The organism is Bradyrhizobium sp. T-1 (assembly GCF_053592855.1).
In genome coordinates this window covers 6,885,785-7,001,127 of record NZ_CM132115.1, presented here as the reverse complement: position 1 = coordinate 7,001,127, position 115,343 = coordinate 6,885,785, and the positions used below count along the sequence as shown (strand labels likewise).

Sequence of the window (115,343 nt, the reverse complement as noted above, 5' to 3'; positions counted from 1 at the left end):
ATCACGTCCTTAGGCGTGAGGCCCAGCTCGGAAATGAGCGATGCCAGATGGTTCGACAGCCCGCGTTGTTCGATCATGACACCCTTCGGCGCACCGGAGGAGCCGGACGTGTAGATGAGATAGGCGAGGCTCGAACTCGCGCGCCGCACCGCGCGCACCGGCCTGACCGAGTCCCGCGCCAGCGCATCCTTGATCTCGGCGACCTGGATGCGCGCAACCAGCGGCTCGAGCAGTGCGTCGACCATGGCGGCCTGCATGCGCCCCGTCAGCAGTACGGTTGCGCAGCTCGATCCGAGGATGGTTGCGAGCCGTGCCGGTGGCTGCTCGGGATCGAGGTTCAGGAAGGCCGCGCCGGCGCGCCGCACTCCAATCATCGCGGCGAGCAGGTCGGGGCCGCGATCCGCCAGCAGTGCGACCACCGCCTCCGCGCCAACGCCTTCGCGGGTAAGCCAGCGCGCGATCGCCTGGCTCCGGCGTGCCAGCTCGCGATAGCTCAGGGCGAGATGTCCATCGGATACGGCAATGGCATTCGGCGTCTTCTTTGCTTGCCGCTCAAAGCGTTCGCAGAGATTGCCGCGCGTGGTGAAATTGGCCGTCCGGCCTTTCGCGGGCAAGTTCCGGCGTTCCGCGTCCGTCAGCAGCGGCAGGCGCGAGATGCGCTGCTCGGGATTGGCGATGACCGCCTTGAGCAGGGTTTTGAATTGAGCGGCCATGCCCTCGATCGTCACCGCGTCGAACAGATCGCTGGCGTATTCGAAGAAGCCGGTGAAGCGGCCCTCGGCCTCGACCAGCTCGAGCGTGATGTCGAAGCGCGCGACTCTTGGGTCGACCTCCAGCCGGCGTGTCGACAGGCCGGAGAACCGCGCGGCCTCGATCGAGGCGTTCTGGAGGATGAACATGATCCGGAACAACGGATTGCCATCCGTCCTTCGTGCGATCTGCAACACGCGGAGGACTTCCTCGATCGGAAGGTCCTGGTTGCGAAAGGCATCGAGCGTGACCTGGCGCACCCGCCGCAGCATTTCGCCGAAGGTCGGATCACCGCCAAAATCGTTGCGCAGGATCAGCGTGTTGGCAAACAGTCCGATCAGGCGCTCGCTTTCGATCTGGTTGCGGTTTGCGATCAACGATCCTGTCGCGACGTCCTCATGCCCGGTATGACGGAACAGCAGACACTGGAACACCGCGAGCAGCGTCATGAAGGGCGTCACGCCCTGATCCTGGCTCAGCGTGCGAATGCCGGCCGAAAGCGACTTGGAGAATTCGAAATAATGACGAGCGCCGTGGCCGCTCCAGACCTCTGGCCTCGGCCGGTCGGTCCGCAGCGGCAGCGTGGTGACGCCGTCGAGCTGCGCCCGCCAGTAATCGAGCTGCTCCTTCGCTGCGGGAGATTGCGCCCAGCTTTGCTGCCACCGCGCAAAGTCGCGATATTGGAAGCTGGGTGAGGGCAGCTCCGCCGCGCTTTGCTTGCGCGGCCCGGAATACGCTGCGGCGAGCGCCTCCCAGAACAGCCGCTGCGACCAGCCATCGGTGACGAGATGATGGACGTTGACCACCAGCGCATGGCTTGATTTGTCGAACGAGAGTAGCGTGATCTTCAACGGCGGCTCGCGGGCGAGATCGAACGGATATTGCGCGAGCTTCAGCGCCTCGCGCCTGACGACCGCCGGCAGCCGGTGCGCAGGACAGGGTTCGAGCTTGATGCGCTCGAACCGCGGCAGCGTCTGAAGCACGCGTTGCACAGGCTCGCCCTCGCGTTCGACGAAGACCGAGCGCAGAGCTTCCTGGTTTGTGCAGATCGACGCGAGGCTCGCGCGTAGCGCTGCGACGTCGACCACGCCCTTGAGCAGAGCGACCTCGACGACATTGTAATTGTAGCGCGTCTGGTCCAGCCGTGAGAGCACATACATCCGCTGCTGCTGGAACGATAGCGGCGCGTCTTCCCCGGAAGTCGTCTGGCGCCATGCCGGCAGCATCGGATCGCGATGCGTCGTGGCCTCGATCCGGGCCGCCAGGGCCCTGACCGTGGCGCAATCAAAGATGTCCTCGAAGGAGAAGTCGACGTTGAAGCGCTCGCGCAGGCGCGAACGCATCTGCGTCGCCGCGAGCGAATCCGCGCCGAGTGCAAACACGTCCTGATCGACGCCTACTCTCGGAAGCTCGAGCAGATTGGCCCAGATCTCCGCGAGCTGGGCCTCCAGCGCGTTGCCCGGCTGCTGCTTCTCGTCGTCGTCATGTTCCGTTGAAATCAGCGCGGCCAGCGCGTTGCGCTTGACCTTGCCGCTGGCGCCCTTCGGCAGCGCGGCGACGCTGCCGATCAGGCTCGGAACCTTATAGGCGGCAAGACGTTTGCGCGCGAACTGGCGCAGTTGGTCGGAGGTCGCCCCGGAATCGGAACGCAGCACCACGACGGCGGCGACGTTCTCGCCGAGCTTTGTGTGGGGAACGGCGAAGACCCCGGCTTCCAGCACCGCCGGGTGGGCCAGCAGCACCTCTTCCACCTCCAGCGGCGACACCTTCTGCCCGCCGCGGTTGATGACGTCCTTGATGCGGCCGACGATGAAGAGATAGCCGTCGGCATCGAGATAGCCGAGATCTCCGGTCCGGAACCAGCCGTTGCGGAACGCGGCCTGCGTCGCCGCCTCGTCGTTGTGATAGCCACGGCTCATGTTCGGCCCGCGCAGCATGATCTCGCCACGCTCGCCGCTTGCAAGCGCGCGGCCGGTCTCGTCCATGATCGCGATCTCGGGACCCGCGGCGCGGCCGACCGAGCCGATCTTGCGCAACTCGAACGGATTGGCTGCGATCTGCGAGGCCGCTTCGGTCATCCCGTAAGTTTCGAGCACGGGGACGCCGAACGTCGTCTCCAGTCCGTTCAGGATCGCGGGTGCCAGCGAGGCCGAGGCAGAGCGGATCACGCGCAGCGATGACGATCGGACGCGGTCGGGGTCGGCTTCGGCCGCTGTCAGCAGCGCGCGATGAATGGTCGGCACGGCCGTGTACCAGGTCGGTTGCAGATCCCGCATCCAGCCGAAGAAGGACGGCGCGTCGAAACCATTGGTGCAGATCACGCTGGAGCCCGCCGCGAGTGCGGTCAGAAGGCCGGAGATCAATCCATGGGCGTGAAACAGCGGCAGCGCGTTGAGCAGGCGATCATGCGGAACGAGTGACAGCACGCGACCGGCATTTTGTGCGGAGAGACACACATTGCGGTGCGTCAGCGGCACCATCTTCGGCCGTGCCGCCGTGCCCGACGTCAGCAGGATGAACGCATCGTCCTCGGCGCTCGCGCCGCCATTCGTGCTGGCCGGACCGATCGTCGGGCCAGTGAATTCGCAGCCGCCGAGATCCGTCTGCGGCCCCGGCACGAAGTCGATCACAGCGATATCGAGCGTCTTGGCGACGTCGCGGCTTGCTGAGTTCATGTCGGCCCGCGTCACGAGCGCCGTCAGCTTCAATTCGCTAAAATAGCGTTGCAGTTCGTCCGCCGTCAGATCGGGATTGACGGGGACGCAGGCACAGGCCGAGGCAACCGCGATCAGAGCCAGCGCGCTGTCGGCTCCTCGCGGCAGCGCAACAGCGATCCGGTCGGAAGATGCAATGCCGAGCCCGCGCAGCGTTTGGACGAGATGTTCGATCCTGGCGCCGAGCGCGCCATAGTTGAGCGGCGGCCGGCCGGGGGCGAGCAGAGCGGGCGCCGTCGGCGTCGTTCGGGCGTGGAAGGCGAGAAGGCGGCCGACAGTAACGGCTTCGGCGCCGAGGCCGTCCGATCCCTCTTGCTCCCGGGATGCAATCCCCGACAATGCCATTCCTTTTTGATCCGATTGGGCTATTCTTCCCAAGAGTTAGGGAATGCGTCCAGTCCGAGGTGAAGTTTGGGCCCCAAAATCTGTGGTTGAGGGACCTTAAGCCCTTCGACGGAGAGAGTGTCGGGCGGGATCACCATGCTGGAGAAAGAGGCCGAGACGGAAGTCGGATTGAAGCGCTGGCTCGAAGGCGTCGGTCTTGGCCACTACACCGACCTTTTCGCGCAGCACCGCCTCGATCTGGACGTCATGGGGGACCTGACCGAGGCGGATCTTGCCGAGCTCGGACTGCCGCTCGGCGATCGCAAGCGGCTGCAGCGAGCGATGGCCGCGCTGTTTCAGGCCGAGACGGCGGAGGCGCCGGTCGCACCCGCGCGCCCGCCGGCTCGTACCGAGGTCGGCGCCGAGCGGCGTCAGCTCACCACCATGTTCTGCGACATGGTGGACTCCACCGCGCTCTCGGCCCAGTTCGACCCCGAAGACGTGCGCGACATGATCGCGAGCTTCCGCGAAACCTGCGTGCGCGTGGTCAAGCATTACGAAGGCTTTGCCGCACGCTTCGTCGGCGACGGCATTCTGGTCTATTTCGGCTATCCGACCGCGCATGAGGACGATGCCGAACGCTCGGTGCGCGCCGGGCTCGAGATCGTGCGGGTGCTCTCGACGGCGCGCGCGATCGAGCCGCGCGGTGCGCTCAGCCATGCTCCCGCCGTTCGCATCGGAATCGCGACCGGCCTCGTCGTGGTCGGCGACCTCGTCGGCCATGGCACGGAAGAACGCGATTCCGCGGTCGGCGAGACCGTCAATCTTGCCGCGCGTCTGCAGGCGCTGGCGCCGCCCAACGGCGTGGTGATCTCCGCCTCGACGCAGTCGCTTCTGAAGGGCAAGTTCGACTATCGCAATCTCGGCGCCCATGCGCTGAAGGGCATCTCGGAGAAGGCCCAGGCCTGGCACGTCGTGCGGGCCACGCGCGTGGAGACCCGCTTTGCCGCTGCCATGGGCACGCGGCTGACCCCGCTCGTCAATCGCGAGGAGGAAATCGCGCTGCTGATGGGGCGCTGGCAGCAGGTCAAGGACGGCGATGGCCAGGTCGTCGTCAAGTTCGGCGAGCCCGGCATCGGCAAGTCGCGCATCATCCAGGAGATTTTTGAAAGGATTTCGGGCGACCGGCACGGGCAGGTCTCGTTCCAGTGTTCGCCCTACTACACCTCGACGGCCTTCTATCCGTTCGTCGAGCAGCTCAAATTCTCGCTCGGCCTCGACCGCGAAGATGCGTCCGCGTTGTCGTTGGCGAGCCTGGAGACGGCGATTGCTGCGGCCCACGGCGATATCGAGCAGGTGGCGCCGCTGTTTGCTGCCCTGTTGTCGATCCCGACCGGGGAGCGCTATCCGCCGCTCGATCTGTCGCCGCAGCAGCAAAAGGACGCGACTGTCGCGGCGCTGGTCAATCACTTCCTGGGCCTCGCGCGCGAGATGCCGCTGGTGATGGCCTTTGAGGATCTGCACTGGATCGATCCGACCTCCCGCGAGGTGGTCGATCTGCTGGTCGACCGGGTGCAGAACCGGCCGATCCTTGCCATTATCACCGCGCGCTCCGAATTCCAGCCGAGCTGGAACGCGCATTCGCATATCACCACGCTGGTGCTGAACAGGCTCAGCCGGCCGTTGCGCACGACGCTGGTCGAGCGCGTTGCCGGCAGAGAGCTTCCCAAGGAGGTCGTCGAGGAGATCATCGTCAAGACCGATGGCGTGCCGCTGTTCCTGGAGGAGCTGACCAAAACGGTCCTTGAATCCAATCTCCTGACCGAGCGTCACGGGCGCTACGTGCTCTCAGGTCCGTGGCGGCAGCTCGCGATCCCGGCGACGCTGACGGACTCGCTGATGGCGCGGCTTGACCGGATGGGGCCGTTCAAGCGGATTGCGCAGATCGGCGCCACCATCGGCCGCGAGTTCTCCTACGAGACCCTGCACGCGGTCGCGAGCACGCCGGCGGAGCAGATCGAGGCGGCGCTGACGCATCTGGAGGAGGCGGGGCTGATCATGCGTCGCGGCCATCCGCCTGACGCGCTCTACTCCTTCAAGCATGTGATGATCCAGAACGCGGCGCATGCAAGCCTGTTGCACAGCGAGCGTCGCAAGCTGCATGCCAGCATCGCCCAGGTGCTTTCCGAGATGTATCCGGAGAAGACCGAGCGCGAGCCGGAGCTGCTCGCTTATCATCTCACCGAATCCGGTCAGAGCGAGGGCGCGGCGAGCTTCTGGCTCAAGGCCGGCAAGCAGGCGGCGAGGAGCGGCGCCAACCTGGAGGCGATCGGCCATCTGCGCCGAGGCTTGAGCGTGGTGCAGGCCAATGCGCGCATGCAGGGGGCCGACGAGATGGAGCTGGAGCTGCGCATTGCACTCGGCAATGCGTTGATCGCCGCCAAGGGCTACGCCGTGCAGGAGGTCGAGGAGAACTACATCCGCGCCCTCGAGCTTGGCCAGCAGCTCGACGACGACGAGAAGGCCTTTGCCGCCACCCGTGGGCTCTGGGTCTGCCATTTCATCCGCGCCGACCTCACCCGCGCGCACGATCTCAGCGTCGAGCTGTTGAAGTTCGCCAAGCGCGAACGACTGAACGAGCGGGCGGAGCCCGCGCAGCAGACCGGCTATCTGATCGAGGCGCACCGCTCGATCGCGATGACGATGCTCTATCGCGGGCGCTTCGCGGCCGCGCAGCATCATCTGCACCGCTGCATCGATCTCTACAGTCCCGATCTGCACTCCGATTTGATGGAGCGTCACGGCACCGATCCCGGTGTCGTCTCGCTGTCCTATCTCGGCTACCTTCTCTGGTTCCTCGGCCAGCCCGATGCGGCGCGCCAGCACAGCGAGCAGGCGATCCAGCATGCGGAGAAGATCCGCCATCCCTTCTCGCTTGCCTTCGCCTTGGTGTTCGGCGCCTATCTCTGCCAGCACCTGCGCGATATCGAGGGCACGCGCGATCACGCCAACCGCGCCATGATTATCGCCACCGAGCACAATTTCCTGCACTGGAAGCAGCAGGCCACGATCCTGCGCGGCTGGGCGCTTGCGCAGCTCGGCGAGGCCGAAGAGGGCATCAGCCAGATGCGCTCCGGCCTCGACGAATACGAGGCAATGGATTCCTGGCTTGCCGGCTGCTGGTTCCGCTGCCTGCTCGCGGAAGCCTATGCCAAGGTTGGCATGCGCGATGCCGCCCTGCGCGCACTGGATGGTGCGCTGGCGACCGCGAGACGGACCGGCGATCACTCCTACCTTGCCGAGGTCTATCGCCTGCAGGGTGAGATCACCTTGTCGGACGGCAATCCGGCTTCGGTGCAGGATGCCGAAGATTTGTTCGCCCTGTCGCTGGAGACGGCGCGCAAGCAGGGCGCGTTGTCCTGGGAGCTCAGGACCGCTATCAGCCTTGCGCGGCTGTCGCATGAGGCCGGCAAGCGCGAGCATGCGAGCCTTCTGCTCCTGCCGATCGTTGGCAAGTTCAACGAGGGCTTCCTGACGCCGGACCTGAAGCTCGCCATGCAGCTCGTGCACGAGCTCGGTGGCGACACACCCGCTCGTCCGCAGGCCGATCCGGTGAAATGAGCGATTTGTCCGCTGCGCGGGCGCGCTATGTCGAACTGATTGCAAAGCGGGAACGGATCTCCTCGGCGCGCCTCCTCGCAGCCTTGGCGGCGGTGCCGCGCGAAAACTTTCTGGCGAAGGGGCCGTGGCGCATCAAGAGCGAGGCGGCGCGCAGCTATCGCCTGACACCCGATGCCGACCCCGTCCATCTCTACGACAATGTGCTGGTCGCCATCGACGCGCGCCGCAAGCTCGACACCGGACTGCCAAGCCTGTGGGCGCACTTCATCGATGTGCTCGACGTCGGAGAGAAGAACCGTGTGGTCCAGATCGGCTGCGGGCTCGGCTATTTCTCGGCGATCCTGTCGGAGATCGTGGGCCCGAGGGGCCGGGTGGAGGCCATCGAATGCGATGAGCGGCTCGCAGCGCGCGCAGCGGCTTATCTTCGCCCCTATCCGAATGTCGGGGTTATCAGCGGCGATGGCTGCCGGGACATCAGCGAGCCGGCCGATGTCATCATCGTGCATGCCGGCTTCTCGCATCCGCATCCGCTCTGGCTTCAATCGCTCCGCCCGCACGGCCGCCTGCTGGTGCCGCTGACGCAACGGGACCGTGAAGGTGCCGCCCTCAAGATCACGCGCAAGGGCAGGGCGTTCGAGGCCGAGGCGGTGCAGCAGATCCGGATCTTCCCTGGTCAGGGCCGTGGACTCACGGCGCTCGACGATCGCGTTGCCGACTGGTGGCAGCGGGCATCAACCCTGGCGCCGCTGCGCTTTCGCGGCATCGCGCAGGGGCTGCCGTCGGATGGCTAACAATGCCTTCCTGCGTTAGGTCCTAGACGTCCTTCGTGAATTTGCTGATGACGTCCATGAACGGCTTCGGCTTGAACTCGCCATCGAGCGGCAGCGGACGGTTGGGCTGCTTGTCCTTGCGAGTGACGATGCCGTTGATCCAGCTGTAGCGGTCAGAAATGCCCCAGGTCAGGATCGAGCGTACCGGCCCGCTGGTCGAGATCGCCGTCAGGAGATCGTCGACACGTTTGGCAACGATGGCGTCGCGTTCCGAAGGACTTCCCGTCAGCTTCTGATCGTCGACGTCGAGTTCGGTGACGTAGACCTCGAGGCCCCACGCGCGGAGCTCGGTGACGAATTCGGCGAGCCCATGGGTATCGATATCGAGCTCGGCATGCAGATGCGATTGCAGTCCGACGGCGTGCAGCGGCACGCCCTGGTCGAGCAGGCTCATGATGAGATTGCGGAAGGCCGCACGCTTGGCAATGAACGAATCCTTGGCCGACTCGATATCGTATTCGTTGATCGCGAGCTTGACGTAGGGATCGGCCGCGGCCGCCGTGCGAAAGGCGAGCGGAATCCAGCGGTCGCCGAGATGCTGCGTCCAGAACGTATCGCGCCGGTCGGTGACGCCTCTGGGATTGTCGGGGATGGGCTCGTTGACGACGTCCCACGAGGTCAGCTTGTTCTTGTAATAGGAGACGACGGTCGAGATGTGATCGACGTAGGCGCGTTCGACACCCTTCGAATCCTTGATCTGCTTGGTCCAGTCTGGAATGTCGTGATACCAGGCAAGGGTGTGGCCGCGCATGGCCAGATCGTTCTTCTGCGCGAAATCCCAGATGGCATCGGCGCGCTCGAAGGCGAAGGTGTGCGCGTCCGGCCGCAGCATCGGCCATTTCAGCTCGAGCACCGGCACCACTTGGGTGCAATAGGTGCTGATGGCCTCGCCGACCCGCGGGTCGGCTTGCAGGTCCCAGAGCGTGGCGGCCGCCCCATAGCCCGGACGACGCTGCGCAAGCTTCGACACCGGCAGTGCTGACGCCGAGGTGCTCGCCGCGAGTGTTGCGGCGCTACCGAGGAGAAATTGTCGTCTGTCGAGCTTCGTCACGCGGCGGCAGTCCTTCCGAAACCAACACACCATCGTACCAAGCGGTGCCTTGCGACGCCTGGGTTTCCCTTTGTTGGGTTAACTTTCGCGAACGGCCCTGTCAGCGCGCCTGGCGCTGCATCGCCGCCTCGGCGATGCCGTAATAGTGAAGCGCGCCCTTTTCGAGCGTGAGATTGTCCATCACATAATCGCGAGGCGCGAAGTCGCCCGCACTCACGTGCGACCAGAAGTCGCTCCAGCCAGAGACGAAGCCGGTCGCGTCGATGAACTTGCGGCCGCAACGTGCATCGAAATAGGGCACCGAGGACACGCCGCCTTCGTAATTCACCCTGTCGGGAAAATACTCCGGGTCCTGCCAGGGCCCGCCGCGATCCCAGGCGAACACGGGCACGCCGCTCGACAGCGCCTGCTGGCAGGCGATGCCCTGGCTCTCGTGCTCGCAGAGAAAGACCATGCTGCGGCAGCGCGCCAGCGCTGTCCTGTAGTCGTCTTCCTTGTAATGGCCGTAGCGGATCACTTCGACCGAGCGGCCGCTCGCTTCGAGATGCCGGCGGATCGGCCCGATCAACTCGCTCTCATAGCGCGCGTGTTCCCAGCGCACCTTGTCGTAGAGCAGCACGTCGACGCTCTTCTGCGCGGCCGGTGTTGGCGTCCACAAATCGGTTTCGATGCCGACCGGCCACACCTCGACATGCGGCCAATATGGCCGGCACATCTCCGCGTACCAAGTGCAGGGCACCAGCATGGTCTTGGTGTTCAGGTCTTGGAGACGCTCCGGCATTTCGATCGGATGGTTGTACATGACGACGCCGAGCAGGAGCGGGTTCTGCCATGCAAACCAGTCGAGCACGAAAGGGCGCCCGATGATGCAGGCGAGCTCCTCCGGGTGCTTGCGGGCATGGCCGTAATCGTTGACGCGATAGCGGATCCCGACCCGGTCGAGCCCGGCACAGAGATTGAGGAACACGCGCCGCTGGCCGCTGATCCAGGATTTGCCGAGCAGCATGCGCCGCAGCAGCGGCCGGACGTGGCGGTCGCCCGGAAACCAGCGGTCGTCCCTCTCCTCGAAGAACAAATTGAGCGTCATCCGCTCGCCCCCGTCCGTAGGAGAGGCCGGGACCAGGGACGCATCCGTCCCGCCATGGGGCAGGGAGGCCGGGTTTGCCCGCAAACGTTCGACAACGTCCATCTTAGTCACGTCCACACATTAACCAAAGCTCGGGCGACGTCCTGAAATCATGGTTTCTTTTCCGTGATCGCGGCGGCCCGTTCAAGGACAGGGCAAATTTAACGCTAACGCGCGAAACCGGCGGAGCCGCACCCATTAGGCGGCCGATTTGCAGACTTAAATGACTACCTTGGGGGATGCTGCGGCGCAGTCCAATCGCCACGCCAAGGCCAACTGATGAACGGCCTGATTGCAAGGCCGCCGGTCCCGTGCACGCATGCTGAATCGCCATTTCTCCATCTATCTCGTCGCCCATATCCTGCCTGCGGCGGTGGGTTTCTTCGCGGTCACCGCCTACACGCGGCTGCTGACGCCGGCGGAGTATGGCGTCTATGTCGTCGGCATGAGCATCGCCGGCATTCTGGGCGCGATCTTCTTCGTCTGGATCAAGCTCTCGGTGTCGCGCTATCAGGCGATGTCGGGCGATGTGGATTTTCGCGGCACGGCTATGGTCGCCTTTGCCCTCACGGTCGTTGCCATGTGCGCCGCGACCCCGTTGGTGTTCCTGTTCCGCAGCGACGTCAGTGTCGAGCTGGTGCTGGCCAGCATGTTTGTCGCGATCATGTCGAATGCGGTCGATGTCGGCCAGGAGTTCGAGCGCGCCAAGTTGCGGCCCTATCGCTTCGCGGCGATCTCGATCGTGCGCAGCGTGTCGAGCGTGGGTTTCGGCCTGCTCGGGATCTGGCTCAGCTGGGGTGGCATGGGCCTGCTCGCGGCGTTTGGGCTGGGCTCGCTCACCGGCATCGTTCTCAATCTCGTCGGCGATCGCACCAGGATCGCGGGCTTCTCGCGCAGCCAGTTCATGCAGCTCGCGCGCTACGGCCTGCCGCTGACGCTGGCCGGGCTTTCGGTCGCGGTCTACTCGGCCAGCGACCGGCTTGTCGTCGCCTGGTTGCTTGGCAAGGATGCCGCCGGTATTTTCGGCGTCGCCGCCGAACTGCCGCGCCAGTTCATGGTCATGATCGCTGGCAGCGTTGCCGCGGCCACCGTGCCGCTGGTGTTCCGCTCGCTGTCGGAGAAGAACGACGCCACGACGCGGGAACGATTGACCGAGAGCCTCGAGCTGCTGCTCGTCGTCGTTGCACCCGTCGCGGTCTGGCTCGCGCTCGCGGCGGACCAGGTCGCCGGCACCCTCGTCGGTGTCGATTTTCGCGCCGGCGTGTCCGCGCTGCTGCCGACGCTGGTGCTCGCCCGCTTCTTCGGCATTACCAATCAGTTCTACGTCCAGATCAGCTTCCAGCTCGCCGAGCGGCCGTTCATGCTGGCGGCGCAGTCGTTCCTTACGCTGATCGTCGGCGTGACGCTGATGTTCGCGCTGGTCACGGGCTACGGCATCTATGGCGCGGCGCTGGCGACGCTCGCGACCGAGGCGATCGGCTTTGGCGTCGCGGTCGTGCTGACGTACCGGGCCCATCCCGTGCCGTTCGATGTCATCAGGCTTGCCGGAGTCGCTGCATCGGCCGCGGCCATGGCTGGGGCGATCTTGTTCGCGCGCTCGCAGGTGAGCGGCACCGGGATCGTGGCGCTGATCATCGTGAGCGCTGCAGGCGGTCTCGCTTACGTCGCGGCGGCGTGGCTGCTGAATGTCGCGAACGTGCGGACGCTGTCATTGCGCTTCCTGCGGACATTCAATCGCAGGGCGCTGGGCGTCCAATAGCCTGACGAAGCGCAGCCTGGTCCAGAGCGACGCCTGCGCTGCACAAGTTTCCCCTTGCGTTCTATTCCTTGCCGCGGAATGTTGCGGACGAGCAGGGCAGCCGCGTCACATTTCGTCGCGGCTGCCCCTGACCATGCTCTGTTACGCTTGAAAAGCAAAGTTCGTTCTGCTCATAAGGGTTTTGAAATTGCGCTGAATCATGCGCAAAAAAGCCCACCGACTAAAGTCGTTAGCCAGCGAGGAAACGAAATAATGCGCAAGCTCACTTTGGCCATTGCCGTGATCGCCCCGATGCTCGGTCATGCCGCGTCGGCCGAGGATACCATCAAGATCGGCTACATCGATCCGCTCTCCGGCGGCGGTGCCAGTGTCGGCGAGGGCGGTCTCAAGACGTTCCAATATCTGGCTGACGAGCTCAACGCCAAGGGTGGCATTCTCGGCCACAAGATCGAGATCATGCCGCTGGACAACAAGACCAATCCGCAGGAAAGCCTGGTGCAGGCCCAGAAGGCGATCGACGCCGGGGCCCATTACATCACGCAGGGTAACGGCTCCTCCGTCGCCGCGGCGCTCTCGGATTTCATCACCAAGAACAATACGCGCAATCCCGGCAAGGAAGTTCTGTACTTCAACTATGCCGCGGTCGACCCGAGCCTGACCAACGAGAAATGCAGCTATTGGCATTTCCGCTGGGATGCCAGCTCCGACATCAAGATGGAGGCGCTCACCAACTATATGAAGGACGTCCAGTCGATCAAGAAAGTCTATCTGATCAATCAGGACTATTCGTTCGGCCAGTCCGTGCGCGCCGATGCGCGCAAGATGCTCGGCGCGAAGCGGCCCGACATCCAGATCGTCGGCGACGAGTTGCACCCGCTGCTCAAGGTCACGGACTTCTCCCCCTACATCGCCAAGATCAAGGCGTCCGGCGCCGACAGCGTCGTCACCGGCAATTGGGGTCAGGACTTCGCGCTGCTGCTCAAGGCCGCGGCCGATGCCGGCCTGAAGGTCAACTGGTATACCTACTACGCCGGTGGCGCCGGCGGTCCGACCGCGATCAAGCAGACCGGTCTCGATCACCAGGTCTTCCAGATCACCGAAGGCTTCCCCAACTCCGGCAATCAGGGTGCGATGGACTTCGAGAAGGCCTTCCGCGCCAAGGTGAACCTGTCGCTGTGGTATCCGCGTGCCGTCAACGAGATGCGCATGTTCAAGGCTGCGGCCGAGAAGGCCAACTCGATCGATCCCGTGAAGGTGGCGGCGGCGCTCGAGGATATGAAGTTCGAGGTCCTCGACGGTGGCCAGGGTGTCATGCGCAAGGACGATCACCAGTTCTTCCAGCCGATCTACGTCTCCTCCTTCGGCAAGCTCGCCGCGAACGAGCCGTTCGACGAGGAGAGCACCGGTTGGGGCTGGCATCTGGTTTCCAGGGTCGATACGCCGCAGGCCATAGTCTCCACCACCTGCAAGATGGTGCGGCCGTAATCTCTAAAGCACGTCGCCGTCTCGCGGCCATTGCTCGTGGGACGGTGGCGGCCGGAATGCATTTGATAGCTTGGACGATGTTCGCCGGGGCCATGTGGCCCCGGACATTCATGAGTGCGCTGTGCTTGAACTCGTTGTCATTTCGACCCTGAACGGCGTGCTGTTCGGCATGCTGCTCTTCCTGCTGTCGAGCGGGCTGACCGTCATCTTCAGCATGATGGGCGTGCTCAATTTCGCGCATGCCAGCTTCTACATGCTCGGCGCCTTCTTCGGCTTCCAGCTCACGAAATGGATCGGCTTCTGGCCAGCGCTGGTGCTGGCGCCGCTTCTGGTCGGCGCCATCGGCATGGCGGTGGAGCGCTACGGCCTGCGCAACACCCACAAGCACGGTCATGTCGCCGAGTTGCTGCTGACCTTTGGTCTGGCGTTCGCGATCGAAGAGATCGTCTCGATGATCTGGGGCAAGAGCCCGCTCGACTATCGCGTGCCGTCGCTCCTGGATTTCCCGGCCTTCACGATCTTCTCGACCAACTACCCCGCCTACAAGATCTTCATGCTGGCCGTCTCGATCATCATTTTCGTGGCGCTTCTGATCGTGCTCAAGCGCACCCGCGTCGGGTTGATCGTGCAGGCGGCGCTGACGCATCCGCACATGGTCGGGCATCTCGGCCACAATGTCGGGCGCGTCTTCATGGCCGTGTTCGGGGTCGGCAGCGCGCTCGCCGGCCTTGCCGGCGTCATTGCAGGTCCCGCCCTGGTGACGCAGTCCGACATGGCCGCTTCGCTCGGACCCATCCTGTTCGTGGTCATCGTGTTCGGCGGCCTCGGCTCATTGCCTGGCGCCTTCATCGCATCGCTCGTCATCGGCCTGGTGCAGACGTTCGCCGTGGCGCTCGATGGCTCGCTGGCGAGCGCCTTCGGGCCGCTCGATCCGTCGGCGGGGCCGTCCGTTCTCACCGACATCTGGAACGTCACGATCGCGCAGGTCGCGCCGATCGTTCCATACGTCCTGCTCGTGATCATTCTGATCGTACGCCCCATGGGCCTGATGGGGACGCGCGAATCATGACCACCGCAATGACTTCGACCTCCAAGGCGGTCGCCGATCCTGCCGGCGGAAGCCTGCGCTTTTATGGCGTCTGGGCGCTCGGCATCATCGTATTGATCGTGCTGCCGATGCTCTTCTCGTCGGGCGGCTCGCTGACCTCCTTCAGCCTGATCGGCATCGCGATCGTGTTCGCGCTGTCCTACAACATCCTGCTCGGTCAGACCGGGCTGCTGTCGTTCGGCCACGCTGTTCATTACGGACTCGGTGGCTTCGCGGCCTGCCACATGATGAATGCGGTGGTGTCGCATGGCTGGCCGATCCCGCTGCCGTTCATCCCGCTGTTCGGCGGGATCGGCGGGCTCGTTTTCGCTGTCATCATCGGCTGGGTCATGACCAAGCGTGCCGGCACCGTGTTTGCGATGATCTCGCTCGGCATCGGCGAACTGGTGGCGTCGTCCTCGCTGATCCTGCGCTCGGTGTTCGGCGGTGAGGCCGGCATCACCACGGACCGGACTGCGCTGCCGAAGCTGTTCGGCTGGTCGTTCGGGCCGCAGCTTCAGGTCTATTACCTCATCGCCTTCTGGCTCGTGCTGTCTGCCATTGCGATGTACGCGCTGACGCGCACGCCGCTCGGACGGATCTGCAATGCGGTCCGCGACAATCCGGAGCGCGTCCAGTTCATCGGTTACGATCCGCACGTCGTGCGCTACATCGCATTCTGCTTTGCCGGCTTCTTCGCCGGCGTTGCCGGCGGTCTCGCCGCGATCAATTTCGAGATCGCGAACTCCGCCTATCTCGGCGCGATCCAGTCCGGTCTCGTGCTGTTCTCGACCTTCATCGGCGGCACCGCCTATTTCTTCGGCCCGATCCTGGGCGCGATCCTCGTCACCTATCTCCAACTCGGGCTGACCAGCCTCACCACGGTCTGGCAGCTCTATTTCGGCATCATCTTCATCGGGATCGTGATGTACTCGCCGGGCGGCATTGCCGGCCTGCTGATGATGCATCGGCCGCTGATCCGCGCCGGGACGCTATGGACGGTGATTCCGTCCTATCTCGTTGCGATCGTACCGACGGTCGCACTGGCCTGCGGCGTGATCCTGACCATCGAGACCGTCGCCCGTTTCTCCGGTGGCGATCCCATCAATCTGTTCGGCGTTGCCTTCAACGCGACATCGCCGGTGACCTGGCTCACCGCTGCGGTTCTGGTGGCCGGCGGCTTCTACGTCGCGCGGCTGACCTGGCGGCGGATCGCGGACGCATGGGATCGCGCCGCTACGGTGGCGCGTGACCGGGGGTATTTGGCATGAGCGAAGCGGTATCTGGCACGACCGCAGCCATTGAAGTTCGCGCCGTCGAAAAGCGCTTTGGCAATGTCGGCATCATTCGCGACCTCAATCTCAGCGTCGCCAGGGGGGAGCGGCACGCCATTATCGGGCCGAACGGCGCCGGCAAATCGACGACGTTCAATCTGATCAGCGGCCATATCGCGCCGACCTCGGGTGAGGTGAAGCTGAACGGCGATCTGATCTCGGGCCTGCGGCCTTTCGAGATCAACCGTCGTGGCCTTTCGCGCTCATTCCAGGTGACCAACGTGTTCGCGCGCATGACGGTCTGGGAAAACGTGCGCTGCGCCGTGCTGTGGGCGACGGGCCATCGCTACGCGTTCTGGAAGAACGTCGACAGCCTGCCCGAGGTGCGCGAGCGTACCGCGCAGATCCTCGACGACATTCATCTCACGCATCGTCGCGATGTTCCGGCGGGCCTGCTCACTTACGCCGAACAGCGCGAGCTCGAGATCGGCATCACGATCGCGAGCGGGGCCACCGTCGTCATGCTGGATGAGCCGACGGCGGGCATGAGCCACGCCGAGACCGACCGCGCGGTATCGCTGATCCGACGACTGACCGAGGGCAAGACGCTCGTCATCGTCGAGCACGACATGAGCGTCGTGTTCGGCCTTGCCGACCGCATCTCGGTCCTGGTTTACGGCCACATCATCGCCTCGGGCACGCCGGAAGAGATTCGGCGCGATCCCAAGGTCAAGGAAGCCTATCTCGGCGAGGAAGCGCACTGATGCTCGAGGTCAGGGATCTCCACGCCTATTACGGCAAGAGCCACATCCTCCAGGGCGTCGATCTCGACGTGGCCGCCGGCGAAGTCGTCAGCCTGCTCGGTCGCAACGGCGTTGGCCGCTCCACCACGGTCAAGGCGATCATGGGCGAGGTCGCCCCGCAAGGCACGATCCGCTTCAAGGGCAAGGACATCGCAGGCCTGCCGAGCTACAAGATCGCGCGCCTTGGGCTCGGCTATGTGCCTGAGCATCGCGATATCTTTCCAAGCCTGACGGTGCGCCAGAATCTGCTGCTCGGCATCAAGGATACGCGCCATCCCGGCAAATGGCGGCTTCAGGACATGCTCGACATGTTCCCCAATCTCGCCGCGCGCGCCGATACGGCCGCGGGCGTGCTGTCCGGCGGCGAGAAGCAGATGCTGACGACATGCCGGACGCTGATGGGCGATCCGGACCTCATCATGATCGACGAGCCGACCGAAGGCCTCGCGCCGCTGATCGTGCAGCAGGTCGGCGACCTCATCGCGCGGATCGCGCAGGCGGGCGTCGCCATTCTCCTCGTCGAGCAGAAACTCTCGATCGCGATGCGCATCTCCAAGCGCGTCTACATCATGGGCCACGGCCGCGTCGTGTTCGAAGGCACGCCGGACGAGCTCAAGGCCAACGCGGCCGTACGGCAGGAATGGCTCGAAGTCTGACGCCGTTGTCAGACGGCGAACTGGCGTAAGGCGAGCGCCATCGCCTCGAACGCTATCGCCTGGCGCCGGCGGACGCCGTCCAGCGCACGAAGTCGATGGCTGCGGTTGATCTTTCCGGCGATTTCGGCTGCCTGGTCATCACCATGAATGTCGTGGCCGTGATCGGATCGGCATCCTCGCACGGCGCGTTGGTGAGGACGCGATTGTCCGCCGTCCAGTCCGCGCTCGCAGTCACCTGCCCGCCCAAGAACCAAGGTCGCGCGCGAAGGTGATCAGGACGGCTGCGAGGATGGCTAGCGAGACTGAGATGGTCAGGCCCTTCGCCAAGCCCTTGGTATGGCTTTCGGGAAAGACAACGAAGCCTGTGGTGAGGAGCGCCAGTCCGGCCACTGCCGCGGCAATCTGCGAGAGAGTTGAGGACACCCGTTCATCCTCCGATGCGCTGGCGATCGAGCTTACGGCCACCGTTGCCGGGATATGAAGCAATTCTCTGTGATTCCCGTCACACCCCTGCGGCCCTCCAGGGCGGACCATTCCGCCGCGGCGCGTTCGCCAGCGCTAGGCCAGGCCCGGCCACGGACCGCCCTTCCGCCCGCGTGGACCGTCGTATATGAGAGTTTCGACGCCGGAACGGACCGAATATTGCCGGAAACGGAACAGATGGTGGCTGCGAATTCTTAATCCAAAGATCGCAATCTGATCGATGATCGAAAGTGCGGACAGGCAACCGGGGAATGGCATGAAAGACCTGATGACGACGGCGCAATCCAATAGAGCGATGCGGCGTTGGGGGCCTCCGGGAATTGCAATGTTCGCGGCGGCAATTGCGCTGACTGCGCTGACCTCGGGCGCCATGGCCGCGAAACAGCCGCGGCAGACTGCCGAGGCGGCGGCGCAGCGCGAGGCGGGCGAACCGATCATGGCGATCGTGTCGATCAAGAGCCAACAGGTCACGTTCTATGACACCGAGGGCTGGATCCTGCGCGCGCCGGTCTCGACCGGCACGACCGGACGCGAGACGCCTGCCGGCGTCTTCGCGGTCGTCGAGAAGGACAAGGACCACCACTCCACCATGTATGACGATGCCTGGATGCCGAACATGCAGCGCATCACCTGGAACGGCATCGCGCTGCATGGCGGACCGCTGCCCGGCTACGCGGCCTCGCACGGCTGCGTACGCATGCCGTTCGGTTTCGCCGAGAGCCTGTTCGACAAGACCAATATCGGCATGCGGGTGATCATCTCGCCGAACGACGCCGCTCCCGTCGATTTCTCGCATCCCTCGCTGTTCGTGCCCAGTAAGGAGGCTATTGCGGCGGCCCCGGCGCGTGCCGACAGGCTCTCCGCCCAGGCGGAGGAAGCCACGAGCGCGGCCGATGATGCCAAGAAGGCCGCGACGGCAGCCGCCAAGGATGCTCAATCGCTTCCCGCTTCGTTGCGCAAGCTCGAGCAGCAGAAGGCCCGCGCCGACGCCGAGAACGCCTATGCCGACAAGCTGGTCGCCAACGCCAAGAACGACCAGGCCAAGGCAAAGGCCGACGAGCTGAAGCAGAAGGCCGCCACCAAGGCCGCGGATGCAGCGACTCAGTTGGACGCCGCCAAGGCCGCGGCACAGCCGAAGCGCGATGCGGTTGCCGCCACCAAGGAAGCGGCCAAGGTCGCCACGGCCAAGAAGGCCGAGGCCGTCAAGGCTGCGACCGACGCCAAGCTCGCGCTGGAGCCGGTCTCGGTCTACATCAGCCGCTCGACACAGAAGCTCTATGTTCGGCGCAACACCCACAAGCCGGCGCCCGATGGCGGCGGCGAGGTGTTCGACACCAGCATCGAGGTTCCCGTCACCATCCGCAATCCGGACCAGCCGCTCGGCACGCACATCTTCACTGCGATGGCGAAGAACGATACCGGCCTGCGCTGGAGCGTGGTCACGATCGACGATGGCGACAGCGCCAAGGACGCGCTCGACCGCGTCACCATCCCGCAGGAGGTGTGGGATCGCATCGGACCCACCGCATTGCCGCGCTCGTCGATCATTATCTCGGATGAGCCGCTGAGCGCCGAGACCAACTACCGCACCGAGTTCGTCGCTGTCTTGAGCAACCATCCTCAGGGTGGTTTCATCACCCGCAAGCCGACCGCGCCGCCGGTGGAGATGGCCAGCGACGATGGCTGGGGCGGCAACAATTTCTTCTTCTTTGGGCAGCGCGATCCCATCCCGCAACCCGTCAATCCGCGCCGCCGCAGCGGCCAGTACCAGTACTATCAACCGGCGCAGCCGATGCAGCGGAGCTTCTGGTAAGGATGAGGCGGGAGCCTAAAGCGGGATGAGTTGTGGTTGAAGCGATGCGCGCCAGAGGGGGCACCTCTCCCGAAGGGAGAGGTCGGATCGCATTGAAAATGCGATCCCGGTGAGGGGTTACAGTCTCACTGATCGCTGCGGCCCCTTACCGGGATTGCTGAGCAATCCGACCTATTTGGTCTAGCGGCTCCTGTCGCTACGGCCGGGCGGTGATCACCAAAGCCTGAATCTTGGCCTCGACCGGTCCAGTGCCGTGGCGTTTTCGGATCGCTTGCGCAACGGCGTCGGTCGCAGCCTCGAGCTTGCTTGCATCCCTGGCCTCGATCTCGCCGCGTAGCGGCGTTCCCTGGCAGTACGCGATCGCCACGTATTCGGCCGAAGGTCCACGGCTCGTCGCTGTCACTGTTTCGATCGATATGTCCCCGAAGCCCGCCCGTTCGAGGTCGGCCTTGATGACGGCCTTGTCGTGGTAGCCGTGCGGTGTTCGCGCCATGAACAGCGGCGGATTGTCGGGAAACATCGTGCCGAGCGTGGTCGTCGCGTCATCCGCGAACACATTGTCCTCGATGCGGTCCCAGACGCTGAGCAGATACGTGCCATCAGGCTTCAACACCCGCTTCGCTTCCGCGTAGCCCTTGCTGCGATCCGGAAAGAACATGGCGCCGAACTGGCAGCAGACGACGTCGAACGCGGCATCGTCGAAAGGCAGCGTCAGCGCGTCCGCCTGACGCCAGGTCATGCGCGGGTCATCGCCCTGGCGTTGCTTCGCGACTTCAAGCATCGGCTCGTTGAGGTCGGTCGCGACGTAGCGGACACCGGCAGGCAGCAGCGCCGCCACGGCCCGCGTGACGGCGCCGGTGCCGGCGGCGATTTCGAGCAGGTCCGAGGGGGAGAGCGCAGCAACGCGCCTGGCAAGGTCGTCGGCATAGACGGAGAAGATCAGCGGAACCAGATATTCGTCGTAGAGCTTTGGAACCGAGCCCGCGAAAACCTTGTCAGTGCTGGACATGATTGCCTCGCTGAACACTGGAACAGGACGGGCTACGCTACCACGGATCGTCGGGGCCGCAACGGCGTGGCTCGTCCTGTCATTCAGCAGAGGAAGTCGATGGCTTCGCGCTCCCGACCTCGCGGATCGGCCGCGTGCCGTCCCAGTTCGCTGCCGCTTGCTGGACCTTTTCGAAGAACGGCCCCTTGGTGCCGCTGATGTCGGAGATCTCGATGATCGTGCCCGGATGGGCCTGCGTGTCGAAATAGGCAAAGCGTCCCTTGTCGCCACCGATCTGCCCCTCGTGGCCGATCCTGTATCCGATCCTGATCGCCTTGTCGTAGAGCGCCTGATAGTCGTGGCTCCAATAGGACATGTGCTGGAGGCCTTCGTGGCCGGCGTCCAGGAATTCCTTGTACAGCGAGGGTGCCTCGTTGCGCTGCTGGATCAACTCGATCTGGAGATCGCCGGAATTGGCCAGCGCAATGCTCATCTCGACCGCGGAATCCTGGCCGCGATAGCGGAACCAGTCGGTTGTGACGCGGTCCATGTAGTACCAGGGGCCGACGCCCATCACCTCGATCCAGTGCTTCATCGCGGCCTGGATGTCCCGCACCACATATCCGTTCTGGCGCACCGCGCCGAAGATGCGGCTCATGCCCGCGCTCCTCTTCTCAGCCTGCTCACTTGACTTCGATCCCGGCGTCCTTGGCAACCCGCTTCCAGGCCGTGATGTCGCGCGCATTGATGTCGAGCGGAGTTGAATGCGGCCCGCTCTTGCAGCGTCGTGCGGCCGCGACCGACGATCGCCATATAAGACGAACGATCGTTCGTCTGCTTGACTAGCGAACGATCGTTCGTTAGTCAAGCACATGGCTGTCCACACCTCCAGCGCAGCTGAAGCGGCTGCGCCCACGACGCGCCAGCGCATTCTCGACGAAGCGCTGAATCTGTTCGCGCAGAGCGGCTATGGCGGCGCCTCGATGCGCGAGCTCGCGCGCCGCGTCGGCATCCGCGAGAGCAGCCTCTACAATCATTTCTCCGGCAAGGCCGCGATCCTGGAAGCGATCGTCAGCGAGCACGGCCCGGCAAGCTCCGCGAGTCGCCTGGAGGAGCCGCGCTACGAGCAGCTCGCGGGCCGGCCCGAAGCGTTCTGTCGGCAGTTTGCGCGCGATCTGGTCGAGCAATGGTCCGATCCACGCGAGCATCAGTTCCAGAAGGTGATCACTGCCGAGCGCAATCGCGTGCCGGGCATTCGTGCCAAATTCGCCGACCACTTTTACGCGCGCGAACAGAGCATGATGACCGACTATTTCCGCGGCTTCGCGCGCGCAGGCCTGATCATGACGCCGGACCCGCGCGAGACCGCGCGGCTGTTCGCGGCGGGCCTCATCTACATCCGCCTCGAGCATTATGTGATGGGCGCGGCGCCGTCGCCGCGGCCGAAGGTGAATGAGACGATCGACCGCTATCTCGCCTTCTTCCTGTCGCTGATCGCGGCGGGTGCTGACAACAACAAGAAGAGAAAACCCAAGGGAGAGAACCGTGGCAAGGCTGCCCCTGATTGATCCGGACACGACGAGCGGCGACATCCGCGCCTCGTTCGACCGCATGCCGGTCAAGCTCAACATCTTTCGCATGATGGCCCATGCCGAGGCCAACATGATCCCGGCGATGCGGCTCGGCAATTCGATCTTGCACAAGCAGAAGCTCTCGGCCGTCAACCGCGAGCTCCTGATCCTCCTGGCGGCTCAGCTCGAAGGCGGTGCCTATGAATGGCGCCAGCACGTGCCGATCGCGCTTGGCGTCGGCTGCACACAGGCCCAGATCGATGCGGTGGGGCACAGCGACTATGACGCCGCCGCGCTCAACGAAGCAGAGCGCGCGCTGCTGAAATTCGGCCGTGAGGTGGTCGAGAATGTCCGCGTCCAAGCGGCCATCTTCGATGCCGCGCGAAACCATTTCAGCGACCAGGAAATCGTCGAAGCCATCGTCGCACTCGGCTTCTACATGATGATGGCGCGCGTCACCGAAGCGACCGAAACCGATCTCGATCCCGCGGCCGGCATGAAGGTCTATGACGGCGGCAAGAAGTAGGCGGCTGAGATGGCGGAGACCGAAATCAAACCGGAGCGCTACGTCCGCCCGCCGAGCGCAGAGTCATTGGGCGAAGCGCCGGGCAGAGGCCGCCTCAAGGGCCGTCGCATCCTGATCGTCGGCGGCGGCCAGCGCGTGTTCGATGCTGCGCCGACCCCATCGGCAACGGCCGCGCCATGAGCATTTTGTGTGCGCGGGAGGGTGCAAAAGTCGCAGTGGCCGACCTCAACCGCACTTCCGCGCAGCAGACCGTCAAGCACATCACGAACGAAGGCGGCGAGGGCTTTGCGATTGCGGCCGAAGTCACGAGCGAGGCCGACGTTCAGCGGATGATCGAGGAAGCCCACCGCGCCATGGGCGGTCTTGACGGCATGGTGCTGAACATCGGCACCTTCGGCAAGACCGGGCTCGACAATGTCAGCCCGGAGGAGTGGAACAGGATCTACGACGTCAATGTTCGTGGTCCCATGCTGTGCTGCCGCACCGCGATGCCAAAATTCGACGATGGCGGCGCCATCGTGTTCATCTCCTCGATCGCGGCGCTGAAGGCCGGATCGCAGATGGCCGTATATGATTCCTCGAAAGCCGCGCTCGGTGGCCTGATGCGCAACATCGCCCATCTCGGCGCTCGGCGCGGCATCCGCGCCAATCTCGTCTATCCCGGTCTCGTCGACACCCCCAATGGCCGCGAGGCCGGCGCCGGCCGTCCCAACCGCGGCAAGAGCCACATACCCTTTGGCCGCCAGGCGACCGCCTGGGAGGTCGCCTATGCCGTGCTGTTCTTTCTCTCCGACGAAAGCGTCTACGTCACCGCGCAGACGCTCGCGGTGGATAGCGGCTTGAGCGGGATGTGAGCGAACGACACTATCGCCCGGGCGATACCGCGTGCCCGAGGAGATGATCGAGCGAGACGCGCCCGGGTCCGTAAGCCATGATGCCGAGCGCCATCGACGCCCAGGTGAGATGGATCGGCCAGCCGTCGGGCACCGTGAGCTCGACGATCACCGTCATGAACAACAGTCCGAGCGCTGCGAACCGCGTGCCTAGTCCGAGCACGAGCAGGATTGGAAGCCCGATCTCGCCTGAGCCCGACAGGAAGGCCATCACCGTCGGAGCCGGAAAATGATACGGCCCGCCAGGCAGATGCAGCATGAACTCGTCACTGAACAGCGTCACCGCAGTGTCATTCAGTTTGAGGAAGCCGCCCCATTTGAGCATGCCCGAGCGCCAGAACGGCACGGCCAGCGCGACACGCAGCACGAGCTGGGCCAGGGAGGGCGCGGCAAGCATCTGCACGAGATGATTTGCCTTGTCGATGAGCAGCCCGAGCGGTGGAAGGCCGTTAGCTGCGGTCACGCGTTGGTCCGTGATCATCCTGCATCTCCAAGAGCAATCGAGGTGAATGCGCCGGCCTCGATCAGGCCAGCGATGTTCGTGGCGATGTCGAATTCGGCCGATGCCTCGAGTGCGGCCGCCGCGGCTGCGCCGAGCGGCTGGCCGGACATCAGGCTCGCGGCAAAGACGGCGCCGCCGGGCGGAAGGTGGCGCACGACGACGTCGAACTCGGGCCGGGTGATCAGGGCGTCTTCCGGAGTGGACGCGTCGATGCGTGCCACCGGTGCGCTGTCGCGATGAGCTGCAAAGATTGTCACGGCCGCATATTGCGATCGCACGATTCGTGCGGCGGGGTGCGGCGCGAAGACGAGATCACCAAGCCGCTCCGTCGCGATGGCGGACAGCCGCACTGGTGCCAGCGGCACTTCGTCGGCGGCATGATAGGCATCGAGCCAGGCGCGCTCGATGCGGGCGACATCGGCAAGCCAGGGCATGTTTTGCGCATGCGCGTAGTTCGCGACGAACTCCGGGAAGTCGCGGCCGTAATCGAACAGCAGCGGTGAGCTCGGCGGGGTATTGCGAACGTGGAAGCGCGCCATAGCGCGGAAGAAATCGGTTCCGGTGATGCGCTGCACCGCCGGATAGATCGCAACCAGCGCCTCGATCAGGCCGACCGTGACGTTGTTGCGGTAAACATCATAGCGTCGGCCCGCCGGCGCGCCGTTTCGGCCGGCGACGGTCGATGGAGCGTCGCGAGCGGGGTCGAGCAGCGGCGGCGCGAAGAGCGCGGCAAATCCGAGGTCAGCTTCAGGCCGCACGGCGATCCTCCGCCGCTGAGGCCGTCTGGCCGCGATCGAGGATCGCCTGCGCGGCGGCGGCCTCGGCCAACAGAACCGGCCATTCCGGGATCCTGCTGTCCCATTCGACCAGCGTAGGCACGGGGCCGCGCTGCTCCACGATGATCTCGAATAGTTGCCATACGGCATCCGCGACCGGGCCGTCATGGCTGTCGATCAGGAGGCGATTGCCGTCATCGTCGGTCTGCGCCGCGTGGCCGGCCAGATGAATCTCCTCGACGTGCGCAAGCGGAAAATCGGCGAGATAGTCCAGCGCGGGATAGCCGTGATTGGTGGCGGACACGAACAAATTGTTGATGTCGAGCAGCAGGCCGCAGCCGGTACGCTTGGTGATGGCGCGGATGAAGTCGGTCTCGCTCATCGTGGACTCGCGGAAGGTGACGTAAGTCGATGGGTTCTCCAGCAGCAGCGGGCGGTGGATCACCTCCTGCACCTCGTCGATGTGATCGCAGACGCAAGCCAGCGTCGCCTCGGTATAGGGCAGGGGCAGCAGATCGTTGAAGAAGCTGGTCTCATGCGTGGACCAGGCGAGATGCTCGGAGACCAGCACCGGCTGATAGCGTGCCACCAGGCTCCGAAAGCGCGCCAGATGTGTTCTGTCGAGCGGCTGTGGCCCGCCGATCGACATGCAGACGCCGTGCAGGGACAGCGGGTGGTCGCGGCGGATCGCTTCCAGCGCGCGATGTGGCGCTCCGCCCGCCCCCATGTAGTTCTCGGCGTGCACCTCGAAGAAGCCGGCTTGCGGGCCGGCTTCGAGAATCGCCGGAAGGTGCTCGGGTTTGAAACTGGTCCCGGCGACGCCGCCGATTGGCAGCGAAAAGCGGATCGGCACGGTGGCGGGCTTGGTGGCCGGGATCATGGTGCTTCTCCGCTTCCTCACTGTTGGCGTGATGTTCCGGTCGGCCGGCCGCGTCAGACCGGCTTGAGCGAACCCTTCTTGCCGCCCGGCAGGTCGATGTTGGTGCAGGTGCCGCCTTGGACGAATTTCCAGGCGTTGCCTTGGAAGTCGATGGTCGAAGTGCCCTGGCAGGTCGTGCCCGGGCCTGCCGCGCAATCGTTCTGGCCCTTCAGCGCGACGCCGAAGCACTTCTCCTTCTTGGCGGCGATGGCCGCATCGGCCTCGGCCTTGGTCAGCGGGCCGGCGGCGGCAAGGGTCGCAAGCGCGGTCGACATGGCGCCGGCGAGGGCGAGCGTTGTGACAAGTTGTTTGGCTGACATTGGAGTTCTCCTGTTCGAGATGGCATCGCCTGGCAGGCGAGGGCGCATGGTCTCGTTCGCCCCGTACGCAACCGGCGTTACCGCCGGCATGCTCACGAGTCCGTGAGACCGGTTGATCGGGCGCACGGTGGTGCGCTTGGCAGGGATTAACGGGCAAGCGCCGGCGCAAATCCAATGCCTTGGCTCTATCGAGATGTTAGCCGCAGGGCATTGGTGGGGACGGCCCGCAGCTGCCAGACGTAACGAAGCACGGTCGGCAGCGTAGAGCGCTGTCAGATGATGTGCAGACCTGCGAGGGCGAAACCGCAATGATTGTAGATCCCGAAAGGCGACTTGCGGCCATTGCGAGGGTGACAGTCAGCATCCGCCTCGCGGTGTCGGCCCTGGTCCTGGCTGCGATCCTGCTGACAGCTGCCCTCTCCAGTCTGTTGTGGTGGCGCACGGCTGAGGCGACCAGCCGGCAACTTGCCTCCACCATCAACGAGCAGATCGTGGCGGCGGTGCGCAAGGAGGTCTCCGCCATCGTAGACGAGGCGCGCGCCGCGCATACGGCGATCCGCACGCTGTTCCTCCAGAACGTGCTCGATACCCGCGAGGCCGACAAGCGCGAATTCGTCTTTCTGTCGCAGTTGCAGTCGCAGGCGACGATCTCCTGGGTCGCCTTCGGCTGGCCCGACGGATCCTTCTTCGCCGCGCACAAGCTCGGCGATCGCCGGTTGGAAATGATGGAGATTTCGCTGACCGATCATCCCGGTCAGCGCCGCGTCGATGAATATGACGTCGTGCCCGGCGATATCGAATTCGCCAATCGTCGGTTCGAGCCGACCGGATTCCACGTCGCCGATCAGGCCTGGTTCAAGGCCGGACTTACCGCGGACGACCCGCAATGGTTCAGGGTGGTAGACCATCCCATCGGCGAGAGGCCGTCGATCGCCTTTGCCGGCCCGATCGACGTCTATCAGGAGCGGCAGGGTGTTCTGGCCGTCATCATTGAATATACGAGGCTCGCGCGCTTCCTGTCGCAGCTCGAGGTCGGGCGCACGGGGACCGCCTTCATCGTCGACGACAGCGGCGAACTCGTCGCCGCGCCGGACAAGGATGCCGACGAGCTGCACTCTGCGCGCGGTGACACCAAGCTGCTCTCGCTGGCACGCCTCGCGCTCGAAAAGGCGGGCGAGTCCGGCCGCAAGGAGGCGTGGCGCAGCCGCCTGACATCGGGCGGTGCGGCGTACGAGGTTGCGCTGACGCCGCTGCCGTTTCCCGGCTGGTCGCTCGCGACTGTGATCCCGGAAGCCGAATTCCTCGGTCCGGTCGAGACGACGCTTCACCGCCTGATCCTCGGCTTGGCCGTCGGCGTCGTGCTCGCAGCACTGGCGTCGGCGGTGCTGGCGCGCTCCGTCATCGCCGCGCCGTTGTCACGCGTCGCCGGCGAGCTTCGTCATGTCGAAGCGTTCGCGCTGGAGCAGGTCCGCCGCCATCCGTCTCGCCTCAAGGAGATTGCGAGCCTGTCGGGCGCCATCGCCGAGATGGCAGCCGGCCTTTCCGCTTTCCGCAAGTTCATCCCGGCAGACCTGGTCCGTGCCCTGCTGCGCCAGGGCGTCGAGGCAAGGCCCGGCGGCAGCATCCAGGAGCTCAGCGTGATGTTCATCGACATCGCCGGTTTCACTGGACTGTCCGAGCGACTCGGCGATCGCGTCGTGCCGCTCCTGTCGCGCTATCTCGATATCACCTCGGAAATCATCGTCGCCAATGGCGGCACCATCGACAAGTTCATCGGCGACGCCGTCATGGCGTTCTGGGGCGCGCCACAGCCGCAGGCGGATCATGCCGTGCGATGCTGTCGCGCGGCGCTCGCGTGCCGCAAGGCGATCGAGCAGTCCGGCTTGGCCGACGATCTCGGCCAGCCGCTCCAGATCCGGATCGGAATCAATTCAGGCCGTATGCTGGTCGGCAATATCGGTTCGGAACTGCGGCTGAACTACACCGTGATCGGTGATGCCGTGAACGTCGCGAGCCGGCTGGAAGGCGCCAACAAATCCTATCGAACGCAGATTCTGGTCGGCGAAGCCACGGTACGTCTGGCACGGGATGCGGTCATTACCCGTGAGATCGACAGTATCGCGGTGTACGGACGGGAGGAGGGCCTTTCCGTCCACGAGCTGATCGGGGTCGCAAACGAGGGCTCTGTCGACGGTGAAGCGATCGGCTGGATCGCGGACTACGAGCGGGGGCTCGCCAGCTATCGCGCACGCCGGTTTGTCGCCGCGCTCGCCGATTTCGAAGCCGTGTTGCAGCAGCGCGGCCACGACCGCCCGGCCGAGCTGATGCGCGACCGCTGCCGACATCTCGCCGCCGCCCCCGATGCGACCTGGCGGCCCGTGGCGGCGTTGACGTCGAAATAGCGGCGGCAAGCCGGCGTTTCGCGCGATCGCCAGATTCAGATTGCACGCGATGGCCATTCCTCCTAATAGACTTGGACAAATGACCAAATAACATGGTCGAGTACCGAAAGGTGCCGCCATGGAGGAGCAGCCGCCGGCGCGCGTACCGCTGGGAGGCTCGAGGGTGGAAACGCAACATGTCGCAAGCGGATGGTTTTGGGCTGGCGGGGGTCATCGGCATGCCGGTCGCGCATTCGCGCTCGCCGGTCATTCACAATTATTGGCTGAAGGCGCACGGCATCCGCGGCTCCTATGTGCCGCTCGCAGTAAAGCCGGAGCGGCTGGAGGATGCGCTTCGCGGGCTTGTCGCGCTCGGGTTTCGCGGCTGCAACGTCACCATGCCCCACAAGCAGACGGCGATGCCTCTGCTCGCCCGGGTCAACGAGACCGCCAAGCGCATCGGCGCCGTCAACACCATCGTGGTCGAGGCAGACGGCACGCTGTCCGGTTTCAACAATGACGGCAACGGTTTTGTGCAGAGCCTGCGCGACGCCAAGGCGGACTGGCGCGGCGATGCCGGCCCGATCCTGCTGCTCGGTGCGGGCGGCGCCTCGCGCGCGGTGGTCGTCGCACTGCTCGAAAACGGCGCGCGCGAGATCCGCATTGCCAATCGCACGGCCGAGAAGGCGCAGGCGGTCGCCAGGGAATTCGGCTCCGCGATCAAGACAGTTGCGTGGGACGATCGCGCTGCGGCGCTCAGTGATGTCGCGCTGCTCGTCAACTGCACCGATCGCGGTATGGTCGGCAAGAGCGCGCTGGAGATCGACCTGTCGCGGCTGAAGAGCGAAACGCTGACAGCCGACCTCATCTACACGCCGCTGGAAACACCATTCCTGGCCGCCGCCCGCGCGCGCGGCTGCGTCACGGTGAACGGGCTCGGCCTGTTGCTCAACCAGGCGCGGCTCGCCTTCAAGGCCTGGTTCGGCGTCATGCCGGATGTGACATCGGAGCTGATCAAGGCCATCGAGGCCACGTTCTGAACCGCGCGCCGGGGGAGTCTTTCGCCATGTCCTTGCCGGCCGGCCCGAAGATCGATTGCCACATCCATGCCATCGATCCCGTCCGCTTTCCCTACGGTCCCGATACGCCGTATCGGCCGAGCGGGCAGGAGATCGCGCCGGCCGCGCAGCTTCTCCGCGTGTTCGACGTCTTTGATGTCAGCCATGCGCTCGTAGTTGCCACCAACACCGGCTATGGCTGCGACAGCCGCATCCTGCTCGACACCTTGAGGCAGGGTGGCGGTCGCTTCAGGGGCGTCGCCGTCGTCGAGAACGACGTCGATATCCGCGAGCTCGAACGCTTGAAAGCCGCCGGCGTGATCGGCGTCGCCTTCAACGTGCCGTTCCACGGCGCCGGCCATTATCGCAACGCCGCGCCGCTTCTGGAGAAGCTAACGAGCCTCGGCCTGTTCCTCCAGATCCAGGTCGAGCAGGACCAGCTGCTCGATCTGCTGCCGCTGATCGACAAGTCGCCTGTGCGCCTGGTGTTCGACCACTGCGGCCGGCCGGCGGTCCCGCAGGGGCTCAAAGGCAAGTCCTTCCAGGCGCTGCTTGCGATCGGCCGCGAGCGCGACGCGCATATCAAGCTGTCCGGCTATTACAAATTCTCGCAGCAGCCGCATCCCTATGAGGACACGTGGCCGTTCATCGCAGCGCTGGTCGAGGCCTTCACGCTCGATCGTTGCGTCTGGGGATCGGACTATCCGTTCCTGCGCGCAGCTGAGCGGCTCGACTATGGGCCACTGCTCGCGGTACTGACAAAGCTGTTTCCGGATCCGGGCGATCAGCATCGCCTGCTGTGGCGAACGCCGGCGAAATTGCTCGGCTTCGATGGATCATAAAAACGAAAGCAAAGGGGAGGAGGACACTATGAGGCATCTTGCAGGGACGCTCGCGATTGCCTTGGCCGCATCGCTCACGACGGTCGCGGCCCGCGCGCAGAGCACCGTCTACATCCCTGATGTCGTCGAGCTCTCCGGTCCCGGCGCCGTCTCCGGCACCAACTGGCGTGACGGCGTCGCGCTCGCGGTCGACGAGATCAACGCCGCCGGTGGTATCTTGGGCCGCAAGATCCAGACCGAGCATCTGGACACCCAGAGCAATCCCGGCATTTCGCGCGCGCAGGTGCAGAAGGTCCTGGACAAGGATCCTTATGTCGTGCTCGGGCCGATCTATTCCGGCTCGGTCAAGGTCAATATGGCGCTGACGCAACAAGCCGAGATCCCGCAGATCGTCGGTGCCGAGGCCGCCGACATCACCACGCAAGGTAACCCCTGGGTGTTCCGCACCGCCTTCGGCCAGCAATTCTCCATGCCGAAGATCGCCAACTATCTGCACGACAAGCTCAAGGTGAAGAGCGTTGCGGTGGTCTGGGTCAACAATGATTTCGGCAAGGGCGGCCACGACAATTTCGTGAAGGAGATGAAGACGCGCAACATCGAGGTCGCTGTCGATATTTCCACCGAGCAGGGCCAGGTCGATTTCGGCTCCGACGTCATCAAGCTCAAGAGCGCCAAGGCGGATGCCGTCTTCGTCTACACCAATGAGGAGGAGAGCGCCCGCTTCCTGATCGAGGCGAAGCGGCAGGGCCTCTCGACGCCGCTGTTCGGCGAGACCACGCTGCTCAGCCAGAAGGTGGTCGAGCTCGCCGGTCCTGCCGCCAACGGCGTGCGCGGCCATGTCGGACTTTCCGCCGATGCGCCGGTGCCGGCGATCGAGGAGTTTGCGAAGAAGTTTTCCGCGCGCTTCAAATATCTGCCTGACCACAACGGCATCAAGGGATACACCGCGGTGTATCTCGTCAAATACGTCACCGAGAAGATTGGCAAGTTCGACAGCAAGGCCTTTGGCGCGGCGATGAAGGGCCTGACACTGACGCCCGACAAGGCTCCGGGCATGCTGATGGAAGCGAGCTGGGACCAGAACGGTGACATCGATCGCGCCAGCTTTCTGGCCGAGATCGTCGACGGCAAGCAGAAGATCGTCGAGACACTGCCGAAGTTGAACAGCAGAAAGGGCGAGTGAGGAGCGACGATGATGTGCTAACACATCGGCACACGCGTCGCTCCGGAACAGATCCCAGACATGAAGACCAAGCTGCTCAACTCCCAGGACTACACCCGCTCACCCTGGAAGAACGGCGGCGGCATCTTCACCGATATCGCGGATGCGCATCGTCCCGGCGCGACGGCGAAGGATTGGGACAGCCTGCTGTGGCGCTTTGCCTCCACGCCGATTGTGGCGCCGGGGCCATTCTCGCACATGCCGGGCATCGACCGCCTGCAGATGGTGGTCCGTGGGCGCGGGCTAGTGCTGAAAGCGCCCGGGCAGGAGTTCGACGAACGTGAGCCCTTCACCACCGTCAGCTTCACCGGGGAGATGGAGATCGTGACCGCGCTCGAGGCCGGCCCGGTCGAGGTCGTCAATCTGATGGCGCGGCGCGGTGCGGCGGAAATCGAGCTTACGGCGCTCAGGCAGCCCGGCGAGAGACCGCTGTCCGCCGGCACGCATCTGCTTTACGCGGTGTCCGGCAATTGCGGCATTCGTCTCAATAACGAGGAATTCATCATTCCCGGCGGCAGCACGCTGAAGGCCGAGCTGTCCGCAGCGTCCAAGCTGACGCTGATTTCGGGACTGGCCGTGCTGGGGTCGATCCAGCTCATAGGCTAGACGGCGGATGCTTGCGCACAATCCGTGCAACTGGCTAGGTTGACGCGGCCGATCCGGGACACGATATCTGCTGCGATGCAGAGTACCGCCGAAGGCCAGGATATGAACGCGCCAGACAAGTTTCCCGCTGCCACACAAGCCGACGGCGTCGTCGACTGGCTGACCAACGGCACACGCGACCAGCGCTTCATCGACAATATTTTTGCCGAGATGTGCATCCGCCTGCAGCAGGCCGGAGTTCCGCTCAAGCGGTCCACGCTTCATGTCCGCATCCAGCATCCGCAATGGCTGGGGGCTCGCTTCATGTGGTCCGACGGCATGCGAGAGGCCGAGATCGGGCGGGTCGACTTCGATGTCATGGGACGCCCCGAATTTATCGGCAGCCCCGCCAACGAAATGTTCGACGGTGCAATCGAAGTGCGCGAGAATCTGGAGCAGGATCCGGCGCTTGGCCGCAAGCATGCGCTTTATGACGAAATGCGGGCGTCAGGCCTGACGGACTATGTCGCCTGGCCGCTCTACCATACCCTCGGCAAGCGCCATCTCATCACCTTTGCGACCGACCGACCCGGCGGCTTCGACGACACGCATATTGCTGCGCTGAAGAAAGTGTTGCCGGTGCTGGCGCTGGTCAGCGAGATCCGCATCAAGAATCGTCTGGCACGCACGCTGCTCGAAACCTATGTCGGCGCTCATGCCGGCGAGCTCATTCTTGCCGGCGCCACACGACGCGGCACCGGCACGACGGTGCGCGCCGCGATCATGATCTGCGACTTGCGCGATTTCACGAAAATCTCCGACAACTGGCCGCGCGACGACGTCATCGATCTCCTCAACGACTATTTCGATGCGATGTCCGACCCGATCGCGCGGCATGGCGGCGAGATCCTGAAATTCATTGGCGACGGGCTGCTCGCGATCTTCCCGCTGAGCCAGCCCAATGCCTGCGCCAACCTGCTGCGTGCCGTGACCGAGGCCCGGCAGGCCATGGCCGCGCTGAACGAGCGGAACAACGGCACAGGCCGCGCGCCGCTGAACTACGGCATCGGCGTCCATGTCGGCGACGTCATGTACGGCAATATCGGCTCGACCACCCGGCTCGATTTCACGGTGATCGGCCCCGCCGTCAACATGGCCTCGCGGCTCGAGGCGCTCACCAAGCAGATCGGCAAGCCGGTGCTGCTGTCGCGCGATTTTGCGGAGCTGGTGACGCCGGAGTTCGAGCTTGAGCGGGTCGGTCAGCACGCCGTGCGGGGTTTCAATGAGCCGATCGAGCTGTTCGCATTTCAGCCGGGCGCTGGCGCGTAGCGGCCGGGTGACCTGATCGCACGCTGTTGCCAAGGCGCGAGCGTCCAATTACGCTCAAGTCTCAGGTCCGCCAAAATGGTCCAGCGATCGGCCGCAAGTTCATGCCAAAATTTCTTCGCATCGGCCTGCATCAGTCCAATGTATCCGGATTCACGTCAAAGGCGTGGTGCGTGCGGCGGGTCGGCTCGGCGGTGTTCCTGAAATGGGGCGCCGTGGAGGTGCAGGGCGCCGGCAAGGGACGCAAGGTTTACTGGACACGCCTGCCACAAGAGAAAACCATTCGTTGTGGCACCGCGCAGCGCGCCCAGGACTATACGAAGTCTGCGATCGCGCGGCGGCGCAGCCATGATTATGAGCCGTTGAGTGGGGCTATCGCAAACCGGCGCAAATCCGCCAACGGGAGTGCCGACCTCAAGCAAGCGCTCGCCACGATCCTGATCGTCGATATCGTCGGTTCCACGGCAAAGGCCGCGAAGCTCGGCGATGCGCGCTGGACCAAGGTGATGGGCCTCTACTACGCGGCGGTCCGCAAAGAGCTGAAGTCTTCGCGCGGCAAGGAGGTCGTGACGACCGGAGACGGCGTGCTCGCGACCTTCAAGGCGCCGGCGGCCGGCATCAATTGCGCGACCGCGATCCAAAAGTCCGTGCGCACGCTCGGCCTCGATATCAGGGTAGGCCTGCATGCTGGCGAATACACGGTGAGCGGCGGCGAGATGGTCGGTCTTGCCTTCCACATCGGCACCCGCATCGCGGCGAAGGCGCGGGCCGGCGAAGTCCTGGTCTCGAGCGCCGTGAAAGAGCTGCTCGCGGCGCAATCCCAGATCCGTCTTAGGGATCACGGCAGCCATCAGCTCAAGGGCGTGCCGGCGCGGTGGCGGTTGTATCGCGTGGAGGGTTGAAGGGGGCGATGCCCCACTCACCGTATTCTTCGCCCATCTGGCGTCCTTCTCGATGCGTACTCTCGCCATCGCGGCGTCCAATACGCCTCGATCACGTGCCGTGAGCCGAACGGCTGCCGGCCGGGAATAAACACAATATCGAATCGATCCTCACCAAGGGCCGGCGTGGCAGCGGCGCGATTTGACGTGCGCGGTGTCGCGACGGGGCAGGAACGCGACACAGAACAGAAGAAGCCTGAGACCCTGGGAGTACCGGAAAATGTCGTTGCATCGGTCTGCAAGCGCCGCACGCGTGTGCGGCGCGGGGATTATCTTGTCATCATTGTTGGGCGGCGGAGCCCATGCGGCGGATCTTTGGACGAAAGCTCCGCCCGTTCCTTATGCCGCGGCCGACGATGTCTGGACGAGACCGTATCTGTTCGGCGATCTCGGCAGGACGAGGCTGCAGGAGCAGGGCATCTCTCTGGCGCTGACGCTCGGCGACGAAGCCGTTACGAATTTGTCGGGCGGAGCCAGGAACACCGCCGCTAACGCCGGTCAGCTGGCGTTTCAGGCAAAATTCGACCTGGCGAAGCTGGCCGGCCTCCAGGGCGGCACCGTCGGCCTCACGCTGGTCGACCGCTTTGGCCACAATCTGAATACCGAGGCGGATATCCCTGCCCTGCAGCTCACCAATGAAGTTTTTGGCCGCGGAAGCATTCTGCGCCTGACCGAACTCTACTACTCGCAGAAGCTTTTCGACGGTCGCCTTGAACTCAAGGGCGGCCGTCTTCCTGTCGGCTCCGACTTCTTCTTTGGCGAGTGCGAGTTCATCAACCTGACCTTCTGCGGCGGTCAACCCGGCAACATCCAGGGCGGCTACATCTTCAACTGGCCCGTGAGCCAATGGGCTGCTCTCGCTCATTTCAACCTGACCAAGGAATGGAAGATCTCAGTCGGCGTCTACGACGCCAATCCGAATTTTCTGACGACGTCAGACTCCACCGTCTACTTCTTGCCCGGCATTCCCGCCTCAAATCCTGCGGCGGGCGTGATGGTGCCGGTGGAGTTGACCTGGACACCGGGTGGTCCCCTGAACGGGACCTGGAGATTCGGCGGCTGGTATGACAGTGCGTCGACGATCGATGGCGGTCTTCCCGGCATCATTGCGACCGTTCCGGGCGTCGGTGGTGTCCCTGATCAAAATCTGGGAAATCAGCGAGGTCGCTTCGGCCTTTATGAGTCGATCCTGCAGCGATTGACCGTCGACGGCCCCAAGGCGCAGGGTTGGTACACGTTCTTCAATACGACCGTGGCCGACCACCGGACCTCGTTCCAGGACTACCAGATCTCCTGGGGCGTCAAGCACACCGGAACGTTCGCCTCGCGACCCGATGACGAAGTCGGCTTCGCCGTGGGCACGACCCACGTGAATTCGGCAGCCCTCAGTCCGAATGCAGGCGGCAACGAGGTTCCGTTCGAAGTCTGGTACGGGTTGCAGGCAACCGGCTGGATGAATCTCAAGTTCGACGCGCAATACGTGATCAATCCCGGCGGGCGCGGGTTCAATGCCGCCGGTGTGAAGACCGAGAATGCGTGGGTGCTTGGTCTGCGCACTCTGGTCCACTTCTGAGGCGAGGATCGTCTGCGACGGGGAGGTCAGGCGCCGGTCGCCTTGTCGCTGCCGCGCCGCGCGGAAACCAGCCTCTCCAGTTCGCTCCCGACGCTGTCGACGACACTCGCCCAGTCGCCGCGCTTGGGTTGCCTGAACAGTCGCATCGACCGGTACCATGGGCTGTCGTCGCGGTTGAGCAGCCAGCGCCAGTCCGGGTTGAACGGCAACATCGTCCAGACCGGCGCGCCAAGCGCGCCGGCGAGGTGAACGACGCTGGTGTCGACCGAGATCACCAGGTCGAGGCAGCCGATCAGCGCAGCTGTTTCGCTGAAATCGGTGAGCTGCGCCGCCAGGTCGACGATATCCGGGCGTTCGCCCAGGAAGGCCCGGTCCCGATCCCTGATGCCCTTCTGCAAGGAGACGAACTGAGCGTCGCAATCCAGCAGAGGCGCGAGCATAGGCAGGGCCATCGAGCGGTTGTGATCGTTCTTGTGGTCCGGATTTCCCGACCAGACAAGACCGACACGGAAGCGATCGTGGGGGCCAAGGCGGTCTTGCCTGGCCTTCACATCCGCCGCCGGAGGCGTTGGAACGTAGGACTCCGCCAGCGGGATCGTATCGAGCCGCGTCCCGAACAGCAGTGGCAAGGCGCCAAGAGGGCAGTGCAGGTCGAACGCCAGCGACGATGCAGATGGTCGATTGATACAATCGGCGACGCCAGGCACGCCAGCGAGGAGCTGCCGGATCGGCGGCTGAACTTCCAAGATCACTCGCGCGCCGAGCGCGGCCGCCATGGGCGCATAGCGCGCGAACTGAATTGCGTCACCCAATCCCTCTTCGGCGTGAAGCAGCAGCGTCTTGCCTTCGATCGGCCGGTCACCGAGCCAGAGCGGTTGGGAGAAACCGCGTTCGGGCAAGCCGACAGGAAGTTTCCAACGTGCCTCGCGTCCAAGCCAGCCTCGCTCAAAATCTCCGGTCAACAGCTGAAGCGTCGCCAGGTTATAAGTCGTCGGCGCGTTGCCCGGATCAACCGCCAACGATCTGTGAAAGGCCGCGAAGGCGTCATCCAGCAATTGAAGATTCATCAAGGCCAGTGCCTTGTTGTTGAGCACGGCAGAAAAATCCGATCGAAGTTCAAGCGCGCGGTCGAAACACGCAACTGCCTGCTCGGTTCGGCCTAGCCTCGCATGAAGCAGGCCGAAGTTGTTGTGCGTCTCGGCCTGGCTGGGGTCCAGCGCGATGGACCTCTCGTAGTCGGCTTCCGCTTCGGCGAACCGGTTCGCCTCCTGGAGGCATGCGCCGCGCATTTGATACAGGGCTGCGGACTTTGATTCCAGTAGCTCGGCAACGTTCAGGCATTCGAGGGATTCCGCATACCGGCCGAGATTGAACAACAGTCTACCGCAATTGTTCGCGGCTTCCAGGTATTGCGAATCCAGCTTCAACGCCCGTTCGAAATGCCGCACAGCCTCTTCCATCCGCTTGCGCTGCCAGAGCAGTTTGCCGAGACAATTCGAGAGGATCGCGTCCTGCGATGTGGTGGTCGCGGCCTTGCTCTGATGCTGCTGTGCGCCTGATCGCGATGCGGAAACCAACCGCTCGAGTTCAAGGCGAACGCTGTCCACGACGCTCGTCCAGTCGCCCCGCTTGGGCTGCCTGAACAGCCTCATGGATTGATACCACGGGCTGTCGTCGCGGTTGAGCAGCCAGCGCCAATCCGGATTGAACGGCAACATCGTCCAGACCGGAACGCCGAGCGCGCCAGCGAGATGAACGACGCTGGTGTCGACGGAGATCACCAGATCGAGACAGCTCATCAGCGCCGCGGTCTCGCTGAAATCCGTGAGCTGGTCCGTCAGGTCGATGATGTCCTTGCGTTCGCCGAGGAAGGCGCGGTCCTGATCCCTGATGCCTTTCTGCAAGGAGACGAACTGGACGTCGCCATCGAGCAGAGGCGCAAGTGCGCGCAGCGCCATCGACCGGTTGTGATCGTTGCTGTGCCCCGGATCTCCCGACCAGACCAGGCCGACGCGGAAACGCGTGCGGGGGCCCAGCCGGTCTTCCCACGCCTTCACGCGCGCCGCCGGAGGTGCAGGAAGGTACGATTCCGCAAGCGGGATCGTATCGAGCCGTGTCCCGAACGCCAGCGGCAGGCTACCGAGAGGACAATGCAGGTCGAACGCCAGCGACGGCGTCGACGATCGGTCGACACAATGTGCGACGCCGCTCAACTCCGCCAGGAGCGGCCGGACTGCAGGCCTGACCTCCAGGATCACCTTTGCCCCGAGCGCGGCCACCATGGGTGCGTAGCGCACAAATTGAATGGAGTCGCCCAACGCCTCGTCGGCATGAAGCAATATGGTCTTGCCTTCGATCGGCCGGTCATCGAGCCACAGGGGTTGCGAGAAGCCGCGGCCGGGGAGGCCGAGGGACGGCGCCTTCCAGCGCGCCTCGCGTCCCGCCCAGCCCTGCTCGAAATCTCCGGTCAGCATCTGGAGCAGCGCGAGATTCCAGATCGTGTCTGCATTGCCAGGGTCGAGGGTCAGCGATCGGCGGAACGCCGCGAAAGCCTCATCCAGCAATTGCACGCTCCACAGCGCCCGCGCCTTCTCGTTGAGCGCTGCGGAAAAATCCGGCCGAAGCGCGAGCGCGCGATCGAAGCTCGCGAACGCCTGCTCCATCCGGCCAAATCTCGAATGAAGCGTGCCGAGGTTCTTGTGCGTCTCGGCCTCGTTGGGATTCAGCGCAATCGACCGCTCGAAGTCGGCCTGCGCGTCCTCGAACCGGCCCAGCCGTTGCAGGCAAAGGCCGCGCGTCTGATACAAGGGAGCGACATTTGGATTGAGCCTGGCAAATATATTGAAGCATTCCAGCGCTTCGGCATATCGGCCGAGATTGAACAGCGCCTGGCCCTGCTTCGCAGCCTCCAGGCTTTGTCTCACGGCCTCCAGATCTTGCGGTGCAATCGGCCCCGCGGCTGCGGCCGGGCGCTCTTGGTGATTCATAAGCTGACCAGAAATGAGGACGACGTCCCGTCAGGGCAATTTCTGGTGGGAAGCTGGTGCGAAGCTGGCGCGGGCGATCCTCTGATGGCTTTTTTCGGCTAGCCGTCGGCCTGCGACTTCAGCGTGGGGTAGCGCTTCGCCAAGTCCGCGAAGAGTTCCTGCACCAGGGCGGCATCGTCCTCTTGCCCGCCGGCCTCGAGGCGCGCGTCGAGCGCATCGAACAGCTGGTGCTTGACGAAGAACCGCCATGCGACCGGCAGGCGTGCCAGGATGGCGGTGAGCTCACGATAGCGGGCCTCGGTCCAGCGTGCTTCGAAGGCGGTGCGATAGCTGCCGAAATCGAAAACGTCCGCCTGGCGTTCCGGTCGCGCGCGTTGCATGTCCTGGCGCAGCCTGCGCGTGCCGTCCTCGTCGATGCGGCTGCCGTCGATCACGACACCGTAGAGACGGCGCGCGGCCTCGAGCGAGACGTAGCCCGAGAGAACGTCGATCAGCACCCGCCGCGGCTCACGCAACAGCGGATCGCCGAATCCTCCGGCGCCCGCGCCGACGAGACGGATGCGATCGCCGGGCCTGCAGGGCACGACATCGGTGTTGCCCAGCGCCTCGGTGTCCGGCCCGTCGGGATTCCTGGTGAAGATCGCGTTGGCGCCGGCGCCGCCGCCGAGGACGCCCCAGGAGGCGAAATACGTGCGGTCGCGATTGCGCGCGGTCACGGTGGTACCCGGCGTGAACACCTCGAACTCCATCGTGAGGCCGAGCCCGCCGCGATGGGTTCCGGCGCCGCCTGAGTCGGGCGCGAGGCAATAGCGCCGCATCCGGATCGGCACTTCCAGCTCGTTGATCTCGACCGGCGTGTTGCGGAGGAAGGCGTTGTTGGCGCCCGAGCCGTCGCTGCCGTCGCCTGTGGCCACGCCGCCCGCCCCGCCGCCGACCGGCCCGAGCGAGGCCATCACGCCGCGCCCGGCGTGGTCCATGGTCTTGACTGTGACGATCGCCATTCCGCCGGCCGAGCAGGCGGGCATGCGCTCGGGGATCGCGCGGGAGAATACGCCGAAGGTCAGCATGTGCGTGATCTTGCACGTCAGGCTGCGCATGCCGACCGCTGCCGGTGCCGTCGCATTGACGACCGTGCCTTCCGGCAGGATGCAACGAACCACGCGATCGAGCCCGGAGTTGAGCAGGATGTCGCTGTTCAGCGTGTAGAGGACGTAGTGGAATCCGACCAGCGCCAGCGCATGGCGCGGCATGCCGCCGGTCGGCATGTTCAGGGAGGAGGCGAGCTGCGGGTCGCTGCCGGTATAGTCCATGACGGCCCGGCCGTTGTCGATCGTCAGCGTCAGCGCGAGCCGCATCGGCTTGCCGTTCTCGCTGTCCTCGTCGGCATATTCGGCGAAGAAGTACTCGCCGTCGGGAATGGTCTTCAGCACCGCCTCGGCCTGCTTCTCGGCGTAGTCCATCACCTGGTACATGCCGGCCTTGAAGTCGTCGATGCCGAAACGCTCGATGATCTCCAGCACGCGCTTCTCGCCGTTCACCAGCATGGCGATCTGCGCCTGCAGATCGCCGCGATTCTGCGACGGCGCGCGCACGTTCATGGCCATGATGTCGAGCAGGCCCTCGTCGAGCTCGCCCTGATCGACGATCTTGCAGGGCGGAAAGCGGATGCCCTCCTGCTGGATCTCGGTCAGCCTCCGCGACAGCGATGCCGGGACCGCGCCGCCCATGTCGGTGTTGTGGATGTGGCCGCCGACATAGCAGACGATCTCGCCGCGGTAGTAGACCGGCTTCCACATCAGGATATCGGGCGTATGCGTCGCCACGCTGCCGCTATAGGCGTCGTTGGTCATGCAGATGTCGCCGGGGCGATACTCCTTGATCAACCCCAGCACCGGGCCGTAGTCGAGGCCGATGTACCAGGTCGCTCCCAGCGTCTTCGGCGAGGCGAAAGCGAGTCCTTCCGGGGTGATCAGGGCGCAAGAGAAATCTTCGGTCTCCTTCACGAAGGTCGAATGCGCCGTGCGGATCAGCGTGTAGGCCATGCTCTCCGCGGCAGCGACGCAGTAATTGGCGAAGATCTGAAGAGCGGAACCACTGAGTGCCATAATCCGAATCCTTTAGGTCGCCGCGGCGAGATTGATGATGTGAAGATTGCCCCAGCGGTCGACGTTCACCTCGAAGTCGGGGAGTACGCAGGTGGTGGTGTCGTCCTGCGCGATGATCGCGGGACCCACGAAGCGGTCGCCGGCGCGCAGCACGTCGCGCCGGTAGAGCGGCATCTGCCGCATCGCGCCGTCCATCCAGCACGGCACGACGGCGGCGGGCTTCGCGGGCTCGGCCATATCCGGGACCGGCGTGAGCACCGGACGTGGCGTGCGCACCTTGGCCACGACGCGCAGCGCCACCACCTGGATCACGGCCGCTTCGTCGCGGTAGCGATAGAGACGCTCATGGGCCTGATGGAAGGCTTCGCGCAAGGCGGCTAGGTTCTTCGTGCGCATGGCCTCCGCGTCGAAGGCGGTCTCGATCTCGAAGGACTGGCCCTGATAACGCATCTCGGCGGTATAGGTCAGTTCCGGCTGCGCCATGGCGCCGACCTCGGCGCGTACCCAGCCGATCGCTTCCTGCTCCAGTGCCTGCCGCGTGCGCTCCAGCGAGGCCCACTCCTCATCCCCGAGCGCGCACCAGGCGACCGCGACGAAATCGTTGCGCGTGTCTGCGATCAGGCCGCCGAGCGCACTGAGCACGCCGGGTGTCAGGGGTACGGTAATTCGTTCCATGTTGAGGGCCCGCGCCAGGTGACAGGCCAGCATCGGACCCGCGCCGCCGAACGCCATCAGCGCGAATTCCCTGGGATCGATTCCGAACCGCGAGATCAGCCGGCTGATGCCGGAATACATCCCCGAGATCGAGACATTGATGATCGCTTCGGCAACGGCTTCGATGGATTCGCCGAGCCGGGCGGCGAGGGGAGCGATCGCTTCGCGCGCGGCTGCGACATCGAGCCGGACTGAATCATAGCCGAGCGCCGTCTGGCCGAGCACGCCGATGGCGGCGAAGGCGTCCGTGATGGTGGGTTCGCGCCCGCCGCGCCCGTAGCAAACCGGGCCCGGCGTCGATCCCGCACTCTCGGGTCCAACCTTGAGCACGCCGAATGGATCGACACGCGCAATCGAGCCGCCGCCGTCGCCGATCGAGGTGACGGAGACGGAGGGGATGTGGATCTGGTGATCGCCGATATACTCGCCCGTCGCGTATTGCGGTTCACCTCCGGCGATCAGCGCGACGTCCGCGGTCGTTCCGCCGATATCGAGGCTCATGACGTTCTTCAGGTTGCAAAGCTGCGCGACCCAGGCGGCGCCGATCACGCCGGACGCGGTGCCCGACAGCACGATCTGGACGCAGTCCGTCTTGCCGCGCTCGGCGCTCATCACGCCGCCGTTCGATTTGGTGACCTTGAGATCCGCGGTGACGCCGGAGTGGCGCAGTGCCTCCTGCAGCGAGGTCAGATAGTTCGAGACCACCGGCTGCACGTAACCGCCGATCACGGCCGTGTTGGTGCGCTCATACTCGCGGATAATCGGCCACACCTCGCTCGCGCAGGAGACGAAGAGCTCCGGCGCGGTCTCGGCGATGATCGCCCGCACTTGTCTTTCGTGCTCGGGATTGCGGTAGGCGTGCAGCAGCGAGATCACGACGCCCTCGCAGCCGGTTCGCTTCAATCCTGCCACCGCCTCGCGCACGCTCGCTGCGTCGACGGGTTCGAGCTGCTTGCCCTCGGCGTCCAGCCGTCCGTCGATCCCGAACGTGCGGTAACGAGGCACGAGCGGCTCGGGCCGCGACGACATCAGGTGATACATGTCGGGCGTCTTGAGACGTGCCAGCACCAGGACGTCTTCGAAATAGCGGTTGGTGATCAGCCCGAGACGGATGCCCTTGCGCTGCACCACCGCGTTGACGCCAACCGTGGTGCCGTGGGTGAAATGTACGACTTCCGCCGGGTCGATCCCGTAGCGTTCGCCGAGCATGCGCATGCCGTCGGCGACCTCGCGGCCCGGCGCGTCGGGCCGCGAGAACACCTTGAGGCTGCGCACGGTGCCGTTGCTTTCGTCGAGGACCGCGAAGTCGGTGAAGGATCCGCCGATATCGACGCCAATTCTCAAACCCATCGTCCAGGTGTCTCCCTGCATCGTGTCGAACATGCCCGCGGGGGCGGGCAACGCGTCAGCGGCGCTTCTCCATGTGGTCGCGCAGCTGGAAGTAACTGCCGAGGATCGGCATGAACCATGTCTGGCCGTGATAGAGCGGATGGGACGGCAACGGCGTGCCGAAGGCATCCGACGCGAGATCGTGCTCGCCCAGCAGATGACGTGCCAGCCGATGGCCGAGCCAGGTCATTGTCGTGACGCCGCTGCCGTTGCAGCCGGCGGCGTAGTAGCAACCTTGCGGATCGCGTCCGAGATGCGGCAGGGCATCTAGCGTCACGGCAACCTTGCCGCCCCAGCTATGGCTCACCCTGACGTCGCGCAGTTGCGGGAAGCGTTCCGTCATCTGTGCAAACAGGATTTTGGCGCTAGCCTTGCGGTCGAGCGGATAGAAGCGCGCACGGCCCCCGAACAAAAATCGTTGTCGGTCGGGGGAGTAGCGGTAATAGGCCGTCACCCGGTTCGCCTCGGCGACGCCGCGATCGCCGGGGATGAGGGACGTCCGCAGTTCCGCGGGCAGAACTTCGGTCGCGATCTGATGTGAGGTGACCGGAACGAGTCGCCGCTTGAGCCAGGGCGTCGCCGGGCCGGTGTAGCCGTTGGTCGCAATCACGACGCGCCTTGCGCAAATCTCGCCTCGGCCGGTCGCGATCCGGTAGGCGGCGCCCGCGCGCGTGATCGACGTGACGGGCGCATGGCAGGCCAGCTTCGCTCCGGCATCGAGCGCGGCCGCCAGCAACCCGCCGAAGAATTTCGCCGGATGGAGATGTCCTGCTCCGTTGATCAGCGCGCCGCCGACATAGACCTCGCTCGCCACTTCGCGGCGCAGCTCATTGCGGTCCAGCATGCGCACGTCGCTGTCGGTATGTGCGTTCAGCCTGGCGATCCGTCCTTCCCAGCTGCGGACCTGCGCCGCGGTCCAGGCGGCGGCGATGCGGCCGTTGCGGCGGTAGTCGCAGTCGATACTGTGGCGCGCGATCAACGTCTCGAGGAAGCGGTAGCCGGCCGCCGCCTCGCGCAGCCTATCCTCGATCGCGGTATTGCCGGCCGCCGCACTGACGCGCTTGGACATGCTCTTGCCGACATTGACGCCGCCGGTGACCTGGCCGCCACTCAGCGTGCTGGCGCCGACGCCGGGAAGCTCGGCCTCCAGCACGATGACCTCGGTCCCGCGCGCGGCGAGTTCGAGGGCACAGGAGAGGCCGGCATAGCCGGCGCCGATGATCGCGACGTCGACCTCGCGCTGCAGACCGCTGTCGCTGGCGTCGTTCGGACGCCAGCCATCCCACCAATAGGGGGTCTCGGAGAAATCCGGAGCGAAGATGGAGGATTGAGTCATCGTCTATGCCACGGGATCGGCGACCGCGACCGCCGGGACCACGTAGGGCGTGGAGCGACGCTGGTCGTAGTAGAGCAAGACGCTGACGAAGGAGATGGTCGCGATAACAGCGACATAGCAGGGAACGGCGTAGGGTGTTCCCGTGCGTTCGATCAGGAATGCCGCAACCAGGGGGGCGGTGCCGCCGAACAGCGCGGTGCCGGTGTTGTAGGCGATTCCGCTCGCGGTCACCCGCATCTCCCGCGGGAACATGTCGACGAGCCCGATCGTCATGCCGCTGGTGATCAGCGGATAGACCAGCACGGGAATGACGGCGGCGGCGATCGCGCTCGCCGGCGTTGCGAAGCTCGCGACATAGAAGGAAAGAAACATCGCGGGGATTACGAGGATGCAGCCGGCGAGCAGCGTCGGCCGCCGCCCTACGGTGTCGTTGACCCAGCCGTAGGTGACGGTGGTCGCCATCAGCACCAGCTGGGCGATGAAGATCGCCAGGGATGCGTGCGTCTCGCCGATCTTCACGAAGTTGGTGAGATAGGTCGCAAGGAAGCCGAGCACGAGATAGTTCGACAGCGTGTGGCTCATGAGGATGCTGATGAAGAACAGCATGCGGCGCCACTGGCTGCGGACCACGGCCGAGAGCGGCGGTGCTTCCGTGCGCAGACGGCGGCGTTCTTCCTCGATGGCCAGAAACTCCGGCGATTCGTCGAGCTGGGTGCGGATCCAAAGGCCGAGCAGCCCAAGCGGTACGCCAAGCCCGAACATCAGCCGCCAGCCCCAGCTTGCCATGCTCTCCGCGCCGATGATGGCCGAAACGAGCGTGAAGATGCCGACCGCGATCGCGGTGCCGGCATAGGCGGCGACCGGTGAGAAAGAGGCCCTGAGCGCACGGTGCTTGCTGCCTCCCTGCTCGACGATATAGGCGGTCGCGGCCGTGTACTCACCGCCGGCGAAGAAGCCCTGCGCCAGGCGGCAGAGGACGAGAGACGCGGTGGCAAAGCTGCCTGCGACGGCGTAGCTCGGCAGAAATGCCGTGATCGCGGTGACCACGCACATGCCGCTCACCGAGATGAAGAGGGCCGTGCGGCGCCCCAGCCGATCTCCCACGCGTCCCATGACGATCCCGCCGAACGGCCGGATCAGGAAGCTCGAGGCGTAGATCATCATCGTTTGCAGCAAGGCCACGGTCGGATCGCCGGGCGGGAAGAATGTCGTGGAGATCACCTTCGCGAGCAGGCCGAAGATCGCGAAATCCAGGAAGTCGATGAGGTTGCCGGCCACGGCGCCGGAGATCGCCTTCAGTTGCAGGCGGTGGGTCATTGGGCCGGGGGCGGTCGCTCCATCTCGGGTCAAAGCCATTACTCCTGTTGTTGGGCCCGCCCGCTCGCGCGGACCGTCGGAAGCAGACGCCGCATGTTTCTGTTGCCCCGGCTCGGCAAGTATGCCACATTGTGGTACGTCGTTCCATTTTTGAAGCTAGCAAGGAAGCCGGAGGATGGCAAGCGCTGTCGGGAAAAGCCGGCCTTGTGCTATGGGCGGCGCTCGTGCCCCTTGCCGGGGGCTGACGCTCCGCAGAAATCGCGATCAGGGTGATGAAGAGTCTGCTGAAGAGCCTGGAAGTTCTGGAAGCTGTCGCGGAGATGCAGCCGGTCGGCGTGAGCGAGCTTGCGCGCCGTCTCGATCTGCCCAAATCCACCACGCAACGCATTCTGCAGACCTTTGCGACGACCGGCTGGCTGCGTCCGGTCGGCGGGGAGGCGACGCGCTGGCAGATCGGCCATCGCGTGCTGCATCTTCAGGTGCCGGAGCTGCAGGCCGGCCAACTCTATGTCGCGGCGCGCAAGCCGATGCAGGAGTTGCGCGAGCAGGTGAACGAGACCGTGCATCTGTCGATCCTGGACGGGCTCGACGCCATGCTGCTGATCGATCGCGTGGACTGTACCCAGAATGTCAGGACCTTCAGCCCGATTGGCGATCGATCGCCGATTCACGCCACGGCCATCGGCACGGCGGTGATGGCACACCTCGCGCCCGACCAGGTCGATGCCATCATCAACCGCGGCCTGACGCGCTATACCGAGAGCACGATCACGGACCCCGAGGACTTGCGTGCGGAGCTCGGTCGTGTGCGCGAGCGCGGCTACTCGCTGAATCTTTGCTGCTATCGCCCGGCCGTCTGCGCCATCGGCGCCGCCATTCTCGATTCCCAGGGCCGGCCCGTCGGCGGCCTCTGCATCTCGATGCCAGCTTCCCGTTACGTCGAACACAACGAGAAGGTCTGGGGTGGATTGGTCAATGCGACGGCGCGCAAGATCAGTGTCGGCTGAGCCTGCGCTTCACGTCTTCGCTGCAACGCGCCGCGCAGCCGAGCCTGCTAGAAATCCGAGACCTTTCCAACTGCAAGTCCTGCAAAGCGCTCGGGCCGATAAGGCTCCGGATCGACGATCGGTGCAGCGCCAGTGACGAGATCCGCGACGAGATGCCCCGATCCTGGGCCGATGCCGAAGCCGTGGCCGCTGAACCCTGCAGCCAGGATCAATCCGGGCCTGCCGGACGCCTCTCCGATGACCGGCACGCCATCGGGGGTCGAATCGATATAGCCGCCCCATGCTGCGCTGATGGCCGTGCCCTTCAGCGCCGGCAACAATTCGAGCGCGCGCCGATGCGTGAGTTCGATCGTGTCTTGATCGGGCCGCGGATCGAGAATGCGCATGCGCTCCATCGGAGTCGGCTCGTCAACGCGCCAGCGTTGGAGCGTCTCATGTCCGGACCTCACGCCTTCAAGGCCGCCGGGGAGCAGGCTGCGCCACCGGCGCAGGAACATAGGCAGGAATTGCGGGGCAAAGCGGAGCTGCTGCGCCGTTGGATCGACGCGGCCTCGGCCGCTGATGGCGAGCGTGTAGCCGCCGTCACCGCGCTTCGTCACCGAAACGGCGGAGGTGTGGAGCGCGTCCGGCAGACCTTTCGCGCCTCCGGAGACGGACAGAATGGACGATCGGATCGACGCCAGCGGAAGGCGGATGCCGGCCTGATGGCAGAAGGACGAGGACCACGCGCCGCCTGCCAATATGGCGATGCGCGTGCGAATTGCGCCGCGCTCCGTCACGACCGCGCTGACGCGGCCGCCCTCGGTCTCCAGCCCGCGCGCCGCACACATCTGATGCACGGTGCTCCCGCGCCGGAGCATCGCCCGTGCGACGGCCGGTGCAGCGTTGGCGGGATCGGCGGTGCCGTCGGTCGGCGAGAAGACGCCGCCTTTCCAGGTGCGGCCCGTCGCCGTGCCGCGCTGCGTTGCCGTGGTCGCATCGAGCATGTGCGTGGTGACGCCGACCGTTCGAGCGAAATCGCGCCAGCGCGCCCAGCCCGCGAGCTCGGCCTCGTCGTTGCTGAGATACAGAAGACCGCAGCGGGAGAAGCCGGTGCTCTCGCCGCTTTCGGCGCCAAAACTCTCCCAGAGATCCAGGCTCCTGGTCGCCATCGGCAACTCGCGAGCATCGCGGTTCTGCTGGCGGCACCAGCCCCAGTTTCGGCTGGACTGCTCGGCGCCGATCCGCCCCTTCTCCACCAGCGCGACACGGAGGCCGCGCAGGGTGAGATAGTAGGCCGCGAACACGCCGACGATGCCGCCTCCGATGACCACGGCATCGGCACTGCCGGGAAGATCCGGCGTGGTTTCGATATGGTTGAGTGGCGCGGGCATCCTGGTTTCCTAGATTTCGATCGCCGTAGCTTAAGGCGCGCACCGCCGCGGGCGGCGCCGGATTCGATGGTGTCTCAGCATTTTATGCTGTATCGTCATGTCGCTACAAAACTGCGCTTTTCTCGAACGATATGGCGGCGATGAGAAGCGATCTCTGCGGGCTGGATGAGCTTTTGGCTCGTCGTGCCGAATTTTCTGTTGTGCCTTCCGGCGCGTGTTCGATGGAGAGTCACCAATGAAGCTGGATCGGATCGACATCAAGATCCTCCACGAGCTCCAGAAGAACGGCCGCATCACCAATGTCGAGCTCGCCGAGCTGGTGAATCTGTCGCCGAGCCCGTGTCTCATGCGTGTGAAGAGATTGCAGGCCGAGGGCTATATCGAGGGCTACGCCGCCCAGATCAACGTGCGCAAGCTCGGACAGACGCTGACTGTGTTCACAGAGGTGACGTTGAAGAACCACCGGCAGATCGACTTTGCCCGTTTCCTGTCGGCGGTCGACAAGGTCGATCAGCTGATCGAGTGCCATCTGGTTTCCGGTGGTTACGACTACATGCTGAAATTCGTCACCGCCAGCATCGGCGAGTATCAGACGATCATGGAGCGCCTGACGGACATGGATATCGGCATCGACAAATATTTCAGCTTCGTCGTCCTCAAGTCGCCGATCGTGCGCTCGCAGATGCCGCTGACCAGCCTCTTTCCGGCTTGATCGGCCGCAGCGCCAGCCGCGTCTACCGATGGCCATAGGCACGCAATTCGTCGGCGTCCTGCTTCAAATTGTCGAGCCAGTCCGGATCGAGCTTGGGGACCGAAGAGAACAGCAGCCGGGTATAAGGGTGCTGTGGTGCCGCGAGCCGGGTCGACGTGATCTGCTCGACCTTCTGACCGCGGTACATCACGATGATCTCGTCGCAGATCGCCTCGACCACCGACAGGTCGTGGCTGATGAAGATATAGGAGATGCCGAGCTCGCGCTGCAGCTCCTTGAGCAGGTCGATCACCGCGGCCGCCACGACCGTATCGAGGGCCGAGGTGATTTCGTCGCACAGGATGAGCGTGGGCTCGGCGGCGAGTGCCCGGGCAAAGTTCACGCGCTGCTTCTGGCCGCCCGACAGCTCTCCCGGCAATCGATGGCGCACGGATTTCGGGAGGCGGACGAGGTCGAGAAGTTCGCTGACGCGCGTGTCGCGCGCCTTGCCCCTCATGCCGTGGTAGAAGGTGAGAGGACGCCTCAGGATGTCCTCCACCGGCTTCGCCGGATTGAGTGCCGTATCCGCGTGCTGGAATACGATCTGGATCTCGCGGAGCTCGTTCCGGCTGCGGTTGCGGCCCGCTTTCCCCAATTCGCGTCCGTTGAAGATGATATCGCCCGCATGCGCGGGCAGGATGCCGGCGATCGCCCGGGCAAGGGTCGACTTGCCGCAGCCGGATTCGCCGATGATGCCGAGATTTTGTCCCGGATCCAGCTTGAGGCTGACGGCCTGGACCGCACGGATCAGCGGCTGCCCATCGCGCGCGCGAGGTCCGTAGCCGACCGTCAGATTGTCGACCTCGAGCAGGGGGCGCTTCGCTGCGCCGTCGTGGTCAGGTGCTCGCTGCTGAGTCTTCGGCCTGAATGCGGCCAGCAGCTGTCTCGTATAGGGGTGTTGAGCGTCCTCGAGGATCTTATCCGTCGTCCCCGTCTCCTGGACCGTGCCATCCTTGAGGACGACGATCCGGTCGGCGATTTGAGCGACCACCGCCAGGTCGTGCGAGACGTAGACGCCGGCGATGTTGTGCTGCGCCGTGACGGACTTGAACGCGCGCAGAACCTCGACCTGCGTCGTGACGTCGAGCGCGGTGGTGGGTTCGTCGAAGATGACAACCTTCGGCTGGCCGATCAGGGCCATCGCGGCGGCGAGCCGCTGCAACTGGCCACCAGAGACCTGATGCGGATAGCGGTTGCCGATCGTCTCGGGCTCCGGCAACGATAGCGCCTTGAAGAGTGAGAGGGCTTTTGCCTGCGCCTCCGCTGCGGACATCAGCCTGTGGATCCGCGCGACCTCGGTGACCTGGTCCATGATGGCCAGTGCGGGATTGAAGGCGGCGGCGGCGCTCTGCGGCACGTAGGCCACGCTCGTCCCGCGAATCCTGGCGCGTTCGGCTTCCGGCAGGCTCACCATGTCCACGCCGGCCACGCGCACCTCGCCGCCGGTGATCGCGCAGCCTTGCCGCGCGTAGCCCATCAGCGTCATGGCGATGGTGGTCTTGCCCGAGCCGCTCTCGCCGATGAGCGCGACGATCTCGCCTTTGGCAATGTCGAGGTCGACACCCCTGATGATCTCGACCCGCCTGCCGGCGTCGGTCGTTGCCTCAACCCTGAGATTGCGGATCTCGACGAGGTTTCCCGTCATTCGGCGCTCCGATCGCGGATCCTGCGCGGCAAATTGTCGATCAGAAGGTTGACGCTGATGGTGAGACTCGCGATGGCGAGCGAAGGAAAGATGACGGCAGGTGCGCCAAACGGCAGGCCGGCGATGTTCTCGCGAACCAGCGCGCCCCAGTCGGCGTAGGGCGGTTGCACGCCGAGCCCGAGAAAGGACAGGCCGGAGAGCAGCAGCACGATGAAGACGAAGCGCAGGCCGAGATCGGCAAGCACGGGCCCGAGAATGTTGGGAAGAATCTCGGAGGCGATGAGATAGGGCAGGCGTTCGCCCCTGATACGGGCGACGACGATGAAGTCCATCGTGTTGACGTTGACGGCAAGAGCGCGGGCGAAGCGATAGGCGCCCGGCGTGTAGATCACCGACAGCGTCCCGATCAGCGCCGGGATCGACGAGCCGACCGCGGCGACCACGACGAGGCCGAACAGCTTGCTGGGTATCGAGTTGAGCGCGTCGAGAAAACGGCTCAGCGTGCTGTCGAACCATCCTCCGGCGACTGCCGCGGTCATGCCGAGCGCGACGCCGCTGAAGCAGGCGATGGTGACGGCGGCGAGCGAGATGCCGAGCGTGTAGCGGGCACCCATCAGGATGCGCGAGAAGATGTCGCGGCCGAGATAGTCCGAGCCGAACCAGAGCTCTCGGCTCATGGGGCCGAAATAATCGGAATCGACGATCTCTCCGACGGAATGCGGGATGATTTGCGGGGCGAAAAGCGCGACACAGGCCCAGAGAAGGATGATGCCAAGGGCTGTCATGCCGACCATATTGAAGCGATAGCCCAATCGCATGCCCGGCCGGCCTGTTGCGGTCGAATCCGTCATCGGAGCCTCGGATTGGACAGGACGGCGATGATATCGGCAGCCGTGATCAATGCCAGATAACCGAGGCAGAAGATCATCGCGCAGGTCTGGATCAGCGGCAGGTCGCGAGTCGAGACGGCATCGACCATCAGCTTCGCAACTCCTGGATAATTGAAGATGGTCTCCACGATGATGACGCCGCCGAGCAGATAGGACAGCGAGAGCGCGACCGCGTTGACGATGGGGCCGAGCGCATTGGGCAGTGCGTGTCGCAGCACGAGCCGGGGCCGCGAGGCGCCCTTGAGGAGCGCCATCTCGACATAGGGCGTGTTCAATGTCTCGACCACGGCAGCGCGGGTCATGCGGATCATCTGCGCCGAAACGCCGAATGTGAGCGTCATGACCGGCATCGCGTAGATCCTCAGGAGGTCATGGAGCGACTTGACCTCGTTGGTGAGGGAGAGGGCCGGCAGCCATTTGAGGTAGACCGCGAACAGCAGCACCGCCAGCGTTGCGATCATGAATTCCGGCACCGAGATGATGCCGATGGTCGCGATGGTCACGGTGCGGTCGTACAGCGTGCCGCGCCACATCGCAGCGGTGATGCCGAGCGTCAATGCGAATGGCACGGCGATCGCGGCGGTTAGTCCTGCGAGCTTCATCGTGTTGACGAACCGTCCGCTGATCAGGTTGGCGACAGGAACATTGTTTGCGTAAGACTTGCCGAAATCGCCCTGGAAGAGACCCGCGATCCATCTCAGGAATCGAATGATCGCGGGATCGTTGAGATGCATCGCCTTGCGCAGGCCCTCGACCGCCTCGGGCGTCGCGGATTGCCCGAGCAGGATCGTGGCGGTATCGCCAGGCAGGAGCGCGGTGGCGAAGAAGACCGCGAACGAAACGATCACGAGCGTGATCAAGGCGATGAGAAGCCGCCTCACCACAAGCAACGAAACTTGCTTCTTCACATTCGCGCTCCTGCGCCACACCGGTCATTCTGGTCGGTTCGGGTTCCGGTCTCGCGATCCCGGCCCGTGACCTCGCCTTGCGCCGGTCAGGCGGTCAGCCAGACGTATTCGGCGAAGGCGTAGCCCATCATGCCGCCGAGCGGATTGGCCTCAAGTCCCTTCAGCTTGGCGGTGATCGCATCCACGTTGGAAATGTAGGCCGGAATGATCGTGGCGGCCTGTTCCGACACCATCACCTGCATTTCATTGTAGATCTCGTGACGCTTGGCCTGATCGAGCGAGCCCCGAGCCTCGACCAGCAGCTTGTCGAATTTCTCCGAGACGAAGCGGCTCTCGTTCCACGGCGCATCCGACTTGTAGAGCAGGGAGAACAGGATGTCGGGCGTCGGGCGCGGGTTGATGTTGCCGAAATGGATCGGCGCCTTCAGCCAGTAATTGCTCCAGTAGCCGTCGGAGGGCACGCGCTTCACGTCGAGCTTCATGCCGATCTGGGCGGCGCTGGCCTGGACGATCATGGCCATGTCGACTGCCGAGCTCGGCGCATCGGAGGTGATGACCTCGACGGTCTGACCGAGCACGCCCGCCTTCTGGAAATGGAATTTGGCCTTGTCCGGGTCGAACGATTTCGGCTTGAGGGCGGCGTTGTGGTAGACGTTGACGGGCGAGACAGGCTGGTCATTGCCGATGACGCCGAAACCGCGCAGCGCCGATTTGACGATCTGCTCGCGGTTGACGATGTATTTCATGCCCTCGACGAAATCCCTGCTGTTGCCGGGCGCCATGTCCATGCGGATGTTCAGGTCGGTGTAGGTCCCCGATGTGGTCGTTGACAGCGCGAAGCCGTCCTTGCCGTCGAGCAGGCGCACCGACCGCGGGTTGATCGAGGCACCGAGATGGATGTCTCCGGACAGCAGGGCGTTGATTCGGGCGCTCTCGTCCGGGATGGCGAAGAACTCGAAGGAGTCGACGTTCGGGCCGCTCTTGAAGTAGTTCGTGTTCCGCGCGCCGATCGAGCGTTCGCCGGGCGTGAACTGCTTGCAGGTGAAGGCGCCGGTGCCGTTGCCCGAGGAGAAATCGGTGGTGCCGTCGGCCACGATCATGAAGTGATGCATGGACAGGATCGTCGGCAGGTCCGCGTTGGGGCTCGCCAGCGTGACCTCGACGGTCGTCTTGTCCACGGCCTTGAAGTCGGTCATCTGGGATGCGATCGCCGCGACCTTCGATCCGGTCGCCTTGTCCAGATGGCGCTTCAGCGAGAAGATGACGTCGTCGGCGCCGAGGCTCTTGCCGTTGTGGAAGGTGACGCCCTTCTTCAGCTTGATCGTCCAGGTCTTGGCATCGCTGCTTTCGATGGACTCGGCGAGCTCCATCTGGGCCACGCCGGTCTGGTCGAGAAATGTCAGGCGATTGTAGAAGGAGCAGCAGCGAACGTAATCGGTCGAGAGCGAGGCTTTGGCCGGGTCCAGGGTGTCGGCGGTGGATGAGGACCAGGCCGCGGCTTTCAGGGCGCCGCCTTTCACGGGGGTCGCCGCCACCGCTTCCGACGCACGGCCGAAGACCGTGCTGGCCGCGGCCATCGCCACGCCGTTCGCGAGCATCAGCTTCAGCAGGTCGCGGCGCGAAGCCCCGCGCCGGATTGCGTTCTCGATCGTGGCATCGTCCGAAGAAGACCAGTTCGTCGTGTTGCTCATGTCAATCCCTCGCTGGCTAAAGCTTACGGCTCGTGTTGCGGGGAGCGGCAGATTGTTCTGCCGCGCCGTTATGGTGGAGGCTGGCGCGATCCGTCACAACGACGCTTGTCGCGTCTCCCACCCAGGACTGCATTCTTTCCCGCGATCGAAGTCTCGCAGGATAGTCCCGCGGCTTTGGCCGAAAAAACCGCGAGCCGCGGCACAAAATTGCGAAGATGTCTCTGTTTCTAGTATTTCGGACCTGCGTCCAGCCGGCTCATTGTGCATGCCTACTAATGTTGCAGCGCGGCGCGAACTTCGGCATCGGCCAGCGTATCGTCGAGGGTCCTGGCGGTGCGCTCGATGATGGCGTCGATATCGGACTCGGTGCAGCAGAGCGGCGGCGCATAGCCCAAGACGCCGGTCGGGAAGGCCCGGATGACCAGACCGTTCGTCCAAGCGCGTTCGAAGATGCGCTTTGCCGGCTCGGCCGCAGCGGGGAGTGGCGTCTTGCGGTTCTTGTCGGTGACGAGCTCGATCGCGGCCAGCATGCCGCGGCCGCGCACGTCTCCGACGAGGGGATGATCCTTCAACGACCGCAGGCCCGCCATGAGACGTGCTCCCGCCCTCAGGCCATTCGCAAGCAGACCACTTTCGTAGAGGCGCAGCACTTCCAGAGCCACGGCGGCACTGACCGGATGCGCGGAGTAGGTGTAGCCATGGCCGACGGCGCTCGAGCCTGCCGCATCGGCGATCGTGTCGTAGACGTGGTCCGACATGAAGACCGCGCCCATCGGGACGTATCCAGAGGTCAGTCCCTTGGCGACGGTCATGAGATCAGGGACGACGTCGTCCTCGCTGCACGCGAACAGCGGTCCCGTCCGGCCGAAGCCGGTGATGACCTCGTCGGCGACGAAGAGGATGCCATAGGTCTGGCACCGCGCGCGCATGGCTTTCATCCAGCCTTTCGGCGGCACAAGCACGCCACCCGAGCCCTGGATCGGCTCGGCGTAGAATGCGGCGACGCGCTGCGGGCCGCCGATCTCCTCGATTTTTGCATCGAGCGCGGCCAGCGAGGCCGCGATGACGGCCTCGTCGCCCTCGCCGGCCGGATTGCGATAGACATAGTGCGAGGGGATTCTGTGCTGCCAGCTCAGCGGCACGCCGAAACCCGCGTGGAAGGCGGGCAGGGCCGTCAGGCCGGCGCCGACGGTCGAAGAGCCGTGATAGCCCTGTTCGACCGAGATGAAATGCTCGCGCTGCGGCTCGCCCCTGGCGTGCCAATAATAACGGATGAAACGGACCGTGCTGTCGACGGCATCCGAGCCGCCGAGCGTGAAATAGACATGGTTGAGGTCGCCGGGCGCCCGCTCCGCCAGCTCGGCCGCAAGCCGGATTGCGGGCTCCGATCCGAGGCTGAAATAGCCCGTGGCGTAGGGAAGCTCCTGCATTTGCTTTGCCGCGGCGGCAACGATGCTGTCGTGACCGTAGCCGGCATTGACGCACCAGAGCCCGGCAAAGCCGTCGACGAGCTGATGCCCGGAAGCGTCCGTTACGGTGGCTCCCTTGGCTGATCTCAGCACCTTGACGCCGGCCGCTTCGTGACCCCGGTAGGAGGCGACCGGGTGGATGAGATGGGCTCGGTCGAGCTCGATGAGAGAATTGCTGAGCATCAAGGTCTCCGCTTATCCAAATGCCTGGCTGGCGAGGGCAAAGGTGGTCAACGGCCCGAGGCAGGACCGTGCAGTGTTGGGACGTTGCATGGCGATTCCTTCGTCAACCCGGGTCAGTCCATGGTGTGCGAGCCATGCGCTCAATTGAGAGCCTTCAGCCGTATCGACGCGGACGAAGCGCCCCTCGCTTCGGGCCATGAAGAATTCAATCAACGCTTTGCCGTCGTCGACATTTGCGGCGACCACGGGGCCGATCACCTCACCTCTGCCGAAGGCACGTGACCCCGCAAATCCGATAATGCCCTGGCCGCGATCGAGCACGGCCAATTGGCCGACCTTCGCAAGCGCACGCAGCAGGTCTCGTCGGTCCGCGCCGTAGGCGCTCTTATCCAGCTCGATGATCTCGACGATGTCCTGCGCCTCGGCCGGCCGGACTTTTGCGGGCGACGCAACATGCCGTGTCTGGCCCTGATGCTGGACGATCGTGCCGGTCTGCCAAAAGCCGAGTTTCTGATAGAGCGGGGCGCCCTCACGCGTTGCGATCAGCCTCAGCTTGCGCGGCCCCGCCAACGCGATGACCGCTTCCATGAGCTGGCGGCCCAATCCGCGCCCGCGGGCGGCTTCATCGACGATGACCATGTTGATGGTCGCGACGTCCTGCGCGTAGGGCGTCATCAGCACGGTCCCGAGCACCGTTGCGGCATCGGAGTCCAGCGCCACAAATCCCATGCTCAGATCCAGCGCCAGTTGCCAGTCGTCGAGGCGGTGAGGCCACCCGGCCTGACGTGAAAGGCGCAGCGCGCCTTCGAGATGTTCATCGCGTAATGTGGTGAGCGAGATCGTGCTCTGGGTCATCGACTGGCTTTCCTGTCCGCCTCCAGTCTCTTACGTCGGTGACATGCAGATCGTCTGAAGGGCCCGGCGGGAACGACATCTTTCACCGCAGGCGACGGAAAAGCCGCATCTTATGCCGCGTTGACGCTCTATTGTTGCGGCCCTGACATTGTGCGAGCGCACCAGGACAGGGATGATGAGCCAGTTTCGCCCGAAATACGTGACCTTCGACTGCTACGGCACGCTGACGAATTTCCAGATGGCCGAAGCGGCGCAGGATCTTTATCGTGCGCATCTTCCCGAAGCGCAGATGGCTTCGCTCGTGCGGGATTTCGCGGCGTATCGGCTCGACGAGATTCTCGGCGACTGGAAACCCTATGCCGACGTCATCCACAATGCGCTGGAGCGCGCCTGCAAGCGCAACGGCGTTGCCTTCAAGTCCGAGCATGGACAGATGGTTTATGAGCGCGTGCCGAGCTGGGGACCGCATCCTGACGTTCCTGCCGGCCTTGCCAAGGTCGCCAAGGAGATTCCGCTCGTCATCCTCTCCAACGCCATGAATGCACAGCTGCCGTCCAACGTGGCCAAGCTCGGGGCGCCATTTCATGCCGCGCTCACGGCCGAACAGGCTCAGTCCTACAAGCCTCGCATGAAGGGCTTCGAATTCATGTTCGATACGCTGGGCTGCGGGCCCGAGGATGTGGTGCACTGCTCCTCGTCCTTCCGCTATGATCTAATGACGGCGGACGACCTCGGAATCAAGAACAAGGTGTGGGTCAATCGGGGGCATGAGCCCGCCAATCCCTATTACGGCTATGTCGAGATCAAGGACATCGGCGGCCTGCCGGGCGTGTTCGGACTCTGAGCCGGCGGGACCTGCGGTGAAATACGTTTCCTACTGGCACGATACCGCACCGCGCTTTTCCGGCGGGACCGAAGGTCCCGTCGAGGGCCACTATGACGTTGCGGTGATCGGTGGCGGCTTCACGGGCCTCGGGGCTGCGCGCCAGCTCGCGAAGGCGGGCGCGAAAGTTGTCGTTCTCGAAGCAGACCGGGTGATCGGCGGCGCGTCGGGGCGGAACGGCGGCCATCTCAACAACGGTCTCGCCCACAGCTATCTCGCCGCCAAGGCGGAGCTCGGCAAGGAGCGAGCCGTCGCGCTCTACCGCGCGCTTGATTCCTCCATCGACACGCTCGAAGCGCTGATCGTGGAGGAGGGCATCGCATGCGATTTCCGCCGCGCAGGCAAGCTGAAGCTCGCCTCCAAGCCAAAGCATCTTGATGCCATCGCGCGCAATTTCGAAGCGCTTCATCACGAGGTGGACCCGGACACCGCATTGCTGTCGGCTCAGGATCTCGGCGCGGAAATCGGCTCACCCTTCTTTGGCGCGATGCTCTCGAAGAAGAGCGCGATGATGCATATGGGACGCTATGGCATCGGACTGGCCGAGGCGGCCAAGCGCCGCGGCGCTGTTATCTTCGAGCAGGCACCGGTGACGGCGCAAACGCGCGAAGGATCGCGCCACCGGCTGACGACGCCTCGCGGCAGCGTCACGGCCGATCAGGTGTTGCTGGCAACGGGCGCCTACACCACGCCAAACTTCGGCTACTTCCGGCGACGCCTCGTCGCCGTCGGCAGCTTCATCGTTGCGACAAGGCCACTGAATGCGGCCGAAATTGCGGCCACCATGCCGGGCAACCGCACCTGCGTCACGTCGATGAATGTCGGCAATTATTTCCGCCTGGCCCCCGACAACCGTCTGATTTTTGGTGGCCGCGCGCGCTTCTCGGCGACGTCGGACCAGCGTTCCGACGCCAAGAGCGGTGCCATCCTCGTCGAGGCTCTCACGCGAGTCTTCCCGCAACTGGCCGGCATCGAGATCGACTATTGCTGGGGCGGGCTCGTCGACATGACCAGTGACCGCTTTCCGCGCGCCGGCTATCAGGACGGGCTGTGGTATGCGATGGGCTATGCCGGTCACGGCGCGCAGCTGTCGACCCATCTCGGCATGATCATCGCCGACGCGATGCTCGGACGCGAAGACCGCAATCCGATGAAAGGGCTCGATTGGTCCGCGGTGCCCGGGCATTTCGGCAAGCCGTGGTTCCTGCCGATGGTGGGACTATACTACAAGATGCTCGATCGCATTCAGTAGGGCGCGAGGCGGATTGCGCCTCGCCCGCGGCCTAGCCCAATCCGCCGATGTGAAAAGCCTTGGTCTCGAGGTATTCCTCGATCCCGATCTGCGCGCCTTCGCGCCCCAGGCCTGATTGCTTGATGCCGCCGAACGGCGCCACCTCGGTCGACACCATGCCGGTGTTGAGGCCGACCATGCCGGCTTCCAGCGCTTCCGCAACGTGCCAGGACCGCTTCAGGTCGCGCGTATAGAAGTAAGCGGCAAGTCCGAACGGCGTCGCGTTTGCAATGGCAATCGCCTCCTCGTCGGTCTTAAAGCGGAACAGAGGTGCGACAGGACCGAACGTTTCCTCGTGCGCCAGCACCATGTCGGTGGTCGCCTCGGTGAGCACGATCGGTGCGGTGAATTGCGGCCCCTCGGGCAAGGCGACCGGTTCGGCGGCGATGCGGGCGCCCTTGGACAAGGCATCGGCGACGTGGCGGTTGATCTTGCTGATCGCCGCCTCGTTGATCATCGGTCCGATCGCAATGCCCGGCTCGAGGCCCGATCCGACTTTCATGGTCCTGACGCGGGCGACGAGCTTGTCGGCGAAGGCATCGTAAACGCCCGCCTGCACGAGGATCCTGTTGGCGCAGACGCAGGTCTGACCGCCATTGCGGAACTTCGACATGATGGCACCCTCGACCGCGAGGTCCAGATCGGCATCGTCAAAGACGATGAAGGGCGCATTGCCGCCGAGCTCGAGGCTCACGCGCTTGACGCTGTCAGCTGCACCGCGCATCAGCAGCGAGCCGACGCGGGTCGAGCCGGTGAACGAGATCTTCCGCACCGTCTCGTTGGCCATGATCTCCGCGCCGATCTCGCTCGGCAGGCCGGTGACGATGTTGATGACGCCCGCGGGAATTCCGGCGCGCTCAGCCAGCACGGCAAGAGCCAGCGCCGAATAGGGCGTGAAGTCCGATGGCTTGATCACGACGGTGCATCCAGCCGCGAGCGCGGGAGCCACCTTGCGCGTGATCATGGCGTTGGGGAAATTCCAGGGCGTGATGATCGCGCATACGCCAACCGGCTCCTTGAGGATGACGATGCGCCGGTCGGGTGTGGGCGAGGGGATCGTTGAGCCGCCTATTCGCCGGGCCTCCTCCGCGAACCATTTGACGAAGGAGGCACCGTAGCGGATCTCGCCCTTGGACTCTTCCAATGGCTTGCCCTGCTCCAGCGTCAGGATGCGCGCGAGATCGTCGAGATGCGCGATCATGAGGCCGTGCCAGGCCTCCAGAAGGGCGGCGCGCTCCGCATTGGTTTTCGCGCGCCAGCCCCCGTAAGCCTTCGCGGCCGCGGCAATGGCGGCGCTTGTGTCGTCCCGTCCCATGTCCGGGACGGATCCGAGAACGGTCTGCGTCGCCGGGTCGATCACGTCGATGGTTGCGCCCGAGAGCGCGCCTTGCCATTGGCCGCCGATCAGGCCCTGCTGGCGGAAGAGCTGCTTGTCGCTGAGGTTCTGCATCTGTTGCGCCTTGTCGATCAGGAGAGACGGGAGAGCACGGCTGCGGTGATTGCTTCGGTGCGCTCCTTGCCCGGAATCGTACCGATGCCACTGGACGTGGTCGCTTCGAGGGCGGCCATGATGCGTGCGGCTGCCTTGGCCTCGCCGAGATGGTCGAGCATCATGGCCCCGGACCAGATCGCTGCGATCGGGTTGGCCGTGCCGAGATGGGCAATATCGGGGGCCGAGCCGTGAACGGGCTCGAACATCGAGGGCGCGTTGCGCTCCGGATTGATATTGGCCGAGGCCGCAAAGCCGAGCCCGCCCTGGATGGCGGCGCCGAGATCGGTCAGGATGTCGCCGAACAGGTTGGAGGCGACGACGACGTCGAGGCTCTCCGGCGCCATCACCATGCGGGCGGCGAGCGCGTCGACGTGATAGCTCGTGCACGCGACATCGGGATAGTCGGCGCCAACCAGCCGTGTGACCTCGTCCCAGAAGACCATCGAGTATTTTTGCGCATTCGACTTGGTGACCGAGGCGAGCTTCTTGCGCCGCTTGCGCGCCTGCTCGAACCCGAACCGCAGGATTCGTTCGACGCCGGCGCGCGTGAACACAGAGGTCTCGACCGCAATCTCGGCGGGGGTGCCCTGATGCACGCGCCCGCCGGCGCCCGAATATTCGCCCTCGGTGTTTTCGCGGATGCAGAGGATGTCGAATGCGGTCGTCTTCAGCGGACCGTTGACGCCCGGCAGCAGGCGATGCGGCCGGACATTGGCATATTGCGTGAACCCCTTGCGGATCGGCAGCAGCAGCCCATGCAGCGATGCGGCATCGGGCACCTCCGCCGGCCAACCGACCGCGCCGAGCAGGATCGCATCGTATTGCTGCAGTGTCTTGATGCCGTCGGCGGGCATCATCGCGCCGGTCTCCTTGTAGAAGGCGCAGGACCACGGAAATGTCGTGCCGCTGAGCGCAAAGCCGGACTGCTTCGCAGTTGCTTTCAGCACGGTCCATGCGGCGTCGGTCACGTCGCGGCCGATGCCGTCGCCGGGAATGAGTGCGATTGCGTAAGTCTTCATGAGAGCCCTCCGATGTGGATGAGCACGCTCTTCGAGCGGCGATTGGCGTGATAGGCTTCGCGGCCGAGATCCTTGCCGATGCCGGAGTGCTTGTAGCCCCCGGTCGGCAGGATGTGATCGCGCGAGCGGCCGTAGCGGTTGACCCAGACGGTGCCGGCAGCCAGAGCGCGCGTGATCCGCATCGCGCGTGAGACATCGCGGGTGAAGAGCCCGGCGGCAAGACCGTAGGTCGGGTGATCGGCAAGCGCCAAGGCTTCGTCCTCGGTCGTGAACGTCTGCAGCGTCAGCACCGGCCCGAAGATCTCCTCGGTGAGGGCGACGGAAGATCGATCCACCTTTGCAAGAAGGGTCGGCGTATAGAAATAGCCCTTAGCCTCCATCGGCTCACCGCCGGTCAGGCACTCGGCGCCTTCAGCGCGGGCCGTTCGCACCATCGTGTGCATCCGCGATCGCTGCTTCTCGGAGATGATCGGGGAGTAGGTCGTCGCGGCATCCCAGGTGGGACCAGCCTGGACGGCTTGCATGCGGGCAATGATGGCGTCGACCAACTGCTTGGCCACCAAGGCGTGGGCGATCAGCCGCGATCCGGCAACACAGGCCTGGCCGGCATTTGCAAGGATGCTGCCGGCAATCGCGGCGGCGGCCTGGTCGAGATCGGCATCGGCGAAGACGATCTGCGGGCTCTTGCCGCCGAGCTCGAGCGTCATGGGTTTGATGCCGGTGCGGGCGATATTCGCCATGATGGCAGCGCCCGCGCCGGTTGATCCGGTAAAGCTCACTTTCGCAATGTCGGGATGTCCGGTGATGGCGGAGCCGGTCGTCGCCCCATCGCCAAGCACGATGTTGATGAGTCCGGCAGGCAGCCCCGCCTTGACCGCCAATCGGGCGAGCACGATGGAGGAGAACGGCGTCATCTCCGACGGCTTCAGCACGACCGCATTGCCCGCGGCGAGAGCCGGCCCGAGTTTCCAGCCCGCCATGTTGATTGGAAAATTCCAGGGTGTGATGGCGCCGACGACCCCGTAAGGCTCGGTCATGATCATGCCGAGATGGGCGTCGTCGGTGGGCGCGAGGTCGCCGCCCTCCTTGTCGGCGAATTCGGCGAAGAAGCGGATTTGCTCGGCGGTGATCGCGATGTCTCCCGCAACGAGTTGACCGACCGGGCGGGTGGATGTAATCGCCTCGACCCTGGCGAGCGTCTCGGCTTCACTCTCGATGAGATCGGCCCAGCGCTTCAGGACGCCGGCTCGCTCGCGCGGACGCACGCCGCCCCAGTTGCTGGTCCTCAACGCCGTCCTGGCGGTTTGGACGGCCTCGTCCACGGTCTCGGCGGAGGCGACCGGACACCCGGCGTAGTGCGCACCGTCGGATGGCCGGTGCAGCGGAAGCAGGCCGGGGGATTCCTGCAGCCGATCGCCGATGAAGTGGCCGATCGGCAACTGAACCTGGTCAGGGTCGAAGCTCAGGCTCATGACACCGTGACGTAGATCTTGCGGACGGTCTCGATCGTCTTCCACACCCCCGTAAATCCGGGCTTCATGACGAAGCTGTCGCCGGCTTTGAACGTCATCGGGACGCCGCCGTCCGGCGTGATCTCGATCGTGCCGGCGAGGATGTGACAGAATTCAAAGGTCTCTCCCTTGATCGAGCGCGTCTCGCCCGGCGTTGCTTCCCACACGCCGGCGTGCACGAGGTCGCCCTTGGCCTCGTCCTGTGCCCAGGTCTTGAAGTGAGGCGCGCCGGCAATGAGCCGCTCCGGCATCGGGCCGGATTCCTTCGGGGCGAAAGTCGGGTTGGGGTCGATCCGTTTCAGCAGCAAGTCGGGCTCCTCTCAATAACCACGGGTCCGATCGACGAGCCCGACGAGGTCGAGGCCCGCTTCATATCGCTTGATGTTGTCGATGACCGCGCGAGCGGCGGTGTCCGCCTGGGTGACGCTTGCCACGTGCGGGGTCAGCAGCACTTTCGGATGGGCCCACAAGGCATGATCGCCGGGCAGCGGCTCCGGCTCGGTCACGTCGACGACCGCGCCGGCAAGCTGACCCGTATCGAGAGCCGCGAGGAGTGCGCTGGACTCGAGCTGCGCGCCGCGCCCGGCGTGGACGAGGGCCGCGCCTTTCGGCAATTGTGCAAAGAGGTCTTGATTCAGGATCCCGCGCGTGGCCCCGGTGAGCGGCAGCAGGCAGATCAGGATGTCGGTTTCGCCGAGCATCCGGCCGAGGCCGGCATCGCCGCTATAGGTCGCAACACCCTCGATCGTCTTGTCCGACCGGCTCCAGCCGCTCAGGCGGAAGCCGAACGGCCTCAGGCTTTCCAGCACCGCGCGGCCGAGCACGCCAAGTCCGAGAACCCCGACACATCGGTCGGTCGCCTGCTTCTGCGGCAGAGCCCGCCATTCGCGGCGTCGCTGCAAATCGAGGTAGGCCGGGATGTTGCGGTGGAGGGCCAGCACCGCGAGAGTGACGTATTCCTGCATCATCCGGATGATGCCGTCTTCCACCATCCGGACCACCTTCACCTCGGGCGGGATCGCCGTCAGCCGAAATTGATCGATGCCCGCCCCGACCGAAAACAGGATGTCGAGGTTACGGTATTGTTCCAGGGCTTCCGGCACGGACCAGGTGATGATGTAACGGATATCGGCCGGAGAGACCGTGGCCGGGCCGATGACGAAGGGCAGGTGTGGGAGCTCGCGCGCGAAGGCTTCGCGGAACACAGCCCCGCGCTGAGCGTCGGAATTGAAGAGAAAGGTCATTGTCGAATTCGGACGCGCGGAGAATGGCGAGCTTGCCGGATTGAACCAGGCTATCGGACCCGCAATCTCGGTCGGTGCCGAATGCGGTTGCGATTTGGTGGAATGTTTCGTTGGACGGCGGTTCCGGAACGCAATCTGCGGCGGAGCCCGGTGTAAGCTGAGCCCGACCGAGCTCGGAGCCGCCGACGTCGACCGCCGTCGAGCCGATCAGGGGGCGACATGAAATCGCGCACGACCAGTTCGCTGACGATCGACGCATTCGACGCGCGTGCGGTCGACATCGATACGGTGGAGCTCGATCAGCTTTATACGCTCTCGATCGGCGTCGGCTGGCCGCATCGTCCGGAGGACTGGCAGTTTCTGCGTGATGCCGGCCACGGCATCGTCGTTCACGATGAGATCGGACGGGTGCTGGGCTCCGCGATGTGGTTTCCGCATGGGGCGGATTTTGCGACGGTCGGCATGGTCATCACATCGCCCCGCCTTCAGGCGCTTGGCACGGCTCAGTGGCTCATGAAGCGCGTTCTGTCCGCGTCCAAGGGGCGCAATCTCCGCCTCAACGCCACGCATGCAGCGCGCAAGCTCTATCTATCGCTCGGCTTCCGCCGCGAACGGACGGTGTTCCAGCGCCAGGCAGAGGTGCAGCGGCTCAGTGAGATGCCGCATCTTCCTGACGGGACCGAGCTGCGGGAGCTCAATCGCAAGGACCTGCCGGCGATCGCTCAACTCGACGCGCAGGCGTTTGGTGCCTCGCGCCTCGATTTGCTGGCGGCCCTCCTGGAGCAATCCACCGGCTTCGGGCTCTATCGGCAGGGGCGCCTCGTCGCATTCGCGCTGTGCCGCCCGTTCGGGCGAGGGCATGTCGTGGGTCCGGTCGTCGCGTCGAACGACGAGGACGCGATCGTGGTGGCTGCGCCTCATGTCGCGGCCCATGAAGGACGGTTCCTGAGGGTCGACACGCACCTCGCCGACGGCGAGTTCTGCGCCTTCCTGGCCCGGTCCGGCCTTGCCTTTTTCGACACGGTCACGACGATGTCGCTGGGAGGGGAGTTTCGCGATCCCAACGATCGCTCTGGGACGTCGCCCGTGACTTACGCGCTCGCAAGCCAGGCGCTCGGCTAGGGCATCGCCGGGCGAACCGCGCGATGCTCAGCTCGAGAGCAGCGTGCGCGCGGCGCGGGCAAGGCGACGACCGACGGTCTTCTGCCGAAGAGCCTCCGTCCAGTCGAACATGCTCGAATTGACGTCATAGTCGCCGCGCTGGGCGTCCGGTATCGCGCCGGCCACGATGCGGGCGATCAGGTGCGGCAATTCACGATAGAATGTATCCGTGCGATACGGTGGATGCAGCGAGTAGAGCCCGGCGCCTGAACCGAGAAAGTCTATCCGGCAAAGCCCCTTGCGCATCATGGCCGCGGAGATGATCTCCTCGGCCGGCATCGTCAGCGGAGACTGGCGAAACAGCTTTGCGCGGATCCGGCGTCGGAGATTTGGCCGCACCAGCTCCAGCGCGCCGACAGATGCATCGAATCTGACTTGATCCAGAACGAAGATGCGCGTGCTCACGGTGCGAAAGCGGTAGGCCGGGTAGGCGGCGGCGAGCCGCTCGGGCGGCTGGACGCCGCTCAACCCCGGAAACCCTCCATGCAGGTCGCCGAGCGCGCCGTCAGCGCGAGGCGGACCGGGAAGTGGTCCGGCAAACAGCGCATCCGGCGTCGTCTTCAGCCAGCCGATCGCCTCCTCCAGCCAGACCTGGCTGCCGCCGCCGAACAGCATGTCGCTGTCCATATGCACCACATAGTCCGCGTTCGTCTTCAAGAGGCCGTAGAAATAGGCATGGAACGGTCCGCCATCGAAGGCCTTTTCCGGATGGACGCGGCTTGTCGAGAAATAGCGCTGCCGCACGGCCTCGAGCGCCGCCGGCGAATAGTCGACCTCGGAAATCTCCGCCTTCGGCGATTTCAGCGCGATGGCCTCCAGCAGTGCAAACAGGCGTCTGCGGCTCTCCTCATAGGCACTGCCGGTGTAGCGGCCGCTCTTGCTCTGCCTGGTGTCGACAGTGAATACGATGCGATCGACCTGATCGCCCCATACGTCGAGCTGATGCGGAAGTGTGTGGACGGCATGGCGCACGTCCAGCGGATGCAAATTGATCTGAAGCGCGGATCTGACCTGCATCTCATCTCTCCTCGCCGGTGAACGGGTCGATCACGTCCATGAACGGCTCGCGCCTGTATCAGCTGTCCAAGGGAAGCGGCCTGTCGGGTGCGTGGTTGGCCTGGATTTGCACCGCGATGGTTGTATCCGAAATCTATCAAAGATGGCCTTCGCCAGAAGCCAATTCGCACTGCGTCGTTAATGAACCGCGGCAGGCTCGCGACCATGATTGGAGATGCCGATCACCGATTCGAGGACCGACGCAGCGGCGTGCTTCAGCACCAGAGCGCGACGACGCGCGGCATCCAGCGGAGCATCAACGAATGAGTAACCAATTCTATTAAGGCAAGCTCGGTGTGATCTTCACTCGACCAGGACTGAAGCAGTCAGTCCGTCTTCAGACGGGGCCATCAAATAGCGGCAAGATACGCGCCCGTGCGAGCTAGCGCGCTCGTGCGTCGTGCGGCTTGCCCAGCTGAGCCGGTGGGGCGATCGAATGGCGGGAGGCAAAGTCGATCAAGGCGGTCCGCGCAGGACTCTGCGGCTGCAGCAAGTCCCTGTGCGTGCCGAACAAGGTCACGGCGACTTCGATCTCGCCTTGCCAGTTCGTGATCGCGGACGAGATCGCGGCCAGGCCCGGAATGTAACGGCCGTCGACATAGGCAACATGCTCGCGCCGGACTTTCGTCGTCAATGCCTCGACGCTTTCCGTGTTGGGATCGAGATCCGGCCAGCTCACGCCGACAGAAGCGGCGCGCTCGAGTTCGTTCTGCAGCCGCGCGGTCAGTTGTGGAGACGGCAGATACGACAGGAAGACGCGTCCGGTCGCGGAGTCCAGCAAGGGAAATGTGCTGCCAAGACCGATCGACGTGGTGGTCAGATGGGGGCCTCGCTCCATTCGGACCACGGTCGGGCCATTATGGCTCCAGACGGCTAGCAGCGCGGCCTGTCCGGTCACCGTGGCCAATTCCTCGAGTTCGTCGGAGGCGCGGACGACGAAGTTGTTCCGGCTGATGGCCGCAACGCCCAACTCTGCCGCTTCGCGGCCGAGGTCGTAGCGGCCGGAGCGCTCCTTCTGCACGGCAAGGCCCGCATGAATGAAGCTCGCCAGGTAGCGATGCACCTTGCTCGGCGGCATGCCGGCTTCGCGCGCGATATCCGACAGCGTCGCCGGCCCATCAAAGGACCTGAGGACTCGCAGGACCGAAAGCGCGGCGTCGAGAGCCTGGATGCCGCCGGGGGCCGTCCCGCCGCTCTCGTCGTCAGTCTCTTTCGGCCGCGTCCGTTTCATCTCAACAAGTCCTTGAACTCCTGCGGCACGCTCGCGCCGCGGAGTGCGCCCGTGTCCGTGACCGAGGCCCAGGCGCGCTGTTCGAAGCCGCTCGCAACCTGCACGTTTCCGACCGATAGCTTGTAGTCGATTCGAAACCGCCGCTCCTGCCACTCGGTCACCTCGGCGCGGATCACCAGCTCATCGTCGTAGCGGGCTGGCCCCACAAACTTGGCTCCGACATTGACCAGCGGCGTGACGCTGTTGAAGCGGCGCTTGAGCTCCCGCTGGCTCAATCCGTGCTTCCGCAGCCAGCGCTGATAGGTGCAGTCAAACCAGTAGAAGTAGTTGGGATAAAAGACGATTCCGGCCTCGTCGCAATCGCCCCACTCGATCGTGAAAGCTGTCTCGAACATCCGAAAAACCTCCCGCTAGGCGCCCGGCGCGGAGTCCAACCGCGCTGGCATTATTCCGTATAAGAAAAATGATTACCTGTAATGCAAGAGATATATTGCATTACAAGAAATCTATTGCATAATGCGCAAACAGAAGCGGTCAACAGAACGCAACGGGGAAAGGAAAGGTCATGCGGCTTAGTCGCATTGCGGTGATGGGGGGCGGTCCTGCGGGTCTGTATTTCGCCGCCCTCTGGAAGCGTCGGCATCCCCAAGACCACGTCGATGTCTTCGAGCAGAATCCCGAAGGCGCGACCTGGGGCTTTGGCGTGGTCTTCTCCGACAAGGCGCTCGACTTCCTTCGCGCCGATGATCCGGAAACGGAGCAGGCCGTGTCGTCGCGCATGGAGACCTGGCGCGACATCACGCTCGTACATCGCGGCGAACGCGTCGTACTCGACGGCGTCGGCTTCTCCGCGGTCGGACGGCTCGATTTCATCACGCAATTGACTGAACGCGCACGATCCGCGGGTGCAAATCTGCACTTCGGCAGGCTCGTGCGCTCGATCGAAGAACTCGCCGGCTACGATCTGGTCGTTGCCGCGGACGGCGTGAACTCGCTGGTGCGACGGAGCTACGAAGGCGACTTCGCGACATCGCTGTCCTACGACCACAACAAGTTCGCCTGGTATGGCACCACCAAGCGCTTCGAAACGCTGACCCAGACCTTCGTCGAAACCGAGTTCGGCTGCTTCAACGCCCACCACTACCGTTACTCGCCGACGATGAGCACGTTCATCGTGGAGTGCGATCGTGCGACCTGGCTCCGTGCCGGTTTCGCTGAGAAGACGGAGGAAGAGAGCAGGGCGCTTTGCGAAAAGGTGTTTGCCGGCACTCTCGAAGGGCATCCTCTCGTCAACAACAAATCGGTCTGGCGCAATTTTCCCTGGCTGTGGAACGATCGCTGGTCGCACCGGAACATGGTTCTGGTCGGTGACGCGCTCCACACCGCGCATTTTTCGATCGGCTCCGGCACGCGCCTCGCCCTCGAGGACGTCATCGCGCTCGTCAACGCGCTCGACAATGAACCGCACAGTCTCCGCCGTGCGCTGGAGGACTACGAAGCCACGCGCCGTCCGGTGGTGGAGAAGCTGGTCAAGGCCGCAAGGACCAGCGCGGCCTGGTACGAGCGCTTTGCCGAGCACATGAAGCTGGCTCCGCTGGAGTTCGGCTACAGCTACATCACCCGCTCGGGGCGGATCGACGACAGCCAGTTGCGTGCGATGTCGCCGCGTTTCATGGCGCGCTACGACGCCAATTCATTGGTCTCCAGCACATAGCGATGATGAGGAGCGCTCCCATGACGGACGGAATCGGCCAAACGCGCCTGAACGCGATCGTGGACCAAGTTCCCGATGATGCCCCCGGCGCGCAGGAAGTCGGCTTCGAGATCGCCGAGCGTTACAACGCCAGCGAAATTCTGTTCGACAATCTCCACGCCGGCCGCGCCGACAAGGTCGCGATCTTTGCCGCGAGCGGCAACACCAGCTATGGCGAATTGTGCGCCAAGGCCGCTCGATGCGGCAACGCGCTTGCATCGCTCGGACTTCGCCGTGGCGATCGCGTGCTCCTCCTGCTGAACGACACGGCCTCCTATCCTGCGGTGTTCTTCGGTGCAGTCCGTGCCGGCTTCGTGCCGATGCTGATCAACACGCTGTCGCCGAAGGACCTCATCGGCTTCTACCTGCAGGATTCGGCCGCGCCGGTCGCGGTGGTCGACGCCGAGTATGCTGGCCTGTTCGACCGGGAGACGGTCGCGGGAACGCAGCTGCATACGCTGGTGATGCTCAACGGCGACGCGGCAAGCGAGTCGCCGGTCAAGGTTCTCGATGGCGACCAATGGTTTGCCCAATTCCCGGCCCAGCTGGATGCCGCGCCAACCTCCCGCGATGACATGGCGTTCTGGATGTACTCCTCGGGCAGTACCGGCCGGCCGAAAGGCATCGTGCATCTCCAGCACGACATGGCTTACACGGCGAAGAGCTTTGGGCAGCACATCCTTGGCATCGCCGAGAGCGACATCTGCTTCTCCGTGCCAAAGATCTTCTTCGCCTACGGCTTCGGCAATTCGATCACCTTCCCGTTCTCGGTCGGCGCCAGCACGATCCTGCTCGCCGGGCGGCCCGAGCCCGGCGCCGTTCTGTACCTGATCGAGCGGTTCAAGCCGACGCTCTTCTTCGGCCTGCCGACGCTGTACAACGCGTTGCTGCATCATCCGCGCATCGGATCCGCCGACCTGTCGAGCGTGCGCCTCTGCCTGTCGGCCGCCGAGGTGTTGTCGCAGGACATCTTCAACGACTGGAAGCGACGCTTCGGGCTCGAGATCGTCGAGGGACTCGGATCGACCGAAGCTCTGCACATCTATCTCTCGAACACGCGCGATCAGAAGAAGACCGGAACCGCCGGCAAGCGCGTTCCCGGCTACGAGATCCGGCTGACCTCGCCCGAAGGGGAGCCCGTCGCGCAAGGCGCAGAAGGCGTGATGTGGGTCCGCGGTCATTCCAACGCGCCCTGTTACTGGAACAGGCCCGACAAGACCGGGCAGACGATGCGCGAGGCGGGCTGGATCTGGACCGGCGACAGGCTGGTCGAGGATGCCGACGGCTTCTTCACCTTTGTCGGTCGCGTCGACGATCTCATCAAGGTGAGCGGCCAGTGGATCTACCCGGTCGAGATCGAGCTCTGTCTGTCGGACCATCCCGCGGTACGGGAATGCGCGGTCCTTGGATTGGAGCTTCCCGATCGCCGCATGACCACGAAAGCATTCGTGATCCTGCGGGACGGTCATGCGGCGAGCGAGTCGTTGACGCGTGAGCTGCAGGATCACGTCAAGTCGAAGCTGCTTCCCTACAAATATCCACGCCTGATCGAATTCTGCCCCGATTTGCCGAAGACGGGCACGGGCAAGATCGATCGGCAGAAGCTGCGCAGCGCCCCGTTGGTGGCCTGAACGAGCAGCTGCCTTCTCCAAGCCTCCTGAAAGTCACCCGCCTGGAAACCCACGCTCACTGGAGTTCGTGATGTCCGCTGCGAATATTGTAGACGTTACCGAGGTCATCGAAGAGGCGCGGTTCGGGCGCCTCCAGCTCCTGATCCTGGCTCTTTGCGGGTGGATCGCGCTGCTCGATGGTTTCGACACGCAGGCGATCGCCTATGTCGCGCCTGTGATTGCCGAGCAATGGGGGATCGCCATGGCCGGCTTCGGTCCGATCTTCGGCGCGGGCCTGGCCGGACTCGCGGTTGGTGCGTTCGTCTTGAGCCCCGCGGCCGATCGGTTCGGCCGCAAGAGCGTGATCCTGCTGTCGGTGCTGCTGTTCGGCATCTTCGCGCTGGTCACGGCGCGCGCGACCACGCTGAACGAGCTCCTGGTCTTCCGCTTCCTGACGGGTCTTGGCCTCGGCGGCGCCATGCCCAATATCGTCGCGCTGACCAGCGAATATGCACCGAAGCGGATGCGCGCACTGCTGATCGCCATCATGTTCTGCGGCTTCCCGCTGGGCTCGACCATCGGCGGCCTGATCAGCGCGCCGCTGATCGGTGCGTTCGGCTGGCAGGCGGTCTTCGTCGTCGGCGGCGTGCTTCCGCTCCTCACCCTGATCGTGCTGTTCGTCTGGCTGCCCGAGTCGATCCGCTATCTCCTGACCCGCGACGTCGCAGATCAACGGATCGCAAAACTGCTCGCAAGGCTCGATCCGGGCATCTCCGCGACTGCGCCGACGCGCTATGTCGTGCATGGTTCGCAAGCGTCAGGCTTTCCGGTGACGAAGCTCCTCGCCGAAGGCCGCGCATCCATGACGGTGCTGCTGTGGATCGCGTTCTTCATGAACCTGCTCGTCATGTACTTCCTCGTGAACTGGATGCCCTCGCTGCTCAAGGCGAGCGGCCTGCCGCTCAACATCGCGATCCTCTCGACGGCGGTGTTGAACGCCGGAGGGGTCGTCGGCGCGATCGTCCTCGGCCGCTTCGTCGACCGGCTCGATCCCTATCTGGTGCTCGGCGGCGCTTATTCCGCCTCGGCGCTCTTCATCGCGGGGATCGCCTTCGGATCGGCGAACGTCTGGACGTTGATGATCTCGACATTCCTCGCCGGGTTCGGGGTGGTGGGGGCGCAGATCGGCATGAACGCGCTCGCGGCCGGCCTCTATCCGACGGAGATCCGCTCCACCGGCGTGGGCTGGGCGCTCGGCGTCGGCCGTATCGGCTCGATCATCGGCCCTGTCGCAGGAGGCGTGCTGCTCGGCTTCGGATGGACTGCGCAGTCCGTCGTTCTCACGGCGGCGGCGCCGGCGCTGCTGGCGGGCCTCGCGGTGATCGCGCTTCGCGGACGAGAGCCGTCGCTCAAGCTGGTGCCCTCGGCCGCGACGCTTCATCACTAACAGCGAGACAGACCATGTCCCACGATACGATCATGGCGCCAACCGCCGACACGCCGGAACGCCGGGCGTTCTACGACAAGATCGACAAGAAGAACCTCACGGCGCTGTGGCTGTCGCTGGCGGATCTCGTGACGCCCGAGCCGAGAAGCGCATGCCGCCCTGCATCCTGGCGCTTTGACGAGATCCGCGAGCATATGCTCGAGGCCGGAGGTCTCATCACTGCCAAGGAGGCGGAGCGGAGAGTTCTCGTCCTGGAAAATCCAGGCCTGCGGGGGCAATCGAAGATCACGACCGATCTCTATGCCGGCGTGCAGCTCGTCATGCCGGGTGAGGTTGCGCCGGCCCATCGCCATACGCAATCCGCGCTGCGCTTCATCCTCGAAGGTGAGGGTGCCTACACCGCGGTGAACGGCGAACGCACCATCATGCACGAGGGCGATTTCATCATCACGCCGCCCTGGGCCTGGCACGATCACGGCAACCCCAGCCCCAATCCGGTGTTCTGGCTGGACGGCCTCGATATTCCCGTCATCCAGATGCTCGATGCATCCTTCGCCGAACATCTCGACGTCGACGAGCAGCCGATCACAAGGCCGGTCGGCGACAGCGACGCTCGCTATGGCCACAATTTGCTTCCCGTCGACCACAGGGGCGGCGGCGGCACGTCGCCGGTGTTCAACTATCCCTATGCACGAACGCGCGAGGCGCTCGAGCGCTTGCGACGCGCTGCCGCCTGGGACCCCTGCCACGGTCTCAAGATGCGCTACACCAATCCGATCACCGGCAATCACGCCATGGCCACCATGGCGACCTTCATCCAGCTCCTGCCAAAGGGCTTTGCGACCGCGGCCTACCGCTCGACGGACGCGACCGTGTTCGTGCCGATCGAAGGCAACGGCCGCAGCGTGATCTCGTCGCGATCCGGCGAGGACGTCGTGGTCGAGTGGGCCAAGCGCGACATCTTCGTCGTTCCCTCCTGGCATCGCGTGCGTCACGAAGCGATCGACCGCGATGCCGTGATCTTCTCCTATTCCGACCGACCCATTCAGGAAGCCCTGCATCTTTTCCGAGAGGACCGTGGCAATGTCTAACGCCAACACGCACGCCGATTTCGTTCTGCCGCCGCCACCGCAACCGTCCGTCGCGGTCCATAATTCGACGGCGCGCTTTCCGCTGCGCCGGATCATCTGTGTCGGCCGCAACTACGCGGCGCATGCCCGCGAGATGGGGCGCGATCCCGATCGCGAGCCGCCGTTCTTCTTCATGAAGCCCGCCGACACGGTCGTGGACGATGGGATGAGCGTTCCTTATCCGCCGCAGACCCGCAACTTCCACTACGAGATCGAACTGATCGTCGCGATCGGGCAGGGCGGGGCGGACATTCCCGTCGCGCGCGCGCTCGATCATGTCTGGGGCTACGGCGTCGGCATCGATCTGACGCGCCGCGATTTGCAGCTTCAGGCCCGTGAGCAGGGTCGTCCCTGGGACTGGGGCAAGGGTTTCGACCTTTCGGCGCCGATCGCTCCGTTGCGGCCGGTCTCGGAGGTCGGCCATCCCAGCGCCGGCCGCATCTGGCTCGCCGTCGACGGCGCGCTCAAGCAGGACTCCGACATCTCCAAGCTGATCTGGCCCGTAGCCGACATCATCTCGATCTGCTCGCAGTCGATGGCGCTCAAGCCCGGCGACATCATCATGACCGGCACGCCCGAGGGCGTCGGCCCCGTGCAGCGGGGGCAAGTGATGACCGGCGGAATCGAGGGGCTCGGCGAAATCAGGATACCCGTAGAATAGGATCGAACGGGAAGAGCAGGCATTTCCGAGACAGGGGCGAGCGTTGACAGGACGCTCGCCCTTTTTGTTGCGTATCAATGCGTGCTCCTCGCCGTGGATCGATCCGGCTTCGGGTCACGAGCTCTGCGTCACGACATCAGCAGCGGCACGCGGGTTGGAGCTACGACCTCTAAATGTCCGCTCGCGTCACGCAGCTTCGTCGCCTTCGGTGACGGCGCAGCACTATTTCCGTCCCGTTCTCGTCTCGATTCACCCTTTCGGGGAGTTGCGACTTGGAATCGCACGGCGTCGAATTGACGCAAGCTGTCCGGTCGCTTGCCAGCTCCACCAAAAGGAGCCGAGACGTCATGAGCCAAGCCCCCTACGAGAGTTTTGAAGGCCAGCCGAACCTGGAGCGCCGCCGGCTCCTGGGCATCGCCCTCGCAGGCGTCGCCGGGTCGGTCCTGCCGGCAGCGTCGAGCGCGGCCGCCGCCGGGCCGTCCGAAAAGGTCGATGTCGATGACATTGCCTACCTGACGGCCGGCGAGGCGCTCGCGAGATTCAGGGCCAGGACGCTATCGCCGGTCGAGCTGCTGCGGGCGCAGATCAAACAGGTCGAAGCATGGGAGCCGACGCTCAAGGCAACGACATACACCTATTTCGACGAGGCGCTGGATCAGGCACGGATTGCGGAGGGCAAGTACGCGCGTGGTGAACCGGTCCGCCCGCTGGAAGGCCTCACGTGTTCCATCAAGGACTATCACTCCGTCAAGGGCAAGATCACCACCTACGGTTCGCGGCTCTACAAGGATTTCGTTCCGGACCAATCCGCGCCGACCGTGGAGCGCCTGCTCGCCGCCGGGGCCATCATGCATTGCCGCACGACGACGCCGGAGTTCGCGCATTCAGGTGTGACGGCATCCCTGCTTTGGGGCGTCACGCACAACCCATGGAATCCTGCCTATACCCCCGGCGGCTCGACGGGCGGAGGCGGCGCGGCCCTGGCCGCCGGCTACACGACCTTGCAGGACGGCACGGATGGTGGCGGGTCCATTCGCATCCCGGCTGCGATGAACGGCGTGTTCGGCTACAAGCCGCCATGGGGACGCAACCCCGATGACCGCGAGCACCCGAATGAATGGCTGATCCACTATGGCGAACTGGCCCGCAGCGTCGGCGATTGCGCTTTGATGCAGAACGTCACGTCCGGCCAGCATCCGGCCGACATGTCGTCCCTGCGGGACAAGGTGGTCATCCCGCCGACCTTCGACGGCATCGCCGGCATGAAGATCGCCATGTCTATGGATCTCGGCTATTTCGCGGTCGATCCCGAGGTAGAGAAGAACACGCGCAATGCCGTGTCGGTTCTGCGTTCGCTCGGCGCCGTGGTCGATGAAGTCGACATCGGCTGGACCAAGGAAGTCGAAGAGACATGGAATACAAGGTGGCAGGGCGTATTCTACGCGCTGGCGGGCAGTCTTCTGACCAAGTCCCGCAACGACGTGGACCCGTTCGTCATCAGGATCCTCGAAGAGGGCAAGAAGCACGACGTCACGAAGTTCTATAACCTGAATACCGTGCGGCAGAAGATGTACGCATCGATGACGAAGATCTTCGAGACCCACGACGCGCTGATCTGCCCGACGACGGCAACGACGAAAATCGTCGCGGGGCGAAGCAGCGAAGAGCCGCTCACCATCAATGGGAAATCGGTGAACCCCTTTATCGGCTGGTTCATGACGTATCCCTTCAACCTGGTCGGCACGCTTCCCGTGATGTCGGTGCCCACCGGTTTCGATGCCGAAACGAGCGTGCCCACCGGGATGCAGATCATCGGTCCGGCCTATGACGACCTGAGGGTGTTCCGCATCGCGTCCGCGTTCGAAGGCGCGACGCGCCCCTGGCAGCATCGGCGACCGAAACTGGCCGCCTAGCGCGGCTTGACACCTGCGAGCTGCAGGAGGACCATCATTCATTGCCCATGATGAGAGATCGACCCTGATGTCTCTCCCAGCAGCTCACGCATTTCCCACTGCCGACCGCGAAGTTCTGATGGAAGGCTTCGCGGCCGACCTTGAACGGGTGGGTGATTTCGAGTCCGCCTTGGATGCGTTGCATCAAACCCTGTCGGGCCTGGGGTTTTCCGCCTTCGCCTATGGCATGGCCAGCACGCCGAGAGCGCAAGACGGCACCTTCGCGTCTCCCATCGTGAAGACGCGAGCCTTTCCAAATCGATGGGATCGGCATTGGAGCCACCTTTGTGACCCGTACTACCGGTTCTGCTTCACGACGACCTTGCCCCTGAGGTGGCTCGACGTGCAAGCCCACGAACGCCTCAGCGCTGGCGAGCGGGCGTGCGTGGACCATTTGAACGACAAGAACCTGCACTACGGCATCACGGTGCCGATGCACATGCCGAACGGGTCATTTGCGTTTGTCAGTGCGATTTCGGAAGGCGCGACCGAGTACGAGGCCGGTTCGTCACCGTCCGTCGTCAATGCGCTGTTCGCTTTGTGTCATCAATTCCAGAACACCTCGCTGCGGAGATGGTCGTGGAGCCAGGCCGCCGACACCAAGGCCTGGCTCAGCACGCGTGAGAAGGAGTGCCTGTCCCTCGCCGCGCAAGGGAAGACCTCGGACGACATCGCGCTGATCCTCGGCTTGTCGTGCGAGACGGTACGTTCGCACATGAAGCGCGCGATCGTGCACCTCAACGCGTCGAATAGGCCGCACGCGATCGCGAAGGCGATCCAGCTTCGGCTCATCGACATGCCGTTCGCCTAGAACGACGTGTTCGACCTGGGAGTTACGGTTGCGTTCAGTTACCGCCTGCGCTCAACGGCGGTCAATGCCGAGTCGGGTCGTCTGCTGGCTGTACGATATCGGCAGGTTGCACCTGACAGATTGACGCACCCTCAGATAGCCCCGAAAATGCGGCGGCCTCTATTCTTCTCATTTGGAGGTCGAAAATGCATTCTACTCGCTTTGTCGAACTCGCAATTATTGCCGCCGCGGCGGTTGGTGCAAGCCCGATAGAGGCAGCGCCCACCAGCTACGGCACGTACTATGACGACTACTCGGTATCCGTATCTACTTGCCTAAGCAGCGCAGGTTGCCGGGTCAATTTCTCGCAATTGCCCTCCGACAAGCTCACACTGGTTCGGAAGGTCAACTGCAAGATCAGAAGTACCGAGCAGGTCTTTGTGGCCCGCCTCTCCGTTTCAGCGGCAAATGGTGGCGTCTCGTTGGGACGCTTTGCCGATTTGCCGACACCGGCCGCGAACCTGATCAATACATTCTACTACATGTCCATCGATACCGATCCACAATGGCTGATTGGCCAGTCGCGCTTTCCATATGTTGAAGTCCAAACGATCGGCCTGAGCGACACAACGATGGTCTGCAATTTTGTCGGCGAGCTGGTCACTCCAATTCAGTGACAGACAGGGCCGGGCAGGCCGTTCGATGATCCAATCAAGGCTCCGCAGCGAGCAAGCATTGAGGGCTATCTCCGCTGGCGGTTCGACCACAATCGTTGGCCTCCACTCTGTTCGAATTGAAGTTGGATCGATTTCCTTTTCGACAGGATCATGATCCGAGATTGCGCTGCCGACGATGAAATCGATCTCGCCTTCGGGATATCTGAGCTTTAGATGTATCCGTTCGGCAAGGCGGCCTTTGCCGGACGGATACATTGATGTCTCGTTTGGCGTCACCGCATCGGGCAGAGGTGAAGCAAGTCGTTTGTGTTGGAGTGTACCGGGGCGAATGACGGAGACGAAGGCATGATAACTGCTTTCCGACTTGAGTCGGTGGCTTTGGGTGTTGACGCGGATGGAAACGAGACGACGGCTCCCGTAGTTGTGCCGTCGAAGGTTACGCCAGCCAGCCTCACGGCAGCGACGCAGTGGCGAACTGTTCGTCGGTCAGATTAACCGGAGCCCGCAGATCGCTTGTAACGACGTTGGGCGTGAGATTTCGAGGCGCGGTTAGCGTGCAGGGACGAAATCGTGATGACAAACCAAACGCCCACCTTCGAGATAAGTCACGTGCCAGCCATCACGGACGGCTTTCCGTCTTTCATTCATGTGCCACCCAGCTTTTCCAAGATGATTTGCGCCACGAAGGACTCCGTGGTTGCACGTGCAAGCCGAGCCAGCTGGTGTGGACCGCGTGCACGGGGGTTCCGTTCCCGAGAACTGGATTTCAATCGCGGTGGGGAAGGCTTCGCTCCAAGCCTCTTCATCCAACATTCGCAAATAAAAACCGCTTTGAATGTACTCAGGCTCTATTCGAACATAGTCATCGGCGAGCGAAGGAAATCCAACAAAGAGTACTACTAGAACGAGGGCCGATTGCATCAAAGTTTTCCTTGAACAATGGTCTGAAAAAAGCATTCGTGTGTGGAAATGATCCGTTCGACCATAACGTGTTGTCTCAACAATACAAGGGACGGACTTTCCGACCTATTTGCGCCAGCAAGGGCAGTGTCTTCATTGAATCTTGTACAACCACGAAAGGAAACAATGCCAACAAGAGCAAAACAGTTCAGGCCAGCTCAATGGCGGCCCTGCGTCCGGCCGGTCTTCAAATCCGACGCCTTTTAAAAATTTGCGGGCTGGCGAGCTTTTTGCAGGATTGCGCGAAGTGTAGGGCCTCCTGGCTTACGTGCCACTTGATATCACCCGCTTGCAAGACGGGTGTAGACATGTTCCTTTCGCGAGCCAAAGACGTTCATCGGACAACAAGCCAGGCAAAAAAATCGTGAGTTTCTTCGAGCGTTTAAAGATGGAAGCGTCCGGCGAGTGGCGGGCCTATACAGAACATCCCTTCACGAACGGGCTGGCGGACGGCTCGCTTCCCGAAGCGGCGTTTCGTCACTACCTCGCTCAGGACTACCTATTCCTTGTCGAGTTTGCTCGCGCTTACGCGCTCTTGGTCTACAAGTCGCCGAAACTTGCCGATATGCGTGAAGCGGCGGCCGGCCTCTCGGCTATTCTTGACGTCGAGATGAACTTGCATGTGAAGCTCTGTGCCGGTTGGGGTCTTTCCGCGAGCGAGCTTGAACAAACCTCTCCCGCAGTCGAGATGCTGGCCTACACACGCTACGTGCTCGACGCGGGAATGCGCGGTGATCTGCTGGCACTCAAGGTGGCACTCGCCCCTTGCGTGATCGGCTACGCGGAGATCGCAACGCGGCTCGCCTCGCGCCCCGATGCGAATGCTGCGACGAACCCTTATCGCGTTTGGATCGCCGAGTACGCTGGCGTTCCATACCAGGAGGTCGCGACGAAAGCACGGGCGCACCTGGAGCATCTCGCCGATCTCTACGCCACGCCGGCCCGCGAGGCCGAGCTGATTGCGATCTTCAAGGAAGCCACCCGGCTCGAGGCGGACTTCTGGGAGATGGGCTGGCGCGCGGGCCGGTCTGTTGAATAAGCCTCGGCAATTGTCAGTCGGCGGCTCTATCGGAGCATCTCCAACCGATGGGTGGGCGACGTAATCCCTGGCCGTAATCCTCGTAATCCCTCGCCAGGCTTCAGAACCTCGGCTAGGTCGTCCGGATCATTGCAAGGGGGCTCATGTCCGAGTGCTGCTGTCGAGGTGGTGCGCTTGCGGCCGACGGCGGAACTTGCAGCTCGTGGCCGCGCAGGCCCAGGAACGCGATCAGCACGACGGCCGTCAGGGCGACACCGCCGACCGCGACTTCGGGCGCAGCGTCGGAGGTCGCCGCCACGATGCTTGCGCGGAGCGAGAGCTGGTGCGGGACTTGACGCGGGACTTGGCGCACGAGGTCCCGCCCGCTCTCGTGACGTGTGTTGCCCGGACCTGCCGCGAAGCGGCGCAGGCAAAGGAAGACGAGCAGCAGCAAAGCCGTGCCGCCCGCGAGCGGCTCGATCGGGGTGGTCAAGGATGTATAGGAGAGCGTGTGGGCGCCGGTGTAGAGAAGGAGTGTGGCCGGCAAAGCCATGCTGCCGACAAGCGGTGCGAGGGCGGGACGATACCGGGCGGGCCTGTCGTCCCGATTGGCGAACACAGCGACAAGTATCGCAATGATCATCAAATGACCTATGCCGTCCACCTTGCCAAAATCAAGCGTTGCGGCGGTCAGCACCAGCACCAGGGCGAGGGCGGCGAGACGCCGGACCAGCGGTGTCCAGAACAGCGCGAAGGCCAGGCCGAATTCCACGATCCCAGCGGCGGTCACGACAGTCGGGACATCGAAGCCCAGGGTCAGTTCCGGATGAGCGATTGCGATCGGCGCGACCCAGGCCGGGTACACAAATTTTTCCATCGCCGGCCATAGCAGGGACAGGGCGACAGTCCAGCGCAGGAAATCAGATCGAAAAGCGAGCAGTTTGGCATTGCGCGACAAAGACAGCGCGAACCAGACCCCGAGCCCCGGAAAGACCGGGTAATCCAGCATGTGGAACAGGCCATAGCTGGCGGCACCGTAGACATAGAGCAGCACGATGCCGGCCCCTGCTGCCGGGAGCGTGGCCCGCGCGCCCAAGAAAAGCGGAATCAGCAACTGAATGGCCGAGAGCCAGAAACTGCTTGCCTCGAGTTCCGGGGTGAGAATGAGTCCTCCATGAGCCCACAGCAAGGCAAAGAACACCGCAGCGGCCGCGCGCAAAAGGTCGTCGACGCGATCGCGCAGAGGCTCGGTCAATTGATCCAGAAATTTCGAGACCGTGGCGCCGAACCTGGTCTGCTCGGCCGCGCAAGCGAGATAGAACAGCGCGAGGAACAGCGCCAGGAATAGAAAGAACTTCGTCGTCAATACCGCCTGAACGGGCAGCGGATCGTCGGAGACGACGCATGGCACGAACCACTTCACATGAGCCGATGCGGCGCCGGTCATCGAGATGAAGCTGACCACCAGACACCCGGAGAAAATCAGTCCTTTCGTGACTCCTGATCCAGCGCGTCCGGCATTGGAGATGGTCGAAAAGCGGTTGGCCGCGCGATCGATGCTCATGGGCTCACCAAAATAATTTCGTTCAAACATTCTTCACCCCTGACGAGAGTGGTTCATGGGCAGAAGAATACGTTCGACGATTTAGGCGACGCTCAGGCTTTTTGGATGTGAAATGGCTTACTGGCGCCGGGTCACACCTTCGTTAGGGGATCGTGACGCCCTGTGAAACAGCGCTGCTTCCGCTTCGCATTCAGCAACTGAGTCAGATATCTGCCTCGCCGGCGACAAGCCGCTCCGACGCGGCGCTTAACTGCTTCATGCAGTCGCTGCCATCGTAGTGGGGCGTTTCTGGTGCGGTGGCCTGCCGAGCCGTAGCTCGCGGCAGCAGTCCGTCTTCGCTTCCGCTGCGCTCCAGCTACGCCGGACACGCGTCGCCCTTCGGTCTCGTCGCGGCTGCGCCACGCGTAGCCCGAAGGGCGAAGCGTGGTGGGCCCGGCAGGACTCGAACCTGCAACCAGACCGTTATGAGCGCAGCGAATATCCGGAATATCTGAGCATTTTCAACAAAGCTCGTCCATTCTTGCGCACGCTCCTGCGCGTTTGTTCACGGGGTTTCTGTGGGATTTCTGGTGGGCGCTGCTGGGCTGGGGCGCTTACTCATAAACTCGTACTCATAAAATCGTCAGGTCCGCCTATAACAGTCCGCTCGGACAAATCAGCTTACTCCAACCAGCGCCTTACAGACCTCCCGGCTGGCCTCTTGGAATAATTTGACGGCACCTCCGGCCCGTCGTCCTTTCAAGGTGATTGAGGCTATCGGGGCGGAAGTATCGCCAAGATCGACGTTCAGCGCGCGCAGCCATGCGCTACTCGATCGCATTCTGAGTATCTGCATGGGCAATAGGGTTATAAACCGGCTGCTCGCCAACAGATTCAATCGCATGTAGATTGAAATCGTGGTGACGGTCGTTGGCGGAAGCGGCAGGTTATGTCGCCGAAATAGTTCGACGCCGGTACGCCCCAAAAAAGAATCGGGCGGCGAGAGCGTCCATTGCTCTTGCATAAGTTCAGCGAGCTTCAACTTCTTCCTCGATCGCAGGAGCGGATGCCGTCGCTCCGCCATCACCGCAAGCGAGGACCTAAACAGCACCTCCGCGGACAAATCATCGGCGACCGGCAACGGCGCCCAGCGCGTTATGGCCAGATCAAGCATTCTCTGGCGCAGAGCATGCTCCAGCGCATCCCGATCACCTATCGTGATATGATACCTGATGCCCGGATATCTTCGGACGAGATGTCCGATAATTTCTGTAACGATCGCGGTGACCGGCTCGGTTGTACCGATCGTAACGAGCCCTTGCGCCGGATTCGACCTTTGCACAATGTCGGTAACACCCAGCTTTATTTCGTCGAAAACGACGCGCGTACGATCGACAAGAAGGCGGCCACACTCAGTGAGTTCGACTCCGCGCGAAGTGCGATCCAGCAGCGCAGCCCCGACGGCGTGCTCCATATCGGTGATGGCTTTGGAGATCGCAGGCTGCGACAATCCAAGACGGTGAGACGCTTTGGCCATGCTGCCGACCTCTGCGACGGTCTGGAGCGTATGCAGATCCTTGAGGCGCAGGCGTCGGCCGATGCGGTCCTGCCATTGCATGAGTGTTCACCTCACGTTATAGCCCGATAGGAAGTTGCGATTTCAGGTTATACCGTCGTTGCCTCAGGATAGCGAGATGGAAAGCCGGCCGGATCATTGCGTTGCTTTCCGAAGCACATGGAGAACGCCATGCAGCTTTACTCGCGTCGCGCCATACTGGGCGGGTTTTCGGCGCTGGCTCTTCCGCTACCCGTTATTGCCGCCGACCAGCCGCTGAAGATCGTATTTCCGTTCCCGCCTGGCGGGTCGGGAGATTCGATCGCCCGGCTGTTTGCCGAGCAACTCCATACCAGGCTCGGCAAGGTGGCCATTGTGGAGAATCTTGCTGGCGCTGGCGGACGGATTGGCGCTCGAGCGGTCAAGAATGCCGCACCGGGCGAGGAGATAGCGCTGTTTGCTTCAGCTTCGCAGTTCACACTTCAGCCGCATCTCTTCAGGAGCCTGGGATACGATGCAGAGCGCGACTTTGTGCCCCTTTCGCAGGTGATGACGGTCGATCTGGCTCTGGCGGTCAGCGGGAAGCTGCCCATCCATTCGGTGCACGAACTTATCGACTGGATGAAGGCCAATCCCGAACAGGCCGTGTACGGCTCGCCGGGAGCAGGTACAGCACCTCATTTCATCTGCGGCGAGTTTGGCCGGATCACAGGCCTAAACCTGCGCCACACGCCCTACAAAGGTACACCTGCTGCCCTCCCAGATGTGCTGGCCGGCCGGGTCCCGATGTATATGGCGTTTCTTTCCGAACTCCTGGAGCAACACCGGGATGGTGGCATACGCATTATCGCCACCGCAGCCGGCGGGCGATCTTCCTTCCTGTCCCAAACCGCGACTCTCAAGGAAAGCGGGATCGATATCGACGCGTCCGGATGGTTCGCATTCTATGCGCCTGCCCGTTCTTCCCGTCAGTCCGTTGAGCGTCTGGGAGAGGAGATCATTGCAATCGGGCGCGATCCCGAAATGCGCGCAAAGATTCATGCCATGGGCTGTGAGCCAACAGGAACGACATCGGACGAACTCCAACGTATCCAGCGCGCCGACTTGGACCGCTGGGGGCCGATCGTGAGGGTGTCGGGATTCCCGATCGAAGACTAGGGCGGCACATGACCACCAATCCCCCCGAACAGTTGTTGGACCTTGTTCAATCGCACCGTGTGACGGCCGTGATCTATGTCGCTGCCAAGCTGGGGCTTGCCGAATTGCTGCGCGACGGACCGCGAACGGTCGAAGAACTCGCGAGTCGAACCCGCACGGACCAAGGCGCATTGGCCCGCTTGCTCGTCGCCCTCTCAACCGTCGGGATTTGCTCTCGCGTCGGCGAAGGCCGTTACTTGCTAACCGAACTGGGGGCGGGACTCGACGGGACTGCTGAACGATCGTTCAAGAACTGGGTCATCTTTGAAGGCTACATGCTGACCAAGAGATGGGATGGTCTTCTCGATTCGATCATGTCAGGGAAGACGGCTGCCCAACTCCAGGACATCGACGACAATTTCGATCTGATGGCGCGCACGCCAGAGCATGTGCGGATATTCAATGAAGCCATGACAGACCTAACACGGCTGGTCACGCGCGATCTGCTGCAGGCCTACGACTTTGGCACGATCTCCCACTTGATGGATGTCGGAGGCGGCTCCGGGGAACTCATGGGCGCCGTCGCGAGAGAATACTCGAATATCAAAGGAACGGTTTTCGATCTGCCGAGGTGCGCCGACGCCGCCAACCAGCACTTCGGGCACCTCGGAATCTCCGACCGCGTCGATTTTGTTGCAGGCGATTTCTTTCACGCGGTGCCTGCAGTGGCCGATGCGATCATCTTGAAAAGCATTATTCACGACTGGGATGATGAGCGCAGCCGCATCATTTTGGAAAACTGTCGCAACGCACTTCCCCAAAAGGGCAGACTGCTATTAGTCGAACGTGCGATGCCGGAATTGCTCGGCACCGATGACGCCGGCAGGTCGTGCGCGATGAGCGATTTGAATATGCTGCGCGGTCCAGGTGGCCGTGAACGGACCGAAAGGGAATATTATCGGCTCCTGACCGAGAGCGGCTTCCGTCCCATGGCTGTTTACCGCGCCGGCCGCTATAACTTGATCGAGTCGCGGCTTTGTTGAGGCCAGCTGCGGCGATGCGCCTGAGGCGGACGAACACGCCGCAACAAGTGGGGCGTGCTATTCGATGACATCATCGGCCTTAGCAAGCTCTCGCACTGTCGATCAATCCGCCTAATGGCTGGCCGCGAATTATGAGTCCGCGCCCTAGTTGCATTGGCAAGGCGAAAGTCTTTCGTGGCCCGGATTTCTTATTGCCTGCTATAAACTGCGAAGCCGGCACAAGGCGGAGTCACGGAGGACACCAATGAAACACCTTAGCGTTCTCGGCACTTGCGTTGCCACAACTTTGGGCATCTCTTTGCATAGCGCCTCTGGCCAGCAGCCATCGCTAAGGGAAAGACTTGTCGGGACGTGGATGGTAGTTTCTTGGGAGCAAAAGAAAAATGATGGCACCACCTTACGACAGTTTGGAGAGAAGCCAACCGGCATGGCCATTTTTGATGCCGGCGGACGGTACATCATCACGGTCATGCGTTCAGATCGCGCCAAATACACAAGCAATGCGCTCTGGCAGGGTACTGCGGAAGAAAACAAAGCAACAGCTAATGGCACCCAGACTTATTTTGGGACGTACTCGGTGAACGAGGCAGACCGCAGCATAGCAATTCATGTTGAAGGTAGTTCATTTCCGAATTGGAATGGTGCAGATCAGAAACGCTTTGTTACGATCACCGATGATCAGCTTACGCTAACCATTCGCCCTCCAAGTGGGGAGAATGTCGATGTGATTTGGAAACGAGCGAAATGACCGTGCACGGTCGCGTCTTCTTGTGGCCCATCTCGACGATATTGCGTTACGTCCGAATTTGAAGGCAGAGCGAACCTTGCTCGTTCGCCGAAGGGGGCTGGGCTATATGCGACCCTGTTGTGTGAACCTGCAAGAAAGCCGTTGTCGCTCCGACGCCACTCCGGACACGGAAAGACTTGATCCCTAACTTATTGATTTTGCTTTGGTGGGCCCGGCAGGACTCGAACCTGCAACCAGACCGTTATGAGCGGCCGGCTCTAACCATTGAGCTACAGGCCCCGCCGCGAGGCGGTCCGCGGGAACGTGCGGCCGGCAACGGTGCGCGGTTCGTTTACAGGGATGGAGGCGGGGGTGCAATGCCGGGTGTCACCAATCCAAAGCGGCTTAGGCCGCATTGGCGCTCATTTCCGAATTACCGAATTTGGCGATGATGCCCTTATGCGCCTGTTTTGCCCGACGTGTCAACCGGTGTTCGCGGGGCGGCGGTTTTTGCTGCCGTAACTCGCTGTAATCGCGCCGCCTTCTACTGTGCATGGGGTTGTTTTCGCGTTTTGACGGGAGGGGCCCCGCGGGTCCCCTCTGTCGTGTCGGGCAATGACCGGCGGCGGAGCGCCGGCCTAATCCACCGACACCCCGGCGAACTCCACGACCTTGCGCCACTTCTCGGTCTCGTCTGCGACGAGCTTGCCGAACTCGGCCGGCGTCATCGGCTTGGGGATGCCGCCGGTCTCGGCGAGGCGCGCGACCAGCTTCGGGTCCTTCAGCGCTTCGCCGACCGCCTTGTTGAGGATCTCGACGATCTCGGGTGGCGTGCCCTTCGGCGCGGAGATGCCGTAGAAGCCGACCGATTCGAAGCCGGGCACGGTCTCGGCGATCGCCGGCACGTCGGGCACGGTCGGCCAGCGCTGCGGCGAGGTCACCCCGAGCGCGCGGACATTGCCGCCCTTCGACTGCTCCAGCGCGGACGGCAAATTGTCGAAGATCAGCTGCACCTTGTTGGAGATGATGTCCGGGAAGGCGATCGCAGATCCCCGATAGGGCACGTGCACCATGTCGCACTTGGTCATCACCTTGAACAGCTCGGCCGACATGTGCACCGAGGTGCCGTTGCCGGACGAGGCGAACGAGATCTTGCCGGGGTTGGCCCTGCAATAGTCGATGAACTCCTGAACCGTCTTCACCGGCATCGCATTGGAGACGACCAGCATGTTGGTGAGCTGCATGATGCTGGCGACCGGGGTGGTGTCGCGCAGGAAGTCGAACGGCAGCTTCTTGTAGAGCGAGGTCGAGATCGCGTTGTTGGGCGCGACGAACAGCAGCGTGTAGCCGTCGGGGGCAGCGTTGATCGCGGCGCCAGCCGCGATATTGCCGCCGGAGCCGGCGCGGTTCTCGACGATGAATTGCTGGCCGAGATGGTCCGACAGCCACTGCGCCATGATGCGGGCGACGATGTCGACCGGGCCGCCGGCGGCGAAGCCGATCATCCAGTGCACGGGGCGGTCGGGGTAGGCGGCGGAGGCGGGAGGTGCGGCGGCGAATAGACCGGACAGCAAAGCCAGCCCGAAAACACCGTTACGCAAAATTCGCAACATGCCGCCTCCCATTGTTCTATTGTCGTTGCAGGGCATGCTTTCACAAAAACCGCCCGCTGCCTACATCGCCTCAAGTCGATGTTGACGCAGGCGCAGCCGGAACGACGATGAAATTTGCAACCCCTATCCTTCTCAGTGCGGCTTTGCTCTTGAGTCCCGCTGCAGCTCAAACCGGAGGCAACGCCATTTCCACGACCACGATCAGCTTGGGCACCGCGACGCCGGGCGGCGGCTTTCCACTCTATGGCAACGCCTTCGCGGAGGTGATGAATGCGGCGGATGCCTCGCTCACCATCGCGCCGCGCAACACCAAGGGCAGCAACGAGAACATTCCGCTGCTGGAGAAGGGCGAGCTCGATCTCGCTTTGGTCGCGGGCGAGCCGGCCTATGAGGCCTTCGCCGGCATCGGACGGACGCCCGTTCGGCTGAAGATCCTGACCGCGATCTATTCCAACCCCGGCATGTTCGTGGTGCGGGCGGACAGTCCCTACAGGACGATTCACGATCTCGTCGGCCAGCCGGTTGCGTTCGGCGCCAAGGGCTCGGGACTGCCGATCCTGGCGCGCTACGTGCTCGACGGCCTCGGCCTCAAGCAGGACGAGGATTTCAAGGCCATCTATCTCGACCGCGCCGGCGACGGCCCCGCGATGGTCGAGGACGGCCGCGTCGCCGCGCTCTGGGGTGCCGGCATCGGCTGGCCCGGATTTGCCGCGGTGGCCTCGAGCGCGTCGGGCGCGCGCTTCATTGCGCCCAGCGCGGAGGAGATCGCGCGCATCCGCGCCAAGCATGCGTTCCTTAAATCGCTGACCGTTCCGGCCGGCTCCTATCCAAAACAGGCCGAGCCGATCGCCTCGCTCGGCTCCTGGAGTTTTGTGCTCACGCGCGAGGATCTGCCCGACGATGTCGCCTATCGTCTCGCGAAGACGCTCCATGGCGTCGAGGCGGCCTTCTGCAAGAAGCTCGCCCAGGCCTGCGAGACCACCGCGGCGAACACGATCGCCGCGGCGCCGAAACCGGAGCTGATTCATCCGGGCGCGATGAAGTACTTTCGCGAGATCGGCGTCGTGAAGTGACGGCTAGGCCGTCACTTCTTCACCATCGCGCACGCCGGGTCCGGCGGCCCGAAGGCCTTGTCGCCGGAAATGGTGCTGAGGATCTTGTAATAGTCCCACGGATATTTGCTCTCCTCCGGCGTCTTCACCTGCACCAGCCAGAGGTCGTGCACCATCAGATTGTCATCGCGTAGGCGGCCGTTGCGGGCGAAGAAATCCTCGACCGGCGTCTCGCGCATTTTCGCCGCGACCTTGAGCGGATCGTCGGTGCCGGCCGCCTTGATGGCGTTGAGATAGTGCATCACGCTGGAATAGACGCCGGCCTGCCACATCGTCGGCATCTTGTTCATCTTGGCGAAATAGCGCTTCGACCATTCGCGCGTCTTGTCGTCCATGTCCCAGTAAAACGATGTCGTCAGCAACAGGCCCTGGGCTGCCTGCAGGCCGAGGCCGTGGATATCGGTGATCAGCGCGAGCAGCGCGGCCATCTGCTGGCCGCCCTTGAACACGCCGAACTCCGAGCCGGTCTTGATCTCGTTCATGTTGTTGGGCGGGCCGGCCGCAATGCCGATGATCTTGGCCTTGGAGGCCTGTGCCTGCAGCACGAAGGAGGAGAGGTCCGGCGTCGCCAGCGGCGGCTTCACCGAGCCCAGCACCTTGCCGCCGTTGGCGGTGATGACGCTGGAGGCATCGCGCTCCAGCGAGTGGCCGAAGGCGTAGTCGTCGGTGATGAAGAACCAGCTGTCGCCTCCGCGCTTGACCACCGCATCCGCGGTGCCGACCGCGAGCGCGCGGGTGTCGAACACCCATTGCATCGCGTAGGGCGAGCAGAACTTGCCGTGGAAGTCCGCGGTGCCGGTGGAGTGGGTGATGAACAGCCGCTTCTTCTCGTTGGCGATGTTCTGCACCGCGAGGCCGACGGCCGAGACCGGCACGTCGACGATCAGGTCGACCTGGTCGACGTCGTACCAGCGCCGCGCGATCGCAGCGCCGATGTCGGCCTTGAGCTGGTGGTCGCCGATCACGATGCTGATCGGTTTGCCGAGCACGGTGCCGCCGAAATCGTCGATCGCCATCTGCGCTGCCGTCACCGAGCCCTGACCGGTCGGAGCCGAAGCCGGGCCGTTCATGTCGGTGAGCACGCCGATCTTGACGATGTCGTCGGACACCTGCGCCGACGCGGTGTCCGGCAGCAGCGCCGCCATCAAGGCGGCCGCGACCGGCAGTCCAAATCTCGTTGGATTCACGCTTGTCCTCCCCTGATCCGGCTCGTTGGCCGAAAGTTGCCTGTGCCGGGTATGGCCCGGCTGAATTGGTTTCTTTTGCAACTATTTTGGGGTGGGCGTCAATCTCAGGCCGCGAAGCGGATCTGGCCGGCGGGCGAGGGGTCGTAGCCGGTCAGCTCCTCAGCGCGCTGGCGCAGCCGCCGTTCACTCAGGAACCGGATCAGGGCCTGCATGGCAGGGCGGAAATAGCTGCGCTGCCGCATCGCGAGATCAAGGTTTTCCCAGACCAGCGGTACGAAATCGAGCCCCGCCGAGCGCGCCGCCGCGCGCGTCGCGACGCCGCAATCGGCTAGTCCGGCGCGGACCACTTCCGCGAGATCTGGTCCGGTGAGGGCCGGCGTCTCCACCCGGCGCAAATCGCGCATCGAGGCGCCTGCGCGCGTCAACAGCACGTCGAGCAACATTTGCGCGCCGGTTCCCTGTTGCCGCATCGCCATCCGGGCGCCGAGTGCGAGCACGTCGGCGAGCCCGCGCACCCGCTTCGGATTGCCCGGCGGCAGCACGAGACCCTGCTCGCGTCGCACGAAGGCCACCAGCAGCGCATCATGCAGGTCCGGCGCGTCCCGTAGCGCCGTCACGCTGGCGTCGGCGGCGAGATTGCCCTCGGCATCGAGGCTGTGGAAGTGCACCGCGACGGCCATCACCTCGTCGCGTTGCAGCCGCTCGAGCCCGCGCGCGCTGCCTTCGGTCATCGATCCCAGACCCGAGCCGGATTCGCGCAGGCTCCAATCCAGAAGCTCGTCCTGGCTGCCGCCCACGACCGGCGGTGGCTCGGCGATCAGCATGCCGGCCGGACGCGCCATTCCCGACAGCACCCAGAGATCGAGCTCGTGCCGCGGGAAGAGCCACTTACCGGTTACCTTGGTGCAGGGGATCGCGCCGTTGGTGACGAGTTCATAGAGCTTGCGTTCGCCGAGACGGAGATAGTCAGCGGCTTCGCTGGTCGTCAGGAATTCCATCCTGCATTCCTATGCAAATTCTTGCTTCTTTTTGGCGTTCAACGCAGGTGGAATTCTGCACTCAACTTTTTGTCTTTGCGAACCATGCCCGATGATCTCGTTGCTTTGCAACACATCCCGACGCGTGTTTTGATTTTGGTTGACGATCTTGCGAGGCTCGAATGGTGTGAGCCTTGCGGCCCGCTTTGTCGGTGTGATTGCGGTCAACGAGCCGGTTGATTGATTGCCGAAAATTCCCGGCTTGCTCGCTTCGGCACGCAATGTATCGCGAACTTGCCCTTTGGTAGTGGCCAAAGCCAAACTCTATTTCCTGTTGCCCGTGCGGCGAGCAAGATCGTCACGAGTGCGGCGCAATCGATCATCATGATCGGGTCGTATTCAAGGGAACCCCGCATGGCTGTTCGCCGACTGACTTTTGCATTTGCGCTTCTCTGCGGCCTCGGCGGGAGCATTTCGGCCTCGTTTGCCGAGGAGCGCGCTATCGTCCTGGCCTCGACGACGTCGACGCAGGAGTCGGGGCTGCTCGATTATTTGCTGCCGATCTTCCGCGACAAGTCCGGCATCGAGGTGACCGTGATCGCACGGCGCGCCGATCAGGTGCTCGACGGTGCGCGGCGCGGCGAGGCCGACGTGGTGCTGATGCATGCGCGGCCGCTGGAGGAGAAGTTCGTCGCTGACGGTTTTGCATCGAAGCGCTTCGACGTGATGTACAACGACTATCTGCTGATCGGACCGAAGAGTGATCCCGCAGGCGTCAAGGGCAAGGACATCGCCACTGCGCTGAAAGCGATCGAGGCCAAGGGGGCGTTGTTCGTGACGCGCGGCGATCGTTCCGGCACTCACGCGGCGGAGCTCGCGCTCTGGATCGTCGCCGGCATCGACATCGCCAGCGCCAAGGGTGCCTGGTATCGCGAGAACGGGCCCGGCATGACGGCCGCCTTCGACGCCGCACGCGCGGCGAATGCGTATGTGCTCACGGATCGCGCCAGCTGGATCGCCTTCAAGGACCGCGGCGATCTCGACATCGTCGTGGAGGGCGACAAGCGGCTGCTCAACCAATACGGCGTCATGCTGGTGAACCCCGAGAAGCATCCGAGTGTCCGAAAGGACCTGGGCCAGATCTTCGTCGACTGGTTGATCTCGTCTGAGGGGCAGGCAGCGATCGCCGGCTACAAGGTCGACGGGCAGCAGGTGTTCTTTCCGAATGCGGACAAATCAGGCGGTTGATGGTCGGAAGCGCCAGCGGTTGCCAAATTGAGCGATGCGTGATCCATCATGAGGCATGACCCAGCGCCTGCCGCCCTCGCTCACGCCGCTCCACACCGCGCTCGCCGCGCTGCTGGAGGGCGTTGACCCGGTCGCGCCGGTGGATTTGCCATTGGCTGAAGCGGCCGGCTGTATCGCCGCGGGAATGCCGTTGCTGCCAGCCTATCCACCGCGCGACATCGCCGCCGTGGATGGCTGGGCGTTGCGCGCCAACGATCTCGTCGGCGCGTCCTCCTATTCGCCGGTGCCTCTGACCGAGCTTCCGGCGTGGGTCGACGCTGGCGACGCGATGCCGGCGGGGTGCGATTGCGTTCTCGATGTTGGCGCCGTCGAGGTGTCGGGCCCGCTGGCCCAGGTGCTGGCGGAGGGCGTTCCTGGGCAAGGCGTAGGGCGTAGCGGCGGCGACATCGCGGAGGACTCGCTCGCGGCCGCGGCGGGATATCCCGTCGGCGCGGCGGCTTTGTTGCTCGCGCGTGTCGCTGGCTACGGTAGACTGAGTGTCAGACGGCCGCGGCTCCGCATCGTCAACGTGCCGGGCGCGACCGCGACGATGCAGATGATCGCCGGCCTCGCGTGCGGGGCGGGACTTGATGTGAGCGCGCATGAAGTCGGATCGCGCGATGTCGCATCGATCGCGGAGGCGCTCGATGCTTCCGCCTGCGAGCTCCTGCTGACGATCGGTGGCACCGGCGTCGGTCGTGCGGACGCCGTCGTCGCGGCGCTGGTTCAGCGCGGAGCGCAGCTCAGTCATGGTGTTGCGCTCCAGCCCGGACGCACCGCAGCCTCAGGGCGGCTCGGAAAGGTTCCCGTCGTCGCCTTGCCCGGGTCACCAGCTCAGGCGCTGGCGGTCTGGTTCGCGCTGGTGCTTCCACTCGTCGACCAATTGTCGGCGCGGCAGCCGCGCTGCGCCGTGACCTTGCCGCTCGCGCGCAAGGTCGCCTCCAGCGTCGGGATCGCCGAAATCGCGCTGCTGTCCGGGGAACATAAGACGTGGATGCCGCTTGCCGTGGGCGAATGGCCGCTCCGGGCCATCGCCAGCGCCGATGCATGGCTGCTCATTCCCGCCAGCCACGAGGGATTTGCGGCGGGCGAACCGGTCGATGCTTATCTGATGCGGGAATGATATGGATTCCGCATGACGATGATCCCAAAGCCGCCAGACCGTAGCGGGCTCGAGCAGGAACAGTTTCTCAAGATCCTCTCGCGCGAGGAAGCCTTGGCGCGCTTCGAGAAGGCCCTGTTCCCGCGTGCGATCCCCAGAGAGGCGCGCAAGCTCGCCGATGCACTCGGCGGGGTGCTCTCTGAGGATATCACGGCGTCGATCGACGTACCGCCATTTGACCGTTCCAATGTCGACGGCTTTGCCGCCCGCTCGGCGGATCTAGCAATGGCCAGCGAAGCCGCGCCCGTACGGCTCGCACTGAACGGCGAGACGATTCATTGCGGCGTCGCGCCGGTGCTGCAAGTCGCGGTGGGGACCGCAACGCCGATCGCCACCGGTGGCCCGCTGCCGCGTGGTGCCGATGCCGTCGTGATGGTCGAACACACCCAGCCCGGCAGGCCCGATGGGATCGAAGTTCGTCGCGCGGTCTCGCCGGGGCAATTCGTCTCTTACGCCGGATCCGACATCGCGCGCGGCGAGGCGCTGCTGCGCGCCGGCACAATCATCGGCTCGCGTGAGATCGGCATGCTGGCGGCCTGCGGCATCGCCGAGGTGAAAGTTGCGCGGAAACCGCGTGTTGCCGTGATTTCCACCGGCGACGAGCTGGTGCAGCCCGGCGAGGCACTTGGCCCTGCCGCGATCTACGACACCAATGGCGCCATCGTCGCAGCCGCAATCGATGAGAACGGCGGCGAGGCGATCTTCCTCGGCGCCATTCCCGACAACGAAGCCAAGCTCGAAGCGGCCATGCGCCAGGCGCTGGCGGATGCCGACATGCTGGTGCTCTCCGGCGGCACGTCGAAAGGCGCGGGTGACCTGTCCCATCGCATCATTGGCCGGCTCGGCCAGCCCGGCATCATCGCACACGGCGTGGCGCTCAAGCCGGGCAAGCCGCTGTGCCTTGCGGTCTGCGACGGCAAGCCGGTGGTGATCCTGCCGGGTTTCCCGACCTCGGCGATGTTCACCTTCCACGACATGATCGTGCCGGCGCTGCGCAAAATGGCCGGCCTGCCGCCGCGCTCCGATGCCAAGGTGAGCGCGACGGTGCCAGTGCGCATCGCCTCCGAGCTTGGTCGCACCGAATTCGCCATGGTCTCACTGGTCGAAGGCAAGGACGGCCTGATCGCCTATCCCTCAGGCAAAGGCTCTGGGGCGATCACCTCCTTTGCGCAGGCCGACGGCTTTCTGCGCATCGACGCGCTCGCCGACCAGATGCCGGCCGGCACCGAGGCCGAGGTGACGCTGTTCACGCCGCATGTGCGCGTGCCCGATCTCGTCATCGTCGGCAGCCATTGCATTGGCCTCGATCTCGTCACCGCGCAGCTCGCGTCTGCGGGCCTCACGGTGCGCTCGATTGCGGTCGGCAGCCTCGGTGGGCTTGCGGCAGCAAAGCGCGGCGAATGCGATCTCGCACCGATCCACCTGTTCGACGACAAGAGCGAGACCTACAACACGCCCTATCTCGTCGACGGGCTCGAACTCGTGCCGGGTTGGCGGCGAATGCAGGGCATCGTGTTCCGGAAAGGCGATAGGCGTTTCGAGGGGCGCAGCGCGAAGCAGGCTGTTACTGCCGCACTCGCCGATCCCGCCTGCATCATGGTCAACCGTAACCAGGGCGCGGGCACGCGCATCCTGATCGACCGGCTGCTCGGGGGCGCGCGCCCGGAGGGCTATTGGAATCAGCCGCGCTCGCACAACGCGGTCGCCGCGGCCGTCGCGCAGCACCGTGCCGACTGGGGCATGACCATTGCGCCGGTCGCCCATGCGGTTGGGCTCGGTTTCATTCCCTTCGCGGAAGAGCATTATGATTTCGCGCTGGTGACGGCGCGCAAGCAGCGTCCGGCCGTGCAGGCGTTTCTCGATGCGCTCGGCTCGGACGAGGCGCGCACGGCGCTGGAGCACGCGGGCTTCCGGCCCGCATAGATGTCGACGCGGCACTCAAGCCGCGCGGAAAACAGGGTGGGGGACGCGATGGCAAGGCCGCTTTCGGTTGCGATCGTGGGGGCCGGCATGGGCGGGCTTGCGACCGCTGCGGCGCTCAGGCGCGTCGGCATCGACGTGATGGTCTACGAGCAGGCCTCCCGGTTCGCCCGCATCGGCGCCGGCATCCAGATCGGCTGCAATGCCATGAAGGTGCTGCGCGAGCTTGGGCTGGAGGCGCGGATGCGCCAGCACGCGTTCTATCCGCGCTCATGGAACAACCGCGACTGGAAGAGCGGTGACATCAAGTTCGACATGATCTTTGGCGAGAGCGCAGAAGAGAGGTTTGGCGCGCCCTATCTGCTGGCGCATCGTGGCGATCTCCATGCGGCGCTGGCGAGCGTGGTGCCGGATGAGTTTGTGAGGCTCAATCACAAGCTCGTCGGCCTCGACGAGACCAGCGAAGGAGTCCGGCTGAGCTTTGCCGACGGTGCCAGCGTCGTTGCCGATGCCGTGGTCGGCGCCGACGGCGTGCATTCGGCGGTGCGTGACATTTTGTTCTATACTGCGCCGGTCACATTCACCGGCCGCATTGCCTATCGCACCACCTATCCCGCCGCATTGCTCGGTGAGGCGATCGACGATTGCACCAAATGGTGGGGCGAGGATCGTCACATCGTGATCTATTACGTCAAGCCGGATCGAAGTGAGGTCTATCTCGTCACCAGCCAGCCCGAGCCGAACTTTCGCATCGAGTCCTGGTCGGCGAAGGGCGATGTGCGCGACCTGCGCGCCTCGTTCGAGGGCTTTCATCCGCAGGTTACGCAGGTGCTCGCAGCGTGTCCCGACGTGCATAAATGGGCGATCATGGATCGCGAGGCGCTCGATCGCTGGGCTGACGGCAAGGTCACGCTGTTAGGAGACGCCTGCCATCCCATGACACCCTATATGGCGCAGGGCGCGGCGATGGCGATCGAGGATGCTGCCGTGCTGTCACGCTGCCTCGACGGCGTCGACCGTGACGGCGTTGCAGATGCCTTTCGCCGCTACGAGGCGACGCGCAAGGTGCGGACCACACGGGTGCAGGAGACCTCGCGCGCCAATATCTGGCTGAAGCAGCGGACCGATACGAGCTGGGTTTACGGCTACGATGCCTGGTCGGTGCCGCTGGCGGCTTGAGCTGCCGCCTCACGGGCGCGTTCCCGCTCCTCGGCTTCCGCGAGCGCACGCTGTGCGGCTGGCGGCAAGGGCTTTGGGTCCGGAGGGACATCGACGATCTTGTCGCTGCCTGTGGCCTGTCGGCCCAGCCGTTTGGTGCGATCGATCGCGATCGAAAGGTCGAACACGAAATCGACGACTGTGAAGATGGCGTTCAGGAGGGGGTCGATCATGACTGATCCGAGGCGTGTCCCGATCGGTAGTCGCAGCTCACCTCAGACCGGTTCGATGCTCCCATGAACTGGGATGGCCATCGCCGCGACCAAGGGCATGAGCCAGGCCATGACCGCGTTGACACCCCTTAATTTCCGCAAGATCGCCGCCCTTCTGGCGGCGGCCGGCACGCTGTTCTGGCTCTATACGTTCTATGCGATCGCCCATGTCCCGCAGGGTGACGGCACCGGCTTTCAGTGGCTCGCGGTATTTCCGCTCGGCATGATTTTTGGGCTGTTCTTCCTGCCGGCCTGGCTGCTGGTCGCGATCAACCGGCTGCCGCGGTTCACGATCCTGGTCGGCGTTGCCGGCCTCATCGCCTTCGCGATCATCTGGGCGCAGCTTCTCAACGAATTCCCAAAATCGTAAAGCGGCTCAGGCCGCGTCATCCAGCGCCGCCAGACGCTCGGCGTCGGCGATGTCCTCGACCGTATTGGCATTGAAGAACGGGTCGATCGGCTCGGCCGCCCAGGTCACCGTCGCCAGCGGATAGCGTGCGGTCCAGCGGTCGATTTTGCGGAGATCCTCGACGACCAGTGCGTGACGCAGCTCGTTGCGCAAGGTGACGCGCCACAGGCCGATCACCGGATGCGACTGGTCGCCGGATGCGGCGACCGCGAGCTGCGCGCTCTCTCGCGTTCGTGCCTCATGCAGGCGCGCGACGAGATCGCGCGGCAGGAACGGACAGTCGCCGGCGGCGCTGAGCACCCATTCGAGGTCAGGCCGGTTCATCGCGGTCCAGTCGAGCGCGGCCAAAATGCCGGCGAGCGGGCCGGGGAAGCCGGGCACGTCGTCTGCGATGACCTGCAGGCCGAACGCGGCGAAACGCGTAGGATCGCCATTCGCGTTGAGGATCAATCCGTCGCACTGGGGTGCGAGGCGCGCGATCACGCGCTCCAAAATGGTGCGGCCGCCGATGGTCCGCATCGGCTTGTCGCCGCCGCCCATGCGGCGCGCAAGGCCACCAGCAAGCAGCACGCCTTGTGTGGCCGGAATGTCAGTCGTCACCACCTTCACCCTTGCGCTTGTGCTTCGCCGACTCTTCCTCGACGTAAGCGAGATTCTGGTCGTAGACGATCCGTTCCTCGCCCGCGAGTGCGATGAAGCGCTTTCCGCGGGTGCGTCCCACCAGCGTCAGCCCCACTTGTCTCGCGAGATCGACGCCCCAGGCTGTGAAGCCGGAGCGCGACACCAGGATTGGAATGCCCATCCGCACGGTCTTGATCACCATCTCTGAGGTGAGGCGTCCCGTGGTGTAGAGGATCTTGTCGGAAGGATCGACGCCGTGGCGGTACATCCAGCCCGCGATCTTGTCGACGGCATTGTGGCGGCCAACGTCTTCTGTGTAGCAGAGCGGCTCGCCTTCCTTGCACAGCACGCAGCCATGGATCGCGCCGGCCTCCAGATAGAGCGAGGGCATGGTGTTGATGGTCTGGGTCATCTGGTAAAGCCAGGACGTGCGCAGCTCGGCCTTCGGCAACGCGACACTCTCAACCGCCTCGAGCAGGTCGCCGAAGGCGGTGCCCTGCGCGCAGCCCGAGGTCTGGGTCCGCTTTTTCAGCTTAGCTTCGAAATTGGTGTGATGTGAGGTGCGCACGACGACGACCTGGAGGTCGTCGTCGTATTCGACCTCGGTGACGGCATCATTATATTTCAGCATGTTCTGGTTCAGCAGGTAGCCGAGCGCCAGATATTCGGGATAGTCGCCGATCGTCATCATGGTGACGATCTCCTGCGAATTCAGGTAGAGCGTCAGCGGCCGTTCCATCGGCACCTTGATCTCGACCTTGGCACCGGTCTGGTCTGTCCCGGTCACGCTCTGGGTCAGACGGGGGTCGTCGGGGTTGGGGACAATCAGGGGTACCGGGGCTTTGTCGATCTTCATCATGGGGGCGACGTTAGCATGACAATCGGTTCAAGCCGATATAAGCATGCTCACGACGATGGAGAAGGTGGTTCCGGACGCGTGATGCAGTCGGCGGAGATTGAGTTGCGATGAAAGTCATCGGCCTTGCGGGTTGGAGTGGTGCGGGCAAGACAACGTTGTTGACGCGGCTGATTCCGCATTTCAACGCGCAGGGGTTGCGCGTCTCAGTCATCAAGCATGCGCATCACCAGTTCGACGTCGATGTGCCCGGCAAGGATTCCTGGCGCCATCGCGAGGCGGGGGCGGCTGAGGTGCTGGTGGCTTCGTCGAACCGCTGGGCCCTGATGCACGAATTGCGTGGTGCAGCCGAACCGCGGCTCCCGGAACTCTTGGGCAAATTGTCCGCCGTCGATCTCGTGGTGGTCGAAGGCTTCAAGCGCGAGCCGCATCGCAAGATCGAGGTGCATCGCGCCGCTAACGACAAGCCGCTGCTGTTTCCCGACGATCCCGGCATTGCCGGAATTGCGACCGACGCCAAGGTTGAAACCCGACTGCCGACGGTCCATCTCGACGATATCGAGGCTGCCGCGGCATTGCTCCTGCGTGCGGCGATGCCGGTCGAGGAAGCAGTTGCAAGAAGCGCCGCGATGCGCTGACGAGGCACCATGGCGCAGCTATCGGATGATTGTTTTGCCTTCGGCGGACCGATGATGTCGGTCGACGAGGCCGTTGGCCTGATCACGGCCCGCGTCAGCGCGATTGCCGATATCGAGACTGTGGCGCTGGTTGAGGCCGACGGGCGCGTGCTCGCACACGATATCGTGGCGCCGCTGCCGCTGCCGCCTTTCACCAACTCGGCTGTCGACGGCTACGCCGTGGGCAATGCCGACCTCCCCGGGAAAACAGAACAGGCATTCCCGCTCGATGGCCGCATCCAGGCTGGCGGCCTTGCGCAGGCGCCGATCAAGCCCGGCCATACGGCGCGTATCTTCACGGGCGCGCCGATGCCGCCGGGCGCCGAGACCGTCTTCATGCAGGAAGACGTTCGTATCGACGAATCAGGCAAGGTCGTGCTGCCACCCGGGCTGAAGCGAGGCGCCAATGTGCGCCCGGCTGGAGAGGATATCCCGCTGGGGCAGGTCGCTCTGCGCGCCGGCCAGCGGCTGCGGCCGCAGCATGTTGCGCTTGCCGCCGCCTTCGGTCTGACCCGGCTTGATGTCGTCAGGCGTATCCGTGTCGCCGTGTTCTCGACCGGCGACGAACTGGCCTCGCCAGGTGAGCCGCGCGCGGCCTCGCAGCTGTTCGATTCCAACCGCTTCATGCTGATGGCGATGCTGCGGCGGCTCGGCTGCGAGGTCTCCGATCTCGGCATCTTGCGCGACGAGCGTGCGTCGCTCGCGAGCGGATTGAAGCAGGTTGCGGGCCACCATGATCTGATCCTGACCACCGGCGGCGTCTCGACCGGCGAGGAAGACCACGTCAAGGCGGCGGTCGAAAGCGTCGGCTCACTCGTGCTGTGGCGGATGGCGATCAAGCCTGGCCGGCCCGTGGCGATGGGCATCATCGACGGGACACCGCTGGTCGGATTGCCCGGCAATCCCGTCGCGAGTTTCGTCACATTCGTCCATGTGGTGCGGCCGACGGTGCTGGCGCTCGCCGGCAGTTTGCCGGAACCACTGTTGCCGATCCCGCTGCGCGCGGCGTTCAGCTACAAGAAGAAGCCGGGCCGTCGCGAATATGTGCGCGTCTCCTTGCGGCGCGCGCAGGACGGCGCGCTGGAAGCCGTCAAGTTTCCGCGCGAAGGCGCCGGGTTGCTGTCATCGTTGGTGGAGACTGACGGCCTGATTGAACTGGGTGAAGGCGTCACGCGCGTCGAGCCAGGCGAGAGCGTAGGTTTCCTGTCCTACGCGGGTCTGCTCTGAAGCCCTTGCGTTGACGTCCGCGATCCCTCCCGCCATGTTGCGGTCATGACCCGAACGACGCTCGACCTCACCGGGCTGAAATGCCCGCTCCCAGCCTTGAAAACACGCAAGGCGTTGAAACCATTGCAGCCGGGCGATCAGCTCGAAGTGTACTGCACTGATCCCTTGTCGGTGATTGACATTCCGAACCTGATCCGCGAGACCGGCGATACGGTGGAGATCACCGAGCGCAACGACGCGCGCATCGTGTTCTTGATAGAAAAAGCGAATGGCTCGATAGACAGCGCCAATGCTGCGCTGCGTTCTTGAGCGCGTTACCGCGCGGATACCGACCATTTAACTATCGACATCGATCGCGGCTTCTGCCCCAATTGACTTTGCGCGCGCAGGCGCGGAGGTTGAGTCTTGTCCGCGATACGCGGGGCAGCGGGCCGCGCACGAAGCCTGCAAATCGTATCGGGCATAGACCCTCGTTCGAGGGGTTAACTTTTCAGACACGCGTGACGGATCTGGCGCGTGTCGGGTGATTGTGCGGGGCAGCAGGGACAATCGCTGTGCCGCAAGGGGCTGAGGTACAGGATCGTAGCGGCAGTCTCGCTCAGAAGGGCGACTGCAGGGGGAGGGGTGCATGACGACTATCGAAGGCGCTGGAAGCATTTCAGGCGCTGGCGCGGGACTTTTCGATCGCGAACATACGGTTGCGAAGGCCGGCTTCAATCGCTGGCTGGTGCCGCCGGCCGCGCTCTGCATCCATCTCTGCATCGGCATGGCCTATGGCTTCTCGGTGTTCTGGCTGCCGTTGTCGCGTGCGATCGGCATCACGCAGAGCAAGGCGTGCCCCGACATGTCGCTGTGGCAGGAGCTGTTCACCACGACTTGCGACTGGAAGGTCGCGAGCCTGGGGTGGATGTACACCCTGTTCTTCGTGTTGCTCGGCGTCTCCGCCGCGATCTGGGGCGGCTGGCTCGAGCGCGCCGGGCCGCGCAAGGCCGGTGCCGTCGCCGCCTGCTGCTGGGGCGGCGGTCTTCTGATTGGCGCGTTCGGCGTCTATGTCCACCAGCTCTGGATCATGTGGCTTGGCTGCGGCGTGATCGGCGGTGTCGGCCTCGGCCTCGGCTACATCTCGCCGGTGTCGACGCTGGTGAAATGGTTCCCCGACCGTCGCGGCATGGCGACCGGCATGGCCATCATGGGCTTCGGCGGCGGCGCGATGATCGGTGCGCCACTCGCCAACCTGCTGATCAACTATTTCAAGACGCCGACCTCAGTCGGCGTCTGGGAGACGTTCGTCGCGATGGGCGTCATCTACTTCGTCTTCATGATGATCGGCGCGTTTGCCTATCGCGTGATCCCGGTCGGCTGGCAGCCCGAGGGCTGGACGCCACCGAGCGAAAAGAAGTCGATGATCACCGAGCACCATGTGCATCTCGACAACGCGCACAAGACGCCGCAGTTCTGGTTGATCTGGTGGGTGCTCTGCCTCAACGTGTCGGCCGGCATCGGCGTGATCGGCATGGCCTCGCCGATGTTGCAGGAGATCTTTGCCGGTAAGCTGATCGGTCTGCCCGATCTGACTTTCAGCCAGCTCTCGACTGAGCAGAAGACCGTCATCGCTGGCATCGCGGCGGGCTTTGCCGGTCTGCTATCGCTGTTCAACATCGCCGGCCGGTTCTTCTGGGCCTCGCTGTCGGACTATCTCGGCCGCAAGAACACCTACTACACGTTCTTCCTGCTCGGCATCGCGCTCTACGCACTCGCGCCGACCTTTGCGGCGATGGGCTCGAAGCTGCTGTTCGTGGTCGGCTTCGGCATCATCCTGTCGATGTATGGTGGCGGCTTCGCGACCGTGCCGGCCTATCTCGCCGACATGTTCGGCACCCAGTTCGTCGGTGCCATCCATGGCCGGCTGCTGACGGCGTGGTCGACCGCAGGCATCATCGGTCCTGTGGTGGTGAACTACATCCGAGAGTTCCAACTCGCCGCCGGTGTGCCGCGTGATCAACTCTACAACACGACCATGTACATCCTCTGCGCCATGCTGATTGCCGGCCTGATCTGCAACTATCTGATCAAGCCCGTCGATCCCAAGTGGAACATGAGCCACGAGGAAGTCGCCCGCTTGCAGGCGGCCAGCGCAAAGAGCGAAGCGGCGATCCAGCATGGCTCGTTCGGCATTGGCAGGGGCGGCCTGGACGCCAAGGCGGCATTGTTCTGGGCCTTCGTCGGCGTTCCCCTGGCCTGGGGCGTCTGGAAGACGTTGGAAAGTGCCGTCAAGATCTTCTGATCGCAATCCCACCACCGCGGGAGGCTGACACCAGCCACCTGCGGTGCTTGCCTGACAAAATGATTGAGAATGGGACCTAAGGGGATTCCTATGCTTCGTACCCGAATCTGCCTTGCCGCCATGCTGCTGGCTGCAAGCGTTCATGTCGCGTCCGCGCAGACCGCGGCGGCGCCTGCCACGACGGCGCCGGCCGCGGCGACCGAAGCCAAGCCGGGCAAGATCAAGCTCACGATGCAGAAGCTGAAGGACATGAAGGCCAAGTGGTCGGCCAACAAGCCGAAGCTCAAGGCCTGCCGCGGCGAGGTGAAATCTAAGGGCCTGACCGGCGATGACCGCTGGTTCTACATCGAAGAGTGCATGAACAAGAGCTGAGTCCAGGGTTCCCGCGAAGAGTTTGGCGTGAAGGACATGGGGCTCGTTGGCCGCATGCCCCCTTAAATGCTTATCTAAACGACGAAATTCTCTTGGCATCTGGTATGCCAAAGGTTAGGGTTGGACGTGTTCTAAAGAAGGTTTACGAGACGATCGATGAGCCACGACGTGCATGAGGTCCGCTCGTTCGAGCATCCGGGCGAGGGACGGAAGCGAGCCAAGGCCACGCCCAAGGGCCGCCAAGTCGACCCGACAGCCTCGCATGAGATCGAGCAATTGCTCGGCGATCGCCCGCGGCGGCGCGATCTTCTGATCGAATATCTCCACCTGATCCAGGACAAGTATCACCAGATATCGGCCGCCCATCTCGCCGCGCTTGCCGACGAGATGAAGCTAGCCTTTGCCGAAGTGTTCGAGACCGCCACCTTCTATGCGCACTTCGATGTGGTGAAGGAAGGCGAGCCTGACGTCGCGCCGCTGACGATCCGCGTTTGCGACTCGCTCACCTGCGCCATGCTCGGCGGTGAGAAGCTGCTCGAGGATCTGCAGAGCGCGTCCGGTCCCGGCATCCGGGTCGTGCGCGCACCCTGCGTCGGCCGCTGCGATACGGCGCCGGCCGCGGAAGTCGGGCACAACTTCGTCGACTATGCCACCGTCGCCAACGTGATGGCGGCGGCGAAGGCCGGCGAGACCCACGCGCATCTGCCCAAGTACATGGACTACGACGCCTATGTCGCCGGCGGCGGCTACAAGCTGCTGGGGCGTGTGCGCTCCGGCGAACTGTCGAAGGACGATCTGCTGAAGGGGCTCGATGACGCCTCGTTGCGCGGCCTCGGCGGCGCCGGCTTCCCGACGGGTCGCAAATGGCGCGCGGTGCTCGGTGAGCCCGGTCCGCGGCTGATGGCGATCAACGGCGACGAAGGCGAACCCGGCACGTTCAAGGATCGCTATTATCTCGAGACCGATCCGCACCGTTTCATCGAGGGCATGCTGATCGGCGCGCATGTGGTGCAGGCCTCCGACGTTTACATCTATCTGCGCGACGAATATCCGGCTTCGCGCGAGATTCTCGAGCGGGAGATCGCGAAGCTTCCCGCGGGCGGCCCGACGCTGCACATGCGCCGCGGCGCCGGCGCCTATATCTGCGGTGAAGAGTCCTCGCTGCTCGAAAGCATCGAGGGCAAGCGCGGCCTGCCGCGGCACAAGCCGCCTTATCCGTTCCAGGTCGGCCTGTTCGGCCTGCCGACGCTGATCAACAACATCGAGACGTTGTGGTGGGTGCGCGACATCATCGAGAAGGGCGCCGACTGGTGGAAGGGCAATGGCCGCCACGAGCGCCATGGACTGCGCAGCTTCTCGGTCTCCGGCCGCGTCAAGAACCCCGGCATGAAGCTCGCGCCTGCGGGCATCACCGTGCGCGAACTGATCGACGAATATTGCGGCGGCATGGCCGACGGCCATCAGTTCTATGCATATCTTCCGGGCGGCGCGTCCGGCGGCATTCTGCCGGCCACGATGGACAACATCCCGCTCGATTTCGGTACGCTGGAGAAATACGGCTGCTTCATCGGCTCGGCCGCGATCGTGATCCTGTCGCAGAAGGACAGCGTTCGTGCCGCCGCGCTGAACCTGATGAAGTTCTTCGAGGATGAGAGCTGCGGCCAGTGTACGCCGTGCCGCGTCGGAACCCAGAAGGCGGCACAGCTGATGCAGAAGCCGGTCTGGAACCGCGCGCTGCTGGAGGAATTGAGCCAGGCGATGCGTGATGCCTCGATCTGCGGGCTCGGACAGGCGGCATCGAATCCGTTGTCCTCCGTGATCAAATATTTCCCTGACGAGTTCAAGGACGCGGCCGAATGACGAAAATTACGTTCGAGCTCGACGGCAAGCAGGTCGAGGCCAAACCCGGCGAGACGATCTGGCAGGTCGCAAAACGTCAGGGCCGCGAGATCCCGCATCTGTGCTATTCGCCCGCGCCGGACTATCGCCCCGACGGCAATTGTCGCGCCTGCATGGTCGAGATCGAGGGCGAACGTGTACTTGCCGCCTCCTGCAAACGCACGCCGTCGGTCGGCATGAAGGTGAAGACCGAATCCGCGCGCGCGGTCTCCGCGCAGAAGATGGTGATGGAGCTGCTGGTCGCCGACCAGCCGGCGCGCGAGACCTCGCACGATCCGGATTCGAAGTTCTGGCATTGGGCCGAGACAACGGGCGTCACCGAGAGCCGCTTCCCCGCCGCCGAGCGCTGGGAGACCGACGCCAGCCATCCGGCGATGCGCGTCAATCTCGATGCCTGCATTCAGTGCGGCCTCTGCGTGCGCGCCTGCCGCGAGGTCCAGGTCAACGATGTCATCGGTATGGCCTACCGCAATCACGGCGCCAAGATCGTGTTCGACTTCGACGATCCCATGGGCGAGTCCACATGCGTCGCCTGCGGCGAGTGCGTGCAGGCGTGCCCGACCGGCGCGCTGATGCCGGCCGTGATGCTCGACGACAAGCAGACCCGCGTCACCTATGCCGACAAGAAGGTGGATTCGCTCTGCCCGTTCTGCGGCGTGGGCTGCCAGGTGACCTACGAGGTCAAGGACGAGAAGGTGATCTATGCCGAGGGCCGCGACGGCCCTGCCAATCACAACCGTCTTTGCGTCAAGGGCCGCTTCGGCTTCGACTACATCCACCATCCGCATCGCCTGACCAAGCCGCTGGTGCGGCTGCCGAATGCGAAGAAGGATTCCAACGATCAGGTCGACCCCGCCAACCCCTTCACCCATTTCCGTGAAGCGAGCTGGGATGAAGCGCTCGACATCGCCGCCAAGGGCCTCGTCAAGATCCGCGACGAGAAGGGCGTGAAGGCATTGGCCGGCTTCGGCTCGGCCAAGGGCTCGAACGAAGAAGCCTATCTGTTCCAGAAGCTGGTGCGCACCGGCTTTGGTTCGAACAATGTCGACCACTGCACCCGTCTGTGCCATGCCTCGTCAGTCGCCGCGCTGTTCGAGGGCCTGAGCTCGGGCGCGGTGTCGGCACCGTTCTCGGCCGCGATGGACGCAGAGGTCATCATCGTGATCGGCGCCAACCCGACCGTGAACCATCCGGTCGCAGCGACCTTCATCAAGAACGCGGTCAAGCAGAACGGCGCCAAGCTGTTCGTGATGGATCCGCGCCGGCAGACGCTGTCGCGTCACGCCACCAAGCATCTGCAGTTCAAGCCCGGCTCCGACGTCGCCATGCTGAACGCGATGATCAACACCATCATCACCGAAGGCTTGACTGACGACCAGTACATCGCCGGCTACACCGAGGGCTTCGAAGACCTCAAGGACAAGATCAAGGAGTTCACGCCGGAGAAGATGGAAGCGATCTGCGGCATCCCGGCGCAGACGCTGCGCGAGGTCGCGCGTACCTATGCGCGTGCCAAATCCTCGATCATCTTCTGGGGTATGGGGATCAGCCAGCACGTCCACGGGACCGACAATGCGCGCTGCCTGATTGCGCTGGCGCTGATCACCGGCCAGGTCGGACGCCCCGGCACAGGCCTGCATCCGCTGCGCGGCCAGAACAACGTGCAGGGCGCCTCTGACGCCGGCCTGATCCCGATGTTCCTGCCGGACTACCAGCCGGTCGGCCGTGACGATCTGCGCGGCAGTTTCGAAAAGCTTTGGCAGCAGGATCTCGATCCCGTCCGCGGCCTGACCGTGGTCGAGATCATGAATGCGATCCACGCTGGCGAGATCAAGGGCATGTATATCGAGGGCGAGAACCCCGCGATGTCCGATCCCGATCTGCAGCACGCGCGCCAGGCGCTCGCCATGCTCGATCATCTCGTGGTGCAGGATCTCTTCGTCACCGAGACCGCGTTCCACGCCGATGTCATCCTGCCGGCCTCGGCTTTCGCGGAGAAGGACGGCTCGTTCACCAACACCGATCGCCGGGTGCAGCTCGCGCGTCAGGTGATCAAGCCGCCCGGCGATGCGCGGCAGGATCTCTGGATCATCCAGGAGATCGGCAAGCGCATGGGCCTGCCCTGGAACTACTCCGGTCCCGGCGAGGTCTACACAGAGATGGCGGAGCTGATGCCCTCGCTCAAAAACATCAGCTGGGAGCGGCTGGTGCGCGAAGGCGCTGTCACCTATCCGGCCGACGATCCCAACAAGCCCGGCAATGAGATCATCTTCACCACGGGCTTCCCGACCGCGAGTGGCCGCGGCAAGATCGTGCCGGCTCATGTCATCCCGCCGGACGAGATTCCGGACGATGAATATCCGATGGTGCTGTCGACCGGCCGCGTGCTGGAGCACTGGCACACCGGCTCGATGACGCGCCGGGCGCAGGTGCTCGACCAGATCGAGCCGGAGGCGGTTGCGTTCATGTCGCCGAAGGACATGCGCAAGAAGCAGCTCGCGCCCGGCGACTTCATTCGCCTCGAAACCCGCCGCGGCGCGGTCGAGGTCAAGGTCCGCTCCGACCGCGACGTACCGGAGAACATGGTGTTCATGCCATTCTGCTACGCGGAAGCGGCAGCGAATCTGTTGACCAATCCGGCACTCGATCCGTTCGGAAAAATCCCGGAATTCAAGTTCTGCGCGGCGAGGGCCGAACGCGCGGAGATGCGGGACGCGGCGGAGTAGGCTTCGCAGTCCGTGGTCACGGTGGCCGCGTAATCCCCAGTCGTCGTCCCGGCGAAGGCCGGGACCCACCGCGGAATCCATCGGTTGTGGGAGGCAGCACTCCCGGACGACGAGTATTCGCCAAACTACTCCCTGGGGTTATGGGTCCCGGCCTTCGCCGGGACGACGACTGAGTGTGCGGCGTCTGTGTCGCTTCGCGCCAACGACGGTGGTAGACATGACCCATGTCCAAAGTCACTCCCGCCACGCGCGCGCTCACGGCCGCCGGTGTTGCCTTCACCGTTCACACCTACGACTACGATCCCGACGCCGAGAGCATCGGCCTGCAGGCCGCCGCTGCACTCGGTGAGGATCCCGCGCGCGTCCTCAAGACGCTGATGGCATTGGTGGACGGCAAGCCGGTCTGCGTCGTCGTTCCTTCCGACCAGGAAGTCTCGATGAAGAAGCTCGCCGCAGCCGTCAGCGGCAAGTCGGCGCAGATGATGAAGCCGCCCGAGGCCGAGCGCCTCACCGGCTACAAGGTCGGCGGCATCAGCCCGTTCGGGCAGCGCAGGAAGGTCGGCACTGTGATCGAGCTGAGCGCACTCGCGCATGATCTGGTCTATCTCAATGGCGGCCAGCGCGGCTTGCAGGTGCGGCTCAAGCCCAGCGATGTGAAGGACGTCACGAAAGCCGTCGCCGCGGACGTGCTGGCGTGAGCGCCTACTGCTTCTGAAGCAGCTTCAGCCGGCAGCGCAGCGCCTCGCGAATATGCGCGCGCGCGAGCTGTTCGGCCTTGTCGCCGTTGCGCGCGGCGATGGCGTCGATGATGGCCTGGTGCTCGCCGTGGCTGGTCGAGGGACGGCCGGTTATCGTGAAAGTGGTCGGGCCGAGCAGGGCGATCCAGTCCTGCAATTCGCGCGAGGCATTGTCGAGATAACGGTTGCGCGCGGCGCGGCAGATCGCTTCATGAAAGGTGCGGTTGAGCTTCGCCATCTCGGCGGCGTCGGTCGCGGACGCCTCGACAAGGGCCTGCTCGATATCCCTGAGTGCGTCGACCTCGGGCGCCGAAGCATGTTCGGCAGCGAGCCGTGCGGCCGCACCCTCCATGATCTCGCGCATGGCGTAGAGCTCGAGTACCTCGGATATGTCGAGGTTGCGGACAATCAACCCGCGCCCGCCGGCCGGCTCGACGAAGCCGCGTGCCGCGAGGCGCCCCAGCGCTTCGCGCACCGGCGTGCGGCTGACCTTCAGCCGCTGCGCCACTTCCTCCTCGCGGAGACGATCGCCGGCGCGATAATTGCCAGCCTGAAGCGCCTCGCAAAGCGAGCGGAATACGGCTTCGCCCAGCGCGACGCCGGCGCCGCGCGTGATCGATCCGCCTGCTCTTGCCGGGCGCCTTGCCATGGTCCCTCGACGCGCAGGGCGCAGCCTGCCCATGCAGAGATGCCGCTTGCGCGAATACTGTATATCTTTGTATACAAAAGTACGCAATGATGGATGCGGTTGACCGGAGCCACCGGCGGGCAGAATGTCTCTAACTTCGTCGCATCGGGCAGACGGTATGAGCAGCAAATACGACGTGCTGGTGATCGGTGGCGGCAACGCGGCACTGTGCGCGGCGATCGCTGCGCGCCGCGGCGGCGCCTCCGTGCTCGTGCTCGAAGGCGCGCCAAAATTCTATCGCGGCGGCAACACCCGCCACACCCGCAACATGCGCTGCGCCCATGATGCTGCCACCGAAATCCTGACCGGTCCCTACACCGAGGAGGAGTTCTGGGAGGACCTGCTGCGCGTCACCGGCGGTCAGACCGACGAGGTGCTTGCGCGCCACATGATCCGGGAGTCCAAGGACATCCTGAACTGGATCGTGGAGCAGGGCGTGCGCTGGCAGCCGTCGCTCGGCGGCACGCTGAGCCTCGGCCGTACCAACTCGTTCTTCCTCGGTGGCGGCCGGGCGATGCTGAACGCGCTCTATCTCACCGCCGAACAGCTCGGCGTCAATGTCGCATACGACGCCGAGGTCACCGACCTCGTGATCGAGGACGGCATGTTCCTCGCCGCGCGCCTGAAGCGGCCGATCAACGGCGAGACCGAGATCCGCGCCACCTCTCTGGTGGCCGCGGCCGGAGGCTTCGAGGCCAACATCGAATGGCTCAAGCAATATTGGGGCGAGGCGGCGGACAATTTCCTGATCCGCGGCACGCCCTATAACCGCGGCTCGATCCTGAAGATGTTGCTCGACAAGGGCGTGCAGGAGGTCGGCGATCCCACCCAGTGTCATGCGGTCGCGATCGATGCACGCGCGCCGAAATTCGACGGCGGTATCATCACGCGCCACGACTCCGTCGTGTTCGGCATCGTCGTCAACAAGCACGCTCAGCGCTTCTATGACGAGGGCGAGGACCTCTGGCCGAAGCGCTACGCGATCTGGGGCCGGCTCGTCGCGGCGCAGCCCGACCAGATCGCCTACATCATCTTCGATTCGACCGTGGTCACGAGCTTCATGCCGACGCTGTTCCCGCCGATCGCCGCGCGAACGGTTGCCGAGCTCGCCGGCAAGCTCGAGCTTGAACCGGCCGCGCTGGAAAACACGATCACCGAATTCAACGCCGCAGTGCGGCCCGGTACCTTCGATCACACCGTCCTGGACGATTGCGTGACCGAAGGCATCACGCCGCCCAAGACGCACTGGGCGCGCAAAATCGAGACGCCGCCTTATCTCGCCTATCCGGTGCGGCCCGGCATCACCTTCACCTATCTCGGGACGCGCGTGACCAAGGAGGCGCGGATGCTGATGGCTGACGGCAAGCCGTCAGGCAACATGTTTGCGGCCGGCGAGATCATGGCCGGCAACGTGCTCGGCAAGGGCTACGCGGCCGGCATGGGCATGACCATCGGCAGCGTGTTCGGGCGGATCGCAGGACGGGAAGCGGCGAAACATGCACGGAACTAGAATCCTGGACGAAGCCGATCGTCTGATGACGGTCTGCAATTCCTGCCGCTACTGCGAGGGTCTTTGCGCGGTGTTCCCGGCGATGGAGATGCGGCGCGCCTTCTCCGACGGCGATCTCAACTATCTCGCCAACCTCTGTCATGCCTGCGGCGCCTGCTACGTCGACTGCCAGTTCTCACCGCCCCATGAGTTCAACGTCAACGTTCCCAAGACGCTCGCGGTCGCGCGCGCCGAATCCTATGCGGCCTATGCCTGGCCGCAGGCACTGTCCGGCGCTTTCACGCGCAACGGCCTCGTCATCAGCGTCATCGCAGCGCTCAGCATGGCCGCTTTCATCCTCGGCTTCGCCGCGCTGAACGACCACAGCGCGCTATTCGGTGTGCACACCGGCGCCGGGGCGTTCTACAAGTTGATGCCGCATAACGCGATGGCGGCGCTGTTCAGCGCCGCCTTTCTTTACGCGATCCTCGCGCTGGGTATGAGCCTGCGCGCCTTCTGGCGTGACATCGGGACGCCGATCGGCGGACGGGCCGAGGGCGGTTCGATCTTTCAGGCGATCCGCGATGCCGGTGAGTTGCGCTATCTCCATGGCGGTGGGGTCGGCTGCTACAATGAGGACGACAAGCCGACCGACCGGCGCAAAGTTTTCCATCATTTGACGTTCTACGGCTTCCTGCTGTGCTTCGCCGCGACCTCGGTGGCCACGCTGTACCACTATCTGCTCGGCCGGGAGGCGCCATATCCGGTGTGGGATCTGCCTGTGGTGCTTGGCACGCTCGGCGGCATCGGGCTCATCGTTGGTCCGATTGGCCTGTTCCTCGCGAAAACGCGCCGCGATCCGGCGCTGCTCGACGAGAACCGCTACGGCATGGATGTCGGCTTCATCGCCATGCTGTTCCTGACCGGCCTCACCGGCATGCTGCTTCTGATCCTGCGCGGGACCGTCGCCATGGGGCCGTTGCTGGCGCTGCATCTTGGGGCGGTGTTCGCACTGTTCATCACCATGCCTTATGGCAAGTTCGTGCATGGCATCTATCGCTTCGCCGCGCTGGTGCGTTACGCGCAGGAGCGGCGGCCGGCGGCGTGAGTGGTACCCGACCGGAAGCGCCCCTCGCGCAGGAAAGCGATGGTTTGTGCGATCACGGTGGCGTGGCTTGGAAGTCCGGTATGCGATGCCTTCACGACGATATGGTCGGTCATGCCGGCCAGTACTGCATTTTGCACGGTGACTCGTCCGTCATTGGGCCTCGGTAGAATGAAGAGACCGGCGACAGGATCGATGAAGCGATTTCCCGCGATCACCCCGACGGGATAGTCCACGGCGGCCGGGGCGCACGATCGGAGTGCAGTTGTGAGCTCGAGCCCGGCGGGCCCGTAGAATACGCGGTACAGCCGGGATCCGCTCAGGAGATCGGCGACTTCGCTGCCGCCGTTCGGCGTGCCCAGCATCACGACGCCGCCAAGCCGGTTCGGCCGGTGTTTGGCGATATAGGTGCGCGTCACGAGACCGCCCATCGAATGCGCGACGAAATGGAGCGGGGCGTCACGTTCAGCGAAACGGGCGATCGCCGGGTGGATATCGTCGGCGAGCACGGCGATTGGCCTCTCGCGGCTCGCATAGTCGATGTTGAGCGTTGCAAATCCGGCTGACTGGAGCGCCCGCTCAAGGTGTTTAAGGGATGCGGAGGTGCGCGCGATGCCATGAAGCAGAACCACTCCTGGCCACCGCGCGCTGTCCATTTCAGGCGCCTCGCGCATCTCTCTTACGCGACCTCGCGCTCCGGCGAGGAGGCCTGCTCGCGGGCCATCGTCGTCGCAGTGACATAGTCGGTCTTGCCGGTGCCGAGCAGCGGCACCTTGTCGACCACCATGATGGCCGCAGGTACGGTCAGCTCGGACGCGCCGATCGCCTTGGCCTGGCCCTGCATCGCGCTGCGCTCGGCGTTCTTCTCCGTCGTCAGCAGCACGATGCGCTCGCCCTTGCGCTGGTCGGGGATCGACACGGCGACCGAGGCGGCCTGCGGCCACAGCGTGGTCGCGATGCTCTCGACCGCCGACAGCGAGACCATTTCGCCCGCGATCTTGGCAAAGCGCTTGGCGCGGCCCTTGATGGTGATGAAGCCGGCCGCGTCGATCGCGACGATGTCGCCAGTGTCGTGCCAACCTTCGGGAAGCACTTCGAGCACGCCGGGATTTTCAGCCCGCAGATATCCGAGCATCACGTTCGGTCCGCGCACCGATAGGCGTCCGCCTTCCTCGATGCCGGGGACCGGGTCGAGCTTGCTCTCCATCAGCGGCGAGAGGCGGCCGACGGTGCCGGGACGGTTGGCCATCGGCGTGTTCATCGCCAGCACGGGCGCCGTCTCGGTGACGCCATAGCCTTCGAGGATGCGGATGCCGTAGCGCTCCATGAACACCTGGCGCGTCCGGTCCTTGACCGCCTCGGCGCCGGCGATCACCAGGCGCAGGGTGCGGAAGTCGTAGGCATGGGCCGAGCGCGCATAGCCGGTGAGGAACGTATCGGTGCCGAACAGGATCGTGGCGCCGGTCTGGTAGATCAGCTCGGGCACGATCCGGTAGTGCAACGGCGAGGGGTACATGTAGATCGGAATGCCCGCGAGGATCGGCATCATCATGCCTCCGGTCAGCCCGAAGGAGTGGAACACCGGGAGCACGTTGAACACCTTGTCGTCGGCGTTGGCATCGACCCGAGCCAGCGCCTGCGCCGCGTTGGCGAGGATGTTGCGATGGGACAGCACGACGCCCTTGGGCGTGCCTTCCGAGCCCGACGTGAACAGCACGACCGCCGGATCGTTGGCCTGGCGGGCGACGCGCGGCGCGGTGCCGGCGAGCAGGCCCTTGATCTTGTCGACTGCTCCGATCGAGGCGCGAACGTCCTCGAGATAGACGATTCGGGCCTCGGCCGAGATCGCAGCCATCAGCTTGTCGAGCTTGCCCTTCTCGATGAAAGCCTTCGACGTCAGCACGGTCTTGACCTGCGCGGCCTTCATGGCGGCAAGCACGTTGACCGGGCCGGCGGAGAAGTTGAGCATCGCCGGAACGCGGCCGATGCTTTGCAGCGCCATGAAGACGACGGCGACGCCCGCGGAATTCGGCAGCAGCACGCCGACATTCTCGCCGGCCGTGGTGCCGGTCTCGAGCTTGCGGCTCAGGACCTGCGCGCCGAGGATCAGCTTGCGATAGGTCAGCTTGGTGCCGAGTGCGTCCTCGATGATGACCTTACCGGTGTCGCGGTCGCGATAAGCGTGGCCGAGCGCTTCGAACAGCGAGTGATCGAGCATGGCGTTCTTGACCATCGCATCGATCATCACGTCCTGGAGCGCGGCGCCGGCGGCGTTGCGGCGCGCCTTGCCCTTGAGTGATTCATCGATCGGCAGCTTGACCGGGGGCAGGATCGTGACCGTCACCCGCGGAAACCAGGAGCGCTTGATCTGGCTGGAGTTGAGGTAGCTGAGATGGGAGCGCTGCGCACCTTCGATGCGAACGGGCACGACGACGGCATCGGCCTTGTCGGCGATCATGGCGGTGCCGTCATAGACCTTCATCAGCGAGCCGGAGACGGTGATGCGTCCCTCCGGGAAGATCACGACCGGCTCGCCGGCAGCGACCAGCTTGATCAGGTCGCGCGCAGCCAGCGGCTTGCTCGGGTCCATGGTGTAGTGCTTGACCACGCGCAGGAAAGGCTTGGCCCACCAGGCCTTGGAGATGCCGGTATCGACCGCGAAGCTCGCATCGATCGGCAGCACGGCGTGCAGCAACGGGCCGTCGATCAGGCTGACATGGTTCGGCGCGATCAGCATGCGGGTGCCGGGAGGCGGCAGGTTCTCGAGCCCGCGCACTTCGGTGCGGAACAGCGCGCGGAACAGCAGTCCGCCGAAATCGCGGACGCCTTCCTTGCCCCACTTCGTCAGGACGAACCACACCGCGCCGAAGCTGGCGACGCCGAGGCCGAAGAAGATCCAGCCGACATGCAATCCGCCTGCCTGCAGCAGCGCGACGAACAGCGAGCCGACCACCATGAAGGCGGCCTGCAGCACGTTGCCGGCGGCGATGATGCGGGCACGTTCATTTGGCAACGACCAGGCCTGCACGGCGGCGAAGGAGGGAACGACGAACAGGCCGCCGCCGAAGGCGAAAGCGACGAAGTCGACCAGCATGCGCAAGCCGGCGAAAGAGGTCGCAAAGTCGACCGCTGCGATGTCCTGGCCCTTGGTAGCCACAGCGATGGCCCAGGCAAGATCAAGGCCGGCGCAGCCCATGATGATGGCGCCGATCGGCACCAGTGCGAGGTTCGGCCGAACGTGGCTCAAGCTGGCCGCGAACAGCGAGCCGATGGCGATGCCGATCGCGAAGATCGCAAGGCACAGCGTCACCACGCCCTCGGTCCCGCCGACGACATCCTTGACCAGCGCCGGCAGTAGCGACAGCACGATGGCGCCGACCAGCCAGAACCAGGAGACGATCACGGTGCCGTCCCACAGCCGGTGATCCGCGTGCAGCGTCTTGAGCAGGCTGAGCGTCGAGGTCCAGGGATTGGCATCGACGGGCAGATCAGATGCGGACGGCGTTGTTTGAGGAATGCGGGACGCAAAGGCCCAGGACAGCAGGGCCAGCACGACGACCGCCGATGCGACCCAGCCCATATGGGCGGAGCCGGCCACGAACTGGCCGCCGGCGACGGTGCCGAGCAGGATCGCCATGAAGGTTGCGCCTTCGACCAGCGCGTTGCCGGTCGCGAGCTCGCCGAGCGCGAGCTGGTCCGGCAGCATGGAATACTTCACGGGACCGAACAGGGCGGCGATGATGCCGAACAATGCGAGCGCTGCGAACAGCAGCGGCACCGAGTGCAGGAAAAAGCCGGCGGCGGCAAAGCCCGCCGCGAAGATCTCGGCGAATTTCAATCGCCGTGCGACGACCG

General features: G+C 64.1%; 95 protein-coding genes, 1 tRNA gene and 1 pseudogene (2 of these 97 running past the window's edge). 53 read left to right on the top strand and 44 right to left on the bottom strand.

Going from position 1 to position 115,343, the window contains the following annotated elements:
* Window positions 1-3,809, bottom strand: partial view of an amino acid adenylation domain-containing protein gene (locus ACWAT4_RS33405; protein ID WP_449729100.1) — the 5' portion only. Its footprint begins 2,620 nt before the window's first position; only the first 3,809 of its 6,429 coding nucleotides appear in the window; its start codon is at window positions 3,807-3,809; the stop codon falls past the left edge of the window.
* A 135-nt stretch (window positions 3,810-3,944) separates the two neighbouring features.
* On the opposite strand from ACWAT4_RS33405, the gene ACWAT4_RS33400 reads away from it, so the two are divergent.
* Complete coding sequence (locus tag ACWAT4_RS33400; RefSeq protein ID WP_212426905.1) at window positions 3,945-7,409, top strand: ATP-binding protein; 3,465 nt, start codon at window positions 3,945-3,947, stop codon at window positions 7,407-7,409.
* The gene (locus ACWAT4_RS33395; protein ID WP_449729099.1) at window positions 7,406-8,200 is read left to right on the top strand and encodes a protein-L-isoaspartate O-methyltransferase family protein; all 795 of its coding nucleotides are present in this window, start codon (window positions 7,406-7,408) and stop codon (window positions 8,198-8,200) included. Before ACWAT4_RS33400 ends, ACWAT4_RS33395 begins: the two co-directional genes overlap by 4 nt.
* A 22-nt stretch (window positions 8,201-8,222) precedes the next feature.
* Here ACWAT4_RS33395 and ACWAT4_RS33390 read toward each other — a convergent pair whose 3' ends face one another.
* Both ACWAT4_RS33390 and ACWAT4_RS33385 read right to left on the bottom strand, forming a co-directional pair.
* The gene (locus ACWAT4_RS33390; protein ID WP_449729098.1) at window positions 8,223-9,290 is read right to left on the bottom strand and encodes an endo-1,4-beta-xylanase; all 1,068 of its coding nucleotides are present in this window, start codon (window positions 9,288-9,290) and stop codon (window positions 8,223-8,225) included.
* A 100-nt stretch (window positions 9,291-9,390) separates the two neighbouring features.
* Window positions 9,391-10,479, bottom strand: a complete 1,089-nt coding sequence (locus ACWAT4_RS33385) for a glycosyltransferase (RefSeq protein WP_449729097.1) — start codon at window positions 10,477-10,479, stop codon at window positions 9,391-9,393.
* Between the two features lie 256 nt (window positions 10,480-10,735).
* On the opposite strand from ACWAT4_RS33385, the gene ACWAT4_RS33380 reads away from it, so the two are divergent.
* The 6 genes from ACWAT4_RS33380 (at window position 10,736) to ACWAT4_RS33355 (ending at window position 17,480) form a co-directional block, all read left to right on the top strand.
* Window positions 10,736-12,175 (top strand): lipopolysaccharide biosynthesis protein, encoded by a 1,440-nt coding sequence (locus ACWAT4_RS33380; protein ID WP_449729096.1) that lies wholly within the window; start codon window positions 10,736-10,738, stop codon window positions 12,173-12,175.
* Between the two features lie 252 nt (window positions 12,176-12,427).
* Complete coding sequence (locus tag ACWAT4_RS33375; protein WP_449729095.1) at window positions 12,428-13,660, top strand: branched-chain amino acid ABC transporter substrate-binding protein; 1,233 nt, start codon at window positions 12,428-12,430, stop codon at window positions 13,658-13,660.
* Between the two features lie 121 nt (window positions 13,661-13,781).
* A complete protein-coding gene (locus tag ACWAT4_RS33370; protein WP_212299974.1) occupies window positions 13,782-14,729 on the top strand; it encodes a branched-chain amino acid ABC transporter permease in 948 nt (315 codons plus the stop codon).
* Window positions 14,726-16,018, top strand: a complete 1,293-nt coding sequence (locus tag ACWAT4_RS33365; RefSeq protein WP_449729094.1) for a branched-chain amino acid ABC transporter permease — start codon at window positions 14,726-14,728, stop codon at window positions 16,016-16,018. The genes ACWAT4_RS33370 and ACWAT4_RS33365 overlap by 4 nt, the downstream gene beginning before the upstream one ends.
* The gene (locus tag ACWAT4_RS33360; RefSeq protein WP_212299972.1) at window positions 16,015-16,785 is read left to right on the top strand and encodes an ABC transporter ATP-binding protein; all 771 of its coding nucleotides are present in this window, start codon (window positions 16,015-16,017) and stop codon (window positions 16,783-16,785) included. The genes ACWAT4_RS33365 and ACWAT4_RS33360 overlap by 4 nt, the downstream gene beginning before the upstream one ends.
* The gene (locus ACWAT4_RS33355; protein ID WP_212426912.1) at window positions 16,785-17,480 is read left to right on the top strand and encodes an ABC transporter ATP-binding protein; all 696 of its coding nucleotides are present in this window, start codon (window positions 16,785-16,787) and stop codon (window positions 17,478-17,480) included. The genes ACWAT4_RS33360 and ACWAT4_RS33355 overlap by 1 nt, the downstream gene beginning before the upstream one ends.
* A 52-nt stretch (window positions 17,481-17,532) precedes the next feature.
* On the opposite strand, the gene ACWAT4_RS33350 is transcribed toward ACWAT4_RS33355, so the two are convergent.
* Both ACWAT4_RS33350 and ACWAT4_RS33345 read right to left on the bottom strand, forming a co-directional pair.
* Entirely contained in the window at window positions 17,533-17,715 is a 183-nt protein-coding gene (locus ACWAT4_RS33350) for a hypothetical protein (protein ID WP_449729093.1), read from the bottom strand.
* Window positions 17,712-17,966 (bottom strand): hypothetical protein, encoded by a 255-nt coding sequence (locus ACWAT4_RS33345; RefSeq protein WP_212426913.1) that lies wholly within the window; start codon window positions 17,964-17,966, stop codon window positions 17,712-17,714. Before ACWAT4_RS33345 ends, ACWAT4_RS33350 begins: the two co-directional genes overlap by 4 nt.
* A gap of 253 nt (window positions 17,967-18,219) precedes the next feature.
* Between ACWAT4_RS33345 and ACWAT4_RS33340 the strand changes: the two genes are divergently transcribed.
* A complete protein-coding gene (locus ACWAT4_RS33340; RefSeq protein WP_449729092.1) occupies window positions 18,220-19,776 on the top strand; it encodes a L,D-transpeptidase in 1,557 nt (518 codons plus the stop codon).
* Between the two features lie 196 nt (window positions 19,777-19,972).
* Here the strand turns inward: ACWAT4_RS33340 and ACWAT4_RS33335 are convergent, their stop codons facing one another.
* Both ACWAT4_RS33335 and ACWAT4_RS33330 read right to left on the bottom strand, forming a co-directional pair.
* Window positions 19,973-20,785: a class I SAM-dependent methyltransferase gene (locus ACWAT4_RS33335; RefSeq protein WP_212299968.1), complete on the bottom strand. Its 813-nt coding sequence runs from the start codon at window positions 20,783-20,785 to the stop codon at window positions 19,973-19,975.
* Window positions 20,786-20,864: 79 nt separating this feature from the next.
* On the bottom strand, window positions 20,865-21,422 hold the full coding sequence (locus tag ACWAT4_RS33330) for a VOC family protein (protein ID WP_212299967.1): 558 nt from the start codon (window positions 21,420-21,422) through the stop codon (window positions 20,865-20,867).
* Between the two features lie 214 nt (window positions 21,423-21,636).
* Here ACWAT4_RS33330 and ACWAT4_RS33325 point away from each other — a divergent pair, with 214 nt between their 5' ends.
* The 3 genes and pseudogenes from ACWAT4_RS33325 to ACWAT4_RS33315 all read left to right on the top strand — a co-directional run bounded on the left by ACWAT4_RS33325 (window position 21,637) and on the right by ACWAT4_RS33315 (window position 23,715).
* Window positions 21,637-22,332, top strand: a complete 696-nt coding sequence (locus tag ACWAT4_RS33325; protein ID WP_212299966.1) for a TetR/AcrR family transcriptional regulator — start codon at window positions 21,637-21,639, stop codon at window positions 22,330-22,332.
* A complete protein-coding gene (locus ACWAT4_RS33320; protein WP_449729091.1) occupies window positions 22,310-22,861 on the top strand; it encodes a carboxymuconolactone decarboxylase family protein in 552 nt (183 codons plus the stop codon). The genes ACWAT4_RS33325 and ACWAT4_RS33320 overlap by 23 nt, the downstream gene beginning before the upstream one ends.
* Window positions 22,842-23,715: pseudogene (locus tag ACWAT4_RS33315) on the top strand (SDR family NAD(P)-dependent oxidoreductase). The gene ACWAT4_RS33320 and the pseudogene ACWAT4_RS33315 overlap by 20 nt, the downstream one beginning before the upstream one ends.
* 10 nt (window positions 23,716-23,725) lie before the next feature.
* On the opposite strand, the gene ACWAT4_RS33310 reads toward ACWAT4_RS33315, so the two are convergent.
* Genes ACWAT4_RS33310 through ACWAT4_RS33295 form a run of 4 tightly spaced genes read right to left on the bottom strand, consistent with a single transcriptional unit; the run spans window position 23,726 to window position 26,271 of the window.
* On the bottom strand, window positions 23,726-24,235 hold the full coding sequence (locus ACWAT4_RS33310; RefSeq protein WP_212426918.1) for a DoxX family protein: 510 nt from the start codon (window positions 24,233-24,235) through the stop codon (window positions 23,726-23,728).
* Window positions 24,232-25,014 (bottom strand): HvfC/BufC N-terminal domain-containing protein, encoded by a 783-nt coding sequence (locus tag ACWAT4_RS33305; RefSeq protein WP_212299962.1) that lies wholly within the window; start codon window positions 25,012-25,014, stop codon window positions 24,232-24,234. Before ACWAT4_RS33305 ends, ACWAT4_RS33310 begins: the two co-directional genes overlap by 4 nt.
* Window positions 25,004-25,912 carry an MNIO family bufferin maturase gene (gene bufB / locus ACWAT4_RS33300; protein ID WP_449729090.1) on the bottom strand — a complete coding sequence of 303 codons (909 nt, stop codon included), beginning with the start codon at window positions 25,910-25,912 and terminating at the stop codon, window positions 25,004-25,006. The genes ACWAT4_RS33305 and bufB overlap by 11 nt, the downstream gene beginning before the upstream one ends.
* A gap of 53 nt (window positions 25,913-25,965) precedes the next feature.
* Window positions 25,966-26,271 carry a BufA1 family periplasmic bufferin-type metallophore gene (locus tag ACWAT4_RS33295; RefSeq protein WP_212299960.1) on the bottom strand — a complete coding sequence of 102 codons (306 nt, stop codon included), beginning with the start codon at window positions 26,269-26,271 and terminating at the stop codon, window positions 25,966-25,968.
* A gap of 308 nt (window positions 26,272-26,579) precedes the next feature.
* Here ACWAT4_RS33295 and ACWAT4_RS33290 point away from each other — a divergent pair, with 308 nt between their 5' ends.
* The 8 genes from ACWAT4_RS33290 to ACWAT4_RS33255 all read left to right on the top strand — a co-directional run bounded on the left by ACWAT4_RS33290 (window position 26,580) and on the right by ACWAT4_RS33255 (window position 36,199).
* Window positions 26,580-28,673, top strand: coding sequence for an adenylate/guanylate cyclase domain-containing protein (locus ACWAT4_RS33290; RefSeq protein WP_449729089.1), 2,094 nt, complete (start codon window positions 26,580-26,582; stop codon window positions 28,671-28,673).
* 176 nt (window positions 28,674-28,849) lie between these two features.
* Entirely contained in the window at window positions 28,850-29,692 is an 843-nt protein-coding gene (locus ACWAT4_RS33285) for a shikimate dehydrogenase (RefSeq protein WP_212299958.1), read from the top strand.
* Between the two features lie 26 nt (window positions 29,693-29,718).
* Window positions 29,719-30,552 (top strand): amidohydrolase family protein, encoded by an 834-nt coding sequence (locus tag ACWAT4_RS33280; protein WP_449729088.1) that lies wholly within the window; start codon window positions 29,719-29,721, stop codon window positions 30,550-30,552.
* 28 nt (window positions 30,553-30,580) lie between these two features.
* Complete coding sequence (locus tag ACWAT4_RS33275; RefSeq protein ID WP_212299956.1) at window positions 30,581-31,735, top strand: ABC transporter substrate-binding protein; 1,155 nt, start codon at window positions 30,581-30,583, stop codon at window positions 31,733-31,735.
* Between the two features lie 60 nt (window positions 31,736-31,795).
* Complete coding sequence (locus ACWAT4_RS33270) at window positions 31,796-32,380, top strand: HutD/Ves family protein (protein ID WP_449729087.1); 585 nt, start codon at window positions 31,796-31,798, stop codon at window positions 32,378-32,380.
* Window positions 32,381-32,482: 102 nt separating this feature from the next.
* Window positions 32,483-33,688 (top strand): adenylate/guanylate cyclase domain-containing protein, encoded by a 1,206-nt coding sequence (locus ACWAT4_RS33265; protein WP_449731299.1) that lies wholly within the window; start codon window positions 32,483-32,485, stop codon window positions 33,686-33,688.
* A 101-nt stretch (window positions 33,689-33,789) separates the two neighbouring features.
* Window positions 33,790-34,587, top strand: a complete 798-nt coding sequence (locus tag ACWAT4_RS33260; protein WP_449729086.1) for an adenylate/guanylate cyclase domain-containing protein — start codon at window positions 33,790-33,792, stop codon at window positions 34,585-34,587.
* 259 nt (window positions 34,588-34,846) lie between these two features.
* Window positions 34,847-36,199, top strand: a complete 1,353-nt coding sequence (locus ACWAT4_RS33255) for a carbohydrate porin (RefSeq protein WP_449731298.1) — start codon at window positions 34,847-34,849, stop codon at window positions 36,197-36,199.
* A 26-nt stretch (window positions 36,200-36,225) separates the two neighbouring features.
* On the opposite strand, the gene ACWAT4_RS33250 is transcribed toward ACWAT4_RS33255, so the two are convergent.
* The 5 genes from ACWAT4_RS33250 to ACWAT4_RS33230 all read right to left on the bottom strand — a co-directional run bounded on the left by ACWAT4_RS33250 (window position 36,226) and on the right by ACWAT4_RS33230 (window position 46,080).
* On the bottom strand, window positions 36,226-39,123 hold the full coding sequence (locus ACWAT4_RS33250; protein ID WP_449729085.1) for a tetratricopeptide repeat protein: 2,898 nt from the start codon (window positions 39,121-39,123) through the stop codon (window positions 36,226-36,228).
* A gap of 161 nt (window positions 39,124-39,284) precedes the next feature.
* Complete coding sequence (locus ACWAT4_RS33245; RefSeq protein ID WP_212299951.1) at window positions 39,285-41,291, bottom strand: hydantoinase B/oxoprolinase family protein; 2,007 nt, start codon at window positions 41,289-41,291, stop codon at window positions 39,285-39,287.
* Between the two features lie 12 nt (window positions 41,292-41,303).
* Window positions 41,304-43,355, bottom strand: a complete 2,052-nt coding sequence (locus ACWAT4_RS33240) for a hydantoinase/oxoprolinase family protein (RefSeq protein WP_449729084.1) — start codon at window positions 43,353-43,355, stop codon at window positions 41,304-41,306.
* Between the two features lie 55 nt (window positions 43,356-43,410).
* A complete protein-coding gene (locus tag ACWAT4_RS33235) occupies window positions 43,411-44,730 on the bottom strand; it encodes an NAD(P)/FAD-dependent oxidoreductase (protein ID WP_449729083.1) in 1,320 nt (439 codons plus the stop codon).
* A 3-nt stretch (window positions 44,731-44,733) separates the two neighbouring features.
* Window positions 44,734-46,080, bottom strand: coding sequence for an MFS transporter (locus tag ACWAT4_RS33230; RefSeq protein ID WP_449729082.1), 1,347 nt, complete (start codon window positions 46,078-46,080; stop codon window positions 44,734-44,736).
* Between the two features lie 239 nt (window positions 46,081-46,319).
* Between ACWAT4_RS33230 and ACWAT4_RS33225 the strand changes: the two genes are divergently transcribed.
* On the top strand, window positions 46,320-47,054 hold the full coding sequence (locus tag ACWAT4_RS33225; protein ID WP_449729081.1) for an IclR family transcriptional regulator: 735 nt from the start codon (window positions 46,320-46,322) through the stop codon (window positions 47,052-47,054).
* A gap of 47 nt (window positions 47,055-47,101) precedes the next feature.
* On the opposite strand, the gene ACWAT4_RS33220 is transcribed toward ACWAT4_RS33225, so the two are convergent.
* Entirely contained in the window at window positions 47,102-48,427 is a 1,326-nt protein-coding gene (locus ACWAT4_RS33220) for an NAD(P)/FAD-dependent oxidoreductase (RefSeq protein ID WP_212299946.1), read from the bottom strand.
* Between the two features lie 235 nt (window positions 48,428-48,662).
* Here ACWAT4_RS33220 and ACWAT4_RS33215 point away from each other — a divergent pair, with 235 nt between their 5' ends.
* Window positions 48,663-49,139, top strand: coding sequence for an Lrp/AsnC family transcriptional regulator (locus ACWAT4_RS33215; protein ID WP_018642567.1), 477 nt, complete (start codon window positions 48,663-48,665; stop codon window positions 49,137-49,139).
* 22 nt (window positions 49,140-49,161) lie between these two features.
* Here the strand turns inward: ACWAT4_RS33215 and ACWAT4_RS33210 are convergent, their stop codons facing one another.
* The 6 genes from ACWAT4_RS33210 to ACWAT4_RS33185 form a co-directional block, all read right to left on the bottom strand.
* The gene (locus ACWAT4_RS33210) at window positions 49,162-50,823 is read right to left on the bottom strand and encodes an ABC transporter ATP-binding protein (RefSeq protein WP_449729080.1); all 1,662 of its coding nucleotides are present in this window, start codon (window positions 50,821-50,823) and stop codon (window positions 49,162-49,164) included.
* Window positions 50,820-51,674 (bottom strand): ABC transporter permease, encoded by an 855-nt coding sequence (locus ACWAT4_RS33205; RefSeq protein WP_212445998.1) that lies wholly within the window; start codon window positions 51,672-51,674, stop codon window positions 50,820-50,822. Before ACWAT4_RS33205 ends, ACWAT4_RS33210 begins: the two co-directional genes overlap by 4 nt.
* Window positions 51,671-52,621 (bottom strand): ABC transporter permease, encoded by a 951-nt coding sequence (locus tag ACWAT4_RS33200; RefSeq protein ID WP_212299943.1) that lies wholly within the window; start codon window positions 52,619-52,621, stop codon window positions 51,671-51,673. The genes ACWAT4_RS33205 and ACWAT4_RS33200 overlap by 4 nt, the downstream gene beginning before the upstream one ends.
* 86 nt (window positions 52,622-52,707) lie before the next feature.
* On the bottom strand, window positions 52,708-54,312 hold the full coding sequence (locus tag ACWAT4_RS33195; protein ID WP_449729079.1) for an ABC transporter substrate-binding protein: 1,605 nt from the start codon (window positions 54,310-54,312) through the stop codon (window positions 52,708-52,710).
* Between the two features lie 272 nt (window positions 54,313-54,584).
* Window positions 54,585-55,964 (bottom strand): aspartate aminotransferase family protein, encoded by a 1,380-nt coding sequence (locus ACWAT4_RS33190; RefSeq protein ID WP_449729078.1) that lies wholly within the window; start codon window positions 55,962-55,964, stop codon window positions 54,585-54,587.
* Window positions 55,965-55,976: 12 nt separating this feature from the next.
* Entirely contained in the window at window positions 55,977-56,819 is an 843-nt protein-coding gene (locus ACWAT4_RS33185; protein ID WP_212299940.1) for a GNAT family N-acetyltransferase, read from the bottom strand.
* Window positions 56,820-56,994: 175 nt separating this feature from the next.
* On the opposite strand from ACWAT4_RS33185, the gene ACWAT4_RS33180 reads away from it, so the two are divergent.
* Window positions 56,995-57,663 carry a haloacid dehalogenase type II gene (locus ACWAT4_RS33180; RefSeq protein ID WP_449729077.1) on the top strand — a complete coding sequence of 223 codons (669 nt, stop codon included), beginning with the start codon at window positions 56,995-56,997 and terminating at the stop codon, window positions 57,661-57,663.
* Between the two features lie 16 nt (window positions 57,664-57,679).
* Complete coding sequence (locus ACWAT4_RS33175) at window positions 57,680-58,954, top strand: NAD(P)/FAD-dependent oxidoreductase (RefSeq protein WP_449729076.1); 1,275 nt, start codon at window positions 57,680-57,682, stop codon at window positions 58,952-58,954.
* A gap of 31 nt (window positions 58,955-58,985) precedes the next feature.
* Here ACWAT4_RS33175 and ACWAT4_RS33170 read toward each other — a convergent pair whose 3' ends face one another.
* From ACWAT4_RS33170 to ACWAT4_RS33150, 5 genes are all read right to left on the bottom strand, one after another.
* Window positions 58,986-60,443, bottom strand: coding sequence for an NAD-dependent succinate-semialdehyde dehydrogenase (locus ACWAT4_RS33170; protein WP_212299937.1), 1,458 nt, complete (start codon window positions 60,441-60,443; stop codon window positions 58,986-58,988).
* A gap of 17 nt (window positions 60,444-60,460) precedes the next feature.
* Complete coding sequence (locus ACWAT4_RS33165) at window positions 60,461-61,504, bottom strand: tartrate dehydrogenase (RefSeq protein ID WP_449729075.1); 1,044 nt, start codon at window positions 61,502-61,504, stop codon at window positions 60,461-60,463.
* Window positions 61,501-62,976: an aldehyde dehydrogenase family protein gene (locus ACWAT4_RS33160; protein WP_449729074.1), complete on the bottom strand. Its 1,476-nt coding sequence runs from the start codon at window positions 62,974-62,976 to the stop codon at window positions 61,501-61,503. The genes ACWAT4_RS33165 and ACWAT4_RS33160 overlap by 4 nt, the downstream gene beginning before the upstream one ends.
* Entirely contained in the window at window positions 62,973-63,266 is a 294-nt protein-coding gene (locus ACWAT4_RS33155) for a cupin domain-containing protein (RefSeq protein WP_212300291.1), read from the bottom strand. The genes ACWAT4_RS33160 and ACWAT4_RS33155 overlap by 4 nt, the downstream gene beginning before the upstream one ends.
* A gap of 69 nt (window positions 63,267-63,335) precedes the next feature.
* Window positions 63,336-64,259, bottom strand: a complete 924-nt coding sequence (locus tag ACWAT4_RS33150) for a 2-hydroxyacid dehydrogenase (protein WP_449729073.1) — start codon at window positions 64,257-64,259, stop codon at window positions 63,336-63,338.
* 219 nt (window positions 64,260-64,478) lie between these two features.
* Between ACWAT4_RS33150 and ACWAT4_RS33145 the strand changes: the two genes are divergently transcribed.
* Entirely contained in the window at window positions 64,479-65,381 is a 903-nt protein-coding gene (locus tag ACWAT4_RS33145; RefSeq protein ID WP_212299933.1) for a GNAT family N-acetyltransferase, read from the top strand.
* A 27-nt stretch (window positions 65,382-65,408) separates the two neighbouring features.
* Here ACWAT4_RS33145 and ACWAT4_RS33140 read toward each other — a convergent pair whose 3' ends face one another.
* From ACWAT4_RS33140 to ACWAT4_RS33130, 3 genes are all read right to left on the bottom strand, one after another.
* On the bottom strand, window positions 65,409-66,437 hold the full coding sequence (locus ACWAT4_RS33140) for a glycosyltransferase family 2 protein (protein WP_212445990.1): 1,029 nt from the start codon (window positions 66,435-66,437) through the stop codon (window positions 65,409-65,411).
* 421 nt (window positions 66,438-66,858) lie between these two features.
* On the bottom strand, window positions 66,859-67,707 hold the full coding sequence (locus tag ACWAT4_RS33135) for an IclR family transcriptional regulator (protein WP_212426938.1): 849 nt from the start codon (window positions 67,705-67,707) through the stop codon (window positions 66,859-66,861).
* Window positions 67,704-68,102 carry an acyl-CoA thioesterase gene (locus ACWAT4_RS33130; protein ID WP_212299930.1) on the bottom strand — a complete coding sequence of 133 codons (399 nt, stop codon included), beginning with the start codon at window positions 68,100-68,102 and terminating at the stop codon, window positions 67,704-67,706. Before ACWAT4_RS33130 ends, ACWAT4_RS33135 begins: the two co-directional genes overlap by 4 nt.
* Window positions 68,103-68,272: 170 nt before the next feature.
* On the opposite strand from ACWAT4_RS33130, the gene ACWAT4_RS33125 reads away from it, so the two are divergent.
* The 9 genes from ACWAT4_RS33125 (at window position 68,273) to tenA (ending at window position 79,726) form a co-directional block, all read left to right on the top strand.
* The gene (locus ACWAT4_RS33125; protein WP_212426939.1) at window positions 68,273-69,421 is read left to right on the top strand and encodes an FAD-dependent monooxygenase; all 1,149 of its coding nucleotides are present in this window, start codon (window positions 68,273-68,275) and stop codon (window positions 69,419-69,421) included.
* 20 nt (window positions 69,422-69,441) lie between these two features.
* Window positions 69,442-71,091: a benzoate-CoA ligase family protein gene (locus tag ACWAT4_RS33120; protein WP_449729072.1), complete on the top strand. Its 1,650-nt coding sequence runs from the start codon at window positions 69,442-69,444 to the stop codon at window positions 71,089-71,091.
* Window positions 71,092-71,161: 70 nt separating this feature from the next.
* Window positions 71,162-72,517, top strand: a complete 1,356-nt coding sequence (locus ACWAT4_RS33115) for an MFS transporter (protein WP_449729071.1) — start codon at window positions 71,162-71,164, stop codon at window positions 72,515-72,517.
* 32 nt (window positions 72,518-72,549) lie between these two features.
* Entirely contained in the window at window positions 72,550-73,608 is a 1,059-nt protein-coding gene (gene gtdA / locus ACWAT4_RS33110) for a gentisate 1,2-dioxygenase (protein WP_449731297.1), read from the top strand.
* Window positions 73,601-74,308: a fumarylacetoacetate hydrolase family protein gene (locus tag ACWAT4_RS33105; RefSeq protein ID WP_449729070.1), complete on the top strand. Its 708-nt coding sequence runs from the start codon at window positions 73,601-73,603 to the stop codon at window positions 74,306-74,308. Before gtdA ends, ACWAT4_RS33105 begins: the two co-directional genes overlap by 8 nt.
* Before the next feature lie 272 nt (window positions 74,309-74,580).
* Window positions 74,581-76,221, top strand: a complete 1,641-nt coding sequence (locus ACWAT4_RS33100) for an amidase (protein WP_449729069.1) — start codon at window positions 74,581-74,583, stop codon at window positions 76,219-76,221.
* 118 nt (window positions 76,222-76,339) lie between these two features.
* On the top strand, window positions 76,340-77,071 hold the full coding sequence (locus tag ACWAT4_RS33095; RefSeq protein ID WP_212299924.1) for a helix-turn-helix transcriptional regulator: 732 nt from the start codon (window positions 76,340-76,342) through the stop codon (window positions 77,069-77,071).
* 185 nt (window positions 77,072-77,256) lie between these two features.
* Window positions 77,257-77,727, top strand: coding sequence for a hypothetical protein (locus tag ACWAT4_RS33090; protein WP_212299923.1), 471 nt, complete (start codon window positions 77,257-77,259; stop codon window positions 77,725-77,727).
* 1,324 nt (window positions 77,728-79,051) lie between these two features.
* Complete coding sequence (tenA, locus tag ACWAT4_RS33085) at window positions 79,052-79,726, top strand: thiaminase II (protein WP_212299922.1); 675 nt, start codon at window positions 79,052-79,054, stop codon at window positions 79,724-79,726.
* Window positions 79,727-79,838: 112 nt separating this feature from the next.
* On the opposite strand, the gene ACWAT4_RS33080 is transcribed toward tenA, so the two are convergent.
* Both ACWAT4_RS33080 and ACWAT4_RS33075 read right to left on the bottom strand, forming a co-directional pair.
* Window positions 79,839-81,269 carry a hypothetical protein gene (locus ACWAT4_RS33080; RefSeq protein ID WP_449729068.1) on the bottom strand — a complete coding sequence of 477 codons (1,431 nt, stop codon included), beginning with the start codon at window positions 81,267-81,269 and terminating at the stop codon, window positions 79,839-79,841.
* A gap of 655 nt (window positions 81,270-81,924) precedes the next feature.
* The gene (locus ACWAT4_RS33075) at window positions 81,925-82,866 is read right to left on the bottom strand and encodes a LysR family transcriptional regulator (RefSeq protein ID WP_212445980.1); all 942 of its coding nucleotides are present in this window, start codon (window positions 82,864-82,866) and stop codon (window positions 81,925-81,927) included.
* 129 nt (window positions 82,867-82,995) lie between these two features.
* Here ACWAT4_RS33075 and ACWAT4_RS33070 point away from each other — a divergent pair, with 129 nt between their 5' ends.
* The 3 genes from ACWAT4_RS33070 to ACWAT4_RS33060 all read left to right on the top strand — a co-directional run bounded on the left by ACWAT4_RS33070 (window position 82,996) and on the right by ACWAT4_RS33060 (window position 85,731).
* Window positions 82,996-83,961, top strand: coding sequence for a Bug family tripartite tricarboxylate transporter substrate binding protein (locus ACWAT4_RS33070; protein ID WP_212426947.1), 966 nt, complete (start codon window positions 82,996-82,998; stop codon window positions 83,959-83,961).
* Between the two features lie 8 nt (window positions 83,962-83,969).
* Window positions 83,970-84,983: a methyltransferase gene (locus ACWAT4_RS33065; RefSeq protein WP_449729067.1), complete on the top strand. Its 1,014-nt coding sequence runs from the start codon at window positions 83,970-83,972 to the stop codon at window positions 84,981-84,983.
* A 244-nt stretch (window positions 84,984-85,227) separates the two neighbouring features.
* The gene (locus ACWAT4_RS33060) at window positions 85,228-85,731 is read left to right on the top strand and encodes a lipocalin-like domain-containing protein (RefSeq protein ID WP_212426949.1); all 504 of its coding nucleotides are present in this window, start codon (window positions 85,228-85,230) and stop codon (window positions 85,729-85,731) included.
* 203 nt (window positions 85,732-85,934) lie between these two features.
* Here ACWAT4_RS33060 and ACWAT4_RS33055 read toward each other — a convergent pair.
* Both ACWAT4_RS33055 and ACWAT4_RS33050 read right to left on the bottom strand, forming a co-directional pair.
* Window positions 85,935-86,010, bottom strand: a tRNA-Ile gene (locus tag ACWAT4_RS33055).
* A gap of 338 nt (window positions 86,011-86,348) precedes the next feature.
* Window positions 86,349-87,323, bottom strand: a complete 975-nt coding sequence (locus ACWAT4_RS33050) for a Bug family tripartite tricarboxylate transporter substrate binding protein (protein WP_449729066.1) — start codon at window positions 87,321-87,323, stop codon at window positions 86,349-86,351.
* Between the two features lie 107 nt (window positions 87,324-87,430).
* Here ACWAT4_RS33050 and ACWAT4_RS33045 point away from each other — a divergent pair, with 107 nt between their 5' ends.
* Window positions 87,431-88,396: a TAXI family TRAP transporter solute-binding subunit gene (locus ACWAT4_RS33045; protein WP_449729065.1), complete on the top strand. Its 966-nt coding sequence runs from the start codon at window positions 87,431-87,433 to the stop codon at window positions 88,394-88,396.
* Between the two features lie 11 nt (window positions 88,397-88,407).
* Here ACWAT4_RS33045 and ACWAT4_RS33040 read toward each other — a convergent pair whose 3' ends face one another.
* From ACWAT4_RS33040 to ACWAT4_RS33030, 3 genes are all read right to left on the bottom strand, one after another.
* Window positions 88,408-89,622 carry an ABC transporter substrate-binding protein gene (locus ACWAT4_RS33040; protein WP_212299911.1) on the bottom strand — a complete coding sequence of 405 codons (1,215 nt, stop codon included), beginning with the start codon at window positions 89,620-89,622 and terminating at the stop codon, window positions 88,408-88,410.
* A gap of 104 nt (window positions 89,623-89,726) precedes the next feature.
* Window positions 89,727-90,620: a helix-turn-helix transcriptional regulator gene (locus tag ACWAT4_RS33035; RefSeq protein ID WP_212445975.1), complete on the bottom strand. Its 894-nt coding sequence runs from the start codon at window positions 90,618-90,620 to the stop codon at window positions 89,727-89,729.
* 9 nt (window positions 90,621-90,629) lie between these two features.
* Window positions 90,630-90,920: a hypothetical protein gene (locus ACWAT4_RS33030; protein ID WP_212299909.1), complete on the bottom strand. Its 291-nt coding sequence runs from the start codon at window positions 90,918-90,920 to the stop codon at window positions 90,630-90,632.
* 93 nt (window positions 90,921-91,013) lie between these two features.
* Here ACWAT4_RS33030 and ACWAT4_RS33025 point away from each other — a divergent pair, with 93 nt between their 5' ends.
* From ACWAT4_RS33025 to ACWAT4_RS33010, 4 genes are read left to right on the top strand one after another with little or no spacing between them, the layout of a single operon-like run.
* Window positions 91,014-91,847, top strand: a complete 834-nt coding sequence (locus tag ACWAT4_RS33025) for an ABC transporter substrate-binding protein (protein WP_449729064.1) — start codon at window positions 91,014-91,016, stop codon at window positions 91,845-91,847.
* Window positions 91,848-91,902: 55 nt separating this feature from the next.
* On the top strand, window positions 91,903-93,009 hold the full coding sequence (locus tag ACWAT4_RS33020) for a molybdopterin-binding protein (protein ID WP_449729063.1): 1,107 nt from the start codon (window positions 91,903-91,905) through the stop codon (window positions 93,007-93,009).
* Between the two features lie 12 nt (window positions 93,010-93,021).
* On the top strand, window positions 93,022-94,971 hold the full coding sequence (locus tag ACWAT4_RS33015) for a molybdopterin biosynthesis protein (RefSeq protein WP_449729062.1): 1,950 nt from the start codon (window positions 93,022-93,024) through the stop codon (window positions 94,969-94,971).
* A gap of 48 nt (window positions 94,972-95,019) precedes the next feature.
* Window positions 95,020-96,147 (top strand): FAD-dependent monooxygenase, encoded by a 1,128-nt coding sequence (locus ACWAT4_RS33010; protein WP_449729061.1) that lies wholly within the window; start codon window positions 95,020-95,022, stop codon window positions 96,145-96,147.
* On the opposite strand, the gene ACWAT4_RS33005 is transcribed toward ACWAT4_RS33010, so the two are convergent.
* Window positions 96,114-96,359 (bottom strand): hypothetical protein, encoded by a 246-nt coding sequence (locus tag ACWAT4_RS33005; protein WP_449729060.1) that lies wholly within the window; start codon window positions 96,357-96,359, stop codon window positions 96,114-96,116. The two genes, ACWAT4_RS33010 and ACWAT4_RS33005, sit on opposite strands and share 34 nt — an antisense overlap.
* 73 nt (window positions 96,360-96,432) lie before the next feature.
* Between ACWAT4_RS33005 and ACWAT4_RS33000 the strand changes: the two genes are divergently transcribed.
* Complete coding sequence (locus ACWAT4_RS33000; protein WP_249154492.1) at window positions 96,433-96,768, top strand: hypothetical protein; 336 nt, start codon at window positions 96,433-96,435, stop codon at window positions 96,766-96,768.
* A gap of 6 nt (window positions 96,769-96,774) precedes the next feature.
* Here the strand turns inward: ACWAT4_RS33000 and mobA are convergent, their stop codons facing one another.
* On the bottom strand, window positions 96,775-97,410 hold the full coding sequence (mobA, locus tag ACWAT4_RS32995; protein ID WP_212299903.1) for a molybdenum cofactor guanylyltransferase MobA: 636 nt from the start codon (window positions 97,408-97,410) through the stop codon (window positions 96,775-96,777).
* A complete protein-coding gene (gene fdhD, locus ACWAT4_RS32990; protein ID WP_212299902.1) occupies window positions 97,397-98,287 on the bottom strand; it encodes a formate dehydrogenase accessory sulfurtransferase FdhD in 891 nt (296 codons plus the stop codon). The genes mobA and fdhD overlap by 14 nt, the downstream gene beginning before the upstream one ends.
* Window positions 98,288-98,394: 107 nt before the next feature.
* Between fdhD and mobB the strand changes: the two genes are divergently transcribed.
* The 8 genes from mobB to ybaK all read left to right on the top strand — a co-directional run bounded on the left by mobB (window position 98,395) and on the right by ybaK (window position 108,167).
* Window positions 98,395-98,922, top strand: a complete 528-nt coding sequence (gene mobB, locus ACWAT4_RS32985) for a molybdopterin-guanine dinucleotide biosynthesis protein B (RefSeq protein WP_212299901.1) — start codon at window positions 98,395-98,397, stop codon at window positions 98,920-98,922.
* Window positions 98,923-98,931: 9 nt separating this feature from the next.
* Window positions 98,932-100,188, top strand: coding sequence for a molybdopterin molybdotransferase MoeA (locus tag ACWAT4_RS32980; protein ID WP_212299900.1), 1,257 nt, complete (start codon window positions 98,932-98,934; stop codon window positions 100,186-100,188).
* A 45-nt stretch (window positions 100,189-100,233) separates the two neighbouring features.
* The gene (locus tag ACWAT4_RS32975; protein WP_212299899.1) at window positions 100,234-100,497 is read left to right on the top strand and encodes a sulfurtransferase TusA family protein; all 264 of its coding nucleotides are present in this window, start codon (window positions 100,234-100,236) and stop codon (window positions 100,495-100,497) included.
* Window positions 100,498-100,816: 319 nt separating this feature from the next.
* On the top strand, window positions 100,817-102,472 hold the full coding sequence (locus ACWAT4_RS32970) for an OFA family MFS transporter (protein ID WP_212299898.1): 1,656 nt from the start codon (window positions 100,817-100,819) through the stop codon (window positions 102,470-102,472).
* A 90-nt stretch (window positions 102,473-102,562) separates the two neighbouring features.
* Window positions 102,563-102,844: a hypothetical protein gene (locus ACWAT4_RS32965; protein ID WP_212299897.1), complete on the top strand. Its 282-nt coding sequence runs from the start codon at window positions 102,563-102,565 to the stop codon at window positions 102,842-102,844.
* A 156-nt stretch (window positions 102,845-103,000) separates the two neighbouring features.
* The gene (locus ACWAT4_RS32960; RefSeq protein ID WP_449729059.1) at window positions 103,001-104,704 is read left to right on the top strand and encodes an NADH-ubiquinone oxidoreductase-F iron-sulfur binding region domain-containing protein; all 1,704 of its coding nucleotides are present in this window, start codon (window positions 103,001-103,003) and stop codon (window positions 104,702-104,704) included.
* Window positions 104,701-107,469, top strand: a complete 2,769-nt coding sequence (gene fdhF / locus ACWAT4_RS32955) for a formate dehydrogenase subunit alpha (RefSeq protein WP_449729058.1) — start codon at window positions 104,701-104,703, stop codon at window positions 107,467-107,469. The genes ACWAT4_RS32960 and fdhF overlap by 4 nt, the downstream gene beginning before the upstream one ends.
* Window positions 107,470-107,693: 224 nt before the next feature.
* Window positions 107,694-108,167, top strand: a complete 474-nt coding sequence (ybaK, locus tag ACWAT4_RS32950) for a Cys-tRNA(Pro) deacylase (protein ID WP_212426961.1) — start codon at window positions 107,694-107,696, stop codon at window positions 108,165-108,167.
* Window positions 108,168-108,171: 4 nt separating this feature from the next.
* On the opposite strand, the gene ACWAT4_RS32945 is transcribed toward ybaK, so the two are convergent.
* Window positions 108,172-108,855 (bottom strand): GntR family transcriptional regulator, encoded by a 684-nt coding sequence (locus tag ACWAT4_RS32945; RefSeq protein ID WP_449729057.1) that lies wholly within the window; start codon window positions 108,853-108,855, stop codon window positions 108,172-108,174.
* A gap of 157 nt (window positions 108,856-109,012) precedes the next feature.
* Here ACWAT4_RS32945 and tcuA point away from each other — a divergent pair, with 157 nt between their 5' ends.
* Together tcuA and tcuB are read left to right on the top strand one after the other, a co-directional pair.
* Window positions 109,013-110,404, top strand: a complete 1,392-nt coding sequence (tcuA, locus tag ACWAT4_RS32940) for an FAD-dependent tricarballylate dehydrogenase TcuA (RefSeq protein ID WP_212299892.1) — start codon at window positions 109,013-109,015, stop codon at window positions 110,402-110,404.
* The gene (tcuB, locus tag ACWAT4_RS32935; RefSeq protein ID WP_449729056.1) at window positions 110,391-111,491 is read left to right on the top strand and encodes a tricarballylate utilization 4Fe-4S protein TcuB; all 1,101 of its coding nucleotides are present in this window, start codon (window positions 110,391-110,393) and stop codon (window positions 111,489-111,491) included. The genes tcuA and tcuB overlap by 14 nt, the downstream gene beginning before the upstream one ends.
* Here tcuB and ACWAT4_RS32930 read toward each other — a convergent pair.
* Together ACWAT4_RS32930 and ACWAT4_RS32925 are read right to left on the bottom strand one after the other, a co-directional pair.
* Window positions 111,461-112,162 carry an esterase/lipase family protein gene (locus ACWAT4_RS32930; protein WP_449729055.1) on the bottom strand — a complete coding sequence of 234 codons (702 nt, stop codon included), beginning with the start codon at window positions 112,160-112,162 and terminating at the stop codon, window positions 111,461-111,463. The two genes, tcuB and ACWAT4_RS32930, sit on opposite strands and share 31 nt — an antisense overlap.
* A 5-nt stretch (window positions 112,163-112,167) precedes the next feature.
* Window positions 112,168-115,343: the 3' portion of an acyl-[ACP]--phospholipid O-acyltransferase gene (locus ACWAT4_RS32925; protein WP_212299889.1), read on the bottom strand. Its footprint extends 229 nt past the window's final position; only the last 3,176 of its 3,405 coding nucleotides appear in the window; its start codon lies off the right edge, out of view — the gene reads right to left on this strand; it ends in the stop codon at window positions 112,168-112,170.

Coding starts and splice junctions, on each gene's coding strand:
- ACWAT4_RS33400 (WP_212426905.1), top strand. CDS start 3,945: ATGCTGGAGAAAGAGGCCGAGACGGAAGTCGGATTGAAGCGCTGGCTC.
- ACWAT4_RS33395 (WP_449729099.1), top strand. CDS start 7,406: ATGAGCGATTTGTCCGCTGCGCGGGCGCGCTATGTCGAACTGATTGCA.
- ACWAT4_RS33385 (WP_449729097.1), bottom strand. CDS start 10,479: ATGGACGTTGTCGAACGTTTGCGGGCAAACCCGGCCTCCCTGCCCCAT.
- ACWAT4_RS33380 (WP_449729096.1), top strand. CDS start 10,736: ATGCTGAATCGCCATTTCTCCATCTATCTCGTCGCCCATATCCTGCCT.
- ACWAT4_RS33375 (WP_449729095.1), top strand. CDS start 12,428: ATGCGCAAGCTCACTTTGGCCATTGCCGTGATCGCCCCGATGCTCGGT.
- ACWAT4_RS33365 (WP_449729094.1), top strand. CDS start 14,726: ATGACCACCGCAATGACTTCGACCTCCAAGGCGGTCGCCGATCCTGCC.
- ACWAT4_RS33360 (WP_212299972.1), top strand. CDS start 16,015: ATGAGCGAAGCGGTATCTGGCACGACCGCAGCCATTGAAGTTCGCGCC.
- ACWAT4_RS33355 (WP_212426912.1), top strand. CDS start 16,785: ATGCTCGAGGTCAGGGATCTCCACGCCTATTACGGCAAGAGCCACATC.
- ACWAT4_RS33340 (WP_449729092.1), top strand. CDS start 18,220: ATGAAAGACCTGATGACGACGGCGCAATCCAATAGAGCGATGCGGCGT.
- ACWAT4_RS33335 (WP_212299968.1), bottom strand. CDS start 20,785: ATGTCCAGCACTGACAAGGTTTTCGCGGGCTCGGTTCCAAAGCTCTAC.
- ACWAT4_RS33330 (WP_212299967.1), bottom strand. CDS start 21,422: ATGAGCCGCATCTTCGGCGCGGTGCGCCAGAACGGATATGTGGTGCGG.
- ACWAT4_RS33325 (WP_212299966.1), top strand. CDS start 21,637: ATGGCTGTCCACACCTCCAGCGCAGCTGAAGCGGCTGCGCCCACGACG.
- ACWAT4_RS33310 (WP_212426918.1), bottom strand. CDS start 24,235: ATGATCACGGACCAACGCGTGACCGCAGCTAACGGCCTTCCACCGCTC.
- bufB (WP_449729090.1), bottom strand. CDS start 25,912: ATGATCCCGGCCACCAAGCCCGCCACCGTGCCGATCCGCTTTTCGCTG.
- ACWAT4_RS33295 (WP_212299960.1), bottom strand. CDS start 26,271: ATGTCAGCCAAACAACTTGTCACAACGCTCGCCCTCGCCGGCGCCATG.
- ACWAT4_RS33290 (WP_449729089.1), top strand. CDS start 26,580: ATGATTGTAGATCCCGAAAGGCGACTTGCGGCCATTGCGAGGGTGACA.
- ACWAT4_RS33285 (WP_212299958.1), top strand. CDS start 28,850: ATGTCGCAAGCGGATGGTTTTGGGCTGGCGGGGGTCATCGGCATGCCG.
- ACWAT4_RS33280 (WP_449729088.1), top strand. CDS start 29,719: ATGTCCTTGCCGGCCGGCCCGAAGATCGATTGCCACATCCATGCCATC.
- ACWAT4_RS33275 (WP_212299956.1), top strand. CDS start 30,581: ATGAGGCATCTTGCAGGGACGCTCGCGATTGCCTTGGCCGCATCGCTC.
- ACWAT4_RS33270 (WP_449729087.1), top strand. CDS start 31,796: ATGAAGACCAAGCTGCTCAACTCCCAGGACTACACCCGCTCACCCTGG.
- ACWAT4_RS33265 (WP_449731299.1), top strand. CDS start 32,483: ATGAACGCGCCAGACAAGTTTCCCGCTGCCACACAAGCCGACGGCGTC.
- ACWAT4_RS33260 (WP_449729086.1), top strand. CDS start 33,790: ATGCCAAAATTTCTTCGCATCGGCCTGCATCAGTCCAATGTATCCGGA.
- ACWAT4_RS33255 (WP_449731298.1), top strand. CDS start 34,847: ATGTCGTTGCATCGGTCTGCAAGCGCCGCACGCGTGTGCGGCGCGGGG.
- ACWAT4_RS33245 (WP_212299951.1), bottom strand. CDS start 41,291: ATGGCACTCAGTGGTTCCGCTCTTCAGATCTTCGCCAATTACTGCGTC.
- ACWAT4_RS33240 (WP_449729084.1), bottom strand. CDS start 43,355: ATGGGTTTGAGAATTGGCGTCGATATCGGCGGATCCTTCACCGACTTC.
- ACWAT4_RS33235 (WP_449729083.1), bottom strand. CDS start 44,730: ATGACTCAATCCTCCATCTTCGCTCCGGATTTCTCCGAGACCCCCTAT.
- ACWAT4_RS33225 (WP_449729081.1), top strand. CDS start 46,320: ATGAAGAGTCTGCTGAAGAGCCTGGAAGTTCTGGAAGCTGTCGCGGAG.
- ACWAT4_RS33220 (WP_212299946.1), bottom strand. CDS start 48,427: ATGCCCGCGCCACTCAACCATATCGAAACCACGCCGGATCTTCCCGGC.
- ACWAT4_RS33215 (WP_018642567.1), top strand. CDS start 48,663: ATGAAGCTGGATCGGATCGACATCAAGATCCTCCACGAGCTCCAGAAG.
- ACWAT4_RS33210 (WP_449729080.1), bottom strand. CDS start 50,823: ATGACGGGAAACCTCGTCGAGATCCGCAATCTCAGGGTTGAGGCAACG.
- ACWAT4_RS33205 (WP_212445998.1), bottom strand. CDS start 51,674: ATGACGGATTCGACCGCAACAGGCCGGCCGGGCATGCGATTGGGCTAT.
- ACWAT4_RS33195 (WP_449729079.1), bottom strand. CDS start 54,312: ATGAGCAACACGACGAACTGGTCTTCTTCGGACGATGCCACGATCGAG.
- ACWAT4_RS33190 (WP_449729078.1), bottom strand. CDS start 55,964: ATGCTCAGCAATTCTCTCATCGAGCTCGACCGAGCCCATCTCATCCAC.
- ACWAT4_RS33185 (WP_212299940.1), bottom strand. CDS start 56,819: ATGACCCAGAGCACGATCTCGCTCACCACATTACGCGATGAACATCTC.
- ACWAT4_RS33180 (WP_449729077.1), top strand. CDS start 56,995: ATGAGCCAGTTTCGCCCGAAATACGTGACCTTCGACTGCTACGGCACG.
- ACWAT4_RS33170 (WP_212299937.1), bottom strand. CDS start 60,443: ATGCAGAACCTCAGCGACAAGCAGCTCTTCCGCCAGCAGGGCCTGATC.
- ACWAT4_RS33165 (WP_449729075.1), bottom strand. CDS start 61,504: ATGAAGACTTACGCAATCGCACTCATTCCCGGCGACGGCATCGGCCGC.
- ACWAT4_RS33160 (WP_449729074.1), bottom strand. CDS start 62,976: ATGAGCCTGAGCTTCGACCCTGACCAGGTTCAGTTGCCGATCGGCCAC.
- ACWAT4_RS33155 (WP_212300291.1), bottom strand. CDS start 63,266: ATGCCGGAGCGGCTCATTGCCGGCGCGCCTCACTTCAAGACCTGGGCA.
- ACWAT4_RS33150 (WP_449729073.1), bottom strand. CDS start 64,259: ATGACCTTTCTCTTCAATTCCGACGCTCAGCGCGGGGCTGTGTTCCGC.
- ACWAT4_RS33145 (WP_212299933.1), top strand. CDS start 64,479: ATGAAATCGCGCACGACCAGTTCGCTGACGATCGACGCATTCGACGCG.
- ACWAT4_RS33140 (WP_212445990.1), bottom strand. CDS start 66,437: ATGCAGGTCAGATCCGCGCTTCAGATCAATTTGCATCCGCTGGACGTG.
- ACWAT4_RS33135 (WP_212426938.1), bottom strand. CDS start 67,707: ATGAAACGGACGCGGCCGAAAGAGACTGACGACGAGAGCGGCGGGACG.
- ACWAT4_RS33130 (WP_212299930.1), bottom strand. CDS start 68,102: ATGTTCGAGACAGCTTTCACGATCGAGTGGGGCGATTGCGACGAGGCC.
- ACWAT4_RS33125 (WP_212426939.1), top strand. CDS start 68,273: ATGCGGCTTAGTCGCATTGCGGTGATGGGGGGCGGTCCTGCGGGTCTG.
- ACWAT4_RS33120 (WP_449729072.1), top strand. CDS start 69,442: ATGACGGACGGAATCGGCCAAACGCGCCTGAACGCGATCGTGGACCAA.
- ACWAT4_RS33115 (WP_449729071.1), top strand. CDS start 71,162: ATGTCCGCTGCGAATATTGTAGACGTTACCGAGGTCATCGAAGAGGCG.
- gtdA (WP_449731297.1), top strand. CDS start 72,550: ATGGCGCCAACCGCCGACACGCCGGAACGCCGGGCGTTCTACGACAAG.
- ACWAT4_RS33105 (WP_449729070.1), top strand. CDS start 73,601: ATGTCTAACGCCAACACGCACGCCGATTTCGTTCTGCCGCCGCCACCG.
- ACWAT4_RS33095 (WP_212299924.1), top strand. CDS start 76,340: ATGGAAGGCTTCGCGGCCGACCTTGAACGGGTGGGTGATTTCGAGTCC.
- ACWAT4_RS33090 (WP_212299923.1), top strand. CDS start 77,257: ATGCATTCTACTCGCTTTGTCGAACTCGCAATTATTGCCGCCGCGGCG.
- ACWAT4_RS33080 (WP_449729068.1), bottom strand. CDS start 81,269: ATGAGCATCGATCGCGCGGCCAACCGCTTTTCGACCATCTCCAATGCC.
- ACWAT4_RS33075 (WP_212445980.1), bottom strand. CDS start 82,866: ATGCAATGGCAGGACCGCATCGGCCGACGCCTGCGCCTCAAGGATCTG.
- ACWAT4_RS33070 (WP_212426947.1), top strand. CDS start 82,996: ATGCAGCTTTACTCGCGTCGCGCCATACTGGGCGGGTTTTCGGCGCTG.
- ACWAT4_RS33065 (WP_449729067.1), top strand. CDS start 83,970: ATGACCACCAATCCCCCCGAACAGTTGTTGGACCTTGTTCAATCGCAC.
- ACWAT4_RS33060 (WP_212426949.1), top strand. CDS start 85,228: ATGAAACACCTTAGCGTTCTCGGCACTTGCGTTGCCACAACTTTGGGC.
- ACWAT4_RS33050 (WP_449729066.1), bottom strand. CDS start 87,323: ATGTTGCGAATTTTGCGTAACGGTGTTTTCGGGCTGGCTTTGCTGTCC.
- ACWAT4_RS33045 (WP_449729065.1), top strand. CDS start 87,431: ATGAAATTTGCAACCCCTATCCTTCTCAGTGCGGCTTTGCTCTTGAGT.
- ACWAT4_RS33035 (WP_212445975.1), bottom strand. CDS start 90,620: ATGGAATTCCTGACGACCAGCGAAGCCGCTGACTATCTCCGTCTCGGC.
- ACWAT4_RS33025 (WP_449729064.1), top strand. CDS start 91,014: ATGGCTGTTCGCCGACTGACTTTTGCATTTGCGCTTCTCTGCGGCCTC.
- ACWAT4_RS33020 (WP_449729063.1), top strand. CDS start 91,903: ATGACCCAGCGCCTGCCGCCCTCGCTCACGCCGCTCCACACCGCGCTC.
- ACWAT4_RS33015 (WP_449729062.1), top strand. CDS start 93,022: ATGACGATGATCCCAAAGCCGCCAGACCGTAGCGGGCTCGAGCAGGAA.
- ACWAT4_RS33010 (WP_449729061.1), top strand. CDS start 95,020: ATGGCAAGGCCGCTTTCGGTTGCGATCGTGGGGGCCGGCATGGGCGGG.
- ACWAT4_RS33005 (WP_449729060.1), bottom strand. CDS start 96,359: ATGATCGACCCCCTCCTGAACGCCATCTTCACAGTCGTCGATTTCGTG.
- ACWAT4_RS33000 (WP_249154492.1), top strand. CDS start 96,433: ATGGCCATCGCCGCGACCAAGGGCATGAGCCAGGCCATGACCGCGTTG.
- fdhD (WP_212299902.1), bottom strand. CDS start 98,287: ATGATGAAGATCGACAAAGCCCCGGTACCCCTGATTGTCCCCAACCCC.
- mobB (WP_212299901.1), top strand. CDS start 98,395: ATGAAAGTCATCGGCCTTGCGGGTTGGAGTGGTGCGGGCAAGACAACG.
- ACWAT4_RS32980 (WP_212299900.1), top strand. CDS start 98,932: ATGGCGCAGCTATCGGATGATTGTTTTGCCTTCGGCGGACCGATGATG.
- ACWAT4_RS32975 (WP_212299899.1), top strand. CDS start 100,234: ATGACCCGAACGACGCTCGACCTCACCGGGCTGAAATGCCCGCTCCCA.
- ACWAT4_RS32970 (WP_212299898.1), top strand. CDS start 100,817: ATGACGACTATCGAAGGCGCTGGAAGCATTTCAGGCGCTGGCGCGGGA.
- ACWAT4_RS32965 (WP_212299897.1), top strand. CDS start 102,563: ATGCTTCGTACCCGAATCTGCCTTGCCGCCATGCTGCTGGCTGCAAGC.
- ACWAT4_RS32960 (WP_449729059.1), top strand. CDS start 103,001: ATGAGCCACGACGTGCATGAGGTCCGCTCGTTCGAGCATCCGGGCGAG.
- fdhF (WP_449729058.1), top strand. CDS start 104,701: ATGACGAAAATTACGTTCGAGCTCGACGGCAAGCAGGTCGAGGCCAAA.
- ybaK (WP_212426961.1), top strand. CDS start 107,694: ATGTCCAAAGTCACTCCCGCCACGCGCGCGCTCACGGCCGCCGGTGTT.
- ACWAT4_RS32945 (WP_449729057.1), bottom strand. CDS start 108,855: ATGGCAAGGCGCCCGGCAAGAGCAGGCGGATCGATCACGCGCGGCGCC.
- tcuA (WP_212299892.1), top strand. CDS start 109,013: ATGAGCAGCAAATACGACGTGCTGGTGATCGGTGGCGGCAACGCGGCA.
- tcuB (WP_449729056.1), top strand. CDS start 110,391: ATGCACGGAACTAGAATCCTGGACGAAGCCGATCGTCTGATGACGGTC.
- ACWAT4_RS32930 (WP_449729055.1), bottom strand. CDS start 112,162: ATGCGCGAGGCGCCTGAAATGGACAGCGCGCGGTGGCCAGGAGTGGTT.